The following is a 115,343-nucleotide window of genomic DNA, read 5'->3' as shown; positions in this document are numbered from 1 at the left end:
ATTCTCTTTATTTTAACAATTATTAACTCCTATATTTCGTCCAGAATCACGAATCCCATCAAGGAACTGGAGAAATCCGTGGGAATTCTGGAGGAGGGAAATTTGGAGACGCCGGTCTATATCGGCGGTTCGTATGAGATTCAGCATCTGGGAACCTCCATCAATAACATGGCCAGACAGATCCGGGTGCTGATGAACGATATTGTGACAGAGCATGAGGCCAAGAGAAAGCAGGAATTTGATACGCTGCAGTCTCAGATCAACCCGCATTTTCTCTATAACACCCTGGATATCATCGTCTGGATGATTGAAAATGAGCAGAAGGCGGAGGCAGTCAAGGTAGTGACGGCGCTTGCGCGGTTCTTCCGTATCAGCCTGAGCAAGGGCAAGAGCATCATCACCGTGCATGACGAGCTGGAGCACGTGCGCAACTATCTGATGATTCAGCACATGCGTTTTAAGAACAAATTTTCCTACTACATCGACGCCGCGGACGACTGCCTGGAGCTGGCCAGTTTAAAGCTGATGCTCCAGCCGCTGGTGGAGAACGCGATCTACCACGGGATGGAGTTCATGGACGGCGACGGCGAGATCACGCTCAAGGTGTGGAAGGAAGGGGAGGACTTATACTTCACGGTCCGCGACAACGGGCTGGGCATGACCCGGGAACAGGTGGAAAGCCTGTTTTCCGACTCGATTTTAGTGACCTCCAAAAAGGGCTCCGGAATCGGTGTAAAGAATGTGAATGAGCGGATCAAGCTCTATTTTGGCGAGGAGTACGGGCTTAGGATCGATTCAGAACCGGACGAGGGGACGGAGATTACCATCCACCTTCCTGCCGTTCCCTACAGCCGGATTCTGGCGGAGGGCGGAGAAAGATGAAGATGACAAGGCGGGAAAAGATGATATGGAGTCTGCTTGCGGGAGTTTTAGTCCTCCTGTTTCTGCTGTCCTCCACGGATTTGATTATCAAAGAAAAGAAGACAGAGATTTATCCGATTTCCATCGTGATCGGAGATACCACGGATGATTACTACACAAATTTCCGCAAGGGCGTGGATAAGGCTGCGGATGAGTACAACGTGGATGTCAACTTCATCACCCTGTACGAAAAGGGAGATGTCACTGAGCAGATGGATCTGTTAAAGCGCGAGATTGACGACGGGGCGAAGGCAGTGGTGCTGGTCCCCTTAAAGCAGCAGGAGTGCAGTGCGATGCTGGATGGGATGGTCCTTGGCAGCCCGCTGATCGTCATGGGAACCATCTTCCCGGGCGACTGGGCCATGAGCGGAATCTCACAGGACTACCAGGAGACAGGGAAGATGCTGGGGGAAGCCATAGCAAGGGAAAATATCCCTGACAAGCCGGTTCTCGTATTCTCCGAGGGGCTGGAGTACGGGTATAACAAAGAAGTGTACAGCAGTCTTCTGGCAGCGCTCTCCCAGGCGGGCTTCCATGTGCAGCTCTACGAAAAGTACAGAGGCGGCGCTTCCGGCACCAGCGCGGCGGAATGTGAGGATGACTTCCGCCGGACGATTGAAGAAACTGCGGTTTTCAGCAGCGGAGAGGAGATTCTAGTTGCCCTGGATGTGCAGAGCCTGGATCAGGTGGCGGACGTTATCGCGGGAAGCCCGGTTTATGGAAAAGACACTCCGAACCTCTACGGCTTCGGCAGCACGACGAAGATATTAAACCAGATGGACCGCGGCGTGATAAAGGGCCTTGTGACGACAAACCAGTTCGATGCCGGATACTTAAGCATTGTAAAGGCAGTGGAGGCCATCGAAAAGCGCGGCGACCGGGATCAGATCGTGCTGGAATCGTATTACATCGAAAAAGATGATTTGAAAGAGACGCGTTTCGAGAAGATTCTTTATCCAATCGAGTAAGAAACAGAGGAGGGCCAATGAAAAAGAAATATTCATTAATTGCAGTACTGCTCATAGCTGTTATTCTTGTGTTCGGCTGTCTGTTTTTCCAGAACCGGAGCCATGAGGAGAAGGAGGAGAAAAAGACGCTGCGGGTCGGGGTGACTCTGTACCGGGGAGACGATTCCTTTATCAATAATCTCTGCGGAAAGATGGAGGAGAAGGCGAAAGCCTATGAGAAGGAGACTGGCGTCAAAGTGATTCTCGACGTTGTGGATGGAAAGGGGAATCAGAACACGCAGAACAGCCAGGTGGACCGGTTTATTTCCCTGGGTGTGGACGTGATCTGTGTCAATATGGTCGACCGGTCCGCAGCCTCCTATATCATCAGCAGGGCGATGGAGGGTGATATTCCCGTGATATTCTTCAACAGGGAGCCGGTGGAAGAGGATATGAACCGATGGGAAAAGCTTTACTATGTGGGGGAAAGCGCTAAGGAATCCGCGGTCCTGCAGGGGAACATCCTGGTAGACGCTTACAAGAAGGATCCCGCTTCCCTGGATTTAAACGGCGACGGCAAGGTAAGCTATGTGCTCCTTGAGGGCGAGACGAGCCATCAGGATTCCCTGATCAGGACGGAATGGTCGATTCAGACCTTAAAAGACGGAGGCGTACCTCTGGAAAAGATCACCGGAGGCATTGGAAACTGGGAGAAGAGCCAGGGCTCTGCGTGGATGGAGAAATGGCTCGATGAGTATCCGGATGAAATCGAACTCGTGATCAGCAACAATGACGATATGGCGCTGGGCGCGGCTGACGCGCTGGAGCGGAAGAAAATCACAAGGCCCATCAAGATCGTGGGAATCGATGGAACGCCCCAGGGAATCGAGGGGCTGAACTCCGGCAAGCTCTTTGGAACCGTGCAGTGCGACAGCGATGAGTATGCTAATGCGGTGTTCCAGATCGCCGCTGCGGCTGGACTTGGACAGAATGTACAGGAAATCGTGAGTTTGGAAGGGGGAAAATACTATAATTGCAGGCAGACTGCACTAACAGTCGATAAAAACTGAAAAGTCTTGTGCATGTTGCGATTCAAACCATGGAAAAACAGGTGAAAAACAGAATATCTAAGAAATTTTATATAAAAACGAAAAAAATCATATGGAAATATGCCTAAAATAAAGATATAATATGGGTGTCGATGAGGAAAAATGACGAATCGGCAAATACTATACTATATCTAGGGAGGATTTATCATGAGATTACTCAAAAAAGTAGTAGCAGTAGGTATGGCGTCCACTATGGTATTTTCCATGGCAGGATGTGGCTCCAAGACAGCAGAAACACCAACCACAGCAGCTCCGGCAGAGACGACAACCGCAGCAGCAGGAGAGACCACAGCAGCTCCGGCAGAGACAAAAGCCGCAGATGCAAAAGTGGAGAACAAGGATAAGCCCTTAGTATGGTTTAACCGTCAGCCATCCAGCAGTGCCACAGGCCAGCTTGATATGACGGCGCTGAATTACAATGCGGATACATACTATGTAGGATTCGATGCCAATCAGGGTGCTGAGCTTCAGGGTACCATGGTGAAAGAGTACATCGAAAAGAATATTGACACCATCGATCGCAACGGTGACGGAGTCATCGGCTATGTTCTGGCTATCGGCGATATCGGACATAACGATTCCATCGCCCGTACAAGAGGCGTTCGTAAGGCTCTTGGAACAGCAGTAGAAAAAGACGGCAACATCAACAGCGATCCGATCGGAACGAACACAGACGGCTCCTCCACCATCGTACAGGATGGTAAGATTGAAGTGAACGGAAAAGAATACGTAGTTCGTGAGCTTGCTTCTCAGGAAATGAAGAACTCCGCTGGTGCTACATGGGATGCAGCGACAGCAGGTAACGGAATTGGAACATGGTCTTCCTCTTTCGGCGATCAGATCGATATCGTTGCTTCCAACAACGACGGTATGGGTATGTCCATGTTTAATGCATGGTCCAAAGACAACAAAGTTCCTACATTTGGATACGATGCAAACAGTGATGCAGTTGCAGCGATCGCAGAAGGCTACGGCGGAACGATCAGCCAGCATGCAGATGTTCAGGCATATTTAACACTTCGTGTTCTTCGTAACGCTCTCGACGGCGTTGATATCGACACCGGTATCGGCACAGCTGACGACGCAGGAAACGTTCTGAGCAGCGACGTATATGTATACAAAGCAGATGAGCGTTCTTACTACGCGCTGAACGTTGCAGTTACAGCTGACAATTATAAGGATTTCATGGATTCCACAATGGTTTATGCACCTGTGGCAAACCAGCTTGACGCAGCTGCACATCCGGAAAAGAAGGTATGGCTGAATATCTACAATTCTGCTGATAACTTCCTGGGTTCCACCTATCAGCCACTTCTTCAGAAGTACGACAAGCTGCTTAACTTAAAGGTTGAGTACATCGGCGGCGATGGCCAGACAGAGTCCAATATCACAAACCGTCTTGGAAATCCGAGCCAGTACGATGCATTTGCAATCAACATGGTTAAGACAGATAACGCAGCTTCTTACACATCTTTACTTGATCAGTAAGATTCACTAATATTAAAGATGGGCAGGCTATCAGGGAGAAGAAATTCTCCCTGATAACCTCTTTTAATAATCAGGCGTTTTTATAAGCAGAGGAGTAAAAACAATGGCAGATAAGAAAGATGATATCGTCTTATCAATACGCGGTATGAGCAAGTCCTTTGGCCGAAACAGGGTTCTGGACCATATCAATCTGGATGTGAAGCGCGGAACCGTTATGGGGCTTATGGGTGAGAACGGCGCCGGTAAGTCCACCATGATGAAGTGCCTGTTCGGTACCTACCAGAAGGACGAGGGAAATATCTTCCTGAAAGGAAAGGAAGTAAGCTTTTCCGGACCGAAGGATGCCCTTGAAAACGGAATTGCAATGGTTCACCAGGAACTGAATCAGTGTCTGGAAAGAAATGTTATTGACAATCTGTTCCTCGGTCGTTATCCGGTCAATTCCATGGGGATTGTTGATGAAGGCAGAATGAAAAAGGAAGCTTCCGAGCTTTTCAGAAAGCTGGGCATGACCGTTGACCTTACTCAGCCCATGCGGAACATGTCTGTATCACAGAGGCAGATGTGTGAGATTGCCAAGGCAATCTCCTATAATTCTCAGGTAATTGTTCTCGATGAGCCTACTTCCTCCTTAACGGTACAGGAAGTGGATAAGCTTTTCGAGATGATGAGAATGTTAAAAGAGCAGGGAATTGCCCTGATCTACATCTCTCATAAGATGGATGAGATTTTTGAAATTTGTGATGAGATATCAGTGCTTCGTGACGGCAACCTGGTTATGACAAAGAGTACCAGGGATGCGAACATGAATGAGCTGATCGCGGCCATGGTAGGCCGTTCACTTGACAACCGGTTCCCGCCGGTTGACAATACCCCCAAGGACGTGATTTTGTCCATCCAGCATTTATCTACGAAGTTTGAACCCCATTTGCAGGATGTTTCCTTCGATGTAAGAGAAGGGGAGATCTTCGGGCTGTATGGTCTGGTGGGCGCTGGACGTACGGAGCTTCTGGAAACAATCTTTGGTGTCCGTACCAGAGCGGCCGGGCGTGTGTATTTTAACAAACGCCTTATGAATTTCGGAAGTGCGAAGGAAGCCATGGAGCATGGATTTGCCATGATCACCGAGGAACGGAAGGCCAATGGGCTTTTCCTGAAGGGCGATCTTACGTTTAACACCACTATTGCAAACCTGGAGCAGTATAAAACCGGGATCGCGCTCTCTGATGTTAAGATGGTAAAGGCGACTTCGAAAGAAATTAAAATTATGCATACCAAGTGTATGGGGCCGGATGATATGATATCGAGCCTTTCCGGCGGTAACCAGCAGAAGGTTATTTTTGGAAAATGGCTGGAACGCGAGCCTCAGGTTTTCATGATGGATGAACCTACAAGAGGTATCGATGTCGGCGCGAAATACGAAATATATGAGTTGATCATCAATATGGCGAAGCAGGGAAAGACGATCATCGTTGTATCCTCTGAGATGCCGGAGATTCTGGGAATTACGAACCGTATTGGTGTTATGTCCAATGGACGGCTGTCTGGAATTGTGAATACAAAAGAAACAAACCAGGAAGAGCTTTTAAGACTCAGTGCAAAATACCTATAATGGGGGAGATTGATGGATATGGCGAATGGAAATGGTAAGACTCTTACAGCTGAACAGGAACTTAAGCTGCGCCAGCCAATTGAGGATTATGTTGGTAATATACAGAGTAAGATCGACAGCCTCAGAGCGGACGGCACAAACAGAGCAGTCGCTCTTCAGAATTCGATTGACGCAATAAAGAGAGACCGCAGCATCACGAAGGGTGAAAAAGAATCCAGGATTACAGCGTATAAGGCTGAGCTGGATAAAGCAAAAGCAGTTGAAGCAAAAAATAAAGATGAGATTTCAAAATTAATTTCCGACGCAACAGCGTATCTGAAGGCACACTTTGATAAGGATTATTATCAGCCGCTGAAGGAGAGCTGTGAGCAGGAAAAGGTGCTCGCAAAAGAAAAGTACAACAAAAAGATTGCGGAGCTGGAGAAAGAACACCAGAGCACCATGTCAAAGCTTTCTGACCATCAGGAAGTGAAGGATGAAAAGTATGTTCATAAGAACCGGATGTTTGATGCGAAAATGGATTTGGAAAAGGAACTTCAGCAGATCAAGGACAGAAGACACGCGGCGTTTGTCTGGCAGTATCATCTGATCGACTTACTGCGCATATCCAAATTCACCTTCACGGAGTCCAGGGCCCAGAAATGGGAGAACTATAAATATACGTTCAACCGCAGGGAATTTTTACTGCAGAATGGTTTGTATATCGCGATTATCCTGATTTTTATCGGGCTTTGTATCGCCACGCCGATCATAAAGGGCGTGCCCCTGCTTACCTATAATAATATTTTAAATATTCTTCAGCAGGCTTCCCCGCGTATGTTCCTTGCACTCGGTGTAGCGGGACTCATTCTCCTTACCGGTACGGACCTTTCCATTGGCCGTATGGTTGGTATGGGTATGACGACTGCAACCATCATTATGCACCAGGGTATTAATACGGGTATGGTTTTCGGCCATGTATTTGATTTTACGGGCCTTCCTATCGGTGTAAGAGTTGTTTTCGCTCTGTTTATGTGTATCGTTCTGTGTACATGTTTTACCGCAATCGGAGGCTTCTTTACAGCCAGATTCAAGATGCATCCTTTTATTTCAACCATGGCAAACATGCTGGTAATCTTCGGCCTCGTTACGTATGCGACAAAAGGTGTATCCTTCGGTGCAATTGAACCGTCGATTCCGAAGATGATCATCCCGAGACTGAATGGCTTCCCGACTATCATCCTTTGGGCGGTAGCAGCCATTGCAATCGTATGGTTTATCTGGAACAAGACAACATTCGGCAAGAATTTATACGCAGTCGGCGGAAATCCGGAGGCAGCGGCTGTTTCAGGTATTTCCGTATTCTGGGTAACTATGGGCGCATTTATCCTGGCTGGTATTCTTTACGGCTTTGGCGCATGGCTGGAATGTGCAAGAATGGTAGGCTCCGGTTCCGCGGCTTATGGCCAGGGCTGGGAGATGGACGCGATCGCGGCCTGTGTAGTGGGCGGCGTATCCTTTACCGGTGGTATCGGTAAAATTTCAGGCGTAGTAGTCGGCGTACTTATTTTCACCGTACTGATCTACTCCCTTACAATCCTCGGTATCGACACAAACCTTCAGTTTGTATTTGAAGGTATCATCATTATCACGGCAGTAACACTTGACTGTCTGAAATACGTTCAGAAGAAATAAAACAATAATTCACCCAACAGCATGAAAGAATTTGCTTATACGCCAGCGCATCGCAAATTCTTTCATGCCTTTTTTATTTCAAAGGAAAGATGGCCGCTGAAGCGACCGCGCTCCGGCGCGGGAGTCCGGCAAGCCGGACTCTTTCTTGTAAGGGGAAGAATACAATTTCTCCCCAAAGTATTATCCCCAGGCTCAAAGCAGTTCCATATCTGCCAGCCCCGACAACCGGCTGTTCTGAAACTCCCCGGAGTACGTCACATCCCTTCCAAACCATTCCGGAGGAACAAATGCGTTCGCCTCCTCCTCCGTCTCAAACTCCACTTCCGCCAGCATAAGCCCCTCAAACTTCCCTTCAAACACATCGAATTCGATAGTCAAATGTGACCCCTCGACAGGAATCAAGTACCTTTTCTTCGTAAGAATATTCCCATCCGCCTTCCCGATCAAATGCTCATAAGCCTCCTTTGTAAGAGGCAGATTATACTCCTCCCTGGCCAGCTTCCCTCTTGACTTATACGTAAGATAATACGTATCATCCTCCCGTCTCACCCGCACCACCGGCTCTGTACACAGGTAACCCTGCTCAATCGCATGATAAGGATACTCTTTATATCCGGGCAGTGGATAATTTATAAAAAATTTACGTTCTATTTCCATCGATTTCCCTCCATTAACAATCCGTGTAACCATTGCAAAAATAGTATACCATATACTATAAAGAAAATGTAGTCAAGCCTTTTATTTATTATTTAATGTTATTTTAATATTGGGTTTCCCAGCACAGCCAGTACACAGCCCCAGGGTTTGCGGTTGGGGTGAGGGGGACGGGGGAGAACCTGCGACAGTTTCCTTTTCCGAGGCTCGCAGGAACTTAAGCCGAGGAAACAAGAAGCTGTCGCAGGTTCTCCCCCGTCCCCCTCACCCCAACCGCAAACCCTGGGGCGTACCCCCCCAATAATTGTTTCTTCCCAACTCAAGCTGAAACAGTAGATAAAATATCCTAAAAGTGGTAATATAAAATCTACAGACAAAAAACAGGAGAATACATCATGAAAAAGAGAGAAAACCGTATTTTTCCCATCTGTCTGCTGCTGGCTCTGGCGGTCTGCTTTCTGGCGGCGTGTTCGTCCGGAAAAGGCGGGACGCGGGAATCGCCGGGGGCGTCAGAAAGTACGTCCAAAAGTACGTCAGAAAGTGCCAATGGCAGTTGGAAGGGTGCGGATGACAGCGGTGAAAGTGCGGAAGCAGCGGAGAAGAAGCTGCGGATCGGCGTTGCCATCTACCGGTACGACGATAATTTTATGAAGCTGTACCGGGAGGAACTGAGGCAGTATCTGGAGGAAGCGTATAACGCGGAGGTTGTGGTGCGGAACGCCAGGGGAGAGCAGGAGGAACAGATCTCCCAGGTGAATGAGTTTATCGAGGCCGGATACGACGGGATTATTGTGAATCTGGTGGACACGGACCGGGCGGGCGTGATTGCAGATTCCTGCCATGAGGCTGGGATTCCCCTTGTATTTATCAACCGGGAGCCGAAGGCGGACGAGCAGGCCAGATGGAAGGCGGAGAAGATGGCGGTTTCCTGCATTGGAACGGATTCGAAGCAGGCCGGAACCTATCAGGGCGGTATCATACTGGAGACGGAAAAACGCGGAGATTTTAACGGAGATGGCGTCGTGTCCTACGTAATGATTATGGGAGAAAAGGACAATGAGGACAGCAATTACCGCACCGAGTATTCCATAAAGGCGCTGGAGGACGGCGGCATGAAGACGGAAAAGCTGTTTTCGGGCCATGCTGACTGGAAGAAGGAGGAGGGCCGGAAGCTGGCGGAGAAGGCGCTTGCGCTTTATGGCAGGCGGATCGAGGTCATTTTCTGCAACAATGACGCTATGGCCAATGGCGCGTGGGAAGCCATCGACGCGGCGGGCCGGAAAACCGGAAAGGATATCTACTTAGTAGGCGTGGATGCCCTGGAGGAGACGGTTCAGTACATTAAAGAAGGCAAAGTGACGGGAACCGTGCTGAACGATCACACGGGACAGTCCCATACGGCCGCGGACATACTGATGAAGATGATTCACGGTGACGAGGCAGAAACAAGGTATCTGGTGGATTATGTGAAGATTTCTACCATCAGTACCCTGCAAAAATAAACAGACAGAGAGGATTATGATCATGGGAAAAGTATATGCATTTGTAGCAAACGGATCAGAAGAGGTGGAACTGCTGGCAGTCGTGGATGTTCTGCTCAGAGGCGGACAGGATGTGAAGCTGGTTTCCATTACAGGAAGTAAAGCTGTGGTAAGCGCGCATCAGATAAAGCTGCAGGCGGATCTTGAATTTTCCGAGGCAGATTTTTCTGACGCGGATGTTCTGTTTTTACCGGGCGGTATGCCGGGAACGAGGAATCTGGCGGCTCATGAGGGCTTGTGCGGGGAGCTGTTAAAGGCGGATAAGGCTGGAAAGAGACTGGCTGCCATCTGTGCCGGACCCAGTGTCTTCGGCGGACTGGGGATCCTGGAAGGGAGAAAGGCGACGTGTTATCCGGGCTTTGAAGGCGAACTGAAGGGCGCGGAATATACGAGACAGGGCGTAGTGACGGATGGCAATGTGACAACCGCACGGGGCCTTGGCTATGCGCTGGATCTGGGAATTGAACTGCTGGCTTTATTGACGGACAGGGAACATGCGGGTCAGATCAAAGATTCGATCCAGTATGACCAGATTCCAATGTAAGGATAAGGATGTGATGGGGATGAAGATGAAAAAAAGATGGGTACTGCCGGTTCTGGCTGCGGGGATTTTGGCCGCCGGCTTAGCGGGATGTGAAAAGAAGGATCCTTACGGCCTCTCGGCTAAGGATCCGGTGACGATTACCATATGGCACTACTATAACGGCGTCCAGAAGGAAGGCTTCGATCAGCTGGTTCAGACATTTAACGAATCGGAGGGCCGGGAAAAGGGCATAATCGTGGAAGCCTACAGCAAGGGCAGTATCGACGATTTAAGTCAGGCCGTGACGGACAGCATAGATAAGAAGATCGGCTCGGATCCGGTTCCGGATGTCTTCGCGGCTTATGCCGATAAGGTTTATGAGATCGACCAAAGGGGCATGGCGGTTGATCTAAGCAAGTATCTGACCGCCGATGAGATCGGGGAGTATGTGGATGCCTACATAGAAGAAGGCCGGTTTGACGGAAGCGAAGGAATCAAGGTGTTCCCGGTGGCGAAGTCAACGGAAGTATTTGCGATCAACAAGACGGACTGGGATAAGTTTGCCGAGGCAACCGGTGAGACGGACGCGGCGTTCTCTTCCTGGGAGGGGATCACGCGTGTGGCGGAGAAATATTACAAGTGGACCGACAGCCTGACGGAAACGCCGGATGACGGAAAGGCATTTTTCGGAAGAGACGCATTTGCCAACTATATCATCGTCGGAAGCCTGCAGCTTGGACATGAGATTTTCCGCGTGGAAGATGGACACGTGATCATGGATTTTGACAGGACCGCCATGAAGCGGCTCTGGGATAACTATTATATTCCGTATGTCAACGGCTATTTCGGCGCATTCGGAAAGTTCAGAAGCGACGATGTGAAGACGGGACAGCTGGCGGCCTTCGTGGGCTCAACCAGCGGATTCGCCTATTTCCCAACCAGCGTGACGCTGGAAGATGGAACCAGCTATCCCATCGAGAGCAAGGTCTATCCGCTTCCCAACTTCTCCGGGACGGAGCCGTGTGCCGTCCAGCAGGGGGCAGGCATGATGATCTTAAAGTCTGAAGAGAAGAGAGAGTATGCGGCGTCCATCTTTTTGAAGTGGTTTACGGGTGTTGACAATAATATCAGATTTTCCGTCTCCTCCGGCTATCTGCCGGTTAAGAAGGAAGCGGGAGTGAAGGAACGGCTGGAGACCGTGCTGGCGGAGAATGGAGAGGAAGACGCGGCGGGTGAGAATCTACTGATCGGCCTGGAGACTGCCAACAAGTATCAGCTGTATACGACGAAGCCCTTTGAGGGCGGAGATCAGGCGCGCGCCATTTTAAACGCCACCATGGCGGATAAGGCCAGAGAAGACAGAGAGACCGTGCTGTCCCTCATGGCGCAGGGAATGTCCAGGGAAGAAGCGGTAGAGCAGTTTACGGAAGAATCTAACTTTGACCAGTGGTATGAGGATACAAAAGAACAACTGGAGACAATCATCGGAGAGTAGTTATGAAAAAAGGCAGGAATGAATCCATCAGAACCCATCTGCTCTGGCCGTTATTGGTGCTGCTGATTATACAGGCACTGATTATGGCCGGAATGGTTCTGTTCGGCGGTGTTTCTAAAAAACTGAAGAATAATGAAATCCATATTTTGAGTGAGAATACGGATAACACCAGGCTCTATCTGGAGAAGGAGACGATCCACCAGTGGATCAATGTCGTCAATGACTCCGGATCCATGGCGTCTGAGATTCAGTCGGTTTTAGACGAACAGCATAAAGATGCGTCCTGTATTTCAAACGATTATGATTTAAACCGGGAGATTGCCGACGGGATTATGAACAGAGCCGTCGATCTCATGCGCCGCAGCTACGGGACGGGAATATTCGTCGTGCTGGATGGCCCGGCGGCGCAGAACAGTGCGGAAAATACGAAGGCCGGGTTTTACATACGCGATTCTAATCCCGGCAGGAGCTATAATCAGGATAATTCGTCCCTGCTTCTGGAGCGGGGGCTTCCTTCCCTTGCCAATAAATACGGGATTCCCCTGGATTCCTTCTGGGACCTGGGCTTTGATATGACGGCCGATGACGGCAGTACCGATTTCTATAAAAAACCGTTTTATTCCTCCGTGGAGAATCAGGCCGGGGCAGAGGACCGGTTGAATTTTGCCTATTTAAGCAAGCCGTTCCGCCTGAGTCCGAAAGACATTCCTGTCATCACGTATTCCGCTCCCATCATTCTGGAGGACGGAAGCGTCGTGGGCGTGTTCGGACTGGAGATGGGAATCGGAAGGATCGAACAGGTGCTCAGCTCCGACAGGACGGAGAGCAGCTTCGAGGTCTGCTACGCCCTGGGAGTCCGACAGTCGGGAGAGAATACCATCACTCCCGTAGCATCGTCAGGCTATCTTTATAATCAGTATTTCAAGGGAGACGAGTACCTGGAATACACGGATAACGAGGAGGAAGGTATCGGTGAGCTGCATTCCTCCGACCGGGCCGGGTGGTATGCCAGCGTAAAGCAGCTGGATGTGTATAACTATAATACGCCGTTTGAACAGGAGGAATGGGTCCTGGTCGGGATGGCCAGGAAGAACGACCTGCTGTCCTTTTATAATTCCATTCGAAGCATGCTGCTGAGCTCCATTTTGATTCCGATTATTTTAAGCGTATTCGGCGTCTTCATCATTGGCAAGATCGTGACAGACCCGATTCGCGGCCTGGTCAATGAGGTGCGTAAACGGTCTGGAGAACACGGCCTTACGCTGACACGGGTTCACATCGGGGAGATTGATGAACTGACAGAGACCATCGAACAGCTGAGTGCGGATGTGGAGCGGTCAGCATCGAAGATATCCAGCATTTTAGAGCACGCCAACGTGCTGATTGGCGTGTTTGAGTATGAAGAAAACAATGAAAGCGTATTCTGCAGCCGTTCTATTTTTGAGATGATGGGTTGGGAAGAGCCGGGGGAACCGTACTGCTATATGGGCAGCGAGGAGTTTCGGCAGCGGATGGAGGCCGGTATCAGGAATACAAAGAGAGACGGCGAAAATTACCTTTTTCATGTGGAGGCGCGCCCGACGGCAGATGAAGCAGAGAGGAGCGCGTCTGACCGGGCAAATGCGGCCGGTAAGGGGCGCTGGGTCCGTCTCATCCTGGAGACACAGGAGGCGGGAACGGTCCTCGGCGTGCTTTCAGATGTGACGGGCGACGTGGAGGAGAAGGCGAAGCTGGAGCGGGAGAGAAATTACGACCTGCTCACCAACCTTTATAACAGAAGGGCATTCCGGGAACAGCTGGTGGTGGCCATGGCGGATGGAACCATTCAGACCGCGGCTGTGGCCATGTGGGATCTCGATAATTTAAAGTATATCAACGATACGTACGGCCATGATGAGGGCGACCGCTATATCGTTCTGTTTGCCAACTGCTTAAAGCGGCTGGAAGAGGAAGGCGCCATTGTATCGCGCTATTCCGGCGATGAATTTGTCACGCTGATTTACGGGGGTGGAAAAGAGGAGATCAGGCGGAGAGTCCAGTCCTTCATGCAGTTTTTGCAGTCTACCAGCCTGGAGATGAAGGGTGGGTATCAGATTCCTGTCCGCGTTTCCGGAGGCATGGCGTGGTATCCGGATGATGCCGTGGATTTTGATACACTGTTAAATTACGCTGATTTTGCCATGTACATGGTTAAGCACAGCGTGAAAGGCATTATCATGGAATTCGATTCCAACGATTATTCCAACAATTCCTATATGCTGGCCGGGCGGGAAGAATTAAACCGGATGCTGGAGACGCGGGAAGTGGATTTTGCATTCCAGCCAATCACGAGGCGGGACGGAAGCGTCTTTGGCTATGAGCTGCTGATGCGGCCCAATTTTACGAATTTAAAGGGAATCAAAGAGGTGCTGAATCTGGCACGGGCTCAGGCGAAGCTTACACAGATGGAGACGCTGACCTGGTATGCCGGTCTGAAGGCTGTGGAAAAACAGGATCAGGCGGGCGCTCTGGGACAGACGGAACGGCTTTTCATCAACTCCATTGCCAGCGCCTGTATGTCGAAGGAGGAGGAAGCCGATCTCTGGAACCGGTACAGCCGCTATCTGTCCCGTGTCGTGACGGAGCTTACGGAAGGGGAACCCGTGAATCAGGAGTATATGAGCCGTAAAATTGCGGTGACTAAAAAGTGGAACGGTCTTATCGCTATTGACGATTTCGGAGCTGGCTACAACAGTGAAACCGTGCTTCTCGACATGGCGCCTGATATCATCAAGGTGGATATGAGTCTCGTGCAGCGTATCCATGAAGATCCCAACCGTCAGCTGATTCTGAATAATATCCTGGACTTTGCGGGGCAGAACCATATCACGGTTCTGGCAGAGGGAGTGGAGACGAAGGAAGAACTGGAATTTCTGATTCAATGCGGCGTCGAGCTGTTCTAGGGATACTATATCGGACGGCCTCAGTTGGAAATCCGTCCAATCGATCCGTACATTGTCAGGAAAATGCAGGATTTTGCCCAAAAATCGGACTTTTCACAGAAATAGTACTGGAATTTACCGAATGAGTATGCTATAATGCTAAATTGAAGTGTAACGCCCTGTCGGTATGGCGGTTCACATATATATTCAAGGAGGAACCCATAGAATGAGTTTACAAGTAGAGAAATTAGAAAAGAACATGGCAAAATTAACCGTAGAGGTACCAGCTGAACAGTTTGAAAAAGCGCTCACCACGGCTTTTAATAAGAATAAGAGCAGATTCAACATACCTGGCTTCAGAAAAGGAAAAGCTCCTCAGGCCATGGTAGAGAAGATGTACGGCGTAGAGGTATTATATGAGGATGCCATCAACGAAGCACTCGACGCAACATACGGCGATGCCGTAACAGAGAGTGAACTGGACGTTGTATCCAGACCTGAAATCGACGTTGTACAGGTTGAAAAAGGGAAAGAATTAATCTATACAGCTACCGTAGCTGTTAAGCCGGAAGTGACTCTCGGCGAGTACAAAGGAATCGAAGTAGAGAAAGCATCCGCTGAAGTGAGCGACGAGGACATCGAAGCAGAGCTTAAGAAGGTTCAGGAGCAGAACTCCAGACTAATCACCGTAGAGGACAGAGCAGTAGAAGACGGAGACCAGACGGTTGTTGATTTCGAAGGATTTGTAGACGGGACTCCGTTTGAAGGAGGAAAGGGCGAGGGTTATCCTTTAACTATTGGTTCCCATTCCTTCATCGATACATTCGAAGAGCAGTTAATCGGTAAGAACATCGGCGAAGAGTGCGAAGTAAACGTAACTTTCCCGGAGGAATACCATGCAAAGGAACTTGCCGGTAAGCCAGCAGTATTCAAGGTAACCGTTAAGGAGATCAAAAGAAAAGAGCTTCCGGAGTTAAACGATGAGTTTGCCGGAGAAGTTTCCGAGTTCGAGACTCTCGAAGAGTACAAGAACGATGTAAAGGCCAAGCTTTCCTTAACAAAGCAGAAAGAAGCCGCTACAGAGAATGAGAATCATGTTGTTGACAAGGTGGTGGAGAATGCCACAATGGACATTCCTGAGCCGATGATCGACAGCCAGGTAAACAACATGGTCAACGATTATGCAAGAAGAATGCAGAGCCAGGGCCTTTCCCTTGAGCAGTACATGCAGTTCACAGGCATGACGATCGATACATTAAAAGAGCAGATGAAGCCGCAGGCTGTCAAGAGAATTCAGACAAGACTCGTATTAGAGGCGATAGTAAAAGCTGAAAACATCACGGTTTCCGATGAAGCTGTTGAGAAAGAGATCGCAGATATGGCTGAATCCTACAAGATGGAAGTTGCCCAGATCAAGGAATACATGGGAGAGAACGGCGTCGAGCAGATGAAGGAAGACTTAGCAGTTCAGGAAGCAGTTGATTTCCTGGTTGCTGAGGCAAAGTTAGTTTAAATACGTTCTGAAGACCGGGGAGATTCCTGATTATGTTTGGAATCTGCTCGGCTTTCGTAATATAAGGACAGGAGGAAACAAGATGAGTTTAGTACCTTATGTCATTGAATCGACGAGTAAGGGCGAGCGTTCTTACGATATTTATTCAAGACTCTTAAAAGAAAGAATTATTTTCCTGGGTGAAGAAGTGACAGACGTGTCCGCGAGCATTGTTGTAGCCCAGCTTCTGTTTCTGGAGGCGGAAGATCCTAACAAGGACATCAACCTCTACATCAACAGCCCGGGTGGCTCTGTAACCGCGGGTATGGCGATCTATGATACGATGAACTATATCAAGTGTGACGTTTCCACCGTATGTATGGGCATGGCGGCCAGCATGGGCGCATTTTTACTGTCCGGCGGTGCAAAGGGAAAGAGATTCGCTCTTCCAAACGCGGAGGTCATGATTCATCAGCCTTCCGGCGGCGCACAGGGACAGGCGACCGAGATCCGGATTGTTGCTGAAAACATTTTAAAGATCAAGAAGCGTTTGAATGAGATTCTGGCTGCAAACACAGGCCAGCCGTATGAAGTGATCGAACGCGATACAGAGCGCGATAACTACATGAACGCCGAAGAAGCAAAGGCTTACGGTCTGATTGATGAAATTATCTACAGCCACGAGCATTAAGTTAGTGATTAATTGAGAAAGAATGAGGTGTGTATATGCCGGTCAGAACAGACGACAAAATCCGATGCTCTTTTTGCGGGAAAACGCAGGACCAGGTAAAGAAGCTGATTGCCGGTTCCAATAATGTCTATATCTGTGACGAGTGTATTGATCTCTGCGCGGAGATATTAGAAGAAGAGTTCGACAGTCATGAAGAAGAAGGACCTGATTTCAGCGACATCAACTTAATGAAGCCGAAGGAGATCAAGTCATTTCTGGATGACTACGTCATCGGACAGGATGGCGCCAAAAAGGTGTTGTCCGTAGCGGTCTATAATCACTATAAGAGAATCACATCCAGACGAAACATGGATGTGGATGTACAGAAGAGTAATATCCTGATGCTGGGACCGACCGGTTCCGGTAAGACGTATCTGGCACAGACGCTCGCAAAGGTGCTCAACGTGCCGTTTGCCATCGCGGACGCCACAGCGCTTACCGAGGCGGGATACGTGGGCGAGGATGTGGAGAACATTCTGCTCAAGCTGATTCAGTCCGCAGATTACGATATCAGCAGGGCTGAGTACGGCATTATCTATATCGATGAGATTGACAAGATCACGAAAAAATCCGAAAACGTGTCCATCACGAGAGATGTATCCGGTGAAGGGGTGCAGCAGGCACTCTTAAAGATTCTGGAGGGAACGGTCGCCAGCGTGCCGCCTCAGGGTGGAAGAAAGCATCCTCATCAGGAGCTTCTTCAGATCGATACCACCAACATTCTGTTCATCTGCGGCGGTGCCTTCGATGGGCTCGAGAAGATCATCGAGAGCCGTTTAAGCGCGGGCTCCATCGGTTTCAACGCCGAGATCGTGGATAAGAACAGAACCGATATTGACGACCTGTTGAAGAAAGTACTTCCGCAGGATCTCGTAAAATTTGGTCTGATTCCGGAATTTATCGGCCGTGTGCCGGTTACCGTGTCATTAGAGCTTCTCGACAAGGCAGCGCTGGTAAAGATTCTGACAGAACCGAGAAATGCCCTGATCAAGCAGTATCAGAAGCTGTTTGAGCTGGACGATGTAAAACTGGAGCTGACCGAGGAAGCAGTCGAAAGGATTGCGGAGCTGGCAGTGGAGAGAAAGACGGGAGCCAGAGGCCTGCGTTCCATTATGGAAAGCGTTATGATGGATATCATGTATGAGATTCCATCCGACAGCAACATCGGTATCTGTACGATCACCAAGGCTGTTGTGAATAAAGAGGGAGAACCGGAGATCATCTACAGAGATACGACGGTGCCCAGAAAATCCCTGGCCCAGAAACTGAGAAAAGATAAGACAGGCGAGATTGCATAGGATCCAGAGAAAGTTCGGAAAGGTGTTACAGCAGGAAGAACTGCTGCAGCACCTTTCCTTATTTACGCCGGGAGGCACTAGTACAGCGTTGCATAAGTTCCGGTGAATGCTGTACTAGATGGATCCATCTGTCCTGTCGGGATGCAAAGGAGAGAAATATGGAAGATAAGACAATAACGATGCCGGTCATTGCTTTGCGTGGCATGACTGTCCTTCCTAAAATGATGATACATTTCGATATCAGCCGCAGCAAGTCCATCGCGGCTGTGGAGAAGGCGATGATCGGAGACCAGAGAGTCTGCCTCGTCACTCAGAAGAACAGCGAGGAGGCCGATCCGGGAGTCGACGAGCTTCACCAGGTGGGCTGTGTGGCACTGATCAAGCAGCTGGTGAAGATTCCGAATAATGTGGTTCGCGTCATGGTCGAGGGCCAGGAGCGTGTGGAGCTTCTGGGACTGGACAGCGAGGAACCCATGCTTGTCGGTGAGATCGGAACCTTAACAGAGTCGGAGGATTCCCTGGACTACGTCACGAGACAGGCTATGGTGCGTATTCTGAAAGAAAAGCTGGAGGAATACGGCAAGGAGAATCCCCGGATGCTGAAGGAGGTCTTCCCGAACCTGATGATGGTTACGGACTTAGGCGAGCTTTTGGATCAGATTGCGATCCAGCTTCCATGGGACTACAAGAACCGCCAGAAGGTTCTGGAGTGTGTACTGCTGGAAGAGCGTTATGAGACCGTCATGAGAAACCTTCTGACCGAGATCGAGATTACCCGTGTAAAACGGGAGATTCAGGGACGTGTCAAGGAGAATGTGGATAAGAATCAGAAGGACTATATCCTGCGGGAGCAGCTGAAGGTGATCCGTGAGGAGCTGGGCGAGGACAACCCGCTGTCCGATGCCGACGAGTATGAGAAGCAGCTTAAGGCTTTAAAGGCGGACAAGGAGACGAAGGACAAGATTCACAGAGAGATCGAACGGTTCAAGGCTATGCCGGGCGGAAGCCAGGAGGCCAACGTACTCCGCATGTATCTGGAGACAGTGCTGGACCTTCCGTGGAAAAAGGTGTCGAAGGACAATAACAACATATCGCATGCCGAGGCGATTTTAAACGCGGATCATTATGGGCTGGAAAAGGTAAAGGAGAGAATCCTGGAATACCTGGCCGTCCGTGTTCTGACGAAGAAAGGAACGAGCCCGATTATCTGCCTTGTGGGACCTCCGGGAACCGGTAAGACGTCCATCGCGCGCTCCGTGGCCAGGGCGCTGAACAAGCAGTACGTCCGCATCAGCCTTGGCGGAATCCACGACGAGGCTGAGGTCCGTGGCCACAGAAAGACATACGTCGGCGCCATGCCGGGCCGTATCGTGGAAGCCATGCGGCAGGCCGGAGTCAGCAATCCGCTGATGCTTCTGGATGAGATCGACAAGGTGAGCAGCGACTATAAGGGAGATACTTCCTCTGCGCTGCTGGAGGTGCTGGACAGCGAACAGAATGTAAAGTTCCGTGACCACTATGTGGAACTCCCCATCGATTTGTCCAATGTGCTTTTTATCGCCACGGCGAATACGACGCAGACCATACCGGGACCGCTGCTCGACCGTATGGAAGTGATTGAAGTAAACAGCTATACAGAGAATGAAAAGTTCCATATTGCGAAAAACTATCTGGTAAGAAAGCAGCTGGAGCGGAACGGTCTGACGGAAGAACAGGTTTCCATTACCGATAAGGCTCTTGAGAAGATTATCCATAATTATACAAGGGAAGCCGGAGTGAGAAATTTGGAGCGCCGGATCGGGGATATCTGCCGGAAGGCCGCCAGAGAGTTCCTGGAAGATAAGAAGAAGGCCATCGGGATTACGGAAAATGGGCTGGAAAAGTATCTGGGCAAGGAGAAAATCACCTTCGAGGATGTCAATGAGGAAGATCAGGTGGGAATCGTCAGAGGACTGGCATGGACCAGCGTAGGCGGAGACACTCTGCAGATCGAGGTCAACGTCATGCCCGGAAAGGGAACGATGCAGATGACAGGCCAGATGGGCGATGTGATGAAGGAATCGGCCCAGACGGCATTAAGCTATATCCGTTCCATCTGCCCGGAGTACGGCGTGGCGGACGATTACTTTGAAAAACACGATATCCACCTCCATATTCCGGAGGGAGCAGTTCCGAAGGATGGTCCGTCGGCAGGCATTACCATGGCGACCGCCATGCTGTCGGCTGTCACGGGAAGAAAGGTGGATGCGAAGCTGGCCATGACGGGAGAGATCACACTGCGCGGAAGGGCGCTTCCGATCGGCGGCTTAAAGGAGAAGATCCTGGCTGCCAGGATGGCACATATGAAGAGAGTTCTCGTGCCGGATAAGAACAGGCCCGACATTGCGGAGCTGTCGAAGGAGATCACGAAGGGGCTGACCATCATTTTTGTGAAGGATATGGCAGACGTGCTGAAGGAAGCCCTTGTAAGCGAATAGAAAGGAAGCCATATGATAATCAAAACAGTAGAACTGGAGACCGTGTGCGGAATTACCAGTAAGCTGCCGGACAATACGAAGCCGGAGTTTGCATTTGCAGGGAAGTCCAATGTGGGGAAGTCGTCGCTGATTAACGCGCTGATGAACCGCAAGGCGTACGCGCGCACGTCCTCCCAGCCGGGCAAGACCCAGACCATTAATTTCTACAATATCAACGATGCCCTTTATTACGTGGATTTACCGGGCTACGGCTACGCAAAGGTAGCTCAGGAAGTAAAGGCCAAGTGGGGGAAGATGATTGAAAACTATCTCCACCAGTCTCCCATGCTGAAGCGTGTGTTCCTGCTCATCGACATCCGCCATGATCCATCCGTCAACGACAAGACCATGTACGACTGGATCGTGTACAACGGATATCAGCCGGTTATCATTGCGACGAAGCTGGACAAGATCAACCGGAGCCAGGTGCAGAAGCATATGAAGATGGTTCGTCAGGGACTGGGAATCGGTCAGGATGTGACGGTTATCCCATTTTCCGCTGAAACGAAACAGGGAAGAGACGAAATATGGGCTCTGATCGAGGAAATGATGGGAGAGTCTTGACAAGGAGACAAAATCTTTTTATAATAAACCTATTTATGAGATAGTGCAGAGGAGAAAAAGTTATGAAAAAGACAGGAAAGAGTTTGGCAGCAGCCTGCCTTGCGGTGGTTTTAGCCGTATCGGCGCTGACTGCGTGTGGGAACAAGAATGCGGCAGAGAGTACACCGGCCGCCGGAGCAGAGGCGAATGAAGGCGGAGAGAAGGTATTGAAGGTTGCGATGGAGTGCAGCTACGCACCGTATAACTGGACCCAGCCTACGGATGCCAACGGCGCTGTCGCGATTTCAGGAGGTTCTGATTTTGCGTACGGCTATGACGTTATGATGGCGAAAAAGATCGCTGATACACTGGGTCTTAAGTTGGAGATCGTTAAGCTGGACTGGGATTCCCTTGTACCGGCTGTACAGTCGGGAAAGGTTGACTGTGTCATTGCGGGACAGTCCATCACCGCTGAGCGCCTTCAGTCTGTAGATTTTACGGAGCCGTATTACTATGCGACGATCGTAACTCTGGTAAAGACAGGCGGAAAGTATGAGAACGCGGCCAGCGTTGCAGACCTTGCAGGAGCCACAGCTACCTCTCAGTTGAACACAATCTGGTACGACAACTGCCTGCCGCAGATCCCGGATGGCAACATTCAGCCGGCACAGGAGTCTGCACCGGCCATGCTGGTAGCTTTAAACTCCGGCAGATGTGATCTGGTTGTGACAGACAAGCCTACCGGACAGGCTGCACTCATTGCGTATCCGGATTTCAAGCTGCTTGATTTCACGGGCAAGGACGGCGAGTTCCAGGTATCGGATGAAGATATCAACATCGGTATTTCTTTAAAGAAGGGGAATACAGAGTTAAAGGACGCCATCAACAGTGTATTGGCTACGATGACAAAAGATGATTATAATAAGATGATGGAAGAGGCGATTTCCGTTCAGCCATTATCAGAATAATCTTACATTACAGAAATCGGCAGGGCATGCAGGCACGGGACAGGGCAGTTTCATTCCGTGCCGCTTGTTCTGTTTCAATTAAATTGGAGGTAATCTTATGTCGCTGCCGTCAGATTTTTTTGGAAGGATTGTATTTATCCTGCAGAAATACGGAGTATCATTTTTAAACGGCGCCGGAAAGACTATGGCGATCGCCCTTGTCGGTACACTGATCGGCTGTATCATCGGATTTGCGGTCGGAATCGTCCAGACAATACCGGTGGATAAGAAGGATAATCCTGTTAAAAGGGGAGTTCTGGGACTTATCAAGCTGATCTTAAATATCTACGTGGAAGTATTCCGCGGAACGCCCATGATGGTTCAGGCCATGTTTATTTACTATGGATCTTCTGTTCTGTTTGGTTTTAACATGTCCCAGACGTTTGCCGCTTACTTTATTATATCCATTAATACGGGTGCTTACATGGCGGAGACGGTACGCGGCGGCATCCTTTCCATCGATCCGGGACAGACAGAGGGCGCGAAAGCCATCGGTATGAATCATATCCAGACTATGGTCAATGTTATCATGCCTCAGGCGCTGCGCAACATCATGCCTCAGATCGGCAATAACTTAATTATTAACATAAAGGATTCTTCCGTTCTTTCCGTGATCGGCGTCGTAGAGCTGTTCTATGCAACGAAGGGCGTGGCCGGCGCTTACTATACGTATTTTGAGGCATTTACCATTACGATGGTGATTTACTTTATCCTTACCTTCACCTGCTCCAGAATTCTGCGTCACTGGGAGAAGAAGATGGACGGTCCGGACAGCTACGATCTAGCTACCACGGATACGCTTGCCTACACCAGCGGCCTGGTGAAATTCCCAGATCCAAACGAGAAGGAGGATAAGTAATTATGGCAGGAAATACAGTACTGGAAATCCATCATTTAAGCAAGACGTTCGGAACGAACGTGGTTCTCCGGGATATCGATTTCTCCGTGGCTGAGGGCGATGTGACGTGTATCATAGGCGCCTCCGGTTCCGGTAAATCCACACTGCTGCGCTGTGTCAACCTTCTGGAGACACCGACTACGGGAGAGATCCTGTATCACGATAAGGACATTACGGACAGAAAGATGAACGCCGCCTCCTACCGTACGCGCGTAGGTATGGTGTTCCAGAACTTCAACCTCTTTAATAACATGACAGTGCTTGACAACTGTATGGTCGGCCAGATCAAGGTTTTAAAGAAGGACAAGGAAGAAGCAAAGCGTAAGGCCATGCTTTATCTGGAGAAGGTAGGAATGGCTCCCTATATCAACGCAAAGCCGAGGCAGCTGTCCGGCGGCCAGAAGCAGCGTGTGGCAATCGCCAGGGCACTCGCCATGGAACCGGAGATTCTGTTGTTCGACGAGCCGACGTCCGCTCTGGACCCGCAGATGGTGGGCGAGGTGCTTGCCGTCATGAGGACGCTTGCAAAAGAGGGATTGACCATGATTATCGTCACCCACGAGATGGCGTTCGCCCGCGACGTTGCGAACCACGTTGTGTATATGGCGGGCGGGGTGATCGAGGAAGAGGGCGCTCCGGCGGATATCTTCGGAAACCCGCAGAAGAACTCGACCAGGGAGTTTTTGAACCGGTTTATGCAGGGGTAGGCGGAGGAAATAACGGATAGTCGAAACGGCATAAAAGTTCATATGGAAGGTTTGTGTTGGAAGCCCTGCAAAGTCTGGTGATTTTGCGGGGCTTCCAACTTAGGCAGAGCAGCTTCGTGTTTCAAAACAAATTGCCGCATTTATTTGAAATGAGAAAATCACTAATTGTACCAATACCTTTGATGATTTTTTCATCTGATAAATGGGAATATCCCAACATAATTTCATCGTCATGTTCTGTGTTTTTTTCCAGATAATAATTAGAAGGTCGATAGATTCTAACTCCTTTTTCCAGCAGTGCTTTATCGATTTCCTCTGTAAACAGTAAATCGTGAAATTTTACAACTAGGTGTAACCCTGTTGCGTGCCCCAAAATAGCAAACTGGCCCGGAAAATGACAAGACAACTCGTTGAGTAGAAGCTTTCTCCTTCTGCCATAGAGCTTTTTCATTTTCCAAATATGTTTTTCAAAATATCCCTCCTGTATGAATTGGGCTAATGTATATTGCCCTAAAACATCCGTATGAACATCCGAATACATTTTCAGTTTCTTACATGGTAAAAGCAATTTATCCGGCAAAATCATAAATCCCAGCCGAAGTGCGGGAGCGAGTATTTTACTGAACGAACCAAGATAAATAACACGCTGCGGGTTCAATTCATATAAAGAACTGATAGGAGGGCCTTCATATCTAAATTCGCCGTCATAGTCGTCCTCTACTATATAGCAGTTATTTTGTTCCGCAAAACGAATAAGTTCTAAACGCCTTCTGATAGGTAAAACGCCTCCCATTGGATATTGATGTGAAGGCGTTGTATAAACAAATGAGACATTTTTCTTATCACGCATAAAATCAATGCAAATCCCATTATCATCAACGGGAACACCTTCAATCATACATCCGGTAGAGGTTATTACCTTCCTTAAGCCAGAATGTGTTGGTTCCTCGATTAAAACAATGTTATCTTTGGCTTTCAAGATATGAGAAATCAGCGACAAGCCTTGTGTTGCTCCGGAAGTAATAACAATCTGACGGGGAGTACAGGACAACCCTCTTGTTCGATATAAATATTTCGCAATTGCTTCCTGTAATTCCTGTACGCCAAAGGTCTTGCAATAGCCGAAAGATGATGGCTCAATTCTATTGCACACTTCACGGTAGATATTTCCCCAAAGTTTATGCGGAAAATACTCTAAAGCTGGTAATCCGGTGCGAAAGTCAATGATGTCTGCGGGGCGTTGCATTTTATTCTGTTTCGCCGTAGTGCTGTTATTAACAGACGGAATCAAATCAAGGGCGTGCAGTTCGTCTGCGACCACTGTGCCTGATCCCTTTATTGTTTTTAGATACCCTTCAGCAGCTAGCTGACTATACGTTTCAATAATTGTGTTTCTGGAAACAGCAAGTTCTGATGATAATTTACGAGTTGATGGAAGTTTATATCCAGAAGGTAACATACCGTTCAATATTTTTTGGCGGATTTGTGTATAAATTTGCCGCTCTAATGTAAGTTGACTGTCACGATTTATTTCTATCCACATAGTAATCCTTTCTTTTAAAAGTGGTTCTATAAAAATAACTATATAGTGGAACTTTAAAACCCACTTTTAAATTGATACAATTGTAGCATAAATCAAGAGGACAAGAAAGGATGAAGTAAAATGATTAAAAAATACGCATCAGTAAAAAGTGTTTTTCCAAAGTTTCAATTTAGAGCTATGGTCGTGAAGGATATGGGGATTTCTATCGAACGCCTTGCCAGGAACAAACTGATTTAAAATTAAAATAAAACAATAGAAGAATGACTGTCCAAAATATGAACGGACATCTATTAGAACTGTTGGCAGGAGATAAAATGAATACATATACTTTTATAATTACATCATTGATTATTATTTTGATTCCTGGTACGGGTGTTATCTATACTATAACTGTTGGCTTGACCGAGGGAAAAGAAAAAAGCATTTTTGCGGCCTTGGGCTGTATGATTGGGATTCTTCCGCATTTATGTATCAGTATTGCATTATCCTCATTACTGATGCAAATAAACGATACAGTGTTTGATATTATTAAATATGTAGGAGCTGTATATTTGATATTTTTGGGATTGGGTATGATATGTTCAAAAAATAATATTCAATTTTCAGAAATGCAGACAATGCACTATATACCTGTAATTATTAGTCGAGGAGTACTTATCAATCTATTAAATCCAAAATTGACACTATTCTTTTTTGCGTTTCTACCACAGTATGTCGCTTCTGACAGTAAACATTATATGATAACAAGTGCTTTGCTTGGAGCGCTGTTTATGGTACTGACGTTGGCTGTATTTATTGGGTATGGTTTTATGGGAAGTATTGCAAAAGTGTGGATGAATCAATCGCCAAAACGAGTGGCAATATTGCAAAAATGTGTTGGTCTTATTTTCATAACTTTTGCTGTACAATTGGTTTTAGGCTGAAAGACAGAGTAAAAGATACAGCCGAAAGAACCTTAATTTTAGTGAAGAATGATGATCCGAAAATGGTATAAGGAGCATGTGGATATTTACAATCCCCAATGCTCCTTATACCATTTTTGCATGACTCTATTCAGATACAGTGACAGATTCCGTTACCACAGGAACCGGCGTTATAATTTCTTTTTCTACCGGCGTCATAACTGCCGGAACCGGAACGGCTGGTTTTAACGGCTCCGGTTCCGGAGACGTCTGTTCCTGTGTCTGCTCCTGCTTCTGGCTCTTAGAGACCTGCACGTTCTCCGCGTTCTCCGTGCCCTTCGCATCTCTGGGCTTTTTGGAAAAGATATCTCTGACCTTGATGCGCACAAAGGTTTTGATAACCTTCACCGAAAGCAGGATGATAAAGACGGGAAGGACAATGGTCAGCAGTAGCTTTGCCTTCAAAAGAAATTTCTTCCGTTTCAGCTTTTTCACTTCTGCCTGATACTCATCTCTGATTTCCTGAATCAATGATTTCTGTTTTTTGATCTGCATGGGAATTCCCCCTTTATAATTGCCTTTTTAGTCGCTCATGAGAGCCTTCATGGCAAATGCGTAGATTTCCTGGCTTTTGGCCTTCCAGTGGTCACACATGATTTCCGCCTGGTCCTTATCGGGGACGGCGAGCTCCAAATCGATCAGACAGCTCTTACCCTCACGCACCTCACAGTGAACGATGAAATCCTGATTGGTGGATTTGTAGAAATCCGCGGTCACGCCCACCTCGTTGCGGAGGCGGAACTTGTTCTCTTTCAAATATTCATCGATGTCTTCAATGATGGCAGAGGATATCTTGTTGCCGAAGAACGAAAGGGTTTCTTCTCCCTCCCGCGTGATCTCATAGCGGCTGCTGTTGTGGTTGGTCTCCACATGGAGGAGTTTGGCCTCCAGAAGTTCGTTTAATGCCTGATTCAGCGTGAAATACGTGGTGTATTCATGCTCCAGGAAAAAATTTGACAGCTGCGCACTGGTAAGGGGAAAATTGACCTGCTTCAGCATATACAAAATCATTAATTTATAAAGCGTCATGGGTTCTGACAACATAGGACACCCTCCATAGATTGATTCTTACTTTTGTATATGATCTTTCACTGCACGGCTGACCACATCGGCCACACGGGGATCAAATGCCTCCGGCAGAATATGGTTTTCATCCAGTATGGATTCATCCACCAGCCCTGCGATCGCGGTGGCGGCAGCCAGCTTCATCTCTTCAGTGATCGCAGTGGCGCGTCCCTCTAAAGCACCCTTAAAGATGCCCGGGAATACAACTACATTATTGATCTGATTGGGGAAATCAGACCTGCCGGTGCCGATAATTTTTGCTCCGGCCTCTTTTGCAACGTCAGGCATAATCTCAGGAACCGGGTTTGCCATGGCGAACAGTATCGCATCCCTGTTCATGGACGCGGCCATCTCTTTTGTGACAATTCCCGGTGCGGATACGCCGACAAAGATATCGGCGCCCTTCATGGCGTCGGCCAGACTGCCGTCTGCGCCTTCTAAGTTGGTCACTTCCACCATCTTTTCCTGCATCCAGTTTAAGCCGTCCATACCCTTCTTTAAGATTCCGGCGCGGTCACACATGGTGATGTGCAAAAATCCGTAGGTTAAGAGAAGCTTCGTGATGGCGATTCCGGCGGAACCGGCACCGTTTACGACGACCCGGCAGTCTTCCTTCTTCCTGCCGGTCACCTTTAATGCGTTGATGATTCCCGCCAGAACGACGATGGCGGTTCCGTGCTGGTCATCGTGGAAGACGGGGATGGGGAGAAGCTCTTTTAAGCGTTCCTCAATCTCAAAACATCTGGGCGCGGAAATGTCCTCTAAATTGATTCCTCCGAAAGCAGGAGCAATGTTGACAACGGTCTTTATGATCTCTTCCGTATCCTGGGTATCCAGGCAGATTGGAAATGCGTTGACGCCGCCGAATTCCTTGAAGAGCACGGCCTTTCCTTCCATAACGGGCATGGCGGCCAGAGGTCCGATATTGCCGAGGCCAAGAACCGCGCTGCCGTCGGAAACAACCGCGATCGTGTTGGATTTGATTGTATATTTATAAGCGGTTTCCGGTTCGGCAGCGATGACCTTACACGGCTCCGCAACGCCGGGAGTATAGGCGAGGGCCAAATCTTCCCTGCTTTTTACTTCTGCTTTGGAAATAGTTTCCAGCTTGCCGTTCCATTTTTCATGCAATAATAAAGCTTTTTCATTCGTTGTCATGATTCTTGTCCTTCTTCTATCAGTTTTTATTTTATCATACCAATTTTAGGGTTTTAAATCAATAGAAAATATGTTAGAATATAGTAATTAAACTGAAAGACAACAGCTGTCAGGATGAAGAACATAAGATACAGGTGGTACTATGAGAGAACGAATCAACAGGCTGGCTAAAGGCATCATCGATTCGGAGGTTCCTGTGATCAAGGTCACTCCGAAAGAAACCCACGACGTGGTGCGTTCCGGCGGGGCCACGAGGCGGGAACTTGTCGTTACCAGTGAGAATAATCTGCATATAAAAGGACTTGCATATTCTTCCAATTTCCGCGTGAGGCTTCTTAATGGGGCGTTTGGCGGCACCTATAACCATCTGGTCTATGAGGTGAATACCGGTTTTCTGGAAGACGGAGATATGATTAAGGGCGCTTTCTATCTGGTTACCAATGGCGGAGAAAGAGAAGTCCCTTATTCTTTTCGTGTGGAACTGAGTACGTCAGGGAAAGCATTGAGCGATTTAAAGACGGCGGAGGATTTCGCCGGAACAGCGAAGAACGACTATGAGACTGCGCTTCGCTTATTTGAATATAGAGATTTTTTCGAGGCCCCTTTCATGAAGGGTTTGCATGTGAGGGCCCTTTACGGTGGTTTAAAAGGAAGACCGGACAGGAAGAAGGAGCTGGAGGAATTCCTGACTGGACTCGGTGTCAAGGAGCCGGTAAAGCTGACTGCGGACGAGAGTGAGCGGCGGTTTCATCAACTGGACGGAGTGATCCAGGAATGTATTACGATAACCAGAAGCGGTTGGGGCTACGTAAGCCTTGAGGTTACGGCCGACTGTGATTTTATAGAGATTCCGGTGAGAAACATCGGAGACCAGGATTTTACCGACGACACCTGCGAGATCGTCTACCGCATCCATCCGAGGCGCATGCATCAGGGCCTGAACCAGGGACGCATTATCATTACCGGAATCGAAGAGCGCTTCGTCGTTCCGGTGACCGCGATGGTGAACCCGGGAGGCGGTATTTCCGCGGAGGACGCCTATACGAAGGAAGCGGTGGCGACGTATCTGCACCTGCGCTTACAGAAAGAGGCAGGTAATGGGGACTTTCCTCACAATACGCCGAACGCAGGTGAGGGGGACTTTCCTCATAATCAGATGCTGCGGGCGCTGGATGAGATCGAGGAGATGAAGGGGCAGCAGGAGGCGATTAAGCTTTTAAGGGCCGAGATATACCTTTCAGACGACAGGACGAGCCAGGCGGCGCTGCTGCTGGATGAATGCCGGGAGAAGATCCTGGCGGAGCGGCAGGAGAAGCTGGAGCTTTACTGCTACTATCAGTATCTGAGGCTGATACTGCAGCCGGATGAATACCAGAAGGAATCGCTGGTTCGTCTGCTGAGAAAATATCTGGAGGAAAATCCGGGCCTTCATAATCTGTTTCTGATCCTTTTAAGACTGGACCGCCGGCTTAATGAGAATCCGGGCGGAGCCATATCCATGATGAGGCGCCAGTTTGAAGCGGGCATGAGAAGCCCGTTTCTCTATCTGCATGCCTGCAGGCTGCTTTCCGAAGAACCGGATCTGATCCGGAGTATCGGCCCGTTTGAGCTGCAGGTCCTGTCCTTCGGCGCCAGATACGGCGCCGCGGGAGAGAAATTTGCGCTGGCTGCGGCGAGGCTTACGCTGACGTCCAGGCATTTTAACCGCCTTCACTACAGAGCGCTGGGACGCCTGTATGAGAAGTATCCCGGAAAGGAAATACTGGAAGCGGTCTGTTCCATACTGATCCGGGGAGAGAGCAGGAGTGCGGAGGCATTTAAGTGGTATGAGAAGGGGATCAAAGAAGGAATCAGCCTGACACGGCTTTACGAGTATTATCTGTACGCGCTTCCAAAGGATTACTGCTACCTGCTTCCCAAGGAAGTGCTCCTCTATTTTTCCTACGGCGGTAGCGAGCTGGACCGCCACAGCAGGGCGCTGCTCTATAAAAATGTGCTGGTTTACTTAAAGGAATCCGATCCGCTGTATGAGGTGTACGAGCGAGATATCGAAAAATTCGCCACAGAACAGCTGTTCGAATCAAGGATCGGAAGTAATCTGGCGGTTATTTACGAACACATGATTTACAAGGATGTCATTGACCTTCCTATGGCTAAGGTACTGCCCTCTATTCTGCGTTCTTATCGCGTGGAGTGCAGGAACCTTAAGATGAAGTATGTAATTGTCTGCTACGAGGAGCTGCTGGAGGAGGACGCATTTCTTCTGGATGACGGCGTAGCATACGTGCCGCTGTTTTCCGAGCACAGCATTCTGTTGTTTCAGGATGCCTTTGGAAACCGTTACAGTACGGTTCCTTATGAGAAGACGCCGGTGATGGATAAGCCGGAGTTAGAGGCGCGCTGCTTTGAACTGTATCCCGATCATCCGATGCTCAGACTCCGGGCCTGCGACGAGATCTTAAAGAGGGGCATTGCAGATGAGAAGGAGGCGGGGATGCTGGAGGATGCCATGGAGGATGGACGGCTCCAGCCGCTGTATCAGAGACTCCTGCTATCCAGAATTATAGAGTATTACCAGAATATGCCGGGCATTCCATCGAACGTGAAAGAGGGAGACTCTCCTCTTCATCCGGTGAGTGAAGACAGCACAGAGGGAGGCGCTTATCTGGTGCGCCTCGACAAGCGTCTGCTTACGAAGGAAGAACGCCTGGGAATCTGTGAGACCTTAATCAACCGCAATTATGTCGAGGAAGCCTTCGATATGATACGGGAATTCGGCTGCGAGGAGATTCAGAGCAAGCGGCTTTTAAAGCTGTGTACCAAGATGATTCTTCAGAATCTTTTTGATGAAGATCCGCTGCTTCTCCACCTGTCGTACCGCGTATTTCTGGAAGGCATGAGTGACAGCGTTATCCTGGATTACCTCTGCGAGCACTACAACGGTCTGACGAATCAGATGTACCGCATACTTCTGCAGGGCATTTCCGAGCATGTGGAGACGTATGATCTTGAGGAGCGTCTGGTGGCACAGATGATGTTTTCCGGATGCACGGAAACCATAGACCGGGTATTCAGCCTCTATATGAACAAAAAGAAGACGAGTGACAACATCGTCCGGGCATATTTTACAATTAAGAGTTCGGAGTATTTCCTTGATGACAAGACTCCGGATGACAAGGTTTTCGCCTATCTGGAAGGCGCGGTCAACGGCTCTGCAGACAAAGACAGGATACCGACGATCTATCTGCTGGCTCTGACCAAATACTATTCCGAGCTTTCCTCGCTGGAAGAGGAACAGAAGGAGCTGTTAAAGAGCACGACAGCGGTTCTCCTGGAGGCGGGACTGGTATTCCCGTATTTCAAGAAACTGGCGAAATACGTTCCCATGCCGGAGGATATCATGGACAAGGCCATGATCCAGTATCATTCAGACAGGAACGCGCGGATCGATTTTGAGGTCCGGATTCTGCCGGATGAGGAGGAATACCACTGTGAGGATATTGGAAGGACGTACCAGGGGATTTTCGTAAAGAAGAAGGTCCTTTTTGAAGGGGAAATCATGGAGTACCGGATCAGTGAACTGGAAGACGGCAAGTGGGTGCTGAAAAAAGAAGGAAGCGTCAGCTGTGACGCTGCATCGGCGGCCGGTGATTCGGAAAGCAGATTTGCCTGTTTAAATGAAATGAGCCTGTGTCTGAGTTTAAAGGACGAAGAAGGGCTCAAAAAACGGATGCGGGAGTATTTAACAAAGAATGCTGCCGCGGAAGAATTATTTCCACTGATGTAGATAAGGGGATTGTCGATGGACGGATTGATAATTGGACTTGATTTATGTGATGCCTATACCAGGCTGTGCTGTCATGAACGTGAAAAGACGTGGTGCCTGCCGACGGTTATCTGCCGGAAGAAGGATGATGACGAGTGGTATGTGGGGGAAGAAGCTTACGCATACACCCTGGTGGGGGAAGGCATTATCGTAGACAAGCTTATAAAGATGGTCATGAAGGACGGTACCGCCACGCTGGGAGGCGTGAAATACGAGGGCACCACCCTGCTTAAGATCTATCTAAAGAAAATACTGGCGCTGGCCAAGGAGGAATTTTTCTCTGATGAGGTAAAGGAGCTGGTGATCACACTGGAAAAGGTGGAGGTCAAGCTGATGGACGCGCTGATGTACTGTGCGGATTACTTAGAGATCCCCAGGGACCGGGTGCACATCATCAGCCATACGGAAGGCTTTGTCTACTACGTTCTGAGCCAGAAGAAGGAAGTATGGAACAATCAGGTAGCGGTCTTCGATTTATCAGAGGATTCGCTCCATTACCACGAATTAAAGGTTCAGCGCGGGATGAAGCAGATGACTGTGGTGGCCGAGGATGAGGCGCTGGAGGAGAGCTTTAATCTCGATATTTTGAATACCCCTTCCGGCGGAAAGCTGGCGGATAAGATACTCAGTTCCTGCGCGGAGCGGCTGCTTTCCAAGAAGCTGTTTTCTTCTATTTTCCTGACAGGAAAAGGCTTTGAGCGGCAGGACTGGGCGGGAGATTTCATGAAGCTTCTCTGTTCCAGGCGAAAGGTCTACATGGACCAGGAGCTGTTTGCCAGGGGCGCCGCTTTTAAGGGCATGGATTACCTCCATGAAAAGACGTCTTACCCCTTTATCTGTGTCTGCGAGGGGCGGCTTCATTCGACGATTTCGATGAAGGTGCTTCACAAGAACCGTGAGAGCCAGCTGATCGTGGCGGCTGCCGGTGACAACTGGTATGAGTCGAGAAGCAGTGTGGATTTGATCGTGGATAACCAGGACTACGTAGAGTTTTTAGTAACCCCCATGGATCCGAAGCAGAAAAAGCTGGTAAAGATTCCGCTGGAGGGATTCCCGAAACGGCCGGAGAGAACGACGCGTGTGGGGATCAGCGTGGGATTTTTAGATGAGAAGACGATGGCGGTGGTGCTTAAGGACAAGGGCTTCGGAGAACTGTTCCCGGCCTCAGATGCCGTAGTCAGACAAGAGGTCATGATATGAGCCTGATACTATGCCGGCAGGAGCCGGTAAAACATCCTTTTTATTTCGAGGGCCTGGGAGTCCACCTTTACTCCTCCCAGGAGCTTTGCTATGTGATCTACCATAATCCGCTCCTGGTACTGGATGATTTCGTGGATGACCATCTGATCGAATTCATCCGCGGCGAGCTGGAGATGGGCTTTATGGCGGCCAAGCTGGAAAAATGGCAGCAGAGCGGAGAAGACACCGATGAGCTCCTGTTTTTAATCCTGACGGAATGTGACTACTACAACGCAGCCGAGATCAAACATTTCCGTCAAAAGATCGAAAACTACAGAAAAATGCCCCCGCCCGAATTCGCCAAAGCCAAAGCCGACTACCTTTTCACGAGAAAGCAGTACGGCAAAGCCGTAGCAGAATACGAAGGAATCTTAGAGATGCCAAAGGAGTCTTCAACAGACGACGCCTTTTTTGCGAAGATATACAACAATCTGGGAGCTTCTTATGCGCGTTTATTTTCCATGGAGAAGGCCTATCGGGCGTATCAGAAGTCGTTTGATTTAGCAAAGAGTGGAGACGTATTAAAGCGAATCTATTATTTATCCAAATGGAATCCCAATCTGGTATTAAAAGACAGATACCGCACATTGATTACGGAAGATGTAAAAGCGGTATGGGATGAAGATATGAAGAAGGCAGAAGAGGCCGCGCAGAAGGTGGAAAGTTTAGAAAAATTAGACGAACTATTTTTAAAAGATCCGATTAAAAGAATGAAAGGTGCTTCCGAACTGGTTAAAGAGTGGAAGGGGGAGTACCGAAACATGATATAAGCACTGAGCAGTGCGAAAAAAGACATAGGCAAATATACGTTGTGCTAGCACAAAAGTAAATTTGCCTATGTCTTTTTTCATAGGGCGAACGCCCGTCAGCGAGATGAAGCGAAGCGGAATCGAGCGGCACTGCGGTCCAGCGGGCAGCACCATCAATTTTATATAAACAGGGCAGTTCTCCCTTGACATCTTCTCTGCCATCAACTATTATATAGATAATCGATATATAGATAACCTATATAACAACTCAAAAAAGAAAGTGAGGTACTCCCATGCCCATCGACAAAAGCCTGATCTCAGGCAGTACCACCATGCTTCTTCTAAAACTTCTAACAGAAAAAGACATGTACGGATACGAGATGATAGAAAATCTGCGGAAGAAATCCAACGATGTATTCGAACTGAAGGCGGGAACCCTTTATCCCCTCCTGCATTCCCTGGAACAGAAGGGATATTTGACCTCCTATGAAGAGGACGCTTCCGGCAAGATACGCAAGTATTACAGTATTACCGGCGAGGGAAAGCGTTACCTGAAAGGGAAGGAAGAGGAGTGGAAGCAATATGCCGGAGCGGTATCCGGAGTACTGGCAGGAGGTGTCGTCTATGGAACTGTCTGAATATCTCGATACCGTATCGGAGCAGATCCGCTGTAAAAAGGCCAGGACTATGGTCAGGGCGGAACTGGAAAACCATGTGCAGGAACAGTCTGATGCCTATGAGGCTGATGGCATGACGCCTTCTGAGGCGAAGAGAGAGGCGGTCCGCCAGATGGGAGATCCCATAGGGACGGGAACTGCTCTGAACCGGATTCACCGGCCGCATCTGGAGTGGAAATTCCTCATTCTGGTGCTTCTGTTAAGCGCGTTAGGCCTCGCGCTTCAGTATATGACATGCTATACCGGACTGTTCGGCGGCATTTCCGGCGATCTTGCAGACTATTTCTGGAAACGCCAGTGCTTTTTTACCGTCACGGGACTCGGCGTTCTCGCCGCAGTTTATATCGTCGATTACACAATACTCGGCCGGTATCCCCTCCTTCTGTGGTTTGGTTACTTCATCGTCATAATCATCATCGCAAATACACACGTCGTAATCATGGGAAAAGTGAGAATCTATAATTATCTGACGCTGTTCCTGCCTCTCTACGCGGGAGTGCTTTATAGATTCCGGACAAAGGGATACGGAGCGGTAGCCGTCTGTTATCTCTTAAGCTTCATGCCATTTTTCATGGGACTGAAGACGATAATGGTACATGGGAGTCTGGAGCTCGCCGGCGGCTGTTTCCTGCTTCTGCTTATTGCCGTATGGAAAGGATTCTTCCATGTCAAAAAGGCCCGGACCATAGCAGCTCTTATTGCCGTACCTGTGCTCACCCTCCTCCTTCTTTACTGGAAGGGAACGGACCTGGGAGTACTGCATACGTACCAGATGATCAGGCTTCAGTCCATTTTTGGCCCGGATATGCTTTATTACAACTCCAATGGAGGGATTATTCCCTATCTTCAGGAGTCCGTCTCCAGTTTTCAAATGTTTGGCTCATCGGCAGCGCCTATGCCGAAGGCTATGAAGTTTTTAAACTGCGACTACGTTGTTTTCTTTGTTTTTGCCAAATACGGTATTGCGGCCGGAACTGCCATGCTGTGCATACTTGCCGCTACAGTGGTGAAAGCATTTTCCATATCGTGGAGACAGAAGAACCGCCTTGGATTTCTCATCGGAACGGCGTGCTCCGTGGTTCTGACAATTCAGATGATTGTCTATGTGGCGGCCAACTTCGGCGTACCGCTGGTAGAGCCCATGACGATTCCGTTTCTGTCATACGGAGGGCAGAGTACCCTGGTGAATTACATATTGCTTGGACTGATTCTCAGCGTCTACAGAAACAAGGATATTGTTTCCGAAAGACATGGAACCCGGGGGAAATGGAAAATACGGCTGGAACGGCTGGAATCGTAAGTGGAAAAAAGTGACATGTTATGATACACTAAGGCGTATAAAACCTGAACGGCGATACAGAAAACGAAACGTTCAGACAGGAGGACGCTATGGGTGATAATATATGGCAGAACGTATTTCAGGAGATATTTAAAAAGAACTTGGAGCTTATGAAACAGGAACCGGAAGCCGCGGGGCTCAATGCTTTGTTTGACCGCGCGGGAGCGTATGAACAACTGACGATCGGAGAGGTGCGGCTAAAGACCGGCAGGATCGAGATTGGAGATCCGCTCTGCTACATAAATACGAAATATTCCTGTACGCTGGAGGAGACGTTGGAGCCGGGGAGCTATCCGGTATCGCTGTCAGTGATCGATCATCCGGTCTTTGGATTCCGTTTCCTGGCGGCGAAACTGGACGTGAACGGAAAGACGCCGGTCCGCTATGAACTGGCCATGCCTCAGGGCTATACGATTGAAGATAAAGATAAACCGGGAGTATTTGCCATGTTCGGTGTGGATACGGGGCTGGCCTGTATCTGTGACAGGGCTGTGTCTGTCGTTTATGATGATTTTATAAAAGAGTGGCGCGGGGAGAATACGGACAAAAATCTCTATGACGACTGCTTTGCGGAGGCCATGAAGGCTTATGCCGAACAGTATCCCCGATATCAGAGGGAGGACGGCGATTATATGGACTGGTGTCCGCCGGGAAGCGATGAAAACCTGATTCTCTTTACCAGTGGTTTCGGTGACGGTGCGTACAGCGGTTACTGGGGGTTTGATGAAAATGGGGACAAGGCGTGTCTTGTGATCCGTTTTATCGATCCGGAGGCCTACGACGTTCCCATGCCGGAGCTTCCGCGGCGTAAGAAGTTCTTCAAGAAGGCGGAAGAGATAAAGCCGCTGCTGGAGAGCGGCCAGTTTGGAATCGCCACCGATAAGATTATGGTGGAAGGCTCCAAAGTGGGCTATATGGTGCGTAATGAGCCGCAGGAGGAACACCCGGAGGACAGCGGATGGATCTTCTATGAGGGATCGGAAGATCGGGAATACTGTGAGGACAGCGGGCATTTCGGACTCTATGATCTGAATACGGTGGCAAACTATGATCCCGATATTATTCCGCTGCTTGACGCCCCCGCGGGCATGGCATTTTTCCGCGGTGACGATGGGGAATTCTATGTGGATGCCGGTGTGAACGGAGGGAATTGAGAATAGAGAAATGACCAGAACTTTTCGGCACATGACTCACAGGGGTTGACAAATGCTGAAAAAACCTCTATGATATCACCATAAAGAAAAAAGGTAATGAAGAAGAGGAGTACGTTCATAACCCTGACAGAGAAAACCATTCACCGGCTGAAAGATGGTTAAGGAAGTGTGTGCGGAAGGTAGCTTTGGAACCGGAGTGCTGAAATACAGTGGTGTTCAGTAGGCGCTCACGCGTGGTTTGCGTTAAAGACCGTGAGAGCTGTGGCGCAGACTGCCGCAGGAAAAAAGGTGGTACCGCGGATTGTTCGCCCTTTGCATGGAATACATGCAGAGGGCTTTTTTTATTTCACAGCAAAGTTCGTTCTATGAATAAAAAACCTCCGGGAGTGCTGTTCCTCCTAATCAGCGTGTTTTACAGCTCCAGGCTGGCAAAAAGGAACTATAGAGTCTATGAACTGAGCCATACCGGAATGGGAAAGACCATATTGTTTTATCCGGACAGAATTGAGTGTGCAAATGACGGTGAAGCGGCGAAAACATATTATTACAGCCAGATTTCCAGGGTGAAAGAGTCTAGCGGCCTGTCAAAAAGGAGATTTCGAAGCGTTTCAAAGCTTTATGAAACAGGGCAGACAGCCTTAGAAAAATAAAAAAGAAAACAGATAAGGAGAATACCATGAAAGAACTAGAAAAAAATTATAATCCTGCCGAAATTGAGGGCAAGATATACCAGAAATGGCTGGACAGGAAGTATTTCCACGCAGAGCCCAATCCGGATAAGAAACCATTTACCATTGTGATGCCTCCGCCTAATATCACCGGCCAGCTTCATATGGGCCACGCGCTGGACAACACCATGCAGGACATTTTAATCCGCTACAAACGGATGCAGGGATACGAGGCGCTCTGGCAGCCGGGTACGGATCACGCGGCGATCGCCACAGAGGTCAAGGTTATTGAGAGTTTAAAGAAGCAGGGCATCGATAAGGAGGACCTGGGCCGTGACGGATTCCTGGAGAAATGCTGGGACTGGAGGAAGGAATACGGCGGACGCATTATCAACCAGCTTCATAAGATGGGCTCCTCCGCAGACTGGGACAGAGAACGTTTTACCATGGACGAGGGCTGTTCGGAAGCGGTGCAGGAAGTATTTATCCGTCTGTATGAGAAAGGCTATATTTACAAGGGATCCAGAATCATCAACTGGTGCCCGGTATGCCAGACCTCCATATCGGACGCAGAGGTGGAGCATGTGGATCAGGACGGATTTTTCTGGCATATCAATTATCCGGTAGCGGGAGAGGAAGGTTCCTTTGTGGAGATTGCAACCACGAGACCGGAGACGCTTCTCGGTGATACGGCTGTGGCGGTTAATCCGGAGGATGAGCGCTACACCAATCTCGTTGGAAAGATGCTTAAGCTGCCTCTCACGGGACGCACCATCCCGGTGATTGCCGACTCCTACGTAGACAAGGAATTCGGTACCGGATGTGTAAAGATTACACCGGCCCATGACCCTAACGACTTCGAGGTGGGCAAACGCCACAACCTTCCGGAGCTTACGATAATGAACGACGACGCGACCATCAGTCTGCCTGGCAGCAAGTACGATGGGATGGAGCGCTACGAGGCCAGAAAAGCCATCGTAGAGGATTTGAAGGAACTGGGCCTTCTCGTAAAGGTGGTTCCCCATACCCACGCCGTAGGTACTCACGACCGCTGTAAGACCACGGTAGAGCCGATGGTGAAGCAGCAGTGGTTTGTACGCATGGAAGAGATGGCAAAGCCGGCGATCGAGGCGTTGAAGAACGGAAAACTGAAATTTGTGCCGGAGCGTTTCGATAAGACGTATCTGCACTGGCTGGAGAGCATCCGCGACTGGTGTATTTCCAGACAGCTGTGGTGGGGCCACAGGATTCCGGCCTATTACTGCGACGAATGCGGAGAGATTGTTGTAAGCAAGGAAAGACCGGAGAAGTGCCCGAAATGCGGATGTACTCACCTTACTCAGGATGAAGACACGCTCGACACCTGGTTTTCTTCTGCTCTGTGGCCGTTCTCTACACTCGGATGGCCGAACGAGACAGAGGATCTAAAGTATTTCTATCCGACAGACGTGCTGGTGACAGGATACGATATTATTTTCTTCTGGGTGATCCGTATGGTGTTCTCAGGGCTGGAACAGACCGGAGAACTGCCGTTCCACACCGTGCTGATCCATGGACTGATCAGAGATTCTGAGGGCCGCAAGATGAGCAAGTCCTTAGGCAACGGCATCGATCCGCTGGAAGTCATCGACAAGTACGGCGCGGACGCCCTGCGTATGACACTCATTACCGGCAATGCCCCTGGAAACGATATGCGTTTCTACTGGGAGAGAGTGGAAGCCAGCCGCAACTTCGCCAACAAGGTATGGAACGCTTCCCGCTTCATAATGATGAATATCGAGAAGGCGCCTGACAGCCAGGCGGAGCTGTCTGATCTGACCATGGCGGATAAATGGATTCTTTCCAAGGCCAACACCCTGGCCCGCGAGGTGACAGACAATTTAGACAAGTATGAACTGGGAATCGCCCTCCAGAAGGTTTACGATTTTATCTGGGAGGAATTCTGCGACTGGTATATCGAGATGGTAAAGCCGAGACTCTGGAACGAAGAGGATACTACAAAGGCAGCGGCCATCTGGACCTTAAAGACCGTGCTGATTAATTCCCTGAAGCTGCTTCATCCATATATGCCGTTCCTCACCGAGGAAATCTTCTGCAATCTTCAGGACGAGGAAGAAGAGGAGACTCCCCCTCAGTGCCCTTCGGCTGAATGTTCCATCATGGTATCCGCATGGCCGGAATATAAGGAGGAATGGAACTTTGCCGAGGAAGAGCATGCGGTAGAGACCATCAAGGAAGCGGTAAGAGCTATCCGGAATGTCCGGACTTCCATGAACGTTCCGCCGAGCAAGAAGGCAAAGGTATACGTTGTATCAGAGAACAGCGAAATCCTGGATATCTTCGAGCACAGCCGTGTGTTCTTTGCCATGCTGGGCTATGCCAGCGAAATCGTGCTAAAGAAGGATAAGGAAGGAATCGGCGAAGACGCCGTGTCCGCTGTGATCCATCAGGCAGTCATCTATATGCCGTTTGCCGAGCTGGTAGATATCGAGAAGGAAAAAGAACGGTTAAAGAAGGAAGAGGAGCGGTTGTCCAGGGAGCTGTCCCGCGTAAAGGGAATGCTGAGCAACGAGAAATTCGTAAGTAAGGCGCCGGCAGCCAAACTGGAGGAAGAAAAGGCGAAACTGGAAAAATATACACAGATGATGGATCAGGTGAAGGAGCGTATCGCTCAGTTAGGCGAATAGGAGCGCGCAGCCTGTCCTGTTTATCAATCTTTATAAGAAAAGAGTCGAACCCGGCGGAAAAAATCTGCCTGGTTCGACTCTTTTTTTCGTGGGCCCTCCGGGCAGAAGGCGCACTCCGCGCTAAGGAAGTATGGAAAGCTGCAAAGCTTTGTGATTGGTGCGTGAAACGCATGGACGGGGGTGGTGCAAACAGATGTTTGACCATAAGATGTCGAATTATGATGAAAATACCGGGAAAAAGGCGATGAAAAACAGGAATCAGGGCCGCCGTTTTGACAAAATCTGAAGGTCTCTCTGACTATAATGTTCATACAGGGCAGGAGGTGAGAAAACTTTTAGTGACGGTTGACTTATACATAGATGTGTTTTTTGTCATAAACATGATCCTGGATTATCTTGTGCTTTCCATAACCGGAAAGGTGATGAGATACCGGGCGGGCAGATACAGAATCGTGCTGGGCGCTGCTTTGGGAGCTGCCTGGGCCGTCCTGTGCGCGGCATTTCCGTCCATTCCCCCCGCGGTCTCTTTTTTTATGACCTACGCCGTGGTCAGCTGCCTGATGGTGGTGACGGCGTTCGGCGTCAGAAAGAAGCGGGAGATTGGCAAGGCGGTAGCCTGCCTCTATCTGGTGACCGTCATGATGGCCGGAGCCATGCAGGCTCTCTACCAGCATACGATGGCCGGTTATTATATAGAACAGATCCTTCGCGGAAATAACCGGGCGGCCATGCCGTTTTACCGGCTGCTGCTGCTGGCTGCCGGCGCTTACTTCGGTGTGAGGTGTATCCTGGGCTTCGTTCTGGAGGCCAGAAAGAGCCGGAACCATTTCTACGAGGTAACGATGCATTACAGAGGGCGGAAGAAGACGGTGACAGCGCTTCTCGATACCGGTAACCGGCTGTATGAGCCAGTGACGCACCGGCCAGTTCATGTAGTGACCTACGAGGCGCTTAAGGAGCTGTGCGAGAGCGTGTCCTCTGTCATATACATTCCGTTTGGGAGTGTGGGAAAGAAGGAAGGCGTGATGCCCGGGATTTTCCTGGATGAAATGGAAATACGCCAGGGCAGTGACGTGAAAATTATAGAAAAGCCTCTGGTGGCTGTCTGCCGCCGTCCCCTGTCTGTGGATGGGGAATACCAGATGCTTCTGCATGAAGATTAGTTTCAGATGAAAAGGAGAGATTACCGATATGATATTAAAAGTTTCCGTACCAAACCGTTTCCAGTTTAAAGCCGTACCCACGTTTAAGACGCTGATGATGCCGAAGCAGGGAGAGATTCATTACATTGGCGGCGCCGATATTCTTCCGGCTCCACTGGACAATGAGTCCGAGGCGAGAGTGATTGCCATGCTGGGAGGCGAAGATGACCAGAGCGCAAAGTCGGAGCTGATCGAGCATAATCTCCGCCTTGTCGTCTACATAGCCAAGAAATTTGATAATACCAGTGTCGGCGTAGAGGACTTAATTTCCATCGGAACCATTGGCCTGATCAAGGCGATCAACACATTTAACCCTGAGAAGAACATCAAACTGGCCACCTACGCGTCACGCTGTATTGAGAACGAGATTCTCATGTATCTGCGGCGCAACAATAAGACGAAGATGGAGGTCTCCATTGATGAGCCGTTAAATGTAGACTGGGATGGAAATGAACTTTTGCTGTCCGATATTCTGGGAACGGACGAGGACGTGATCTACAAGGATTTGGAGACAGAAGTGGAACGCAATCTCTTAAATTCCGCCATCAGCCGGCTGAGCCCAAGGGAGAGAAAGATCGTGGAGCTACGCTTTGGCCTGTCCGACGAGGAGGGGGAGGAAATGACCCAGAAAGAGGTGGCCGATTTGCTTGGAATCTCCCAGTCCTATATTTCCCGTCTGGAAAAGAAGATTATGAAGAGGCTGAAAAAAGAAATTGTACGTTTTGAGTAGCGGAAGGAATTAATATTTATCCGTTTTTTCTTTAAAAATGATTTGATCTATAGTATAATAATAAAATGTGGCACGTCGGAAAGGTATCAGGCTTTCCGGGTGCCATTTTTTACTTTATTTGAATAAATAAGATTATTTTTTCGCAACTTTTTTAAAACAGGAAACGTCTAACAGACAGAAGAGGAGAGAGGAGGAAGAATATTTGAAGAAGAATTTGGAAGCTGAAGCTGAGAAAATACTCCTGACCAATTATGAAAAGTATTATCGTCTCGCCTACAGCTATGTGAATAACGAACAGGATGCGCTGGACATTGTCCAGGAAAGTGCTTATAAGGTGATGAAAGATATTAATAAGGTGCGGGAGCCGGATTATTTATCCACCTGGATCTACCGCGTGGTGATGAACACGGCCGTCGATTTTCTGAGGAAGAGACAGAAGGAGAGCATCGGTCTGGAGGGGGTGGAGATCCCCCACGAGGATGTCTATCATGAGGATGATCCGATGGAGCTTCTCAAGTCACTGGAGGAAAAAGACCGTACCATCGTGGTATTAAAGGTTATAGAGGAACTGAAGCTGGAAGAGATCGCTGTGGCACTGGATTTGAATGTCAACACGGTAAAAGCAAGATTGTACCGGGCACTGAAAAAACTCAGAATCGAACTGAAGTCGGAAATGTCATAGAAAGGGGACACATTATGGAAAACGACAGCAGAAACAATTTGGAGAAGTTAAAAGAAGAATATCATAACATTCCGGTGCCGGCCTCGGCCAGGGAAAACATGATGGCAGGAATTGAAAAGGCAAAAAAAGAAAAGAGGATGAGAATCGTGATACAGTTTACAAAGAAGACAGGATTAACAGCGGCGGCCGCGCTGCTCGCCATCACCGTGATGGCAAACGTAAGCCCTACGACCGCAAATGCCATGGAAAATATTCCGGTGCTCGGAACCATTGCCAAGGTGGTAACCTTCCGTACTTTTGAAGATACAAAAGATAATTATGAGGCGAAGATCGATATTCCCCAGGTATCCATCGGAGATCAGGCGAACACAGAGGTCAACAAGTCCATCGAGGAGTATGCGAACCAGCTGATCGCCGAATACGAGAAGGAAGTGACAGAGGACGTTGCCGGTGAGGGCCATTACTCTGTAACCTCCAGCTATCAGGTGGTGACAGACAATGATAAATATCTGTCTCTGCGCATCAACACAACCGTGATTATGGCCAGCGGGGCAGACTATGTGAAGATCTTCACAATAGACAAGGCAACAGGCCAGGTAGTAACCCTGAAGGACTTATTTCGGGATAAAGCGGATTATATTCAGGCTCTCAGCGATAATATAAAAGAGCAGATGAGGGCTCAGATGGCGGCGGACGACTCCAAGATGTATTTCTTTGAATCCGGCGAGGAGGCTGCAGAGGACTTCAATCAGATTACAGGTGACGAGAGCTTCTATTTCAACGGGAACGGAGAGCTGGTGCTTGTATTTGACGAATATACCGTGGCCCCGGGATATATGGGAGTCGTGGAATTTACGATCCCGAAATCGGTAACGGGGGATATTGGCTGATTGGGGTAATTTGGAATAAAGAGTCCGGCTGTCCGGATTCTCCTATGAAATAAAAGCAGCAGGCGTTTGGACGAATGTGTCCGGATGCCTGCTGCTGTTTTTTGTTGCGTCCTGTCTCATACAATGATATAATTTTTCGACCCCACTCTTTCAATAAAAAATCTACAGGAGATGAAACTTTTCACATCCTGTGTTTGTCAATAAAGTAGACGGGAACAAAAACAGCATGCCTGTGAAAGGAGACAGAAAACAAAATATGAAACAGGATCATTATGACATTATGGTAAATTATATCATTGCAAATCAAAAGAAGTTTTACAGGCTGGCCTATACCTATGTGAGAAACGAGAACGACGCGCTGGATATCGTTCAGAATGCCATATGCAGCGCGCTGGAGCATTATGAATCGATACGGGAGATCTCGTATATTAAAACCTGGTTTTACAGAGTGCTGGTTCATGAGAGTCTGAACTATGTAAAAAAGAAGAACCGGGAAATCGTGAGTGATGAACCGCTGGGCGGGGAGGCCGCCTATGTGGAGCCGGGCTACGGGGAGACGGAGGGGTTTTTTGAAGAGCTGGACCGTCTTCCGGCCGATACCCAGAATGTGATCAGACTGAGATTTTATGAGGAAATGTCTCTGCAGGAAATTGCTGCGGTTATGGAACTGAGTGTAAACACTGTAAAATCGAAATTGTACAGAGGGCTTAAATCATTAAAGGAGGAGCTGGTGATATGAGCAGATTAAAGGACAGCAAGAACGTATACGACAACATTCCCATCCCGGACCGGTTGGAGGAGACTGTGGCCTCAGCCATTGAGCAGGCCGCCGCGCGGCGAAAAGAAGAAAATGGCGTACCGGACCAGCCGGCAATGGATCGCCGGGACAGGAAAAAATGGAGAAGGCGGGGCAGAGTGATCTCTGGCTGTGGTCTGGCTGCTGCTGCCGCACTGACGGTAGTGGTCGCTGTCGGGGTTAATACCAGCCCGACATTTGCCGAAGAAATACGGGGGATTCCGGTGATTGGAGCTATCGTAAGGCTGTTTACCGCAGAATCGTGGCAGTCCGACACGGATGATGCCGGAATTTCGGTGGAGGTCCCCGGAATTGAGATGATTCGCGGCGAGACGAAAAATCTGGCGGAAGAGATCAACGAGGAAATCAAGGCGAAGTGTGACGCCTACGCGGCAGCGGCCGTAGAACGGGCAAAGGAGTACAAAAAGGCATTCCTGGATACGGGCGGAACGGAAGCGGAGTGGAAAGAGCATGATATCCAGATTCGCGTATGGTATGAACTGAAAAGCCAGAACGATTCCCATCTCTCCTTTACGGTCAGCGGATCCGAAAGCTGGGTCTCTGCCTACAGTGAGACGTATTACTACAATATCGACCTGACAACTGGAAGGTATTTAAGTCTGGAGGATCTTTTAGGACCGGATTACATGGAAAAGGCAAATGAGAGCATACGCGCCCAGATCAAAGCGCGGGAAGCGGACTCTGAAGTAAAATTCTTTACAAAGGCTGAAGGCGGCTTTGAAACCGTGACGGCAGATATCCCGTTCTATATCAATGAGAAGGGCAATCCAGTCGTAGTATTTGAAAAGTATGAGATTGCGCCCGGGGCATTGGGACGCCCGGAGTTTGAGATCAAAAGGCAGACGGAGGAGAAAGCACCAATGGAGGAGAAAGCGTCAGCGAAGACCGCGGCAAAGGAGCGTATGACGGAAGAACAGGCGGAGTCCGGCGGCCTGGATAATTTCTCCGTGGATCAGAGCGAGGCGGAGGCCTTTGCCGGCAGAATTCAGAAGGCTGTCGCAGAACAGGATCTGGAGGCGCTGGCTGACTGTATCTCCTTCCCTACCTATATAGGTTTTCGGGATGAAGGCGTCGTGGTCAGTACGAGAGAAGAATTTCTCGCTTTCGGAAAAGAGAAGATATTTACGGCTGATCTTATTTCCTCCATAAAAAATACGGATATTACAGCGCTGGAGGCGAGCATGGCAGGGTTTCATATGCAGGAGCAGTCGGAGGAGAGGAAACCAGGCATCACATTTGGTATCGTGAATGGAAAATTGGCTGTCAATGGAATTAATTACTGATCTGTAAAGGGGGAAAGGCAGCCTCTCTGAAAAGGATAGTATACAGCCTCCCCGAAGATGCGCTTGACATGAGAGGTCTATCGTGATAGACTTAATGCAAAGGACTATTACGATAGACCAGAACCATGCGGCAATGATGGATTGAAGGGAGGCATTTACATGGAAGAAAAGAAGGAGATTCGTGAAAAGAATCAGATAGAAGAAAAGAATCAAATAGAAGAAAAGAAACTGTATGAGAGCGAATACCGTTTCATGAACCTGATCTGGGACAATGAGCCGGTGAATTCCACGGAGCTTGTGAGAATCTGCGGAAAAGAACTGGGCTGGAAGAAGTCCACCTGCTATACAGTTTTAAAAAAACTGGCAGGAAGGGGCTTTGTGAAGAATGAACAGGCCATCGTGAGCTCGCTGATTCCCAGGGAAGAGGTTTTAAAGTACGAGAGTGAGACGGTAGTGGACAGAAACTTTGACGGTTCTCTGCCCGCCTTTGTGACTGCTTTTCTGAAGGACAGAAAGCTGACAGCGAAGGAAGCGGAGGAAATCAGACAGATGATAGAAATGGCGGTGAAGTAATGGATGTGGATCAGATGATGATCACTCTTTTGAACATGAGCATTACCGCAGGCTTTGCCGCCCTTTTGGTGATGGCGCTGCGCCTGCTGTATAAGAGGCTTCCCAAGCGGTTTTCCTGTGTGTTGTGGTTGGTGGTGATCTTTCGCTTTTTATGCCCGTTTTCCCTCCAGTCGGCTTACAGCCTGCTGCCATTTTATTCGAATCCCCTGGAGGATCGGATCATCTATGAAAACACGCCCTCCATTGATTCGGGGGTCTTCTTTATAGACCGTCCCGTGAACCAGGTTCTGGAGCAGACCATGACCGTGACCAATCCCTATATGTCAGTCAATCCCATACAGATCCTGCTGTTTGTGATGCTGGTAGTCTGGGAGGCGGGAATGCTGGTCTTCTTCCTCTTCCATTTTGCCGGGTATATCCGTTTGAAATGGAGGCTTGGAACGGCAGTGAAGATCCAGGAGCCCGATCCGGACCATGAAGATGAAAAAGGCCGGAGACCGGAACACGGGATTTATGAATCCGACCGGATTCCCGGCGCCTTTGTCATGGGAATATTCCGCCCGGTAATCTACCTTCCTTCAAACTTAACGGAGATGGAACGGGAGTGTGTCTTGAGGCATGAACGGATCCATATCCGGCGTCGTGACTATCTCGTTAAGCTTCTGGGGCTTCTGATGGTTATCGTGCACTGGTTTAACCCCATCGCCCATATAGCTTTCCGTCTGCTCTGCAAGGACATGGAGATGTCCTGTGACGAGGCGGTGGTGAGCGAGCTGGGAGAGGGCGGAAAGAGGCAGTACTCGCTGGCACTCCTGTCTGCTGCGGAGAAAGGCAGCGGAGCGCGCCTGCCCCTGGCCTTTGGAGAGAGCCATACGAAATCGAGAATAAAGAATGTTTTAAACTATAAGAAAGCGGGCTTCCGGATCACGCTCTGCGCCGTGATCGTAACGGCAGCGGCCGTGCTGTGTCTCATGACCGTCAGGGAAAAACCCGTGGATCCGGAGGCGGTTTCCATCATTGGAGGCGGAGACGGCCCTACCAGCATTTTCATTGCAGGTAAGGATGACGGCGAGACGCCGGCCATGCCTGTGGAAATGCCGGATACCTCCTGGCTCTCCGGGCAGGTATTGGAAAAGGGGCTTGAAAGTACCATTACCATAGATTACGCCTCAAAGGATCAGATCATTTTTCATGGAAGCTGCGGCCTGTTCAGTTTTCAGCTTGAAGACGGAAAGTGGGTGCCGAACTTAATCATTGGGCCGGATGATACGGGAACCATCGACTTGGAGGCGATAACCAGCGCGCTTGATGCGGTGAAAAAGGAACCGGAATCGGAAGACAGCGTTCACAGAGAAGATTCTTTTGTCGGTAAGAATCCGGCAGCCGGAAGTTCTTTTGTCGATTACGATGTGGAAAAGCTTGCCGACGGAAGCATCGCCGTACTTGGTGGTATGGGGACTTCATCGAGCAACGGAGGATTGACGGGAAAGCTGGTGGATGTATTTTACGGTTGGTACCATCCGGACGATATGGTAATGCATCAGGTATACTTATTCGCCGGAGACGGTACAATGGTGGAAAATAACAGCGGAGAGATCGAAGAGCGGCGGTATTTGTTTACGACCGACGGTGCTGATTATTTCCTCAGAACTCCGCAGACAGCTCTTGAATTTGAACTGCAGGATGGAAAAGAGCCGGAAAGCCTTCATTTTCCATATGACCGGCTGGAGCTGGTGAGAAATGAAGGGGGATATGTCCAGGTTCTGGATCCCATGGTGATCATGGGACAGCCGGAAAGCCAGAAGATGGTTCTGGCGGAAGGAAGGATATACTATTACGGTGCGGCGAAGGCGGATATACTGAGCTTTAAATCTCATTCCCTGATCGGAATCCGCACGGATGGCAGCGACCGCCGGGTAGCCGGGATTGACTACTCGGTTTGCAGGGGTCTGTCCTACGACAACGGCTATCTCTATTATGAAGGCTGGAAAAATGCCATGGAGTTCCCGCGCCCGATTTACCGCATGAAGCCTGATTTCAGTGAGATAACAAAGCTGGGAGATTTTAACGGAAACCTGATATCCGTGGTGGATGGAACCTTCTATCTGTTAAGCGCGGAGAAACCAGCCATCGTACTGACGCGGGAAGGCCGCTTTGATGAGGTTATGTATTACGATAAGTGCGGATACGACGCGAAGAACTATGAGTGCGTGGCGGCGTCCGCGGATGACGGGAAGCTTGCGATGAAGTTCGTGAATCTGTCGGAGAACCGGGAGTATGTGAATTATGAGATTCCGCTGGCGGCGGGGGATTTGTGGAAGAAGGTAAATAAAAAGTGATTACCGGTGTGTTGGGTATACTTGTGTGTTGGGTATAATTCATTACAGTAATAGAAAAAGATGCAGTTGCCAGGTAAATGTAATGATATTTATAATTGAGCAATCGTGTTTAAAATGTATATAGTGTGTTTTTTCGAAGGCAGGATCATAAATACTGATCCTGTCTTCACTTTTTATCTTAATAATTTGAGATGAATAAGACTATAAAATAGTAGTCAATACATGACGGAAAAATATGTGATAAATATAGAATGTACTGGAATAATAGAATGGTATTGACAATGTGATATCAAAGAGTCATAATTAAATGACTGAGCATATATAGTCGTTTGCACTCCGCAACACAAGTGAAAATTAGAGGCAATCCAATTATATTTGGCATTTTTAATAGTTGAGTCCGATGATTATTTCATTTTTATCCGATACATCTAACTAATACGTTTACAAATACGAAAAGAGAGGTACTTTATGAAATTACTGAAAAAAATAATTGCAATGATAACTGGAGTCAGCCTATTAGCCGTAACTATGAATTTTCCGGTTTTTGCTCAGGGAAACACAACTTCTGCGCAAAGTGATTTCGAATCCCTGCTTAACGAGTATCATATCACGGTGCGAGGAGCGAGTGCCGAGATAAGTGCGAAAGAACTTAAGGGAATAATGAAAACAGGGAGTCCTTCCGCGCGTATACAAGAAATTAATATGAATACAGATGCGCCAGTAAGATTATCTGCAAAAGAGTTACTGGAACTGCAGTATTATAATACAGAAGGCGAAATGAGAGAGAGTTTTCTTTCAGAAGCACGCAATTCCGTAATTGATGTAGAACTGGTACGGGGAAAGACAACTTGGGGAATTGGAAGTTCTTTCACTCCGTATGAAAATCCTGATGCGGCTGCGCCGAGAAAAACAACAAATATTTCATCTAAAAAGACGGGAAACCTAAAATATATAAAAACACAGGATCTTGTTGGGGAATGCAAGATCCTGTGTTTTTATATATAGAGCAAAAGTTAGAAGTAATCAATGTGGACAAACTTCATGTGTTTCAGTATCAATTAATGATCCCAGTATTATCTTGCCACACTTGGAACAGCGCTGGGCGTCATAATATTTGGTGATACAGCCGCCATTGCTTTTCTTTGAGTGTTTGGATATCGTTCCTTCAACATAATCATGATTGCAGGCAGCATACTCGGAACGGTCGGAAGTATCAATTTTATATATGTTTCCGTCAGTATCGGTGAACTGGTAATCATAAAAAATGGGACTGGAACTATTTGTGAGCTTAAAATCTCCACTTTGAAAAACGATAGTGTCAGAGGAACGAATGTTTAATAGAGGATTATTCGAACTATTGCAAACCATATCCAGTTCCGTTGGGGATTGGTAAGCAAAAGCAGTAAAACTGCTGCACAAAACCATACAGGAAGCTAGTAATACAGATAATCTTTTTCCGTGTTTCTTTTGTTTATCAGGAATCATAATTAAATCCATCCTTTCTTTGAGACCGTTGGACGAGTTACTGAATGAAGATGCATAGGTGGTTCGATACTGCACGTCATTAGCTGCCATATCTATGATTAGCGAGGCATAATTTTTTCGATCCTTTTGATTCATTCCTAGTGTGACTATTTCATCACAGGAGGCCTCGACCGTTTTATTTAATTGAAGTTCAAGAAGATAGACCAACGGGTTAAACCAGTAGATGCAAGTGACAAGATGTCGTAGAAATAAAAATAATGTATCACAACGACGGATGTGAGTCAGCTCGTGTTTTAAAATAAGTCTTTGCTTTTCAGATGACAGGTTAGCAGGCAACACGATAAGAGGTGAAAGTATCCCCGCTGTAAATGGGCTTATACAATTTGATTGATATAGGCGGACTTTTCTTTTGATTCTCACAGTTTGACGATAATGATCGACATAATCTATAATATCTAGATCAGTGATTTCCGTCATAGACAACTGAATCAGTTTTTTAAATCGAAAATATTTTAACTGTTGCCAGACAAATGCGGCAATGGCCATGACAATCCAAATAAGCACAATCGTGAGATTTATCTGATAAGCAGAGTTTGTATAGGTACTGTGAGGAGTGGATACCATAATTGGAATATTTCCGGCAAGTTTAAAATCGGTCTGAGTTGGTGCTTGATGCAGAATCAGTTTTAGAAATCCTAACGGAGTCAGAAAAAAGAATAGCACGAGCTTCAATATGATATATTTCCAGCGATTGCTCAAACTATTTTTAAAAATTCTGACAGCAATTAAGTATAATAAAAATAAAATACTTCCGGTGAAGCACATTGTAAAAATAATATTCAATGTATTGTGTCCCTCCTTAAAAATTATAATTGATCCAGATATTCCTTTAATTCTTTAATATCTTCGGATTTTAAAGAGTGACTATCGGATAAGGCCGCTACAAATTTTTTTAAAGATCCACCGTAAAGAGCGTTAAGAACTTCAGAAGCCTTTTGTGCTTCATATTCTTCTTTCGTATACGCATAAATATATTTTCGCCCGTTTTTTACTACGAGACCTTTTTCAATCAGCCGGGTTAAATAAGTATTCACCGTCTGACGTTTCCATTCTTTGCCTAAGTGCTCAAAATATTCAATTTTCTTAAACTATCCTCAAAAAGTATTGATTTTACGGCACATTTAAGGATTTAAAACTTCTAAAATACTACTAATTTACTACCACGGATAGAGCTTTGATATATGAGATTATCCTAGATATGCCGACTTATGACAAAAGCACATCAGTATTGAAACAACAAAAATTGAATATTTCATAGACTATGGAACGCCTAAAATGACGTTCCTTTTCTATTTCCAGCCGTTCATTATGGACGGCTATTTTATTACCCAAAATGAAAGGAGCATTAGATTTATGAAAAAGATATTGAAACGATTGTGTACGGGCGTACTTGCCCTAGCGACTGTCGTTACCACCTTACCGAGTACACCCGTTCATGCGGAAAGTAAGCAATACTGGACGCAATCCAACGAGCGTGTCGGTATCGTTGAAAAAGTTATGAATGACGGTTCGATTGGTTCTACCTTTAACGAGGGGCATTTGACCGTTGAGGGCGAGGACGCTTACTGTATCGACATTAACACAGACTTCAAAAATGGTTATAAGACCAGAGCTGACGCAAGCTCACGCATGACTGCCGACCAGATAAGCGACGTTGCCTTATCCATTGAATATGTAAAACAGTACACAGACAGCCACAGTGGAATAAGCAACAATCACGCCTACCTTTTAAGACAGCTTGTAGTCTGGCAGAGATTGAGCGTACATCTTGGCTGGCAATGTGATAACGTGCGAGCTTCTTATGATGAAATCCCAAAGGCAACGCAAGACGAAGTATTCGCAGGGGCGAAAGCCTTTGTCAAAGAGAATAAAGACCGTTATGAATGTGGCGGTTATATCTACTCTGGCGAGGGGCAGGAACTAGGACAGTTCTGGGCGAACTTAAATGTCGGAAATGCCACATTGAAGAAATCTTCCAGTAATGCCAGCATTACAGAGAACAACACCAACTATTCAATCGCTGGTGCAACTTACGGTGTCTTTTCTGATAAAGACTGTAACGAACAGCTTGCCACCCTTACGACTGATAGTAACGGCAATACAGAGATTGTAGAGGTTAAAGCAGGAACAGTCTATATCAAGGAGTTATCCGCTCCGAAAGGCTATAAGGTTGATGATACTGTCTATTCCTTAAAGGTAGAAGTCGGAAAAACAGCGACCTTGAATGTATCAGATACACCGAAAGTAACAGACACTTTGATTGAGCTTTTCAAAATCGACATGGAAACACAGAAAGACAACCCACAAGGAAACGCTTCTCTAGCAGGTGCGGAGTTTACATGGAAATATTATGACGGTTATTACAACAAGAACAATCTTCCAGAAAAAGCTACTCGTACATGGACGACAAAGACAATCGCTGAAAAGAACAGCGACGGTACAATCCATTATGTTACAAAATTAGCAGACGCATACAAAGTATCTGGCGACAGTTTCTATATGCAGGACGGTAAAGCGGTTCTTCCATTAGGAACACTAACCGTTGAAGAAACAAAAGCTCCAAACGGCTACTTGCTGGACGGTGCATATATGCAGGCTGGCGACAAGTCCGAACAGATTAAGGGCTTGTATGTAACACAGATTACAGAGGACGGCAACCTTGCCGTATTGACGGGAAGTAACCAGTTTTATGTATCAGATAAAGTCATTCGTGGCGGTGTGAAAATCCAAAAACGAGATTTAGAAACGGGCGATACAAAGCCACAAGGAAGTGCGACCTTGAAAGATACTGCCTTTGACATTATTTCCTTAAATGATAATGCGGTATTGGTTGAGGGCAAGCTATACAAGAAAAATGAAGTGGTAAAAACAATCCATACGGATATTGAGGGTATCGCTTCTACTTCTGCCGACCTTTTACCTTATGGAAACTTCCGTATTGTTGAGAGTGAAGCTCCAGACGGTTACTTGACAGACGGTGCAAAAGCGATTGATTTTGCAATCACAGAAAACGGAAAAATTGTGGACTTAACCGACAAAGCACACTCAATCTACAATCAAGTGAAACGTGGCGATATTGAGGGCGTAAAGATTGGTGCAGGCACACACAAGCGTCTTGCTGATGTTCCTTTTAGGATCACAAGCAAGACAACAGGCGAAAGTCATGTTGTGGTAACTGATAAGAACGGGCAGTTTTCTACTTCTGCTGACTGGGCTAGTCATAAACACAATACCAACGCAGGAAAGACCAGTGAGGACGGTGTGTGGTTTGGAACTTCTGAACCAGACGACAGCAAGGGGGCATTGCCTTACGATACTTACATCATTGAAGAATTAAAATGTGAAAGCAACAAAGGCTTTGAGTTTATCCCACCCTTTGAAATCGTAGTATCAAGAAACAATCTTGTCATTGATTTAGGTACATTGACTGATGAATACGAAAAAGAAATCTCAATCCATACCACAGCGACCAGCAAGGACGGCGAAAAAACTATCCTTGCAGGAAAAGAAATCACGATTATTGATACCGTGAAGCTGGACGGCTTGAAAAAAGGCACAAAGTATCAGTTGAAAGGCTGGCAAATGCTGAAAGAAGAAAACGCCGAACTTCTTATCAATGGAAAACGTGTAGAAAATGACTATACCTTTGTCGCTGATGATGAAGCTATGAACGTGGAAATTACTTATACATTCAATGCGTCCGAGCTTGGCGGTAAAAATCTGGTAACATTCGAGGAATTATACGATTTGAGCAATCCAGATGAACCCGTAAAAGTTGCAGAACACAAGGACATTGACGACAACGGGCAGACTGTTTTTATTACAGAACGTATCATCAAGATACATACGACTGCTACGGATAAAGACGGCAACAAAGAGATTGAAGCAGGAAAAGACGTTACAATCGTTGATACGGTTACTTTAGAGGGCTTGGAAATCGGCACAAAATATCAGTTGAAAGGCTGGCAGATGTTGAAAGAAGAAAATGCCGAACTTCTTATCAATGGAAAACGTGTAGAGAATGACTATTCCTTTATCGCTGATAAAGAAAGCATGAAAGTAGAGATTGCCTTTACGTTTGACGCTTCTTCTCTTGGGGGTAAACAGCTTGTAACCTTTGAAGAATTGTATGATTTAAGCAATCCAGATGAACCGAAAAAGGTTACGGAACATAAAGACATTGAGGACGACGGACAGACGGTTACTATCAAAGAAGTACCAGAAACACCCGAAGAACCGAAAGAACCAGAGAAGCCAGAAACACCACAGACACCCGATACACCAAAGAAAACAGACAGTCCCAAAACGGGCGACAGTACCAATCTTTACGGACTGCTTGCACTTCTTCTGACTTCTGGTGCTGGACTAGCTGGAACATATCTTTACAAACGCCGTAAAGTGAAAAAATCATAAGGCGGTAACAGTATGATGATGAAAGAAAAATCACGTTCTCCGCCGAAACTGTCAAACGGCAGACTTCCTCTTATTCTGGCTTGTCTGCTACTTACCTGCAAGAACACGGATAGTCAAGGGTGCGTAAGCATTTATTTTACCCTTTACTATCTGTGGGATTGCTGGTACTTCCTTAACCGCCAGAATAAGAAATCACAATCAATTTATCAAAAATAGAAAGAAACGAGGTAAAACACTATGGAAATGAAATATGTCGTGCCAGATATGGCACAGTCTTTTGGAACTCTTGAATTTGCAGGCGAAAGCGAGCCTATCTTTGAAAGGGATAAAAATAATCGTAGGGTCTTAGCCAGACGAAGCTATAACCTTTATTCTGACGTACAGAAAGGCGAAAATGTTGTTGTGGAAATTCCCGTGCAGGCTGGCGAAAAGCATTTCAAGTATGAACAGAAAGTAAAACTTGTCAATCCGAAGTTATACGGCAGAGGTTACGCAATCGGGGATATGGGACATACCGATTATGTGTTGCTTGCTGATGATATTGTAACAGTTGAAGAAAAGTAAAGGAGTGAAAACATTATGAGATTATCAAACGGTTTTGTCATTGACAAAGAAAAAACATTTGGAGAATTAAAATTTACAGCGGTGCGTGATGTGTTCTTGCAGAATGAGGACGGGACACCGAGTACCCAGCTAAAAAAACGTATCTATGATTTGAAGTGTAGTCTGCATGGTGGAATTATCCCCGTATCTGTACCGCCAGAAGTACCGTTAAGAGAATTTCCCTACAATGCAGTTGTGGAGCTTGTCAATCCCGTAGCCGATACCGTATCACGAAAGACCTATACGGGTGCAGAGGTGGACTGGTACGTAAAGGCAGAGGATATTGTATTGAAGAACAAAAATAATCAGAACGCAGGCAATCCACAGAACCATATACCGCAGGGACAGCCAAAAAAATAAACGGATAAGGAGTGCTTATGAACCTACTGAACTATAAGGGAAAGCGTATCAGAGCCAGCGACAAAGGCTTAGTATATCGTTTCTGTGCTGGTACGCTTTTGTTTCTGTTCATAGCGGTATTACTACTCTTGAACATGGGACAGCTCATGCGTACCGATTGGGAACATTTCAGTCTATTAGACAACGGTTTGACGCTTTCCCCTTACAACTTCATAACCATACTGATAGCGACTGGTGTTTGTGCATTGGTCGCTTTTCTGTATTACCACTTCTGCTATGACAGTTTCAAAAAGCTCATGCACCGTCAAAAGCTGGCACGAATGGTATTAGAAAATAAGTGGTATGAAGCTGATACCGTACAAAATGACGGTTTTTTCACTGACCTGCAAAGCAGATCCAGAGAAAAAATCGTCTGGTTTCCAAAGATTTATTATCAAATGGAAAAGGGACTGCTCCATATCCGCTGTGAAATCACGTTAGGAAAATACCAAGACCAGCTTTTACGGTTAGAGGACAAATTGGAAAGTGGCTTGTATTGTGAGCTGACCGACAAGACCTTACATGACGGATATATTGAATATACTCTGCTTTATGACATGATAGCGAACCGCATTACCATTGATGAAGTACGGGCAGAAAACGGCTGTCTTAGACTGATGAAAAATCTCGTTTGGGAATATGACGCACTCCCTCACGCCTTGATTGCTGGTGGTACGGGTGGCGGTAAAACTTATTTCCTGCTGACGCTCATTGAAGCCCTACTTCGTACCGACGCTATTCTTTACGTTTTAGACCCGAAGAACGCTGACCTTGCGGACTTGGGAACGGTCATGGAAAATGTGTATCACACCAAAGAAGAAATGATAGATTGCGTCAATTCCTTTTATGAGGGCATGGTACAGCGAAGTGAGGAAATGAAGCAACACCCAAACTATAAGACGGGCGAAAACTACGCCTATCTTGGTTTACCACCCTGCTTTTTAATCTTTGACGAATATGTGGCGTTCTTTGAAATGTTGGGGGTAAAGGAAAGCACGAGCTTACTTAGCCAGCTAAAGAAAATCGTCATGCTGGGACGGCAGGCAGGATATTTCCTTATCGTTGCTTGTCAAAGACCAGACGCAAAGTATTTCTCGGACGGTATCAGAGATAACTTCAATTTCCGTGTGGGATTGGGGCGTATCAGCGAATTAGGCTACGGTATGCTGTTTGGTTCAGATGTGAAAAAGCAGTTTTTCCAGAAGCGTATCAAAGGGCGTGGCTATTGTGATGTGGGAACGAGCGTCATCAGTGAGTTTTATACGCCTTTAGTCCCGAAAGGACACGATTTTTTGCAGACCATAGGTTCTCTTTCACAAGCAAGGCAGGACGGGACGGCGACGTGCGAAGCGAAAGGCGACGGCACGGACTAGCCGTTGCTGGTGTGGCGTAAGCCACGCCAGCAGGTAAAACCCCTCGGTATCTAACAGAGGGGTACGTTTGCAAATAGACAATAGACAAAAAACATAGGAAACATAAGGCTTCTGGCATGGTTTCCTATCAAAAATCAGTTGTGAAGTCGTCCTAAAAAACTTCACATTTTACAGATTGGGGGTATGGTTCTGAATGAAGAACAAGGGTTAAAAGAATTACGGGACAAACGGATTGCTTACAGTATTTCACAAGGCAAGCTGGCAGTAGCTTCTGGCATTACAAGGGAATATCTCAACAAGATAGAAAGCGGAAAAATGAAACCGTCAAAGGAACTTCTTAATACTCTGCATAAGGAACTGGCAAGGTTCAATCCAGAAGCACCGCTTACCATGCTGTTTGATTATGTGAAAATTCGTTTTCCTACGCTGGATATTCAGCACATCATCAAAGATATATTAAAACTGAATATCAATTATATGCTCCATGAAGATTACGGACATTACAGCTATACGGAGCATTATTCTTTAGGGGACATCTTTATCTATACATCGGCTGACGAAGAAAAAGGTGTCCTTTTAGAGTTAAAGGGGCGTGGTTGCAGGCAGTTTGAAAGTTACCTGCTGGCACAACAGAGAAGCTGGTATGACTTCCTCATGGACGCACTCGTAGACGGTGGCGTGATGAAGCGTATCGACCTCGCTGTCAACGACCATACGGGCATTTTGGATATTCCAGAGCTTGCGGAAAAATGCAGAAAACGGGAATATATCGGAAAGTCCAGAAGCTACAAATATTACCAGTCGGGCGAGCTTATCAAGCACAGAGAGGACGAAAAAGAATATATGGGACACACCCTTTATCTTGGTTCGCTGAAATCTGATGTGTATTTCTGTATCTATGAAAAGGACTATGAGCAGTACGTCAAGTTAGGGACACCGCTTGATGAAGCGGACATTATCAACCGTTTTGAAATACGGCTTCGCAATGAACGTGCTTATTATGCGGTACGGGATTTGCTGACCTATTATGACGCTGAACAGACCGCCTTTTCTATCATCAATCAGTATGTGCGGTTTGTTGATGAAGAACCAGACAAGCGGAAAAACGACTGGAAACTCAATGACCGCTGGGCGTGGTTTATCGGGGATAATCGGCAAAGTCTGAAACTGACGACAAAGCCAGAACCTTATACCTTAGACCGTACATTGCGTTGGGTGCAACGACAGGTAGCCCCGACCTTGAAAATGCTGAAAAAGATTGATAAGGGAAACGGTACAGACTACATGGAAATGATTGAACAGCAGGCGAAGCTGACAGAAAAGCATGAAATGATAATCAAACAGCAGACGACCCCTGCAAAAGATTTAGTGGAAAGTTAGGAGTGATGAAAAATGTGGGAATTGGGAAAAGACTTACTGCTGGTATCACTTGGAATGGGTATCGGCGTAGTCTTGATGTGTATTATAAGCGTCGGCAAAGAAGCTGACAGACATATGGAAGAAATCAAAGAAAACAAAGAAAGTGAGGACAATTAAATGAATTTCGGGCAAAATTTGTATCAATGGTTTTTAAGCAATGCACAGTCATTAGTGTTAATGGCAATCGTGGTAATCGGTATCTATTTAGGGTTCAAGCGTGAGTTTTCAAAACTTATCGGCTTCTTGGTAGTTGCCCTTGTTGCCGTCGGATTGGTGTTCAATGCTGGTGGTGTGAAAGATGTGTTGCTGGAACTGTTCAATAAGATTATCGGTGCATAAAACATTGTAAGAGGCGGTTTTTCTTTCGGGATTGACCGCTTTTTTCTTACCTAACAATCAGATTGGAGTGATGAAATGAACGATATTTTTAAGGATATGCAGGCAAAAATCGGCTGTGAATATATTTCTGATTTGCCCTCTTACAAACGTCAAGTGTGGCATGAAATGAAACGGTTGAACCTTGCCAGATATAGCAAAAAGCAACTGGAAGATTTCTCAAAGTATGTGTTTGGTACGTCTTATCAAACGCTTTTAAATGTGATGAAACAACAGAAAGGACGTGAGGAACAATGCAGGAAACAAGGGTGCTGGTGGAAACGAAGCGAAAGACTGACAGCGAAGTAACAGCCTACTGGTTTGATTTACCGATTGATATTGCCGAGTTTGAAGAAAAGCTGGGTATCGGTGCAGAAAGTCAAGATTACCGCATTATCGAAAAGGTACTGCCCTACGCTGATGAAGTCCATGAACATACAAGCGTCTATCAGCTCAACGAATTAGATTATATGTATCGCCAGCTTTCAAGCGATATGCAGGAAGAATATACAGCACTTCTTACCGTGTTTGAGAACTTAGAAGCACTTTATATTTGCAGGAACGTTATTACCGTTTATCACGACTGTAAAAGCATGATTGATGTTGCAAGGCAAAAGCTGATGAACGACCCGACATTCAAACATTTATCCGAGGATTGTCAAGAATACTACTTCGATTTTGAAGCCTACGCTTCTCATTTGCTGGAAAATAGACGCTATCTTGTAACGGAACACAGTGTCTTTGAACTGCCACAGTAGGAAAAGAGGTGGTGCTTATGATTGATGATATGGCAGTTTATATCGCTAACCTTGGCAAATACAACGAGGGCTGTTTAGTAGGTGCTTGGTTCACGTTCCCCATTGACGAGGAAGATGTAAAAGAAAAAATCGGTTTGAATGAACAATACGAGGAATACGCAGTCCATGATACCGAAAACTTCCCTATCGACATAGGGGAATATGTTTCGATTGAGGAACTCAATGAAATGTATGAAATGATAGAGGAACTTCCCGACTATATCGTGGATTGTCTGGACGAATTTATCAGCCACTATGGGACGCTGGAAGAAGTTATGGAACATAAGGACGATATTTATTTTTATCCAGACTGTGATACCATGACGGACGTTGCCTATTACTACATAGACGAGTTGCAGGCGTTGGGCGATATTCCAACCAGCTTGCAGAACTACATTGACTATGAAGCCTTTGGGCGAGATTTGGATATAGGCGGTTGCTTCATTGAAACAAGCTACGGTATGTGCGAGATACCATATTAAAGCTGGAAGATCAGCAACAAGCATTGTTGCTACTGACAGCGATTTTATTTAGGGACAGTCTGAAAACGGCTGTCCTTTTCACTCATTTAGAACTTACGAAAGGAGCTGAAAGAACTTGAAAAAGATTAAAAGCTACACGGGTATCTGGAACGTGGAAAAAGTCTTGTATGCAATCAATGACTTTAACTTGCCCTTTCCCGTTACCTTTACACAGATTACATGGTTTGTGATTACAGAGTTTCTCATCATTCTGTTTGGGGACTTACCGCCACTTTCCATGATTGAGGGGGCATTTTTAAAATACTTCGGTATTCCCGTTTTCCTCACTTGGTTTATGAGCCAGAAAACCTTTGACGGCAAGAAGCCGTACAGTTTTCTAAAATCACAGATAACCTATGCGTTGCGTCCCAAAATCACTTATGCAGGAAAAGCCGTAAAACTGGATAAGCAGATACTACATGAAAATATTACGGCAGTTAGGAGTGTGAACTATGTTCCCGATGAAATATATCGACAATAACCTTGTCTGGAACAAGGACAATGAGGTGTTCGCTTATTATGAGCTGATACCCTACAACTATTCTTTTCTATCCGCAGAAGAAAAGTTTATCGTGCATGACAGCTTTCGCCAGCTTATCGCACAGTCCCGTGAGGGTAAAATCCATGCGTTGCAGATTGCCACAGAAAGCTCCATACGCAGTATGCAGGAACAATCCAAACGATTAGTAACGGGGAAACTTCGTGAAGTGGCATTAGAAAAAATAGACGAACAGACCGAAGCGTTGGTATCTATGATTGGGGACAATCAAGTGGACTACCGCTTTTTTTTTGGCTTTAAGCTCATGGTTACGGAAGAACAGCTCAATCTGAAGAACCTCAAAAAATCGGCGTGGCTGACCTTTAAAGAATTTCTCCATGAAGTCAATCACACGCTGATGAATGACTTTGTTTCCATGCCGAATGATGAAATCAACCGTTACATGAAAATGGAAAAGCTGTTAGAAAACAAAATATCAAGGCGTTTTAAGGTGCGACGCTTGGAAATAAACGACTTCGGGTATCTCATAGAACATCTTTACGGCAGGGACGGTGTCGCCTATGAAGATTATGAGTATCAGCTACCAAAGAAGAAATTTAAGAGAGAAACGCAGATAAAATACTACGACCTTATCCGTCCGACAAGATGTGTGATTGAAGAAAACCAGCGGTATTTACGATTGGAACATGAGGACAAGGAAAGCTATGTGTCCTATTTTACCGTCAATGCGATTGTAGGCGAGCTTGATTTTCCGTCCAGTGAAATCTTCTATTTCCAGCAACAGCAATTTACCTTTCCCGTTGATACGTCCATGAATGTAGAAATCGTGGAGAACCGAAAGGCATTAACGACCGTCCGCAACAAGAAAAAAGAACTGAAAGATTTGGATAATCATGCCTATCAAGCAGGAAGTGAAACAAGCTCAAATGTGGTAGACGCTTTAGACAGCGTGGACGAGCTGGAAACGGACTTAGACCAGACAAAAGAAAGTATGTATAAGCTGTCCTATGTGATACGGGTATCTGCTGACAGTCTGGACGAGTTGAAACGCCGTTGTGATGAAGTCAAGGACTTCTACGACGACCTCAATGTGAAGCTGGTGCGTCCTGCTGGGGATATGTTAGGGCTACACTCTGAATTTTTACCAGCCAGCAAGCGATATATCAATGACTATGTGCAGTATGTCAAAAGTGATTTTTTAGCTGGGCTTGGCTTTGGAGCGACACAGCAGTTAGGCGAAACGTCGGGTATCTATATTGGATATTCCGTTGATACGGGAAGAAATGTGTACTTACAGCCCTCTCTTGCCAGTCAAGGAATTAAAGGTACTGTTACCAATGCGTTAGCGTCTGCCTTTGTCGGTTCGCTTGGCGGTGGGAAGTCGTTTTGCAACAATCTTCTGGTGTATTATTCGGTTCTCTTTGGGGGACAAGCGGTTATCTTAGACCCTAAAAGTGAGCGTGGCAACTGGAAAGGAACACTCACAGAGATTGCACATGAAATCAATATCGTAAACCTTACCAGCGACAAGGACAATGCAGGACTTCTTGACCCGTTCGTGATTATGAAGAATGTGAAAGACGCTGAAAGTCTGGCAATCGACATTTTAACATTCCTTACGGGTATTTCCTCTAGGGACGGCGAAAAGTTCCCCGTACTTCGTAAGGCGGTTCGTGCCGTTACCCAAAGCGAAAAAAGAGGATTATTACACGTCATTGAAGAATTGAGAAAGGAAGATACCGCTATCTCACGCAACATTGCCGACCATATCGACAGCTTTACGGACTACGACTTTGCACATCTTCTGTTTTCAGACGGTACGGTAGAAAATGCTATCAGTCTGGATAATCAATTAAACATCATTCAAGTAGCCGACCTTGTACTGCCAGATAAGGACACCACCTTTGAGGAATACACGACCATTGAATTGTTATCGGTGTCTATGCTGATTGTCATTAGTACCTTTGCATTAGACTTTATCCATAGCGACCGTTCTATCTTTAAAATCGTAGACCTTGACGAAGCATGGGCGTTCTTAAATGTGGCACAAGGCGAAACGCTATCAAACAAGCTGGTTCGTGCTGGACGTGCTATGCAGGCAGGCGTTTATTTCGTTACACAATCCTCTGGCGACGTGTCAAAAGAAAGTCTGAAAAACAATATCGGCTTAAAGTTTGCTTTCCGTTCTACTGACATTAACGAGATAAAACAGACCTTAGAATTTTTCGGTATCGACAAGGACGACGAGAACAACCAGAAACGCTTGCGTGATTTGGAGAACGGACAATGTTTATTGCAGGACTTATACGGGCGTGTCGGCGTGGTGCAGATACACCCAGTCTTTGAAGAATTGTTACACGCCTTTGACACCAGACCACCAGTGAAAAGAAATGAGGTGGAGTGATGAAAGAAAGGATAAAAGGTGCGTTCACAAGAAAAAAGGTATTCCATGCGTTAAAAATCACTCTCTTTGTCATTGGTGTTACGCTGATATTTCTCTCTATGCTTGGGACAGTGGCTCATGCGACGGGGCTTGTGGACGATACCATAAACGCAGAAAATCTTTATTCCAAATATCCCCTTTCCAATTACCAGCTTGATTTTTATGTGGATAATAGCTGGTCGTGGCTACCGTGGAACTGGCTGGACGGTATCGGAAAATCGGTGCAGTACGGGCTTTACTGTATTACTAATTTTGTCTGGACTATCAGTTTATATTTAAGCAATGCAACGGGTTATGTGGTGCAGGAAGCCTACAAGCTGGATTTTATCAATGATATGGCAGACAGTATCGGAAAAAGCATACAGACCTTAGCAGGCGTTACCGAGAACGGCTTTTCCTCTACGGGATTTTATGTGGGATTTCTACTGCTGATTATCTTGGTGGTGGGAATGTATGTTGCCTATACGGGACTAATCAAACGGGAAACCAGCAAGGCATTACACGCCGTTATCAACTTCGTTGTGGTGTTCATTCTGTCCGCTTCATTTATTGCCTACGCTCCCGACTACATTAAAAAAGTCAATGACTTTTCATCAGACATCAGCACCGCTTCGCTGGACTTGGGAACAAAAATCATGCTCCCTAATTCTGACAGTGAGGGCAAAGACAGCGTGGACTTAATACGGGACAGCTTGTTTTCCATTCAAGTACAACAGCCGTGGCTACTCTTGCAGTTTGGAAATTCCAATATGGAAGAAATCGGGGCAGAACGTGTCGAAGCTCTGGTATCGGCAAGTCCAGAGGACGAGGACGGCGAAACAAGAGAGGAAGTCGTGAAAACAGAAATCGAGGATAACGACAACAACAATCTGACGATACCGCAGGTCATTAACCGCTTGGGTATGGTGTTCTTCCTGCTGTTCTTCAATCTTGGTATCACGATATTTGTATTCTTGCTTACGGGCATGATGATATTTAGCCAGATACTTTTTATTATTTTCGCTATGTTCCTGCCTATCAGCTTTTTACTCTCCATGATACCGAGCTATGAAAGCATGGCAAAGCAAGCAATCGTAAGGGTATTTAATACCATAATGACACGGGCAGGAATTACCCTCATTGTAACGGTGGCGTTCAGCATTTCCAGTATGTTTTACAACATTTCCACAGACTATCCGTTCTTTATGATAGCGTTCTTGCAGATAGTATGTTTTGCAGGTATCTATATGAAGCTGGGCGATTTAATGAGTATGTTCAGCTTAAATGCTGGCGACAGTCAAAGCATGGGACGCAGGATATTCCGCAGACCGTATCTGTTTATGCGACATAGGGCTAGGCATATGGAACACCGTATCGCAAGGGCGGTCAGTGCTGGCGGTATTACGGGCGGTGTGGCTGGTGCGGTAGCTGGAAGTGCCGTTGCTGGCAAGCGGACGGAAAGAAAAAATACGGCTTCTAAAGAAAATCGGGGCAATACCACTTCCAGCATGGGACAGCGTGCAGGCTCAAAAGTCGGTGCTGTCTTAGATACAAAAAATAAAGTCAAAGACAAGGCAAACGCCGTCAAAGAGAATATCAAGGATATGCCGACACAGACCGCTTATGCCGTGCATACCGCAAAGGAAAAGGCAAAGTCCAGCGTATCTGATTTCAAGCGTGGCATCGTGCAGGAACAGAAAGAACGACAATCGGGACGTTTAGAAAAACAGCAACAGCATAGACAGAATATCGCTGACAAGCGAATGGAACTTCAAAAGGCACAAGAAGCAAGGCAGGAAAGAACGCATACGGACGGATCTGCGACAAAAGGAGCTACCCGTCCACATGAACGACCAGCCACAACCGCAAAGCCGAGCGTTGAAAAAATGCAGGAAGTCAAACGCCCTGCCACAGCGACCACCGCAAAAACAAGTGAGCCAGTCAAGACAAATGCTGTGAAAGAACGTCCGCTATCTTCGGGTGGCTCTGACGGGAAAACTCCACAGACAAACCATAAAAATGTAGAAAAGACCGTATCGCAGGAAACACGCCAGAATTACACCAAAGACCGCAGGACAAAGGTTCAACAGACGCAGACTATGAAGCAATCAGAAGTAAATACCAAGAAGAACCGTAAGACCGTATTACAGAAAGGACGAAAGAAAAAATGAGATTGAAACATATCGCCATTATTGGCAGTCTGTTTCCTATCCTCATTTCCATTGTATTGTTTTTCGGGGTGCTGATTAGTGCAGAGGACGACGACGGGGGCGGTAACTATTCTTCTTCCTTTGGTGGTATGAACCTATCCGCAGAAGTGTTGAAACATCAGCCTATGGTAGAAAAGTATGCCAAAGAATACGGCATTTCAGAGTATGTCAATGTCCTGCTGGCTATCATTCAAGTAGAAAGTGGCGGTACGGCAGAAGATGTTATGCAGAGTTCGGAAAGTTTGGGACTACCGCCCAATTCCTTAGATACGGAAAGCTCAATCAAGCAGGGGTGTAAATATTTTGCGTCCCTGCTTTCTTCCTGCAAAAGTCAAGGTATCGACGATTTGAATGTAGCGATACAATCCTATAACTATGGCGGTGGCTATGTGGGATATGTGGCAGGAAAAGGCAAGAAGCATACATACACCCTTGCAGAAAATTTTGCAAAAGAAAAATCGGGTGGAAAGAAAGTAACCTACACCAATCCGATAGCCGTTGCGAAGAACGGGGGCTGGCGGTACAGCTATGGCAATCAATTTTACGTTGAATTAGTCAATCAGTATTTGACTGTTCCGCAGGTGTCGGGCGAGCTGGCACAAAAGGTTATGAATGAAGCCTTAAAATATCAAGGGTGGAAATATCAGTACGGCGGTAGCAATCCTAACACGTCCTTTGACTGTTCGGGACTGACGCAATGGTGCTTTGGGAAAGCTGGTATCTCTTTACCGAGAACGGCACAAATGCAGTATGACGCAACCCAGCATATCCCCTTATCGCAGGCAAAGGCTGGCGACTTGGTATTTTTCCATTCCACCTATGACGCTGGAAGTTATGTAACCCACGTCGGTATTGTCATTTCTCCGACACAGATGTACCATGCAGGCGACCCGATAGGTTATGCAGACCTAACTAATAGTTACTGGCAACAGCACTTAATCGGTGCAGGACGAGTAAAACAATAGAAAGTGAGGATTTCATCATGTTTAGAAAGAATAAGAAACAGACAGAGAATGTCAAAGAACCCAAAGAAAAAAAGGTGCGTACTTTCAAGGTAGGCACACATAAAAAATCCGTGATTGCATTGTGGGCGGTGCTTATTGCAAGTGTGAGCTTTGGCGTATATAAGAACTTTACCGCTATTGATATGCACACGGTACACGAAACAGAAACAATCCAGTTACGACTAAATGATACCAGCGGTATTGAAAATTTCGTCAAGAACTTTGCGAAGTCCTATTATACATGGAACAACAGCAAAGAAGCGATTGAAGCAAGGACGCAGGCAATCAGCGGTTATCTGACAAAGGAATTGCAGGACTTGAATGTAGATACCATTCGGACGGATATACCGACCAGCTCCACGGTAACAGAGGTACTTGTATGGAGCATTGAACAGTCTGGCACGGACACTTTTTCTGCTACCTACGAAGTAGATCAGCAGATAAAAGAGGGAGAACAGACAACGAGTGTCAAGGCAACCTATACCGTGAAAGTCCATGTGGACGCTGACGGGAATATGGTAATCGTTCAGAACCCTACCCTTGCTCCAGCAATCGAAAAATCGGACTATGAACCAAAGACACCAGAAGCCGACAACAGCGTAGACGCTGACACAATCAATGACGCTACGGCATTTCTGGAAACATTCTTTAAGCTGTATCCGACCTCAACAGAAAAGGAACTTGCCTACTATGTATCGGGAAATGCCCTTGAACCTATCGGCAGGGACTACCTTTATTCTGAATTGGTAAATCCTATCTTTACAAAAGATGGGGACAATGTGAAAGTCAAAGTTTCCGTAAAATTCCTTGATAATCAGACAAAGGCAACACAGATTTCACAGTATGAGCTGACGCTACATAAGGACGGGAATTGGAAAATCATTTAATCTATTGACATACATGCACCTTGCATGATAATATATACATGTAAGGTGCATGTATAAGGGGGTGGAAAATTGCCACGAAATAAATATCCAGAGGAAACTGTGCAAAAAATATTAGACGCTTCTTTAAAACTTTTTTTAGAAAAAGGGTATGAAGAAACAACAGTATTAGATATTATAAGTGAAATGGGTGGATTGACAAGAGGAGCTTTCTATCATCACTTTAAATCAAAAGAAGAAGTTTTTGACGCTTTATGTGAAAAACTGTTTTATGAAACTAATCCTTTCAAGAAAGCAAAAAATCATAAAGAATTGAATGGCTTAGAAAAACTAAAATTTGTCTTAAAAACCTCATTTGATGAAACAGAACATCATCAACTAAGTATAGCGTCCATGCAACTCATGGGAAGTCCTGCTTTTTTAAAAAAATTGATTGAAAGCAATCAAGAGTTAGCTCCTATGTATCAAGAATTGATAGAAGAAGGAATACAGGACGGCTCTATACATACAGAACATTCAAAATTATTAGCGGAGCTATTTGTTCTTTTAACTAACTTTTGGTCAATACCTACTATATATCCAATGACATCAGAGGAAATGTGGGAAAAGTTTTTAATGATTAAGGAGATTACCGACAAGTTAGGGCTTCCAATAATTGATGATGAAATTGTTGAATTATGCAAGGAAAATTCATAAAGAAAATAAGATTGTCGTAAGGCAATTTTATTTTCAGATATATACATACATGTAACATGTATAATTTGTATTAAGGAGAAAGATTATGAAATTCTATATTAAACAGAATAAGATTTTATTTTTATTAACCATTTTAACAAGTGTAATTGCTTCTTTAGGGTATGTGTTTATGGCTGTCCTCTTGCAACGATTATTAGATATAGTTGTAGAAAAAAATATGCAACAATTTATGAGAATGATTTTATTTTCGATTGTTTATTTTGTACTGCTGGGGATTTTTCTCTATCTTCAATCTTTGCTTAACAAAAAAGTTATATGTAGAATTATGCGTCAAGTTCGTTCTGATGTATTTCGTGGAACAGTCAATTATAGTATAGAAGAATTTGAGAAAAGAAATACTGCTGATTATATATCAATTATTACAAATGATGTGAAAATGATAGAGGATAATTTTTTACTTCCCTTTTTTGAAATAGTACAATATACAGTTATATTTATTTCCTCTTTCGTGTTAATGATTTACTTTGATATTATCGTGACTATATGCGTTATAATAGCGATTGCTATAATGTTTCTCGTTCCTAGCTTGTTGGGGCAGAAACTGGAAAAAAGGCAAAATATTTTTTCTTCAAAATTAGCCGACTTCACAAGTAGTTTAAAAGACATTTTATCTGGATTTGAAATTATTAAGTCATATTCTATGAAACGATATGTAGTCCAGCGATTTGACAAAGAAAATAGCGAAACTATCCATTCTAAATATGATGTAGATAAATTACTTGCATTAAATGAAGGATTATCTTCTTTTCTTGCTCTTATGGTTCAGATAGTTGTTCTGTTTTTATCAGCGTATTTCATTATTACAGAACGTATAACAATAGGTACATTATTGGGAATGGTGCAAGTAAGCAGTAATTTAGCCAACCCACTTATTATGATATTTACTAACGTTCCTAAAATAAAAAGCATACAACCTATTATTGAAAAGTTACATAGTATTTCTGAACAAGCCTCTAAGAATTTACATAAGGAACATAGAGCTTCATTTAATCGTTATATTCTTGCTGAAAACTTATCTTTTTCCTATGATATGCAAACACAAGTGTTAAATGAAGTGGACTGTATTATTGAAAAAGGGAAAAAATACGCTGTTGTAGGAAAAAGCGGTTGTGGAAAAAGCACTTTTATAAAGTTGCTAACAGGTTATTATTCTGATTATAAAGGGAAAATCGTATATGATGATAGAGAATTAGATTTATTAGAAAAAGAAGATGTGGTACAGCTATCTTCTATCATTCATCAAAATATTTATCTGTTTGACGAAACCATACTAGACAATATCTGTTTACATGAAGATTATCCAAAAGAAATTGTTGATAAAGTTATAAAGGAAAGTGGTTTAGATGAATTTATAGCTGAACTTCCAGAGGGGATATTCTATCGAGTTGGAGAAAATGGCTCTAATTTGTCTGGTGGACAAAAACAGAGGATTGCGGTTGCACGAGCTTTGATTAGAAACAAACCTATTTTGATATTAGATGAGGGTACGTCTGCTATTGATATGCAAACAGCCTATGATATTGAAAGCAGGTTACTTAAAATAAACGATTTAACACTTATAACAATTACTCATAATTTGGAAGAAAAATTGTTGAAAAAGTATGATGAAATTATTTATATGGATAATGGAAACATTAAGGAACAAGGGCATTTTCAAGAGCTTGTTAATGCATCATCTTGTTTTTCGGAATATGTACATTTAAAGGAGTAAATGTTTATGATTGATTTGAAAAAACACGATATAAAAAAAGCCTTGAAAGTTGGTGCAAAGGCAAGCGGTGTCCCTGTGGAAACTATACGGGAAGAAATACAGGCTACCATTGATGAAGCTATGAACAGTACCGACCCAGAGGTGCAGGCAAATTTCAAAAAGTATTTTGGAAATAAACGCCCTACACCAGAAGAATATATTTACAAGATTACGAAAAAGACAAAGGTTTAATCTAATATTGTTTGCTCCCTGCGGAGCAGATCAGCAAACAAATGCTAAAGAAATACTGCTTAAAAGAAAAATGGGAAAACAAGAAGCTGATTACTTCTTGCTTTCCCTGCTATTCAAGATACCGTCAATCGTACCTTGAATGATTTTTAATTCGTTATCACTCAATAAGTCAAGTGATGTTTCTATCTGACGGCGAGCTGTACTTTTCTCAACTTTCTCTGGTGGATAGAAATATTCATCAACCGATATATTGAACATGGTAACTAAATCATGGAATAATTGAAAACTTGGGTGTGAACCGATATTTTCAATATCTGCGATATGGCGTTCTCCATAGAATACCTTATCGCCTAAATCATTACGGGATAGCCCTGCTTTTTCACGGGCTTCTCTGATTGCCAGTCCTAACGGTCTGAAATCAAAGGTTTGTGTTTCTTTATTTTTTCTCATTTTAAACCACCTAGCATGAGTTTAAACTTCATGCCATGTATTTAGAATGTGTTAAAAGTGCATATAGTATGCAGTAATAATTCAAAAGATATTATCGTGTGCGGTAAATAAAAAAAACCGTTCTTGGATAATATGCTTTTGCACGTCTTAAAAACGATTACGGGACGGTTTTGGATATAACCAAAGCTGTCCTTTTCTTTTGGTATAGCTCTGGTTTGAGGGGGCTATGCCATGATTACATATAGAAGAACGCTACGTCGTTCTCAACTGGATAATTATTTCTGTCTAGTGCTTCAATCATCATACCCATTACATGAGTTAAAAATTCATATAGATAGCATTTATATAACAGCCTGTTTGTGTAGTTACATTCAAATGGGCTGTTTTTATTTTATAGAAATAATTTTTTGAAAATCTTGGTAGTTTGACACCTCTTTGGGAAGTTAGGGTGCGGAAAGGGGGAAATGAACAGAAGTTCATTTCAATCCAGCACGGAAAGGAGGTGAGCAAATGAAAACATCTTCTTTCAAACAAGCCATTGAAGCACAGTTTGATTGTCTTTCAAAAAAGGTTATCAAACGAGCTGTCAAAAAAGGCTATCGTGATATGAAGCGACGTGAAAAACGAGAATGTCCATTTTCTGATATTCCAGATTATGAGCAGGAACGCTTTGGAACATTTGATAAATACGAAAGTGATTACACCGTATTTAATATTTTAGGCATTGAAGTATGGGTTGAGGACGACCAGTTAAGCGAAGCTCTTAAAACATTGACAGAAAAGAAACGTAACATTATTTTGTTGTCCTACTTTATGGATATGTCCGATAGTGAAATCAGCGAATTTATCAAAATCCCACGTTCTAACGTCCAATATCATAGAACAAAAACACTTGAAACAATGAAAAAAATCATGGAGGAACGTAAATGAAGAAACATGAGCATTTGCCTTTTGAGGTAATCTTATCAGCCACAGAGGGCGAACCAGAAGCGGTTGAAACCGTTTTGAAGTTTTATGACGGTTACATTTCCAAATTATGCTTGCGTAAATTGTATGACGAATACGGTAATGTTTGCATGGTTGTGGACGCTGATTTAAAAAACAGAGTTCAGACAGCATTACTTGATATGCTGATGAATTTTGAAATTGTAGTGATGTAATACATATAAGTGAAGTTTGGTACTTCCCCCTTTCCTGCCACTTCACTTGTCATTCTATTAAAATCAATTTGACTAGAATTGATTTTGATAGGCTGAATAGCCGATAGTTCTTTGAAAACTGAATAAAGCAGACAGATACGTTTGTGAGGTAGCAAGCCACGGGAACTGTACGCCACGACCTTTCCAAAAGAAAGCGAGCGACCCACGCAGTGATCCGAGAGCGACCGTTGGAAAAGTCGCTTTGCCACGACCTACCCTCACAGAATAATGATACTTCCGCATGGTGCGGTTCTGACCACAAGAATGGGAATAGTTGAAATACTAATGGAGCTTTCCAAAGCCGTCTGCCTGCTTGTAAAAAATGACACACAGTAAAGGGGGTATGGTTATATGATAAACAATACTGATGTGCCTATCTGGGAAAAGTATTCGCTTACCTTAGAAGAAGCGTCTAAATACTTCCGCATTGGCGAGAAGAAGTTGCGTAGATTGGTAGAGGAAAATCCCGACGCTGACTGGTTTGTAATGAATGGAAACCGTATTCAGATTAAGCGTAAACCCTTTGAGAAATTCTTTGATACGCTAAATGTTATATAGTGAAAAAGGGCTTCGTATGTGGTATAATTATAATATCTCATATCGAAGCTCTTTCCGTTCTGAAAGGAGCAAAACGAGATGTCAGAAAAAAGACGGGACAGCAAAAATCGTATATTAAGAACGGGTGAGAGCCAGAGAAAAGACGGGAGATACGCATACAAATATATAGACGCATTTGGAAAACCGCAATTTGTGTATGCTTGGAAACTTGTGCCTACGGACAGAACGCCAGCAGGAAAACGTGAGGATATTTCCTTACGGGAAAAGGAGCAGGAAATACGTCAAGACCTTAACGACGGTATCAATACCGCTGGAAAGAAAATGACGGTGTATGAACTTTTTCAGAAGTATCTGAAACAACAGAGAAATACAAGAGCCAGTACACAGAATACCTATCACTATTTGTTGGAGTTCTTGAAAAAAGATAAGTTTGGAGCTAGGAGCATTGACGGTATTAAGATTTCAGATGTTAAGGCGTGGCTACTTGAATTGAGGGATAACGGGTTAGCATACGGAACGGTTCTCTTTTATAAAAGAGCATTGAAGCCAGCATTTAAAATGGCATTGCATGACGATTGTATCAGAAAGAACCCATTTGATTTTAGCTTAAGTAGTGTGATGAAGAACGACACACAAGCACGACAAGCATTGACGAAAGAGCAGGAAGAAAAACTACTTTCTTTTATGCGAAGTGATGTTTGTTACCGAAAGCATTATGATGAAGTTATCATTTTGTTGCGGACTGGACTTCGTATTTCTGAATTTTGCGGACTGACTGTAAAGGACTTGGATTTTACAAACCGAGTAATCAATATCGACCACCAACTTATCAAGCTGTCTAAAACGGGATATGTGGTACAACCGCCAAAATCAGAAAATGGTATCAGACAGATACCAATGAGTGACGAAGTGTATCAAGCCTTTCAAAACATACTGAAACACCGCAGGAAACCGAAGAACCTTGTGATTGACGGATATAGTGATTTCTTATTCATCAACCGCAATGGCAATCCACAGGTGGCAGTAAATTATGAAACTGTATTCCGAAAACTTGTAGACAAGTACAACAGCAAGTATGAAGAACCGTTACCGAAGATTACACCTCATGTCATGCGTCATACATTCTGCACAAGGTTAGCCAACGCAGGAATGAACCCAAAAGCACTGCAATATGTCATGGGACATTCCAATATCACAATTACATTGAACCTCTACACTCACGCTTCACTTGAAACTGTAAAATCAGAATTACAGCGATTTGTAGCTTAGTAGTAAAAGGCTGGATTACTACCAATTTACTACTTTTGAAAGCAGAATGAAGCGGAAATATGCGGAGTTAAGTATGGTATCTACCTATTGAAAAGTGAAAAAAAGTCCGTAAATACGGGATATTCCAGCATTTGCGGACTTATGGATAGATAAAGAAAAAAGATTTAGATAAATATATAATTAATTCATTGATAGTTATCCAGTGTTTACTTTCCCATAAGACGTTCATAATGGCCTGCTCAGCAGGTGTAATATCTTGCTTCATTCAACTCACTCCCAATGGTATGATATATACGACTAATGTTATTAGTCGTATATATCATACCATTTACACAAGTTTTTGTCAATAAAAGAGCTGAATTGAGCTGAAAATTATAATATAACAGCATCCGATGGCAATTTTGAAAAAATGATCAGCATCTTAGATATGACTACGCATAGTAGTCTAATTAAAATGCGTTTTAAAAGCTAACGGCTGGCAACCTTTGAAGAAAAAATATTTCTATAGAATAAATAAAAGTAGGAAGGAAATTCAAAATTATTGAATTTCCTTCCTATTTATAAGCTCATAACGGAAATGCAGTTCGATGCTTCTATCTGATTACGTATTTCTCTCTATTTTTACGAAAGGTATCCCTTCATGCTTTTGAGTGCGTTTTTTTCCAGACGGCTGACCTGGGCCTGGCTGATGTGAATCTCCTCGGCTACCTCAGTCTGGGTCTTTCCCTCGAAGAAGCGCATGTCGATAATGTGGCGTTCCCGTTCGGGAAGGCGTTTCATGGCTTCATTTAAGGAGATGTCCTCCACCCAGTTTTCCTCCAGATTCTTTTTGTCACTGATCTGGTCCATGACGAAGAGTGGATCGCCGCCGTCGGAATATACAGGCTCGTACAGGCTGACAGGGCTCTGAATGGCATCCAGAGCATAGGTGATGTCCTCCTTGCTGACGCCGATTTCATTGGCGATTTCCATGATGGTAGGCTCTTTTAAGTTTTTCTTCATGAGATTTTCTTTTGCATAGATGGCTTTATAGGCGGTGTCGCGTAAGGAACGGCTGACACGGATCGAATTGTTATCCCGAAGATAGCGGCGTACCTCGCCCAGTATCATGGGAACGGCATACGTTGAAAAGCGTACGTTCTGTGTAATGTCAAAATTGTCAATGGCTTTGATCAGGCCGATGCAGCCAATCTGGAACAAGTCGTCCACATTTTCGTTACTGCCTGAAAAACGCTGTATGACGCTGAGAACCAGTCTTAAGTTACCCTTAATATATTCCTCTCTGGCTTCCATATCGCCATCCAGGATCCTCTTAAATAAGGCTTCTTTTTCTTCGTTGTTTAAAAGGGGCAGCTTTGAAGTGTTAACGCCGCAGATCTCTACTTTGTATACAGGCATGTCTTTCCCTCCGCATCATTCTTTTTAGTCATAAAGGAATGATGTACTTATTCGGAGGCTTTTATACGATGCCAGATTTAAATTTTATTTCCATTTTCTGGCGGCGGTCCGCAAAGTGCCTGTTTATCACATTGGCTCATACATCAGGTGCGCAGATGAGCCAGTGAATGTTTGCGGTCCGCCGCGTGAGCTGCGGATTTTATTTGTTTTTTTCGTAAAGAATGAGGAGACCTTTTAATAAAAGCGCCTCATCGTAATTGATTTTATGACGGCAGAGCGGGAGGACGGAAGGGGCCAGACCGCCCGTGGCTACGAGGCTTGCGGCCTGTCCAAGCTCTTCTTCCATGCGGTCGATGATGCCGTCAATCATGGCGGCATTGCCATAGAGAATACCGTTTTTCATGCAGTCGATGGTGTTCTTGCCGATGACCCGGGTCGGTCTGTTTAAACCGATGTAGGGAAGCTGGGCCGCGCGGCTGCTCAAAGAATCCAGAGAAACCCGGAGCCCCGGGAAAATGATGCCGCCTGTATAGTTGCCCGCCCTGTCAATGACGGACATGGTGGTGGCGGTTCCCATGTCGATGATAATAATGGGAGACGGGTAATCCTTAAGCGCGGCCACGGCATCAACAATTAAGTCACTCCCCACGGTCTTCGGATTATCCATGATGATATTAAGTCCCGTTTTCATGCCGGAGCCAACCAGCATGGGCGTCTTTCCGGTGATTTTCTTAACTGCAGAGAGCACCACGTCCGTCAGCGGCGGAACGACGGAAGAGACCACGGCCCCTTCAATCGAGGAAAGCGGCAGGTTATGGATTGCCATAATGTCTTTGATATTAACTGCGTATTCCAGGTCTGTCTTCCCCAGGTTCGTGGTGACACGCTCCACAAACCAGGTGCGGCTGTCATCAATACCGCCGATTACAATATTGCTGTTTCCCATGTCAATTGCTAAAATCATAAAGGGAACTCCTTTCCAAAATTTAGAGGTTATGGTATACTATGAGCACTTAGTGAGGTTTTTCACGAACTTAGTGCGAGTCATACCTGAGTACTTAATGAGGTCTTTCACGAATTTAGTACGAATGGTATACTATGAGCACTTAGTGAGGTTTTTCACGAACTTAGTGAGGTTTTTCACGAGTTTACCACATTTTAGGCAAAATAACAATGTAAGCAGAAATAAAAAGAAGCGAGGCAGGAGACGTTTATGCTGAAAGGAAAACATGTTGTTCTGGGAATTACGGGAAGTATCGCGGCATACAAGACGGCCGGACTGGCCAGCATGCTGGTGAAAAAGGGCTGCCATGTCCATGTACTGATGACAGAGAATGCGACTAATTTTATCAATCCGATCACGTTTGAGACACTGACAGGAAATAAATGCCTTGTAGATACCTTTGACCGGAATTTTGAATTCAGCGTGGAGCATGTGGCGCTCGCCAAGCAGGCGGACGTGGTGATGATTGCCCCGGCTTCCGCCAACGTGGTCGCAAAGCTGGCTCACGGGCTGGCCGATGATATGCTGACGACGACCGTGCTGGCCTGCCGCTGCAAGAAGATCATTGCACCGGCCATGAACACGAATATGTATGAAAACCCGATTGTTCAGGATAATATAAAGATTTGTGAAAAGTATGGGATGGAAGTCATAAAACCGTCGGTGGGCTACTTGGCCTGCGGTGATACGGGAGCGGGAAAGATGCCGGAGCCGGCCGAGCTGTTCGACTACATTGAACAGGAGATCGGGGCGCAGAAGGATTTGAAGGGAAAGAAGATTCTCGTCACAGCGGGTCCTACGAGAGAGGCGATAGATCCGGTCCGTTATATCACCAACCATTCTACCGGCAAGATGGGCTATGCCGTCGCTAAGGCCGCGGCTCTGCGAGGGGCTGATGTGACGCTGGTGACCGGAAAGACAGGCACGCCCAAACCGCGTTTCGTAAAGCTGATCGAGATCCAAAGTGCCGCAGACATGTTCGAGGCGGTGACGGCAGCGGCGGCGGAACAGGATATTATCATTAAGGCGGCGGCCGTGGCGGATTACCGGCCTAAATCAGTGGGCACGGAAAAGACGAAGAAGACGGACGGAGATATGGCGATCGAGCTGGAGCGGACCGATGACATTTTAAAATGGCTGGGCGCGCACCGGAGGGAAGGCCAGTTTCTCTGCGGATTTTCCATGGAAACCCAGAACATGCTGGAGAATTCCAGGGTGAAGCTGGATAAAAAGAATATTGACATGATTGTGGCAAATAATCTGAAGGTGGAAGGCGCCGGCTTCGGCACCGATACGAACGTCGTGACCATCATCACGAGAGAGCGGAACTTGGAGCTGGAAAAGATGACGAAGGAAGAGGTCGCCGACCGGCTGCTGGATGAGATACTTGCCGTATCAGCAGATAAATAAAATGGAATGATAAAGGGGAAAAATCATCATGAATACAGAGAAAAAAGAAATTATAGTTCCGGGGCAGCTGACAGGACCGGCGCTGCTCACCGGATATCTGATAAAAGAAGTGAGTGTGGCGCCGGAGAGAAAGCGGCCGGCTGTGATCGTCTGTGCCGGAGGCGGATACTGGCAGAGATCGGATCGGGAGAGTGAGCCCCTGGCGCTTCAGTTTATGGCCATGGGATGCCATGCCTTTATTCTCGACTACAGCGTTGCCCCGAACCATTTCCCAGCCTCTGTGAGAGAGCTTGGGGAAGCGGTCGCCTATGTCAGGGAACACGCGGCAGAGTGGAAGGTCGATCCGGCAAAGATCATCGTGTGCGGTTCTTCCGCTGCGGGCCATCTGGCCTGCAGTCTTGGCGTATTCTGGGACAATGAGCTGGTATATGATGCGATCGGCAGAACACCCGCACAGATTCGTCCGGATGGTCTGATCCTGTGTTATCCGGTCATTACAGGCGGCGAGTACGCGCACGTGAATTCCTTTAAGCGTCTGCTTGGGGACGATGTGACCCAGGAACAGAGAGACGCGGTTTCCCTGGAGAATTTTGTGACGGAACAGACGCCGAGGGCATTTATCTGGCACACGTATACGGACGAAAACGTTCCGGTGGAAAACAGCCTGCTTCTGGCAGCCGCCATGAAACGGAAGAATGTCAACTTCGAACTTCATATCTATCCCACCGGCGGCCACGGACTTTCTCTGGCCGACGAGGAGACAGCCGGGAACGGCTTCCAGGTGGTGGAACAGTGCCAGAGCTGGATTCCTCTCGTGAAAATGTGGCTGAAGCATTTCGAAGCGTCCTGTTAAAGAGGAATGTCCGCTTCACCACATGAATCTTGACTTTGTAATGGAATAATAATACAATAAAAAAGATTGACACGTAAAATTGGAGGAAACATTTTGTCGAATATAACTGAAGAAATAAAGAAGAGAAGAACCTTTGCCATCATTTCCCACCCCGATGCCGGTAAGACGACATTGACGGAAAAGTTTCTGCTTTACGGAGGCGCCATTAATCTGGCGGGCTCCGTTAAGGGAAGAAAGGCGGCAAAGCATGCGGTCTCAGACTGGATGGAGATCGAGAAGGAGAGAGGTATTTCCGTTACCTCCTCGGTAATGCAGTTTAATTACGACGGATACTGCATTAATATCCTGGATACCCCGGGGCATCAGGATTTCTCGGAGGACACATACCGGACCCTTATGGCGGCGGATTCCGCGGTCATGGTCATAGACGGTTCCAAGGGTGTTGAGGCGCAGACGATCAAGCTGTTCAAGGTCTGTGTCATGCGACACATCCCCATATTTACCTTTATCAACAAGATGGACCGGGAAGCCAGGGATCCGTTTGAACTGATGGACGAGATCGAGACGGTGCTTGGAATCCGTACCTGTCCGGTCAACTGGCCGATCGGCTGCGGCCATGAGTTTAAGGGTGTCTACGACAGAAACAAGAAGACGATCACCACCTTCCAGGCCGCTATGGGCGGACAGAAGACGGTTGATGCCACCGAGGTACTTTTAGGCGATCCCCAGGTGGACTGGCTGATCGGCGAGGATTACCACCACCAGCTGATGGAGGACATCGAACTGCTGGATGGAGCCAGCGACGAACTGGATATGGATCGTGTCGGGAAAGGGAACTTGTCACCGGTATTTTTCGGATCGGCGCTGACGAATTTCGGCGTGGAGACATTTTTACAGCATTTCCTTCAGATGACGACAACGCCGCTGCCGAGACTGGCGGATAAGGGTGTGATCGATCCGTTTGAAGAGAAATTTTCGGCCTTTGTGTTTAAGATTCAGGCGAATATGAATAAGGCCCACCGCGACAGAATCGCATTTATGCGAATTGTATCCGGAAAGTTTGAGGCCGGCATGGAGGTAAACCACGTGCAGGGCGGCAGGAAACTCCGGCTGTCCCAACCGCAGCAGATGATGGCTCAGGACAGAAAAATCGTGGAGGAAGCGTACGCGGGCGATATTATCGGCGTTTTTGATCCGGGGATTTTCTCCATCGGAGACACGCTGTGCCTGTCCAATGAGAAGTTTGAATACGAGGGAATCCCCACGTTTGCGCCGGAGCATTTTGCCAGAGTGCGCCAGATGGACACCATGAAGCGGAAGCAGTTTATAAAGGGCGTGAACCAGATCGCCCAGGAAGGCGCCATCCAGATTTTCCAGGAGTTCAATACGGGCATGGAGGAGATCATCGTCGGAGTAGTCGGCGAACTGCAGTTCGAGGTTCTCACCTACCGCCTGGAAAATGAGTACAACGTGGAAGTCAAGCTGGAGAAGCTCCCGTATGAATACATCCGCTGGGTAGAGAATAAGGATGAGATTGATGTGGCGAAGATTCAGGGAACCTCCGACATGAAGCGCATCAAGGATTTGAAGGATAATCCGCTTCTGCTGTTTGTCAACAGCTGGAGCGTGGGCATGGTTCTGGACCGCAATCCGGGCCTGAAGCTCAGTGAGTTCGGTAAAAATTAAAGGTAAATCAATAAGGAGGCAGCAGATATGAGTAAGATTGATGTAGTCAGGGCAGCGATGGTAGAAGCCATGAAGGCGAAAGACAAGCAGAGGAAAGATGCATTATCCATGCTTCTTTCTGCACTGAAGAATTTCGAAATCGATAAAAAGGATCACGAGCCGATTACCGAGGACGAGGCGAATACGGTTGTGAAGAAAGAGATCAAGCAGTCCCAGGAGACCTTTGATACAGCGCCTGCGGACCGGGATGACATCCGCGAGGAGGCGGCTTACCGCCTGTCAGTTTATAAGGAATTTGCGCCCGAGGATATGAGCGAGGAGCAGATCCGTGAGGTAGTGACAGCCGTATTGGCTGAGTTGGGGATCGAAAAGCCGGCGCCGTCAGACAAGGGAAAGATTATGAAAGTCCTGATGCCGAAGGTAAAAGGCAAGGCGGACGGCAAGGCTGTTAATGAGATTCTGGCTTCCATGATGAAATAACACGCGGCTTTACCGCCGCAGGAAAGGATAAGACATGTACAGAAAAGAGATTGAAGAGTTTATCGAGGCACACAGACAGGAGATGCTTGATGACATCTGTACTCTGTGCCGCATTAACAGTGAGAAAATGCCGTATAAAGAAGGCATGCCATACGGTCAGGGAGCATTTACCGCACTGGCTGAGGCACTTTCCATGGCTGAGGCCTATGGTTTCTCCATCACCAATTACGATAATTACGTGGGAACCGCAGACCTGAATGATAAAGAACGCCAGCTGGATATTCTGGCCCATCTTGATGTCGTTCCGGCAGGAGAAGGCTGGAAGGAAACAGAACCATTTGAGCCGGTGGTTAAGGGCGATAAGCTCTTTGGACGCGGTACCGCAGATGACAAGGGACCGGCAGTCGCAGCGCTCTACGCCATGAGAGCCGTGAAAGAGCTGGGAGTTCCTCTTAAGAAGAATGCACGCCTGATTCTGGGAACCGACGAGGAGTGCGGAAGCTCTGACATTGCGCATTACTATGCGATTGAAAAAGAGGCTCCGATGACATTTTCACCGGACGGCTCCTACCCGGTGGTCAACACGGAAAAAGGCTCATTAAACGGTCACTTCACCGCTTCCTTCGCTCCGTCTGAGGCACTGCCGAAGCTGGTTTCCGTGGAAGCCGGCTTAAAGGTCAATGTAGTGCCGGGAAAAGCCCGCGCTGTGGTTCAGGGAATCGATGTGGAGGTAATGGAGAAGGCCGCTGAGGCAGTGACCGGAGAAACCGGTATCCGTTTTGAATTCGAAGTGGAGGAAGATTTTGCGACGATCACAGCCATCGGTGAAGGCGCTCATGCGTCCAAACCGGAAGAGGGCAACAACGCGCTGACAGGTCTTCTTGTCCTGATTCAGAGACTGCCGTTTGCGGCCTGCGAGCAGATCAGTACCACTCACCGCCTTCTGGAACTGATTCCTCACGGCGACACCTCCGGTAAGGCTCTGGGAATCGCCATGAGCGATGAGATCTCAGGAGATTTAACGCTGGCATTCAGCCTGCTCACCATCTCTGACAGCGAGCTGGATGGTACCTTCGACAGCCGATGCCCGATCTGCGCCACAAAAGAGAATGTACTGGATGTAGCAAAGGCAAAGATGGCGGAAAAAGGATTTACCCTTCTGAATGACTCCATGAGGCCGCCTCATCACGTGGATGGAGATTCCGAATTCATCAGCACGCTTCTTCGCACCTACGAGGAGTACACAGGCCGTAAGGGAGAGTGTATCGCCATCGGAGGCGGTACCTACGTTCACGAGCTGAAGAACGGAGTCGCTTTTGGCGCCGCCATGCCGGAGACGGATAACCGCATGCACGGAGCCGATGAGTTCGCAGTCATCGAGGAACTGATCGTAAGTGCAAAGATGTTTGCACAGGTAATTATCGATCTCTGTTCCTAAAATCTGTCTGTCAGACGAATTAACACTTGACAAATGGTATGATGTAGCGTAAAATACGCCTCATAAGTTAAAATCCTAGTCGAACTATAGGAATAGGCGAAGGGAGAAACCGCTATGAACCAGTTTAAAGCCATGCAGATGAATATGTACATGATGAACGGCATGATGATGTGCCGTATGTCAATGTGCGTAAAAAATCGAAAATGATATTCATTTGTATGGATTGTGATTGAAGTTTATGGCAAACAGGGAGATTGAATCTTGAATCGCTGTGGTCGCAAGTCTGTGCAGGGCTTGCGGCCTTTTTGGGTAATAGGGAAGTTGCTCATTTATCGGGTATGCGCACTCCGCGCTGAGGAAGCCTGGCCGCTGAAGCGACCGTGCTTCGGCGTGCGGGCCGGCCTGCCGGATTCGGGCATACCCGTTAAACAGTATGGAAAAGAAAGGAAACGAAAGACATGCAGTCATCAGAACCAATTATTCAGCTGGTGGGGCTGGGCAAGGAGTTTAGGACGTCGGGCGGCCCGATCAAGGCGCTGGACGACATCAACCTGACGATCTGCCAGGGAGAAGTTTTTGGAATTATCGGTCTTTCCGGTGCGGGAAAGAGTACGCTGGTACGATGCATCAATTATCTGGAGGTACCGACTTCCGGAGAGGTCCTGTTTGAGAACAGGAGCCTGGCGTCCATGTCCAGACGGGATCAGAGAAAGGCGAGACAGTCCATGGGCATGATCTTCCAGCAGTTTAACCTGCTGGCACAGAGAAATGTCATTCAGAATGTCTGCTTCCCGCTGGAGATCGCAGGCGCACCGAAGAAAGAAGCGAGAGAGCGGGCCATGGAGCTGTTAGGGCTTGTAGGGCTTGCGGACCGCAAGGACGCGTACCCGTCTCAGCTTTCGGGGGGACAGAAGCAGAGGGTGGCGATCGCCAGGGCACTGGCCACCAATCCGAAGATCCTCTTATGTGATGAGGCCACCAGCGCGCTGGACCCCAACACCACGAAGTCGATCCTGGCCCTGTTAAAAGAGATCAACAAAACCATGGGCGTTACGGTAGTCGTGATCACCCATGAGATGACCGTCATCGAAGCGATCTGCGACCGCGTGGCCATCATTGACCAGAGCCACATCGCAGAAGTGGGAAGCGTATCGGAGATATTCTCCGAGCCGAAGTCGAAGATCGGGCGGCAGCTGATCTTAGGAGACGCGGCCGAGCAGGCGGCGAGATTTGGAAAGTCCAGACGGGTGAGAATCTCCTTCGACGGACGTTCCTCCTTCGAACCGGTGTTATCCAATATGATCCTGGCCTGCAAGGTGCCGGTGAATATTATCCACGCGGAGACGCGCGACATAAACGGAACGGCCATGGGACAGATGGTGATCCAGCTTCCCGAGGATGAGGTCGATGCTAACCGGGTGGCCAATTACTTAAAAACAGCCAAAGTACCATTTGAGGAGGTGACGGATTATGACATTTGATGCTGCTACATTCGATATGTTAAAAACAGGAATATGGGAGACACTGTTCATGACATTCACATCTTCCTTCTTTGCCTATTTAATCGGGATTCCGCTGGGAATTATCCTGATTGTGACGGATAAGGACGGAATCCGGCCGGTTCCATGGCTTCAGAAGATTCTCGGCCTGGCCATCAACCTGCTTCGTTCGGTGCCGTTTATCATCCTTCTGATCATGGTGATTCCGCTTACGAAAAAGATCGTCGGAACGACGCTGGGCGCCAAGGCGGTGATCCCGCCGCTGGTAATCGCGGCCGCGCCCTATGTGGCGAGAGTCGTGGAGTCGTCCTTCAAGGAAGTGGATGCGGGAGTTATCGAGGCAGCCAAGTCCATGGGGGCTTCCACCATGCAGATTGTATGGAAGGTGCTCCTTCCGGAAGCGAAGCCTTCCCTGCTTGTGGGAGCCGCGCTGTCGGTGACCACCATCCTGTCCTATTCGGCCATGTCCGGCTTTGTCGGCGGCGGCGGTCTGGGCGATATTGCCATCAAATACGGCTATTACCGCTATCAGACAGAGATGATGTTCGTAACCGTGGCGATTCTTGTTATCATCGTCCAGATCATACAGGAGGCAGGCATGAAGCTGTCCCGCGTCAGCGATAAGCGAATCCGCTAGATCATAGATCATAAAGAAGTAATGGCCGTAAGGCGTTACCATAAAAACGGTCACTCGCACGCTTTGCGCACGAGTCACCGTAGCAATCAAGAGGCGCAGGAAACTGCACAACAAAAAGGAGGAAACAATTATGAAAAAATCACTTTACGTACTGGCTGCCGCGCTGCTTGCAGCGGGAGCACTGACCGCCTGCGGCGGAAACAGCAAGGAGACGAATGCCGAGACGACAACAGCGGCTGTTACAGAGTCCAAGGAGACCGAAAGCGCTGCACCGGCCGATGAGACAACGGCAGCAGCCGGAGAATTAAAGAAGCTGGTGGTGGGAGCTTCCCCGGCACCTCACGCAGAGATATTAAAGGCAGCCAAGGACATTTTAAAGGAAAAGGGTTACGATCTGGTAATCAAGGAGTACACCGATTACGTACAGCCGAATCTGGCGCTGGAATCCGGTGATCTGGATGCCAACTACTTCCAGCACTTCCCATACTTAGAGCAGTTCAATCAGGAAAACGGCACGGATCTCGTATCCGCAGGTGCAATCCACTACGAACCGTTCGGAATCTATGCAGGAAAGACCGCTTCCCTGGCAGATTTAGCGGACGGAGCGCAGGTAGCGGTACCGAACGACGTATCCAACGAAGCGAGAGCGCTTCTCCTCCTGTCTGACAACGGCCTGATCGAGTTAAAGGAAGGCGTTGGTCTGGAAGCAACAAAGAATGACATTGTAAAGAATGACAAGAACTTAAAGATCATGGAAATCGAGGCCGCACAGCTTCCGCGCTCCCTGGGTGATGTGGACATCGCCGTTATCAACGGCAACTACGCCATCGAGGCAGGCTTAAAGGTGACGGATGCTCTGGTTACCGAGGATTCCCAGTCGATCGCAGCCACCACATACGGCAACATCGTAGCGGTTCGCGCAGGCGAGGAGAAATCCGACGCGACTCTGGCTTTGATTGATGCGCTGACAAGCGATACCGTAAAGAAGTATATTGAAGACACGTATCAGGGTGCAGTAGTTCCGTTATTCTAAGATATGTAAATGGGAACAGTACCGCCGGATTATTGGCGGGCTGTTCTTTTTTTTGCAAAATGCGGCGGAGCAGGGGTCTGGTGGGCGGCAATCTTTGCTCAGACGTCATTGAAAATCCATATTCTCTGTGGTAAAGTATAACCATATTAAAATAGAAGAGTATGCAGCCCTGCACGGCTGCCGGAGAACCATATGAGGGGATGGAACGAGATACGAAGCCGGATCAGTGACAGCATCCGGGAGATGAAGCATGCGGCGCCGAAAGGTTCCGGAAGAAGACTCAGCTATATGAAGCGTTATTTCCTGAAGATGCTTCTGCTGATCATCATACTGGTGGGCGTTCTGGTGTTTATGATGACCAGGTTTTCCAAGAGCGTGGTGGGGGATGAGATCATCAGTCTGCACCGTTCGATCTTAAACCAGACGATCCGGCAGCCGGCCGAGACCATCCGGAGTCTTAAGGAAAGTCTGGAAAAGATTACGGAAAACACCCGCGTGATCGACTGGATCGTAGGCGGTGAGGGGGACACGGAAGAGATCGACGCGTATATCCGCGATGAGATTTACGGGAATTATAAGAAAGGCAATAAGTTCCGGATCTATATTTACGATCTGGATGAGCTGCGTTATGCCAGTGACTCTCCGGAGCTGCCGGAGGAGGAGGCCAGGGAGGCGCTTAAGCAGGCGGCGCTTCTGGAGCAGAAAAATCCGAAGGACAATCGATATCTGGGCGGGCCGCTGCAGAGTGGGCAGGAGCAGGGGCTTTACCGCCACAGTTTTTACCTGACCCAGCCAATTAAGGACCTGTTAAGCGGCAGTGTACGCGGTTATGCCCTGATGCAGTTCAGCGAGGTGGTTCTGTACGATTCCTATTCGGACATGATTGAAAAAGACAGGGATTACTGCATTGTGGACGCGGAAGGCATCGTGCTGTCCGGCAAGAATAAGAACCATATCGGGCTGCCCTACCAGAAAAATGATATCGTCATCCAGAACCGGGAGGCTCTTGGCTCCGGTTATGGGATATCGAAGGCATTTCCGGATAATGTCTATTTCTATGAGAATATCTCAGGAACGGAATGGTTCCTGCTGGAGAATGCGGATATCCACCATCTCTTTGCGCCGATCGACAGGATGACGTTCTTCTCCTTTCTGCTGCTGGCAGTGTTCGCCGTCTGTTTTCTGCCGGTGACAGCCGTCTCCCTCCGGGTGATATTAAAGCCGATCGACGCCATAAAGAATAAGATGGACATGGTGGCCCGCGGAGAACTTCAGGCCAGGATCGAGGAGGCGGAAAAGGGAAAAGGAGAGCTTTCCGAGATCGCTGATTCCTTCAATTACATGGTCGGGAAGCTGGAGAGCCAGGTCGATGAGATCGGCGTGATGGAGCGGAAAAAACATCTGCTGCAGCTGGACTTTTTACAGACGCAGATCAACCCGCATTTTATCTACAATACGCTCAGCTCTATTCGGTTTTATGTGGAGATGGGAAAAAATGAGGCCGCCGAGAAGATGCTGATTGATTTTTCCAAAATACTGAGAAAGACGCTCTCCAGTTCCGAGAAAATGATTAGCCTGAGAGAGGAGCGGGAGACTCTCCTCTATTATATTGACCTCCAGAAGGCAAGATACCGGGACCGTTTCGAGGTGGAGTTTGACATGCCGGAAAATACGATTTCCTGTATTGTCCCGGATTTTATACTGCAGCCCATTGTGGAAAATGCAATCTTTTACAGTCTTCAGAAGAAGCAGGTCTGCCATATCGTAATCAGGAGCTATCTCGATGCTGACGTACATCTGACAGAAAGCAATTTTCAAACATGCCCCAGGACGCTCTGTATCAGTGTAAAGGACGACGGAATCGGCATGGATGAGGATAAATTAAGCACTGTCCTGGATAAGGGCATGAATATGAACAAGGTTGGCCTGCGCAATGTGAACGAGAGATTAAAGCTGAATTTCGGCGAAGAATACGGGATCCGGATCTTAAGCGAGGAAGGTGTGGGAACCGAGGTGATCTTAAGCATGCCGGTAAATATGAGAGGAAAGAATTTAGATGAAAATACTGATAGCGGACGATGAAACACCCATCAGAGAATGGATACAATTCAGCATTGAACGCGGCAATCATCCGGATTTTGAGATAGTGGGAGTGGCGGAAAACGGAAACGATGCCCTGGAACTGGCGCTGGAACACCATGTGGATACAGTGATCACCGATATCAAAATGCCGGGGATGGATGGCCTGATGCTGATGAAGAAGCTTCTGGAAAAGATGCCGTACGTCTCGTTTATCATTCTTACAAACTATGCGGAATTTTCTTATGCCAGGGAGGCCATTACCTATGGAGCCAAGAAGTATTTTTTAAAGTCAGAGCTTCGCGGACAGGACATTCTGGAAGCGCTCTTAGAGATCGAGAGCGAGCGGGCGGCCCTTCTGGAAGCGAAGGAGGAGGACTGCTACTCAAACGGCTATCTCGATATCTTCACCTGCTGTCACCGCCTGGACGACGATGCCTTTATCCGGTCGTTCTGGCAGAAACACCATTTTATGGAGGAGCTGGACTTCGCCGTCGTGGCGTTGAGAAGCCGGAGCAGTGAAGGACAGAAGGAGAAGCTGGACGGGTTTATCAGGGATCAGAAACTTCATATTCTGCGGCCGGTGCTGAGAAATGAGAGTATTTACCTGATCCTGCAGGCGGAAAGCGGGGAACTGTTAAAGGAAGCCGTTCAGGCCTTTGTGAGCTACTGGAATGAACGGGAGCCTGGGATCATTGTCTCCAGCCGGAGCCTGCACGGAATCGACCGGGTGATGGAAGGAATCGAAGAGGCGGAGAGGATGCTGCAGTACGATTTCTTCTATAAAAAGGGATTCTTTCCGGCGAAAATAGCGGAAAACGGCGAGCGGCTGGAACGGAATACAATTAAAAAGGAATGCCGGAAGCTCTTAAACCGCGTCATGCACGAGGACAGGGATACGCTGAATCAAAATATAGACCAGTGGTTTTCCTTTTTCGATCATGTTCCGTGCCAGGACGTGGGCTGGGCCAAGGAGGCCTGTATGAGTTTCGTTATGGGGCTGGAGGAGATTTTCCTGGAATACTGTAAAAACAGCCAGGAGGAGCCGGAGATCGACAGAGGATGGACCCTCGATAAATGCCGGGAATTCTGCACTTATATCATAGGGGAGCTTTACTCTGATAACTATTTAAACTATTCCCAGAGTGTCAGGGAGGCGATACAGTACATCCACGACAACTACGGGAACCAGGATCTCTCCTTAAAGGAGGTGGCCCAGGCGGTCTACCGGTCGCCGGAATATTTAAGCCGCCGGTTTAAATCGGAGACGGGAAAGAATTTCTCCGTTTATCTGATGCTTTACCGGCTGAATCAGGCGAAGGAGCTGCTGCTCTGCACGGATATGCGGATTTATGAGGTTGCGTACGCGGTGGGATATGCCGCGCCGAGCTATTTTTCAAAGGTGTATCACGACTATATGGGAGTGACGCCGGAAATGACGAGATGTCAACAAAGTGACAGAAAGTCAGAATAGTGATAGATAAAAAAGCTGTGGACTGAAAAGAAGTTAAAATACTTCATGACAAAGTACACAGCTTTTATTTATGTTTTAAATGGAAATTAGTACAATATATACATGAAATACAGATGAAAATCTTGAAAAAAGAAGGAGAAGAGCAATGAAAAAGAGGATCGCAGCAGCAGCTATGGCAGTGATAATGGCGGTATCCATGACAGGATGCGCCGGAAAGACGGCAGACACGAAGGGGAGCCCGGAGGCCGCCGGAGCACAGGGAGGCACGGAAGCAGCCGGGACACAGGCTGGCACCGGTAAGGAGACTGCAAAAATCGGCGTGATCTTCGGTACCGGAGGACTTGGCGATAAGAACTTCAATGACATGGCATATGCCGGAATCATGAAGGCGCAGGAGGACTTAGGGATCGAGTTTGACTATGTGGAGCCCAATGCCATCAGTGATTTCGTTCCTCTGGGAAGGCAGTTCTCAGAGACGGAAGAATACGATCTGCTGATTGCTGTCGGTTCCGACCAGCAGGAGGCGGTAAAAGAGATCGCGGAAGAGTTCCCGGATCAGAGGATCGCACTGGTCGATGGAACGGAAGAGATCACCGGTGTGAGCACGCTTCAGACAGAGTGGTGTGAGCAGACCTTCCTTGCTGGCGTTATCGCGGGACTGGGGACGAAGAGCAGTATGGACAAGGCGAATGCAGATAACGTCATTGGAGTCATCATCGGTGCGGACCAGCCTAATTTAAGAGAGGGCATCGTTGGGTTCACAGCGGGAGCAAAGTATGTGAATCCGGATGTGGAAGTGCTGGAAGGCGTTGTAGGAGCGTTTAACGATCCTGGAAAAGGCAAAGAGATCGGTCTTTCCATGTATAACAAGGGTGCTGACTTTATCCAGTGTATCGCCGGAGCATCCGGTCTGGGCGTGTTTGGCGCTGCAAAGGAAGCGGGACGCTACGCATTCGGCGTCGGATCGAATCAGAATGCGGAGGACCCGGATTATATCGTGGCCTCTTCGGTCAGAAGCGTGGAAAACATGGTCTATAATGAAGTGAAAAAGGTGATCGACGGAACCTGGGAGCCGGGCCTCCATATGAGCGGCATCAGGGAGGGCGTCGTAGGCTGTGATACGGAAGGCTCCAATGTAGCCATTCCCGAGGAGATTCAGACGGCACTGAAGGATATCAGGGAAAAAATGGTGGCTGGAGAGCTGGTGCCATGTAAGACGGCAGATGAGCTTAACGCCTGGGTGGCTGAAAACCAGTATACGAAGTAGTCGGAAACGATTGGAGGAGACGGCTGATGGTTGTAGTTGAAATGAAAAATATTACGAAACAGTATCCTCTGGTTTTAGCGCTCGATCATGTGGATTTTTCCCTGAAAAAGGGAGAAATCCTCTCTCTTCTCGGAGAGAACGGGGCCGGTGACCGTGTTATAATAAGACCAAGTTAGCAAGGAACCCAATGAAATCAAGGGTTTGCGGCTACTTTGGTCTTAATTTATTATACCACAATCGAACTGCTTTTTCATTAAAAATCCAGTGTCGTTTTCCAAAGAGTGGGATATTTTAAGGCTAGGGGTCGCAACCGGGTGGTTTGGGACCTGCTTATACTTAGTCCTATTCCAAATATCCTTTTCTTTTGCTTCGTCCGAAGTAAAAACTCTCTTTCGGGAGAACAGCGCTGTTAAAAATAAATGAATATAGAGGACTAAGTGAAGCAACTTTGTTAGCTGACCTTAGTCCTCTTATGCATTTTAGGAGGAAAAGGGTATGCAGATACTATTTATTGTGATTATTTTTTTGATAGTGTTGCCAATGGTCGTAAGTATTTCGTTGGCTGTGACAGCAAAGAAATCAGACGAAAGATTACGCACCATCTGTACTTCTCTTGAAAAGAAGGGCAGGTGAGCGTGATGCGAGAGTATACGACAGGAAATCGAATCGTAGATGCAAGTGCCGAAATCAGTATTACCGGCAACATTACACCACAAGCATGGTATAAGACGATTGTTAAAGAGACGGGAAAACCGCATTTGGCTGCAATCGTTATATTATCAGATATTGTCTATTGGTATCGTCCTACTGAATTGAGGGACGAAAGCACTGGACAGATCATTGCAATTCGTAAAAAATTTAAAGCTGATTTACTCCAGAGAAGTTATCAACAGATTGCGGAACAGTTTGGATTGAGTAAAAAAGAAGCTACTAATGCAATCATCTTTTTGGAGAAATTAGGCGTAATAAAAAGAGTATTCAGGACAATAAACTTGAATGGACTTGTTGTAAATAATGTACTGTATATTGAGTTGATTGTTGAGAAATTGAAAGAATTAACGTATCCGCACTGTTATGATGCCCCTATCCCTTCTATGGGAGACAGGGGGGAAGACATTGTAGAGGAAATCGTTGAAGGACAGTGCTTTACTGTGAATAATAGTGAGATGGCAGTCATTGGTGAGGGAGCTGTCTCCCCAAAAAGAGAGAGGGTATCACCCAAAAAAGAGATACCTGCCACGCCGCAAAATAGCAGGTGCCACTTTTCAGAAGGTACAGCACTATCTGGTAACAGGCAGACAAATACAGATATTAACACAGATATTTCAACGACAGATTATACCAATCCAGTCCAGTCCTATCAAAAAACGTTACAGGCATTTAGAGAAAAGATTGGATACGATGCGTTATGTATTGATCGTCCCTTTGATATTGATCGTCTGGATGAAATTGTGGGAATTGCAGTTGACGTACTGACTTCAACGAAGGATACGATTCGTATTAACCAGGAAGAAAAACCAACAGCCATTGTTAAATCGGTGTTTTGGAAATTAGATATGTTTAGAATACAGTTTATTTTAAATAACCTGTCAGAGACGAAAACAAAAATCAGGAATATGCGTGCAGTGTTGCTAACCGCCTTATATAATGCGACATTCACATTAAGTAATTCCGTTATGAATCAAGTGGTGATGAATGGTGACATCTCCCCTCAATATGCATGAGCAAAGGGGGTGATGAGCAGTTACTAGGGTTAGACAATTACGCATAGAGAAGAATTTGACACAGTGGGAATTGGCGGACAAGCTGGATATCAGTCTCCGCACATATCAGAGAATTGAATACGGGCAACAAAAGCCGTCCTACAAAGTCATTTTAGTCTTGCAAAAGATATTTAACGAGAATATTGAATCTATCCTGCAGGAATTATAACTGCCAAATAAGAAGTGGAGGAAAATATGTTTGATATTAACAAGCTGGAGGTAATGGACATAGTATTTGCCGATGAAGCACATGAGCGTTTCTTTTATGAAAAGGTGCGGGAACTTCCAAATTCACGCAGGGACAGTGAAGAAATTGCTATGATATATACTCTTGGTATCTGTGACAAGACAAGGGCAGCTTTTTCAAATATTGTGGATCAAAGAACTTTTCAGGTGAATCCGTTGGTTTTATTCGCTGGGTGGCAGACATCTGCTTCTGTGAAGGTAACACGGCTGGCGATTAACCTCTATACTGGATTTTCGCAGGAAGTAAAACGGGACGATTCAATAGAAGGATATCATATAGGGGAAGACAGTTCAGATTATGCTGTTGAAGAAATCTTTGATTGCCCATATGCAAAATATTTTCTGGAAGCCGTTAAACTGCGTTATGACATATAGAGGAGGTAGAAACGATGAAAATGTATAAGATTGACCAAATCATGGAGTTATTACAGTTAGGAAAAGAATCAGAAGATTGCTATGTGGGTTTTGAGAATAATGACAAGGGAAATCTTGTTATTATATTAAAGCAACATGAACCAGATTGGGAAGATGATGAGGGTTTCGGAGAAGCGGTTGAAGAAGTCGAACTTTTGGAACATTCTGGAGAATATTAAACATAAGGAGGAGACAGTCATTATGGATAGAGAAATACTTGGAATCGACCATGGTAACAGACAGATGAAAACGGCGAATACCGCATTTTTGTCTACAGTAACACAGAATAAGGTGAAGCCCAGTAATCTAAATCAGATTTTGGAGTTTAAAGGTAAGTATTACTCAATCGGTGGCAGTAGGGAAGATGTGGATACAAAAGTTGATAAAACAGTGGACGATGATTACTACATTCTCACATTGGCATCACTTGCCGCTGAATTGAAAGCCAGAGGAAAGAATCAGGCGGCGGTCAGGCTGGCTACAGGATTACCACCGAGGTGGTATGAATCGCAAATGAAAGCATTCAGGAAATACTTGGGCAGGGAAAGGGAGTTATCTTTTCGTTATCAGGGAGAAGGGTTCAATGTCTTTCTGGAAGGCGTGAGCGTATATATGCAGGGGTTTGCAGCAATCACAGATATATTGGCAGAGACACAGGGAAAATCCTGCCTTCTGGTAGATATAGGAGGAGGAACCGTTGATGGAGTTCCAATAGAAAATATGCGACCCAGTGGAGCACAGCCTATTATAGATAATAATGGTACAATAAAGTGTATATCCAATGTAAATGAGGCATTAATGGCTGAGTTTGGGGAAAAAGCCAAACCATATATCATTGAAACGATAATGCGGACAGGTACATATGCGGGTGACGAAGCCTATCTTCGTGTAATCCGAAAGGCATTGAACCAATATACGGAATACATCTATAGCTTGATAAAAAAGCACGGATACAATCTGCATTTGGAAAAAATAATCTTTATGGGTGGAGGAGCCGCAATCATGCAGAATTTTGGTGATAACGAGGGTAAGGACGTAATCTGTATTCCGGATATACATGCAAATGCAAGAGGATATGAAGAAACTTTAAAGAGCATATGGAAGGCCAGGCAGAATATGGCCGGTTAAGGAGGCCATAAATGGACGATAAATATGTTACAACGCTTCGGCTTTATAAAAATAACCCGGTACATTTCCAGGCACTTACCTGTCTGGAAGAGTACAACCGGGAGCTGTTTACTTCTCAAAATGACTATATTGCCGAGGCGGTAATCTATTATTCAGAGTATCTGAAGCAGAAGGCTGAATATGAGAAATTGGAAAGTATCCTCTCAAACATAAGAGAGCAAGAGGAATACTTCCGTGAACTGACAAAACGTGCATTGGAAGACGTACTGAGATCAGTGCAGACGACTACTATTCCTGCAGTTACTGGAAGTGACACGAAAGCAAAAGAGGAACAGGAACCCCAAAGTGAGAGTGAACGATCAGCGGAGACGGCGAACCAGGCGACAGAAAAGGATTTTAATCTGCTTAATTTCTATAGTTCATTCACTGGATTTGAAGACGAAGGAGAAGATTGAATATGACCATATTATGTGCTATGATAAAATTTATAGGAAAATTATTACTTGGAATTGCGTATGCAATATTAAAAGTTGTATCATTTAGTGTCAAAGTGATAGGCTGTATGTTTTTATTTGTATTTCATATTTTCATGCTTTTAGTAGACATGGGAACCCCTTCCTAATAAGTCAAGGAGAGTACAATTATGGCTATTTGTAAAATTTGTGGCGGAGAAATGCTGGAACATGTGGGTTGTAAAATAGGGATATGCAATTGTAATGGAAAGAGTTACCCGCGTATCATTTTTGGTGCAGAGAAAAGGTTTGAGGATGTATTTGGCGAAGATGATATCTGCCCAGATTGTTTTGCGCCATTTGGGAGTTTTCACCATTTGGGCTGTGATATAGAGGAATGTCCGGTATGTGGAGAAGCAATTTATGGTGATTGCGAATGCCAGTTGATTCTTCCCGATTTAGCGGATATGGAAGAAATGTTAAAGTAATAGTGAATAATGAGTATCACTGTGGTAGGCTGATTCGTCAGCCTGCTTTTTTTTGCGCTTTTCTTGGTACTTATAATGAAAAATAAATGAAGCGGGGTAGTGTAAAGAACATGTCTGGATGCTTTACCAGGAGATTGTAGGGCGGTACTACACTCCGCAATAAAGGGAACCATTTCCAAAGATTAATAAGTTGACCAACCAATTGAAAAGAAGAGGAGGAATAGGAAGCGAATATAAGAGTTTTTACAAAAAAGTAAGAGGTAACGAAGGAGACAAATGCAAATACAGTGTACGACTGGATACGTATGGATGTGGCTGTCAGCACGATTGTGATTATTGTTATGCACGGTCACTTCTGTCTTTTCGTGGATTTTGGAACCCATCAGCGCCGAGCATCGCAGATATTGATAAGATTAAGAGGAAGATTCGGAAGATACCTCCGGGAACCATCCTGCGCATGGGTGGAATGACAGACTGCTTTCAGCCTTTTGAAGCGGAACATCATGTGACTTATGAGACAATCTGTGAAATGAACCGGTGTGGTGTTGGATATCTGATTGTAACAAAATCCCATTTGATCGCACAGCCCGAATATCTGGAAATTTTGGACAAGGATCTGGCCCATATACAAATCACGGTCACGACTTTAGATGATAACAAGGCTTTGACCTATGAAAAAGCAAGTATCCCATCAAAAAGAGTAGAGGCAATAAAAAAATTGCAATCTGCGGGATATGATGTGTCAATCCGGTTAAGCCCCTTGATTGAGGATTTCATGGACTTTGACAGCCTAAATTCATTAGGGATCAATCGCTGTGTTGTGGAATTTTTGCGTGTCAATAGCTGGATCAAGAGCTGGCTGCACGATGTTGATTTCAGTGGGTACAGGTTAAAACAAGGAGGATACTGCCACTTACCACTGGAAAAAAAGATGGAAATCATCAAGAAGATCAGGATACCGGAGATAACAGTTTGCGAAGATGTAACAGAACATTATGAGTATTGGAGAGATAACTTCAATCCAAATAAGGATGATTGCTGTAATCTGCGATTACATAACGGATGATGAAATAAAGAAGTGGAAATGAAAGTTCCTTTAAATATATGCTGACAGGCAGGAAGGGCGTGAAGATGAACCGGATTCGTGACGAACCTAAATCGTAAGGGAAATGACTTGAGTGGGTTACTGAACTTTAGCAGAAAAGGGGAAACCGTTGGATAAAAAAAGTTTTGAGTATGGTGGATATCATTTTTATCCATTAAGGACATTTGAGGATAAAGATGGCGATTTTATGGAACGCGCATGCAAACTGCGGGATGACCGGGAACTAGGGATGACATCCACTGATGAACCATGGAGAAAATATGCATATGATTATGAAGCTTTTTATAAAGCTGCCGGCGGCAAGAAATATGATATTTTTCTATGTGAAGAAAACCGCAGGCAGTACGTACCGTGCGGTCATGGCTTGCAGGAATTTGTTAATGCCCCGATCAAGAGTAAAAATAACAGGGCAGTCCGCTGAGAGTATGATGGCGCGGGTATTAAGAAAAACACATGGAATGGGCTGATCTTCAGTCCGTTTTTATTTTTGAAAATCAATTAAATTAGAAAACCAGTAGGAGGTATGTAAATGAAAACAAAGATGAGAAACTATCTGATCGCTAAGGTAATGAAGGTAAAAGCGGCTATTAACAACAATAAGGCGGAGGGGTTCGTTGATACGGCCATCAAAATTTTAATGGCTGTTGTGATTGGAGCGCTGCTTCTGGCAGGGCTGTATGCACTGTTTGGTGATACAGTGCTGCCAACATTAACACGGCGTATTACTGAAATGTTTAACTATGCTGGATAGAAAGGCAGTTCAAACAATTGTATTTTTGCTGTTGCTTTTGCTGGCATCTGTCACGGACTTAAAGAAGAGAATCGTGCCGGATCTGTTATGTATGCTAATTGCATTAACCGCCGCTATTTCTTTTCGTCCAGAACAGTTATGGGGGATTTTCAGCGCACTCCCATTTCTTCTTGCAGCAGTTTTTTGCGGAGGAATGGGGGGCGGTGATATCAAACTGATGGCAGCCGCAGGACTTGTCCTGGGACTTCCAGCAGGGATTTTTGCAACTATTTTGGGATTATTACTGGTACTTGCTTATTCTGTGTTTTTGAAAATATGTAAGAAAACCCAGGTTATCGCAGTGCCGTTAGTACCCTTTTTATCGGCTGGGTGTGCAGCGGGGTATTTGATTGGATAGGAGGATGGAATGAAAAGAAAAGCATTTTATTGTATTTGTGTAGCGGCTCCAATTACCTTTGTGGGTGCTGTCCTGGCATTTTACAGATGCCGGAGGAAAAAGAGATACTTAGTGAGGTAATCACGGCGGCAGGTATTCCCTGCCGCATTTAAAACGATAATTTTGATTTGATTGAAAGGAATGGATAATAAGTATGAAAATATTAAAAAGCCGTACCGTGCTTGGAGTAATATGCATTGTGGTATCACTGCTCATTTGCTTCGGAGTTACCCCTTTATTTAATAAAGAGGTCAGTAAAAAGGTAGAAATCGTGCGGGTGGTAAAGGATATAAAAATCGGGGATAAAATCACTGGCGATATGGTCAGGACTGTTGAGGTGGGAAGTTTAAATCTGCCGTCTGAAGTCATGAAAAATAAAGAAAATGTCATTGGGAAATATGCATCTGCAGATATGGCTCCAGGCGATTATATCATTAATAGCAAGGTCGCAGACGAACCGGCTGCGGAGAATGCCTACTTATATAATTTATCAGGAGAGAAACAGGCAATATCCGTGTCGGTCAAATCTTTTGCAACGGGGTTATCCGGAAAACTCAAATCTGGTGATATTGTATCTGTGATTGCACCGGACTACCAGAAGCAAGGCGAAACAGTGATTCCTCCCGAACTCAAATATGTCGAAGTTATTGCTGTAACTGCAGGCAGTGGCTACGATGCCAATACAGGAGAAGAAGACCCGGAGGAAAAGGAACTGCCCAGTACGGTGACACTCTTGGCAACACCGGAACAGAGCAGGATACTCGCCATGATGGAGAAGGACGGGAACCTGCACATATCTCTTGTATACAGGGGAACAAAAGAAAATGCAGCAAAGTTTATTACAGAGCAGGAACATGCTTTGCAGGAACTTTACCCGCCGGAAACGGAGGCGGCGGAAGCGGAAACTGGACAGCCCGAGGAACAGATAGAAGGGAGTGCAGAATAAATGCTGAACTTTAAAATCAAAAAGCGCGCAAATCAGCCTGAGAGCGAGGAAGTGCATGAGGTGGGAAAACATCAGGCCCAGATACTGGCTGTCTGGGGTAGCCCTGGATGCGGAAAGACTACGGTTTCTGTGAAGATTGCAAAACACTTAGCGGAAAAGAAGAAAAATGTAATTCTTGTGCTGTCCGATATGACTTTACCCATGATGCCTTGTATCTGTCCAATGGACGAGTTAGAAAACATATGGTCCCTTGGCAATGTACTGGCAGCGCCACATGTTACAAAAGGGCTTATAGAAGAAAACTGTATTGTCCACAAAAAAATAAAGTATCTGGCAATGCTTGGCATGTTAAGAGGGGAAAATGAATACAGCTATGCCCCCTATGAAGCGGAACAGGCTTTGGAATTTCTTACAGGGCTGCGGGAATTGTCCTCATACATTATTATTGACTGTAGCAGTTATATATCTAACGATATTTTATCGGCAGTTTCTCTAATGGAAGCAGATGCTGTTCTGCAGATAGTAAATTGCGACCTTAAATCTATCAGTTACCTGGCAAGTCAGTTACCGTTACTTCAGGAACCAAAATGGAGAATAGAGAGGCATTTAAAAACGATCAACAACATAAAGGGGCAGGAAGCCATTAACCATATGGAACAGGTGCTTGGAAAAGTAAGTTTTCAGATTCCGTCTGCATCCGAAGTTACGGAACAGGGGATGGCTGGGAATTTGTTGATTGGTCTGGAGGGGAAAAAAAGCCGTGGTTTTAAAAATGAAATAGATAAGATTGTTAAGGAGGTATATGGATGTTAGGGGAAAGAAAGACGCGAGGAGTATTTAATGAGGGAAAAAATTCAGAGTGGGGTTCGCGGATGCAGGAACTTATGCCAACACAGGCAGCCCCAGTGGAGCCGGTTGCAAGAGAGCCGGTAGAAGTGGTGAGTAAGAGTGCAGATGACCTCTTTTTTGCAGCCGTGGAGGGGAAAGATTTTGCAACGGTGCTACAGGAGGTACAGGAACACATTGCCAGCCGTTACAGCTCCCTTTTGACTGATGGAAATAATGATGATGTAAAAAGGCAGATGAAGCGTTACATTACTAAATATGTTCAGGAAAACCGGGTTGCAGTTCAGGGAATGTCAAATCAGGAACTTGTTGACAACCTATACACGGAAATGGCGGAGTTTTCTTTTCTAACAAAGTACATTTTTGGAGAGGGAGTGGAAGAAATAGACATTAATAGCTGGAAGGATATTGAGATCCAGTACAGCGGTGGTGGGACTGAAAAGTTGGAAGAACATTTTGACAGCCCTTCTCATGCTATTAATGTGATCCGCAGGATGCTCCATGTTTCAGGAACTATCCTTGATGATGCAAGTCCTGTGGTGACTGGAACACTGGCTAAAAATATCCGTATAGCGGTGTTAAAAACTCCAGTTGTAGATGAAGAGGTAGGTCTTGCCGCTTCAATCCGAATCGTAAATCCCCAGAGTATGAAAAAGGAGGATTTTATTTCTGGTGGAACTGCCACGGGAGAGATGTTAGACTTTTTGAGTGAATGTATTCGGTATGGAATTTCGGTGTGTGTTGCAGGTGCTACAAGTTCCGGAAAAACAACGGTGGCCGGCTGGTTGCTTACTACAATCCCTGACCGGAAAAGAATTTTTACTATTGAAAATGGTAGCCGTGAACTTGATCTAATAAGGGAGGAAAGTGGAAAAGTGTTAAATTCCGTTGTCCACACTCTTACAAGAGACAGTGAGAATGACCGGCAGCGAATTGACCAGATTGCCCTTTTGGATATTGCGCTTCGATTTAATCCTGATATTCTGGTGGTCGGAGAAATGAGAGGGGCGGAAGCAAACGCCGCCCAGGAAGCTGCAAGAACTGGTGTGGCGGTGGTTACAACCATCCATTCCAATTCGTGTGAGGCTACATACCGCCGTATGGTGTCCTTGTGTAAGCGTGCCGTGGATATGTCGGACGAGACATTGATGGGATATGTGACCGAAGCATACCCTATCATAGTCTTTTGTAAGCAGTTGGAAAACCGGCAGAGGGTAATCATGGAGATTATGGAATGCGAGATAAAGCCTGACGGTACACGGAGATATCGTCCACTGTATCAGTACGAGATCATGGAGAACCAGTTGGAAGGAGATTATTTTGTGGTTAATGGGAAACACAGGGTAATGAATTCCATTTCGGATGGGCTTTATAAGCGTTTGCTGGAGAATGGGATGCCAATGGAGACACTTAACCGGTTCCGTTCAAAGGGAGAGGGAGGAGAGGAATCTTGACAAGTATACAGCTTCTTGCATGCCTTGGTATGATAGTGGGTGGATTTCTTCTTTTGGGGATTCGACCAATAGAATTTACAGATGGACTGTTCGGCTTTCTGGCAAAAGAACCTGAGAATATTCGGAATGAAATCCATACAGTAACAAAAAGGAAAAAAGCAAGATTTCTGAAAAAGGCAATCATTGAGGCACAGCAGGTACTTAAAATGACGGGTAGGGAAAAGCAATTTTCGGTTATTTGTGCTGCCGCCCTGGTGTTGTTTGCTGTGGGGGCCTCGGTTGCCATCATGATTGGAAATTTTTTTCTGGCTCCGGTGATGGCTGTTGGATTTATGTTCTTCCCTTTTTGGTATGTAATTCTGTCAGCCAGTAATTACAAAAAAAATGTAGCCGCAGAGCTGGAGACAGCATTAAGCGTTATTACGACGGGCTATCTGCGGACGGAGGACATTCTAACTGCGATAGAGGAAAATATTCAGTATTTGAATCCGCCAGTCCAGAGGGTATTCCAGGATTTTATTGTGCGGATCAACTTAGTAAATCCGGATGTTCATGAAGCACTAAAGGAGTTGAGGGAGAAAATTGATAATGATGTATTCCGCGAATGGTGCGATGCCCTGTGTGATTGTCAGTATGATCGGAGTTTGAAGACAACATTGACACCAATCGTAACAAAATTAAGCGATATCCGTATCGTCAATGCTGAACTGGAATATTTGATTGTGGAGCCGAGGAAAGAATTTATCACGATGGCAATCTTTGTGATTGGTAATATCCCGCTGCTTTATTTTCTCAACAAGAGCTGGTATGACACTTTGATGCACACACCAATGGGACAGGTGATACTTGCCATTACTGCGGCAATCATCTTTGTCTCTACTGCGGTCGTTGTCAGGCTGACAAAACCGATAGAATACAGGAGGTAGGGAGATGTCAGTGTTATTACTGTTATTATTTGGAGGATTTCTCTTTCTGGGAATGTTCTTCCTGGCAGCGGATTTGTTAAAAATGCCATATATGAAGACAGAAAAGGCATTACTGGACAGGGGAAGAAATAGTAAAAAAGGGTCGGCGGCGTTAGATACGTTTTTACTGCAAGGAGCCATGAGATTGTCTCATGTAATCCGAATGGACGAATATCGGAAAAGCCGAATGAAAAATGTGCTGAAAGCAACAGGGATTAATATGACACCGGAAGTATATCAGGCGTATGCACTTACAAAAGCTGGTTTACTGATGGCTGGCATTATTCCGTGTTTGTTTCTTTTTCCGCTCCTAACACCTGTTATTGTGTTTCTTGCTGTCATGGTTTACTTTAAGGAAATTCAGCGCGCAGACGAGATGTTAAAGACGAAAAGAAAGTCAATTGAAGACGAACTGCCACGTTTTGTTGCTAATCTTGAACAGGAGCTGCAGAATAACCGTGATGTGCTTTCAATGGTAGAGAATTTTAGAAAAAATGCCGGTGCGGAATTTGGGGAGGAGCTAGGTGTACTTGTGGCAGACATGAGATCCTCCAGTTATGAGGCGGCACTTACTCGATTTGAAGCACGGTTAAACTCTCCAATGTTGTCTGATGTTGTCAGAGGACTGATTGGGGTTTTGCGTGGAGATAACAGCGTGGTATATTTCCAGATGCTTGCTCATGATTTTAAACAGCTTGAATTACAGAAATTAAAAAGTGAGGCCCAGAAAATACCGCCTAAAATCAGGGTTTTTTCGTTTCTCATGCTTATGTGCTTCTTATTGACTTACCTTGCGATTATCGTGTTTGAAATCATTAAGTCATTAGGAGGTATGTTCTAGCTCCAAATGAAAGGAGGTCAAGGAACTTGAAAAAAATATTAAAAACTAATCGTGGAGAGGGATATATAGACATATGCGTACTGGTATTGTGTGCCATGCTGGTGATTGCATTGGCGGTCAGCGTATTTCCGGTTTTTTTGGCTAAGAATCAGTTAGATACATTTGCTGTGGAATTGTGCCGTGAGGCTGAAATGAGTGGCAGAGTCGGAACTGAGACCACTAGGCGGGAACAGGTATTACGAGAAAGGACCGGACTAAATCCTAAAGTTGAGTGGTCAAAAAAGGGTAATATCCAACTAAATCAGGAGATTACTGTAAAATTGACGTTGCAGCGGGACCTTGGGTTATTTGGGAATTTTGGTTCCTTTCCAATTACCTTAAGGGCTAGTGCTACAGGAAAGAGTGAGGTATATCATAAATGAAGCGCCTGATTTGCTGTTTAAAAGATAGGCGTGGTTCCTCTTTCCCATTTGTGATTGCGGTTACATTGGTATTGATGTTAATAATGTGCGGATTTTTGGAGTTTTATCGGCTAAAGATCATAGCCAATGGCGTAAGGGACGCGGCACAGGAGGCTATCATGATAACTGTAAATGATAATTATGCAAACGTTTATCACGGTGTCAGGGAAGGATACAGTGGAGGATATCAGCCCAATAATGGAGGTTTTAAGTATAGTGTAGATAAAGGAAATGTGCTGTCAAAAATGGATAAAATCCTTGGAACAAAAGTTGAATCCGGGCGGCATGTAAAATATACAGGTGGGGTTCTGGAATATAGCATATCGGATTTAAGTGTTACTGCACGTAATGCGCCGCTTGCACCTGGAACACCGGAAAATGAACAGAGATTTGAAATTGATGCAATCGTAACATTAAAAGTACCGGTCCAGTTTGCGGGAAAACGTCTACCTGAAATGAAAATCAGGCTAAAAGTGCAGGCTGGATATATAGAAGTGTTTTAGAATTCAATAGACAGAATTGGAAAAATGTAGTATGTTTGATGCGACAGAATGTGAACCAGGAAGGAGAACTATATGAATGATAAAGTGAAAAAAGGTATGATTATTGCGGGTTGCGTGGTGTGTTGTGTTATTCTTGCAGTGATGATTGCAAGTAATTTCAGAAAGCCAGCAAAAACAAAGGATAAATTAGCAGAGAGCCAGTCTACAGAAATAGAAGTGAAACCGGAAATCAAAAAGTCCGAATTAGACAAGAAGTCAAAAGAGACTGAAAGTAAAGAAGAGGAATCGAAGAAAGAACCGGAGACTACGGAGGAGCAGAAAGAATCAGAGGAGGAAAAAGAGGGAAATAAGGACAACGGGCAGCCTGTACAGAATATTCAGCCCAGAGTGACTAAACCGGAAGAACCAGATCCAGAAGTATTAAAAAATCCTAATCAGAAACCAGATGGGGAGAGCGTGCAGGGCACGCCGGTTCCGGAAAACCATGATGAAGTAAAACAGCCGGAGACAGACACGGTTCCTGGAGCCGCACCAGAAGGTGAGTCACAGGAAGGAAAAATATATGCCCCAGGCTTTGGATGGATTGATGACATTGGGGAAGGGGAAGGCATTGAAGACAGTAACATTTATGAAAACGGTAATAAAATTGGGATAATGGATTAATTATCAATAGGTTGGTTAAATAGATGCATGACAGAAAGGCTATGAATTGTAGCGCCCTCCTGCTAAGCATAGAGAGAAATCAAAGATATAAATTTTATCGTTCGGCACAGCTATTTATGGCTGTGCTTTTTCATTGGAAAGGAGAACATTTGGGAATTTGAAAAGCAGAATAAGTTGGCTGACAAGGATTGTACTGTTCAGCCTGTGTTTTTTGATCATGTCGGTTCCAGCGTATGCGGCAGGGGAAGGTAATGTGGACGGCGGAGGCGGCAGCATGGGACAAGGTTCTTCGCAAAATTTTTGGTCCCCAGGTGATGAAGGGGTACGTGTATCGGTGATAAGTACAAGTGACCATAAAGTAGTAGGCACGCCTATTGACCTTACCAATAAAAGCCCATCTGATATTAGGCTTCATTTTGGAAAGGTGAGCAAGATGTCTTATACATCAGGTCATGGAATTGGTATATCCGGTTCAAGATACCAGTACATAAGACCAGCACAGAGACTTCCTATAATTATAAGTTCACAAAGTCTGGGACCATCAAGTATTGCGGAAATAAAGCGGTACTTTACGGACGAGCAGACGATACGTGGGATAGCAGGTTATATGGGAATAGATTTTGATATACTTATCAGCGGCGAGTACAGAATTATGATAGAGCCGATTGCGTATGTGACATTGCAGGGAGTAAGAGTTGCTATGACAGCAACGGAAGCGGCTTTATATGATGAGGTTGCAGGCGGGGTGGTATATTCCTGGTTACGTTCAGTTACCTTTCAAAATCTGCCCCTTGCAATGTTTCTCGAAAAATCTGATTTAGGATATCCTGCGTGGAACGGTCCAACTACCGGATTGCGTTCACATCAGGAAATCAAAACTTCGTTGGGACTTGGAATCATACGTTTTAATGGGGAGTTGCCAGAACCATCACCGGAGGTTACGACTTTTGATTATGAATACCGCACTAACACGGAGGTTATCACCAGTATCCGCGTGAGTGGCGGTCAAAGTGATCCGGACCATAAGGTATCTGTGACATTTAAAATACAAGGGAGAAATTATAAGGTGGACAGCGTATATTATCCCGAGGGAGGAAGTCAGCTTGCCTGGGTTCGGTGGACAACACCATCTACAGAGCAGACTATGGAAATTCCAGTAACAGTAAGAGGTGGTGGCCGTACAGACAAAGGGACTATACGGGTTAAGATAGTAAACCTGGACAAGAATCCACCGCCGAATCCAGTTGCAGATGACCGTAATGACAGTTATGCGAGGCCGGCAGTTCCATCAAAGAGTCAGCAAACGTCCGCTGATTGGAGTATTTGGCGACCATACTGGTATTCTTACTGGGTATGGCATAGTGGTGACGATGATGATGATGGATACTGGTGTGATCATGGCTGGTGGAAGTTCAATATTGATAGATATCATGCAAGTTTGAACGCAACAATGCGCGTCCAGCCAGATGATAAATCCCCTACGGCCCATGGCAAAACATTAAAAAGCGGATACGGATTTAACGAATATGTGAACAGTTCTGTGAGCACGAATCAGTCCAGTGCCGTGACTGGAGCCCAAAATGCCGTGACGTATTTTCCGGAGTTTCAATACAAGAAATACTGGCGTTTATTGGAGCGGATGTCGGGTGGGTATCATTCCGAATTTGAGTTCAAAAAAAATCAATACAGTACATTTAAGCGGAGGACACATTTCACTCCGATATGGATGCCAGATGGCAAATATACACCCTATACATGGTTAATAGATGCCTGGACACCAGCAGGAATGTTATCACTAAACCTGACCGATAATCTGACAATCAGCGGTAATTTGTGGACGGACTGGCATATCGCACCACAGAGACTAGATTAAAAAATAAAGTAAAAATAAATAAACAGTTACCAAAGAGGGAGACGCAGAGATCTTCCTCTTTTTGTTATTAGGAAGGAATGAAGTGGCATGTACGATAAAAACAAAACTTTGGATACCCTGAAAAATGAAATCTTCTTGTCAAAAGACAACCTGTATCTAGCGGAGGAAGCGTTAAATTCTGATCAGATACCCTATGAAACGGTAAAGAAGATTATGGAGGTTGGAGGATATAGAAATAAAATAAATGCTTTGCGCAAAGCGTATTTGATGGGTGTAAATTTTGACAACCTTATCGGTCTTGTACATGATTCAGACGGCCCGGAGGAAATCAGGTCAATAGCTGGGGCACTGGAACGGAAACTGGAAATCCAGAAAATTCAGATTGTGGCAGATGGAAAACACGATTACAGACAAATGGATTTAGTGTTTTATGGGTTTTATACTGGCAGAAGCATACAGGAAATGGAACTGGCAACAGATAACCGGTTTGATGAAGAGCAGATTGAAGAAATCCTGTCGGGTTTTCGCTATGGGCTTGCCTATGAACAGGTGGCATTTTATGCGAAAGAAGAATTTGATTGTTACCAGATGCGGACCATAAAAAGGGCGTTTCTGTACGATAATCTGACAGTGGAGGAGGCGGCAATATTTGCTTTACCCAGTAATAACACAAAGAAAATGCGCCAGGAGATTAGAAAGATAGTAGCACAGCGCGGTAAAACAAAGAAATCCAATCTGTAATCGTGAGAAAGGATAAACACATGGAGAAAGAAGCAATGGAAGATATCCTGCGATTGGCAGAGGATGTAAGCAGCCTTGTGATGGACCTTGGACCATTTGGGCTTACGGACGAAGATGAAGTAAAAAAAACACCGCAGGACCGGATACATGAGACATATCAATGGCTGTCCGAACCAAAGGGCTGTAAAGAAGCGTCCGAGTATTTTAAGGAATTGCTTGCAATACTGGATAAGACGGACGCAGAGTATCAAAGAATCGCTGATATATGTGAAAGAATCCATAAGGTCCAGGAAATAAAGCCATGGAAAGAAAAAGTAACTGTTAGAAACAGTCCCAGCTGTCGCAGATGACCAGGGCCTGGATATGTCCATAATATAGGACAGATTAAGGAAACAGAATCCCTTCAAGTAGAGAGGTTTCATAGATTCCTCTGGTAAAAATCTAAATAGAAATGCAAAAAGGAGGGATAAGAAGTTGTGGCCACGTAAAACGATAGTCTCTTCGACGCTTATTGGATTTAGAGACGAAGAGCATTGAACGGATTAAATTAGCAAGTGAAATGTCAAAGAGGTACTATGATGCCCCCATAATCTGTACTTACAGTGGGGGCAAGGATTCTGACGTACTTCTGGATTTGTTTATCCGGTCAGGAGTTGAATTTGAGGCCCACAATTCTCATACAACAGTCGATGCTCCCGATACGGTGTACTATATCAGGGAGAAATTTCGAGGTTTAAAAGAAAAGGGAATCCCATGTATTATCCATATGCCGCCACTGAGCATGTGGCAGTTGATTGTCAAAAAGAAGATGCCGCCCACCAGGATGCAGCGTTACTGTTGTGAAATCCTAAAAGAGAACACAACACCGGACAGACTGGTATCAACAGGTGTGCGCTGGGACGAAAGCACCAAACGGTCCAAAAGGGGACAGTTAGAAGCGGCTGCCCCAAAAGTCGAGAATAGGATTACTCTGATGAACGACAACGATGATAAGCGGCTGGTTATTGAGCGGTGTGCAATCCGTGGCAGGGTAGTGTCCAACCCAATCATTGACTGGACACATAAAGACATCTGGGATTATATCCGTTCCAACCATATGCCTTATAATCCGCTTTATGATATGGGTTATAAAAGAGTTGGCTGTGTAGGGTGCCCGATGGCTGGAAAAAACCGCTACAAAGAGTTTGCTGACTTCCCAAAGTATAAGGCAGCTTATATCCGGGCGTTTGATAAAATGTTAGTGGCAATCCATGCGGCGGGGAAACCTACTAAGTGGAAGAACGGAGAGGACGTGTTCCGGTGGTGGATGGAGGATAAAAATGTAGAGGGACAGTTGTGCCTCGCGGATTTTATGGACATGGGACCAGACTAAAACAATAAATCAACAACAGGAGGTTTACGTTCCAACCGGAACTAATTTATATAAAAAAGTGAATGAAAGCAGTACCGATTGAGTTAAAGGCGGCAAATGAATATGTCGCGCAGAATCATAGGCATCATAGCCCTGTATACCGGGACAAATTCCGTGTCGCATGTACTGAGCATGGCAGAATATGTGGCGTGATACAGTGCGGCAGGCCAGTATCCAGGCATTTAGACGATGGAAAAACGCTGGAAGTAACGCGTTGCTGCACAGACGGTACAGCCAATGCCTGTAGCTTCCTATACGGGCGGGTAGCCCGGATTGCAAAAGAGATGGGATATGAGCGGATTATCACTTATATCCTTATCTCTGAATCCGGTGCTTCCTTAAAAGCGGCAGGGTGGGAATGTGAGAAAGAGATTGCAGGGGGCGGCTCCTGGGATACACCTGCCAGGCGCAGACATACAACAGCACCGCAATGTAAAAAGCAAAGATGGATGAAAAATTTGTGTAAAGAAGGTGATGAGAGTCGAGAATCGGAATTATAGATGCTGATTTATTGGATAAGAACAGGCACCGCATGCCGAATCTGGCATGCATGAAGATCAGCGGATTCCATAAGCAGATGGGGGATCAGATACATTTGCTGACGGAGTATTCAGGCTTCAATGAGTTTGATAAGGTATATCTGTCAAAGGTCTTTACGGCTACGAGGTATCCGCCGGAAGTCTTAAAGATGGAGAATGTAGAATATGGAGGTACTGGGTTTTATTTAGACCAGGCTCCCGAGCTGCCCTACGAAATAGAGCATGCCATGCCGGATTACAGTCTGTATGCGGATTGGCTTAAAGGTAAGGGAGAAGAAGGAAAAAAGAGTAAGAAGTATAAGTATTATCGGGATTATTCTATTGGGTTTTTAACAAGGGGCTGCTTTAGGCAATGCCCTTTTTGTGTGAACAAAAATAAAACGGTATCCGTTCCTGCAAGCCCAGTGTACGAATTTTACAATCCACAGAAAAAGAAGATCTGTCTGCTGGATGATAATTTTCTGGCATGTGGGGAGTGGAGTGCATTATTGGGACAACTACGGGAAACCGGCCGTCCGGTCCAGTTCCGGCAAGGACTGGATATCAGGCTGATTACCAGGCAAAAATCCAGGGAACTGGCATCTTGTAGATTGGATGGCGACTTATTATTTGCCTTTGACAATATCAAGGATAAAGAAACAGTCATAGAAAAGATGAAGATCATAAACCCAATATTCCAGGAATCAAAAAGGATCAAGTTCTATGTATTAACTGGGTTTGATGCAGATGGAAGATATGACTGGACTTTCTGGAAACAGGATATCTTACAGGCATTTGAGCGTATCCGGATTCTAATGGGGGTGCGTGCGTATCCATATATCATGCGGTATGAGAAATATCAGGAATCACCTTACCGGGGAATGTATGTAAACCTGTCCAGGTGGTGTAACCAGCCCCAGATGTATAAGCAGATGAGCTTCCGTGAATTTTGCCACTTGTCAAAAGAAGGGAGCGCCTGCAGAACGTATCTGGAGGAGTATGAAAGAGACTTTCCGGAAATCAGCAGTTATTTTGACATGAAATTTTAAACTCTGATTCAGGAGGTGGTGCTATGAAGTTTACAGATGAAGAATTAGAGATAGCCAGAAGCGTGGACCTGGTGTCTATTGCTGAAAGGCAGGGCTTCACGGTGAAGCGGGTAGGCAGTTACTATACATTGAAAGAACATGATTCTATAAGGATTAAAAATCGTAGGAGCTGGCTGCGTTTTTCCGTACCCGAGGGCCAGGACGGTCACAACGGGGATAACATTGAGTTTCTGAGACAATTTTGCTATATGGATTTTCGTGAGGCGGTTATCTATTTGTTGAACGAGGCCGGTTATCGGTATGAGGATAAATCATTTAAAGATGATACAAGCAGGAAAAACCACGAGAGAAGAAAGGAAGAGCAAAATAAAGAACAAGAAGGGAAAGGGGAGTTTGTGCTTCCCGAACCAAACGACAATTATCGGAGGTTATATGCCTATCTGTTAAAAACGCGCTGCCTGAGCAAAGAAGTAGTTGACTGGTTCGTTAAAAAAAAGCTGATTTATGAAACACGCAGATATCATAACGTGGTTTTTATTGGCAGGGATTCCTTTGGTACAGCACGGTTTGCCAGTATGAGGGGAACGGTGGATAATTATGGAAACCCGTTTAAAGGGGACGTGGAGAACAACGATAAAACCTATGGTTTCAATGTAAGAAACAAGAAAAATAAAGAAGTCAAGGTATTTGAGGCAGCCATTGACCTGATGTCTTATATGGATTATAAGCGTGATGGGCAGTCAAACAAGTTGGCATTAGGGTCAACCTGGGACGGGGCATTGGACCGGTTCCTGCTAGAAAATCCACAGATTAAACGAATAAGCCTGTATCTTGATAATGATAAGGCAGGCCGGAAAGCAGCGGCACTTATACGCAAGAAATATATAGAGATGGGATATCACGTTAAAGTCCGGTTCCCGCCATATGGGAAAGATTGGAATGAATTTCTTGTTGCAGAAAGAAAAAAGGCAGTGATTCAATATTTGAACAGGAATAGCAATCTGGACCGGAAACAGGCAATCGGATAATTTCATAAAAGCAAGGAGATAGTATGGATTATTTTAATTTCAAAGAAGAGTTTCTCTATCAGTTCATTGACCTGATGGAGAAAAGCAAAACGTTAGGAGCGTTGAACTTGGTTATGGAAGGACTACCAGGTGAATCAATCACAATGACTTTCAAGGATAGGTACTGCCCTATGGTCAGCATAGAGGAACTGTTTTTGAGAAGCCAGTATGAAATGCTGCCAGTCAGGATATTGGCTTCGGAGACACTGCAGGAATTTCAGACGGCGGAAACCGGAGGTATCCGATTGAAGATGGATACGGTCAAGAATCCATTGTTTGTAGAGTTCCATGCAGTGAATGCAAACAAATACCAGATGAGGCTGGAAGAATTGGAGCTGCCGTATACCAGACTGGGAGATATGTGTATCTTTTATCGGTTCCGTGTGAAAGAGGAAAGTGAAAAACTTGTATACACCATGCCCGTAGATGAAGAGGACTTACAGCGGTGGGGAATGCATGTAGATCAACTGCATGCGTGCGTGTCAGACAATGCTTTCTCCCAGTATAGTGTGCAGATTGAACCGGTTGCAGCCGTTATACGGGAAGGCTTGGAGGCAGGCTTTACGCTTGGGAGAGGAAAGATTACAAATGAACGCGCAAGTGCCTGGCGGCTGACAGGTCCGGGAGGCGCGGCAGGCATGCTTTATAGGAATATTCTGGATGAATTTGCAGAAATGGTCAACACGGATCTGTACCTGCTTCCAGTAACAGCAGAGGAAACCGCTATATATGCCGCCGACCAGTATACACCTGCTGACCTTCAGATGCGTCTCGAAAGAAAAAAATCCTTAAAGGGATTTGTAAGCCATCCGTTGTCAGAGTCGGTTTTGTATTATAGTCTCAAGAGTAAAACCCTGACGGTGCACCAGTCTTCATTGGTGAAAAAAACCCTGGTCTAAGAGTCGGTACGGGAGTCTACAGATGCAGGAAATGGTAAATAGACGAAGAGGAGAACCAAAATGCGCGAATATGATGAAAACCATGCATATGAGGAAGTCCGGGAGGATTTCATTAAAGAATATAAGGCACAGCTAGAACGCAGAGGAAATGGGGAGAAGTTGGAAATAGTGGCGGAAGGTACTCCTTTTGAATCCTTTACATACAAAGGGAATGGACCTTTATTATGTACCAGTATCTCTATGGAACTGGTGTACAGAAATTGCTATATTTTTGCCATTCGAGAGATTGATGAGGCCGTATCTACTATCTTGGAGATTCAGGATGAGGCAGAATGGATATCCCCGGAGCGGCTGGAACAACTGGAACATGTAATAGTGTTTCCGGTAAATCTATCACATTGCAGGGATAAGCTGGAAGAAAATGATATTGCATATTTTCCCTTCGAAGATATGGCGATCACTTATCAATTCTGCATTGAGGACAATGAGAGGTCGTATCGCAGGGATGTTACAAGGGAATGGCTGAATAGGCAGGGGATAAATGCAAAGGAACTCTTTGAAAAAGTAAGGTATAAAGACCTGGAGCAAATTTGGGGCGAAATTAAAACCATAGAGCAGGTGGGAAAAAAATCAGAGGATTCACAGCAGGCTGCTTTGTATGGCGTCAATGGCTTTGGTGCTGCCCTTTATCCAAAAGTGATGGAGCAGGTAGTAAAAAAAATGGGCAGTGAAGTGCTGATTGTACCTGAAGAAACCTATACGGCTTATATTCAGACACCGGATATTATGAGTGCTGCAAAACTGCAAGAAGAATTACAGGAGGACAATCGTGTGAAACTGGTGACTGGCGATAGGCACCTTGTACTTTCTGGGAAGATATTTAAGTACGATACCGGCAGGAAAAACCTGGTCCCGGCAATGGAACATACCATTGAAAAGCATAGAGTGAAATGAAAACCGCTTTAATCGGGAGAAGCGCAGACGGCCAGAAGGGAAGGAGATAGATGTATTATTATAGTGAGAACGAAGCATATGACGAATTACGAGAGGATTTTATTGATGAATTTCAAGACCAGCTACAAGAAAGAGACAGAGGGGAGGAACTGAAGCTGATAGCTGAAGGCACGCCATTTGAAGCCATTATGCTGAAAGGTGGAGGGGAGTTAGTTTGCCCCAGTATTCCGATGGAATTGGTGTATCTTAACTGCTATGTTGCTGAGAACAACGAGTTAGACGAGGCGGTCACGCAGATTCTGGGTATATTTGATGGGGATGAGTGGATACCGCGCGAACAATTTGAGCAGATAGAGCATGTACTTATATATCCTATGAATTTGGCAGAATATGAGGATAAACTGGTGGAGGGAAACATTGCATATATGCCATATCAGGATATGGCGGTCACTTTCCAATTCTGTATTGAAAGAGGGGAGAGATCGTACTGCGGAGATGTTACAAAAGAGCATTTGGAAAAATGGGGAATCGGTGTGGAGGAACTTTTTGAGAAAGTCAGATACAAGGATGCAAATGAAATAGGAGTGGGTATCGTAAATATGTACGATTCACTTACAAACAGATATGAAAATGATAAAACAATCCTTTTTAGGCCGGCGGATGGTGTGCCATTGGAACTGAAGCAAGTCTACAATGTCTATGGTGTGAATGGCTTTGGTGCAATCTTCTATCCGAAAGTTATGGAACTGGTGTATGATAAATTAGGGGACGAGATGCTGATTGTTCCCAATGATGCCTTTGGTGCTTATGTCCATGCGCAAAGTGTTGGGAATCTGTCAGACTTATATGAGAGCCTGACCAGTGAGAATATAATGAAAGAAGAAACAGGGGAAATACGCCATAAACTATCTGAGCGGGTTTTTAAATACGATCTGGAAAGCAGAAACCTGATTCATGCAGTTCCTCCGAAAATTGAGAAACAAAAATTGAGATAGGTAGGTGGGTTAGTGGATTGATGAACTTAATAAACTATGACCAATTTAAGGTTGCTTATCTACAAAAAATAGCAGAACTTTTAGACCAGCATGGTTATTCCATCAGACCGGTCGTGATAGGGGAAGGGTTATCGCTGGAAAAGGCAACCCTGGATTTAGGCGATAAAATCTGTCATTGCATAGACCTTCAGGAAATTTATTCGGATTATTGCAAAAATGCTAGACCAATGTTTTCTATTGTGAAGGATACATTGGATTGTTTCCGGGAGTTTGGTACAGTACAAAGAGAACAGGTGGAATGCATAGAAAGTGTTTTAGCCTGTGTAACAAACTTTGAGAAAAGCAAAGAAATCCTGCGGGGTAAGGGTATACCATATTTGGCAGTAGGTGACATGGCAGTATATTTCAGGTTTGATTATGAGCTGCCTTTCGGCGGTACAATGGAAAGTATTGTAACAAAAGACCATCTCCTAAAATGGAAGTTTTCAGCCGAAGAATTATTCAATATTGTTAGGCAATGCGAGGCACAGAAAATCGGTGCCTGTGCTTATGACTGGGTGGAAAGCCTTCAACCATATGATTTTGGCCATATACCTGTGATTGCAAGAGCAGAAGATATCTACAATGCGCCATATGAGCTGTATGGATTGAACGGTGCCGGGGCGATACTTTACCCCGAAGTGCTGCGTCAATTTGAAGAGGCTTTTCATGAGCGGGTCATAATCGTACCGTATTCAGAACGAAAAGCGGCCATATTACCGGAAAGCCGTATACAGGATATGTGGGTACAAAGAAAAATCCGGGAGTATACGGAGGATACGGACGCGCGGTTATTTTTGTCCAGGCAGGTTTATTCGTATACAGAGGGGAAGTTTTACAGGCTCAAGGGTGGTATAGAACAATTACAGGCTGTCATTGATCAGAAATTGGAGACAACTATGAATCATGAGAAAACACTGGTCGGTAAAAAGCAAAGCAGATAAAATCTCAAGGAGGACAGACAAAGATGGAATATGAAGAATTCATCCAGTTTTTTACCCATGAAGTCAACTATAATTTAAAAATGCTGGGTGTTCCATGGCGGGCTAAGTATGAGAACACAGGCGGCAGAGAAGAAGTTTTGGTGGTAATCCATGGTGGAGGGCATGATTTTCCTCCGATTAAAGTTCACGATTATTACCAGGAGTTTTTGCAGGGGATGCCCTGGGGAGTCGCTGCACGGAAAGCAACACAGGATTTCTTTGATGATGAGAGCACAAAATGTGCACTGATGGATATGGGGCTTTTTCATGCAGATATGGTAATTCCCACTTTTATGAACACAGAGGAAAATGAGGAACTATTGAAAACCGTTCCATATTCAAGGTTTGAAGATTTAGCAGTTATACTTCAAATTGCATATCAGTCCCTGGGCGGTATCAATCTCAACCTTGTGGTAACAGACGATATCTTACAGGGATGGGGGCTGAGGTATGATGAACTTTATCAAATGGCCCTGGATAATCCGAGGAATGTTGAGTCTGTACAGATGATAGAGTTGCACAAGATGATAGATATTATATCACCCGATGAAACAGTAGAGGATTTACCTCCCTTCTATGTGGTAACGAATACTGGTCAACATTTAGGCGCTGCAGGTATTCTTTACAAAACCAGAATGTATGAACTTGCAGAAACTATGGGGGATGATATCTTATTGGTTCCTATGAGCGTTGACCATTTTTTGGCAATGCCGCTTTTAGACCAAAAGGGCATAGATTATATATCTAATGCACTACACAGTAGTAAAGAGGTAATCACTGGAAGTATAAAGCCCCTGT

Annotated in this window: 111 protein-coding genes and 1 other annotated feature (2 of these 112 only partly in view); of the genes, 101 read left to right on the top strand and 10 right to left on the bottom strand. The window is 45.9% G+C overall.

The window, feature by feature from the left end:
- From M1L66_RS20140 to M1L66_RS20115, 6 genes are all read left to right on the top strand, one after another.
- Positions 1–882, top strand: partial view of a sensor histidine kinase gene (locus M1L66_RS20140; RefSeq protein WP_187019197.1) — the 3' portion only. Its footprint begins 912 nt before the window's first position; 882 of the gene's 1,794 nt are visible here — the last part of the coding sequence; the start codon falls outside the window, past its left edge; the stop codon is at positions 880–882.
- Positions 879–1,889 carry a substrate-binding domain-containing protein gene (locus M1L66_RS20135; protein WP_434687805.1) on the top strand — a complete coding sequence of 337 codons (1,011 nt, stop codon included), beginning with the start codon at positions 879–881 and terminating at the stop codon, positions 1,887–1,889. Before M1L66_RS20140 ends, M1L66_RS20135 begins: the two co-directional genes overlap by 4 nt.
- A gap of 17 nt (positions 1,890–1,906) precedes the next feature.
- Positions 1,907–2,938: a galactose ABC transporter substrate-binding protein gene (locus tag M1L66_RS20130; protein WP_187019201.1), complete on the top strand. Its 1,032-nt coding sequence runs from the start codon at positions 1,907–1,909 to the stop codon at positions 2,936–2,938.
- A 219-nt stretch (positions 2,939–3,157) separates the two neighbouring features.
- A complete protein-coding gene (locus M1L66_RS20125; RefSeq protein WP_432764173.1) occupies positions 3,158–4,465 on the top strand; it encodes a substrate-binding domain-containing protein in 1,308 nt (435 codons plus the stop codon).
- Between the two features lie 103 nt (positions 4,466–4,568).
- Positions 4,569–6,077: a sugar ABC transporter ATP-binding protein gene (locus M1L66_RS20120; RefSeq protein ID WP_187019205.1), complete on the top strand. Its 1,509-nt coding sequence runs from the start codon at positions 4,569–4,571 to the stop codon at positions 6,075–6,077.
- An 18-nt stretch (positions 6,078–6,095) separates the two neighbouring features.
- On the top strand, positions 6,096–7,751 hold the full coding sequence (locus M1L66_RS20115; RefSeq protein ID WP_434687802.1) for an ABC transporter permease subunit: 1,656 nt from the start codon (positions 6,096–6,098) through the stop codon (positions 7,749–7,751).
- Between the two features lie 192 nt (positions 7,752–7,943).
- Here M1L66_RS20115 and M1L66_RS20110 read toward each other — a convergent pair whose 3' ends face one another.
- Positions 7,944–8,408 (bottom strand): CYTH domain-containing protein, encoded by a 465-nt coding sequence (locus M1L66_RS20110; RefSeq protein ID WP_434687800.1) that lies wholly within the window; start codon positions 8,406–8,408, stop codon positions 7,944–7,946.
- Between the two features lie 392 nt (positions 8,409–8,800).
- On the opposite strand from M1L66_RS20110, the gene M1L66_RS20105 reads away from it, so the two are divergent.
- From M1L66_RS20105 to M1L66_RS20050, 12 genes are all read left to right on the top strand, one after another.
- The gene (locus M1L66_RS20105; protein WP_434687798.1) at positions 8,801–9,907 is read left to right on the top strand and encodes a galactose ABC transporter substrate-binding protein; all 1,107 of its coding nucleotides are present in this window, start codon (positions 8,801–8,803) and stop codon (positions 9,905–9,907) included.
- A gap of 22 nt (positions 9,908–9,929) precedes the next feature.
- A complete protein-coding gene (locus tag M1L66_RS20100; protein ID WP_434687797.1) occupies positions 9,930–10,490 on the top strand; it encodes a DJ-1 family glyoxalase III in 561 nt (186 codons plus the stop codon).
- A gap of 19 nt (positions 10,491–10,509) precedes the next feature.
- Complete coding sequence (locus M1L66_RS20095; RefSeq protein ID WP_434687795.1) at positions 10,510–11,964, top strand: extracellular solute-binding protein; 1,455 nt, start codon at positions 10,510–10,512, stop codon at positions 11,962–11,964.
- A 2-nt stretch (positions 11,965–11,966) separates the two neighbouring features.
- Positions 11,967–14,906 (top strand): EAL domain-containing protein, encoded by a 2,940-nt coding sequence (locus M1L66_RS20090; protein ID WP_434687793.1) that lies wholly within the window; start codon positions 11,967–11,969, stop codon positions 14,904–14,906.
- A gap of 205 nt (positions 14,907–15,111) precedes the next feature.
- A complete protein-coding gene (tig, locus tag M1L66_RS20085; protein ID WP_434687791.1) occupies positions 15,112–16,398 on the top strand; it encodes a trigger factor in 1,287 nt (428 codons plus the stop codon).
- 82 nt (positions 16,399–16,480) lie between these two features.
- The gene (gene clpP, locus M1L66_RS20080) at positions 16,481–17,068 is read left to right on the top strand and encodes an ATP-dependent Clp endopeptidase proteolytic subunit ClpP (protein WP_002603539.1); all 588 of its coding nucleotides are present in this window, start codon (positions 16,481–16,483) and stop codon (positions 17,066–17,068) included.
- A gap of 35 nt (positions 17,069–17,103) precedes the next feature.
- Positions 17,104–18,405 (top strand): ATP-dependent Clp protease ATP-binding subunit ClpX, encoded by a 1,302-nt coding sequence (clpX, locus tag M1L66_RS20075; protein WP_002603540.1) that lies wholly within the window; start codon positions 17,104–17,106, stop codon positions 18,403–18,405.
- A gap of 158 nt (positions 18,406–18,563) precedes the next feature.
- Positions 18,564–20,882, top strand: a complete 2,319-nt coding sequence (gene lon / locus M1L66_RS20070; RefSeq protein WP_434687788.1) for an endopeptidase La — start codon at positions 18,564–18,566, stop codon at positions 20,880–20,882.
- A gap of 12 nt (positions 20,883–20,894) precedes the next feature.
- Positions 20,895–21,485, top strand: coding sequence for a ribosome biogenesis GTP-binding protein YihA/YsxC (gene yihA, locus M1L66_RS20065; protein WP_002603542.1), 591 nt, complete (start codon positions 20,895–20,897; stop codon positions 21,483–21,485).
- Between the two features lie 62 nt (positions 21,486–21,547).
- Positions 21,548–22,432: a transporter substrate-binding domain-containing protein gene (locus tag M1L66_RS20060; RefSeq protein WP_187019225.1), complete on the top strand. Its 885-nt coding sequence runs from the start codon at positions 21,548–21,550 to the stop codon at positions 22,430–22,432.
- A gap of 103 nt (positions 22,433–22,535) precedes the next feature.
- Positions 22,536–23,330, top strand: coding sequence for an amino acid ABC transporter permease (locus tag M1L66_RS20055; protein ID WP_187019628.1), 795 nt, complete (start codon positions 22,536–22,538; stop codon positions 23,328–23,330).
- 2 nt (positions 23,331–23,332) lie between these two features.
- On the top strand, positions 23,333–24,076 hold the full coding sequence (locus M1L66_RS20050; protein ID WP_434687785.1) for an amino acid ABC transporter ATP-binding protein: 744 nt from the start codon (positions 23,333–23,335) through the stop codon (positions 24,074–24,076).
- Between the two features lie 121 nt (positions 24,077–24,197).
- Here M1L66_RS20050 and M1L66_RS20045 read toward each other — a convergent pair whose 3' ends face one another.
- Positions 24,198–25,619, bottom strand: coding sequence for a PLP-dependent aminotransferase family protein (locus tag M1L66_RS20045; RefSeq protein ID WP_434687783.1), 1,422 nt, complete (start codon positions 25,617–25,619; stop codon positions 24,198–24,200).
- Between the two features lie 314 nt (positions 25,620–25,933).
- On the opposite strand from M1L66_RS20045, the gene M1L66_RS20040 reads away from it, so the two are divergent.
- Entirely contained in the window at positions 25,934–26,542 is a 609-nt protein-coding gene (locus M1L66_RS20040; RefSeq protein ID WP_434687781.1) for a LysE family translocator, read from the top strand.
- A gap of 126 nt (positions 26,543–26,668) precedes the next feature.
- On the opposite strand, the gene M1L66_RS20035 is transcribed toward M1L66_RS20040, so the two are convergent.
- Genes M1L66_RS20035 through M1L66_RS20025 form a run of 3 tightly spaced genes read right to left on the bottom strand, consistent with a single transcriptional unit; the run spans position 26,669 to position 28,804 of the window.
- Positions 26,669–27,076, bottom strand: coding sequence for a glycoside hydrolase family 23 (locus M1L66_RS20035; RefSeq protein WP_187019233.1), 408 nt, complete (start codon positions 27,074–27,076; stop codon positions 26,669–26,671).
- 27 nt (positions 27,077–27,103) lie between these two features.
- On the bottom strand, positions 27,104–27,625 hold the full coding sequence (locus M1L66_RS20030) for a DUF4364 family protein (RefSeq protein ID WP_002603550.1): 522 nt from the start codon (positions 27,623–27,625) through the stop codon (positions 27,104–27,106).
- A 24-nt stretch (positions 27,626–27,649) separates the two neighbouring features.
- Positions 27,650–28,804, bottom strand: a complete 1,155-nt coding sequence (locus tag M1L66_RS20025) for an NAD(P)-dependent malic enzyme (RefSeq protein WP_434687778.1) — start codon at positions 28,802–28,804, stop codon at positions 27,650–27,652.
- Between the two features lie 142 nt (positions 28,805–28,946).
- Between M1L66_RS20025 and M1L66_RS20020 the strand changes: the two genes are divergently transcribed.
- The 17 genes from M1L66_RS20020 (at position 28,947) to M1L66_RS19940 (ending at position 50,664) form a co-directional block, all read left to right on the top strand.
- The gene (locus M1L66_RS20020; RefSeq protein ID WP_434687776.1) at positions 28,947–32,591 is read left to right on the top strand and encodes a DUF5717 family protein; all 3,645 of its coding nucleotides are present in this window, start codon (positions 28,947–28,949) and stop codon (positions 32,589–32,591) included.
- A 15-nt stretch (positions 32,592–32,606) separates the two neighbouring features.
- Entirely contained in the window at positions 32,607–33,830 is a 1,224-nt protein-coding gene (locus M1L66_RS20015; RefSeq protein ID WP_320988511.1) for a DUF5716 family protein, read from the top strand.
- Positions 33,827–34,639, top strand: a complete 813-nt coding sequence (locus tag M1L66_RS20010; RefSeq protein ID WP_187019243.1) for a hypothetical protein — start codon at positions 33,827–33,829, stop codon at positions 34,637–34,639. The genes M1L66_RS20015 and M1L66_RS20010 overlap by 4 nt, the downstream gene beginning before the upstream one ends.
- 272 nt (positions 34,640–34,911) lie before the next feature.
- The gene (locus M1L66_RS20005; RefSeq protein ID WP_187019245.1) at positions 34,912–35,256 is read left to right on the top strand and encodes a PadR family transcriptional regulator; all 345 of its coding nucleotides are present in this window, start codon (positions 34,912–34,914) and stop codon (positions 35,254–35,256) included.
- Positions 35,243–36,595, top strand: a complete 1,353-nt coding sequence (locus tag M1L66_RS20000; protein ID WP_187019247.1) for a permease prefix domain 1-containing protein — start codon at positions 35,243–35,245, stop codon at positions 36,593–36,595. Before M1L66_RS20005 ends, M1L66_RS20000 begins: the two co-directional genes overlap by 14 nt.
- A gap of 89 nt (positions 36,596–36,684) precedes the next feature.
- On the top strand, positions 36,685–37,788 hold the full coding sequence (locus tag M1L66_RS19995; protein WP_187019249.1) for an immunity protein Imm33 domain-containing protein: 1,104 nt from the start codon (positions 36,685–36,687) through the stop codon (positions 37,786–37,788).
- An 87-nt stretch (positions 37,789–37,875) separates the two neighbouring features.
- Positions 37,876–38,104: a binding site (T-box leader), on the top strand.
- Between the two features lie 49 nt (positions 38,105–38,153).
- Entirely contained in the window at positions 38,154–38,438 is a 285-nt protein-coding gene (locus M1L66_RS19990; protein WP_187019251.1) for a hypothetical protein, read from the top strand.
- A 26-nt stretch (positions 38,439–38,464) separates the two neighbouring features.
- Positions 38,465–41,143 (top strand): valine--tRNA ligase, encoded by a 2,679-nt coding sequence (locus M1L66_RS19985; RefSeq protein WP_187019253.1) that lies wholly within the window; start codon positions 38,465–38,467, stop codon positions 41,141–41,143.
- 323 nt (positions 41,144–41,466) lie between these two features.
- Complete coding sequence (locus tag M1L66_RS19980; RefSeq protein WP_242840553.1) at positions 41,467–42,306, top strand: sigma-E processing peptidase SpoIIGA; 840 nt, start codon at positions 41,467–41,469, stop codon at positions 42,304–42,306.
- 28 nt (positions 42,307–42,334) lie between these two features.
- Positions 42,335–43,075 carry an RNA polymerase sporulation sigma factor SigE gene (sigE, locus tag M1L66_RS19975; protein WP_002603561.1) on the top strand — a complete coding sequence of 247 codons (741 nt, stop codon included), beginning with the start codon at positions 42,335–42,337 and terminating at the stop codon, positions 43,073–43,075.
- Positions 43,076–43,277: 202 nt separating this feature from the next.
- Positions 43,278–43,757, top strand: a complete 480-nt coding sequence (locus tag M1L66_RS19970) for an RNA polymerase sigma factor (RefSeq protein ID WP_187019255.1) — start codon at positions 43,278–43,280, stop codon at positions 43,755–43,757.
- 14 nt (positions 43,758–43,771) lie between these two features.
- Positions 43,772–44,647, top strand: a complete 876-nt coding sequence (locus M1L66_RS19965) for a DUF3298 and DUF4163 domain-containing protein (protein ID WP_187019258.1) — start codon at positions 43,772–43,774, stop codon at positions 44,645–44,647.
- A gap of 256 nt (positions 44,648–44,903) precedes the next feature.
- Positions 44,904–45,386, top strand: a complete 483-nt coding sequence (locus M1L66_RS19960) for an RNA polymerase sigma factor (protein WP_187019260.1) — start codon at positions 44,904–44,906, stop codon at positions 45,384–45,386.
- Positions 45,383–46,747, top strand: coding sequence for an RsiV family protein (locus tag M1L66_RS19955; protein ID WP_434687769.1), 1,365 nt, complete (start codon positions 45,383–45,385; stop codon positions 46,745–46,747). The genes M1L66_RS19960 and M1L66_RS19955 overlap by 4 nt, the downstream gene beginning before the upstream one ends.
- A 159-nt stretch (positions 46,748–46,906) precedes the next feature.
- Positions 46,907–47,320: a BlaI/MecI/CopY family transcriptional regulator gene (locus M1L66_RS19950; RefSeq protein ID WP_434687767.1), complete on the top strand. Its 414-nt coding sequence runs from the start codon at positions 46,907–46,909 to the stop codon at positions 47,318–47,320.
- Positions 47,320–49,659, top strand: coding sequence for a M56 family metallopeptidase (locus M1L66_RS19945; RefSeq protein ID WP_434687765.1), 2,340 nt, complete (start codon positions 47,320–47,322; stop codon positions 49,657–49,659). Before M1L66_RS19950 ends, M1L66_RS19945 begins: the two co-directional genes overlap by 1 nt.
- A 468-nt stretch (positions 49,660–50,127) precedes the next feature.
- Entirely contained in the window at positions 50,128–50,664 is a 537-nt protein-coding gene (locus M1L66_RS19940; RefSeq protein ID WP_434687763.1) for a hypothetical protein, read from the top strand.
- An 18-nt stretch (positions 50,665–50,682) separates the two neighbouring features.
- On the opposite strand, the gene M1L66_RS19935 is transcribed toward M1L66_RS19940, so the two are convergent.
- Together M1L66_RS19935 and M1L66_RS19930 are read right to left on the bottom strand one after the other, a co-directional pair.
- A complete protein-coding gene (locus M1L66_RS19935) occupies positions 50,683–51,987 on the bottom strand; it encodes a M56 family metallopeptidase (RefSeq protein WP_434687761.1) in 1,305 nt (434 codons plus the stop codon).
- A 23-nt stretch (positions 51,988–52,010) separates the two neighbouring features.
- Entirely contained in the window at positions 52,011–52,238 is a 228-nt protein-coding gene (locus M1L66_RS19930) for a BlaI/MecI/CopY family transcriptional regulator (protein ID WP_434687759.1), read from the bottom strand.
- Positions 52,239–52,557: 319 nt separating this feature from the next.
- Here M1L66_RS19930 and M1L66_RS19925 point away from each other — a divergent pair, with 319 nt between their 5' ends.
- The 18 genes from M1L66_RS19925 (at position 52,558) to M1L66_RS19840 (ending at position 70,821) form a co-directional block, all read left to right on the top strand.
- Positions 52,558–55,617: an SrtB-anchored collagen-binding adhesin gene (locus tag M1L66_RS19925; RefSeq protein WP_434687757.1), complete on the top strand. Its 3,060-nt coding sequence runs from the start codon at positions 52,558–52,560 to the stop codon at positions 55,615–55,617.
- Between the two features lie 237 nt (positions 55,618–55,854).
- Entirely contained in the window at positions 55,855–56,181 is a 327-nt protein-coding gene (locus M1L66_RS19920) for a YdcP family protein (RefSeq protein ID WP_118697195.1), read from the top strand.
- Between the two features lie 15 nt (positions 56,182–56,196).
- Complete coding sequence (locus tag M1L66_RS19915; protein ID WP_009588269.1) at positions 56,197–56,580, top strand: YdcP family protein; 384 nt, start codon at positions 56,197–56,199, stop codon at positions 56,578–56,580.
- Positions 56,581–56,597: 17 nt separating this feature from the next.
- Positions 56,598–57,992 (top strand): FtsK/SpoIIIE domain-containing protein, encoded by a 1,395-nt coding sequence (locus tag M1L66_RS19910; RefSeq protein ID WP_120475237.1) that lies wholly within the window; start codon positions 56,598–56,600, stop codon positions 57,990–57,992.
- A 183-nt stretch (positions 57,993–58,175) separates the two neighbouring features.
- A complete protein-coding gene (gene mobT / locus M1L66_RS19905; RefSeq protein WP_021399639.1) occupies positions 58,176–59,372 on the top strand; it encodes a MobT family relaxase in 1,197 nt (398 codons plus the stop codon).
- A 12-nt stretch (positions 59,373–59,384) separates the two neighbouring features.
- On the top strand, positions 59,385–59,528 hold the full coding sequence (locus M1L66_RS19900) for a DUF3789 domain-containing protein (protein ID WP_009588273.1): 144 nt from the start codon (positions 59,385–59,387) through the stop codon (positions 59,526–59,528).
- Entirely contained in the window at positions 59,529–59,750 is a 222-nt protein-coding gene (locus M1L66_RS19895; protein WP_002317729.1) for a hypothetical protein, read from the top strand. It abuts the gene before it with no gap.
- A gap of 75 nt (positions 59,751–59,825) precedes the next feature.
- Complete coding sequence (locus M1L66_RS19890; RefSeq protein WP_009588274.1) at positions 59,826–60,095, top strand: hypothetical protein; 270 nt, start codon at positions 59,826–59,828, stop codon at positions 60,093–60,095.
- Positions 60,041–60,544 (top strand): antirestriction protein ArdA, encoded by a 504-nt coding sequence (locus tag M1L66_RS19885; RefSeq protein WP_021399637.1) that lies wholly within the window; start codon positions 60,041–60,043, stop codon positions 60,542–60,544. The genes M1L66_RS19890 and M1L66_RS19885 overlap by 55 nt, the downstream gene beginning before the upstream one ends.
- Positions 60,545–60,561: 17 nt before the next feature.
- Positions 60,562–61,065 (top strand): antirestriction protein ArdA, encoded by a 504-nt coding sequence (locus M1L66_RS19880; protein WP_009588290.1) that lies wholly within the window; start codon positions 60,562–60,564, stop codon positions 61,063–61,065.
- 115 nt (positions 61,066–61,180) lie between these two features.
- A complete protein-coding gene (locus M1L66_RS19875) occupies positions 61,181–61,585 on the top strand; it encodes a conjugal transfer protein (protein ID WP_009588288.1) in 405 nt (134 codons plus the stop codon).
- Complete coding sequence (locus tag M1L66_RS19870; RefSeq protein WP_434687751.1) at positions 61,557–64,007, top strand: ATP-binding protein; 2,451 nt, start codon at positions 61,557–61,559, stop codon at positions 64,005–64,007. The genes M1L66_RS19875 and M1L66_RS19870 overlap by 29 nt, the downstream gene beginning before the upstream one ends.
- A complete protein-coding gene (locus M1L66_RS19865; protein WP_369923568.1) occupies positions 64,007–66,196 on the top strand; it encodes a CD3337/EF1877 family mobilome membrane protein in 2,190 nt (729 codons plus the stop codon). Before M1L66_RS19870 ends, M1L66_RS19865 begins: the two co-directional genes overlap by 1 nt.
- Positions 66,193–67,200, top strand: coding sequence for a lysozyme family protein (locus M1L66_RS19860; RefSeq protein ID WP_009588287.1), 1,008 nt, complete (start codon positions 66,193–66,195; stop codon positions 67,198–67,200). The genes M1L66_RS19865 and M1L66_RS19860 overlap by 4 nt, the downstream gene beginning before the upstream one ends.
- Before the next feature lie 17 nt (positions 67,201–67,217).
- Complete coding sequence (locus M1L66_RS19855) at positions 67,218–68,126, top strand: conjugal transfer protein (protein ID WP_009588286.1); 909 nt, start codon at positions 67,218–67,220, stop codon at positions 68,124–68,126.
- Positions 68,127–68,195: 69 nt separating this feature from the next.
- Positions 68,196–68,819, top strand: coding sequence for a TetR/AcrR family transcriptional regulator (locus tag M1L66_RS19850; protein ID WP_009588284.1), 624 nt, complete (start codon positions 68,196–68,198; stop codon positions 68,817–68,819).
- Between the two features lie 85 nt (positions 68,820–68,904).
- Positions 68,905–70,590, top strand: a complete 1,686-nt coding sequence (locus M1L66_RS19845; RefSeq protein ID WP_009588278.1) for an ABC transporter ATP-binding protein — start codon at positions 68,905–68,907, stop codon at positions 70,588–70,590.
- Positions 70,591–70,596: 6 nt separating this feature from the next.
- Positions 70,597–70,821, top strand: a complete 225-nt coding sequence (locus M1L66_RS19840; protein ID WP_009588263.1) for a hypothetical protein — start codon at positions 70,597–70,599, stop codon at positions 70,819–70,821.
- A gap of 90 nt (positions 70,822–70,911) precedes the next feature.
- On the opposite strand, the gene M1L66_RS19835 is transcribed toward M1L66_RS19840, so the two are convergent.
- On the bottom strand, positions 70,912–71,271 hold the full coding sequence (locus M1L66_RS19835; protein ID WP_009588264.1) for a helix-turn-helix transcriptional regulator: 360 nt from the start codon (positions 71,269–71,271) through the stop codon (positions 70,912–70,914).
- Positions 71,272–71,781: 510 nt separating this feature from the next.
- Between M1L66_RS19835 and M1L66_RS19830 the strand changes: the two genes are divergently transcribed.
- The 4 genes from M1L66_RS19830 to M1L66_RS19815 all read left to right on the top strand — a co-directional run bounded on the left by M1L66_RS19830 (position 71,782) and on the right by M1L66_RS19815 (position 74,297).
- Positions 71,782–72,201: an RNA polymerase sigma factor gene (locus M1L66_RS19830; protein WP_009588276.1), complete on the top strand. Its 420-nt coding sequence runs from the start codon at positions 71,782–71,784 to the stop codon at positions 72,199–72,201.
- On the top strand, positions 72,198–72,431 hold the full coding sequence (locus M1L66_RS19825; protein WP_009588285.1) for a helix-turn-helix domain-containing protein: 234 nt from the start codon (positions 72,198–72,200) through the stop codon (positions 72,429–72,431). The genes M1L66_RS19830 and M1L66_RS19825 overlap by 4 nt, the downstream gene beginning before the upstream one ends.
- A gap of 390 nt (positions 72,432–72,821) precedes the next feature.
- Positions 72,822–73,028 (top strand): excisionase, encoded by a 207-nt coding sequence (locus M1L66_RS19820; RefSeq protein ID WP_009588271.1) that lies wholly within the window; start codon positions 72,822–72,824, stop codon positions 73,026–73,028.
- Positions 73,029–73,106: 78 nt separating this feature from the next.
- Complete coding sequence (locus tag M1L66_RS19815) at positions 73,107–74,297, top strand: tyrosine-type recombinase/integrase (RefSeq protein WP_021399658.1); 1,191 nt, start codon at positions 73,107–73,109, stop codon at positions 74,295–74,297.
- 621 nt (positions 74,298–74,918) lie between these two features.
- Here M1L66_RS19815 and sigG read toward each other — a convergent pair.
- Complete coding sequence (sigG, locus tag M1L66_RS19810) at positions 74,919–75,695, bottom strand: RNA polymerase sporulation sigma factor SigG (RefSeq protein WP_002603571.1); 777 nt, start codon at positions 75,693–75,695, stop codon at positions 74,919–74,921.
- 199 nt (positions 75,696–75,894) lie between these two features.
- Complete coding sequence (locus M1L66_RS19805) at positions 75,895–76,659, bottom strand: type III pantothenate kinase (RefSeq protein ID WP_002603572.1); 765 nt, start codon at positions 76,657–76,659, stop codon at positions 75,895–75,897.
- 249 nt (positions 76,660–76,908) lie between these two features.
- On the opposite strand from M1L66_RS19805, the gene coaBC reads away from it, so the two are divergent.
- From coaBC to M1L66_RS19590, 43 genes are all read left to right on the top strand, one after another.
- Entirely contained in the window at positions 76,909–78,108 is a 1,200-nt protein-coding gene (gene coaBC, locus M1L66_RS19800) for a bifunctional phosphopantothenoylcysteine decarboxylase/phosphopantothenate--cysteine ligase CoaBC (RefSeq protein ID WP_187019275.1), read from the top strand.
- A gap of 28 nt (positions 78,109–78,136) precedes the next feature.
- Positions 78,137–78,961, top strand: a complete 825-nt coding sequence (locus M1L66_RS19795) for an alpha/beta hydrolase (protein ID WP_434687743.1) — start codon at positions 78,137–78,139, stop codon at positions 78,959–78,961.
- Between the two features lie 93 nt (positions 78,962–79,054).
- Positions 79,055–80,647, top strand: a complete 1,593-nt coding sequence (locus M1L66_RS19790; RefSeq protein WP_117630829.1) for a peptide chain release factor 3 — start codon at positions 79,055–79,057, stop codon at positions 80,645–80,647.
- A 27-nt stretch (positions 80,648–80,674) separates the two neighbouring features.
- Complete coding sequence (locus M1L66_RS19785; protein WP_187019280.1) at positions 80,675–81,127, top strand: GatB/YqeY domain-containing protein; 453 nt, start codon at positions 80,675–80,677, stop codon at positions 81,125–81,127.
- A 34-nt stretch (positions 81,128–81,161) separates the two neighbouring features.
- Complete coding sequence (locus M1L66_RS19780; protein WP_434687740.1) at positions 81,162–82,565, top strand: Sapep family Mn(2+)-dependent dipeptidase; 1,404 nt, start codon at positions 81,162–81,164, stop codon at positions 82,563–82,565.
- 458 nt (positions 82,566–83,023) lie between these two features.
- Positions 83,024–84,046 carry a methionine ABC transporter ATP-binding protein gene (locus M1L66_RS19775; RefSeq protein WP_002603579.1) on the top strand — a complete coding sequence of 341 codons (1,023 nt, stop codon included), beginning with the start codon at positions 83,024–83,026 and terminating at the stop codon, positions 84,044–84,046.
- Positions 84,036–84,701, top strand: a complete 666-nt coding sequence (locus M1L66_RS19770) for a methionine ABC transporter permease (RefSeq protein ID WP_002603580.1) — start codon at positions 84,036–84,038, stop codon at positions 84,699–84,701. The genes M1L66_RS19775 and M1L66_RS19770 overlap by 11 nt, the downstream gene beginning before the upstream one ends.
- Positions 84,702–84,831: 130 nt before the next feature.
- A complete protein-coding gene (locus tag M1L66_RS19765) occupies positions 84,832–85,734 on the top strand; it encodes a MetQ/NlpA family ABC transporter substrate-binding protein (RefSeq protein WP_434687737.1) in 903 nt (300 codons plus the stop codon).
- A 192-nt stretch (positions 85,735–85,926) separates the two neighbouring features.
- Positions 85,927–87,816, top strand: a complete 1,890-nt coding sequence (locus tag M1L66_RS19760; RefSeq protein WP_434687735.1) for a sensor histidine kinase — start codon at positions 85,927–85,929, stop codon at positions 87,814–87,816.
- Positions 87,791–89,287, top strand: a complete 1,497-nt coding sequence (locus M1L66_RS19755) for a response regulator transcription factor (RefSeq protein ID WP_434687733.1) — start codon at positions 87,791–87,793, stop codon at positions 89,285–89,287. Before M1L66_RS19760 ends, M1L66_RS19755 begins: the two co-directional genes overlap by 26 nt.
- A gap of 145 nt (positions 89,288–89,432) precedes the next feature.
- Entirely contained in the window at positions 89,433–90,554 is a 1,122-nt protein-coding gene (locus tag M1L66_RS19750; protein ID WP_117630825.1) for a BMP family lipoprotein, read from the top strand.
- A gap of 26 nt (positions 90,555–90,580) precedes the next feature.
- Positions 90,581–90,730 carry a galactose ABC transporter ATP-binding protein gene (locus M1L66_RS19745; RefSeq protein WP_412300086.1) on the top strand — a complete coding sequence of 50 codons (150 nt, stop codon included), beginning with the start codon at positions 90,581–90,583 and terminating at the stop codon, positions 90,728–90,730.
- Between the two features lie 462 nt (positions 90,731–91,192).
- A complete protein-coding gene (locus M1L66_RS19740; protein ID WP_006567846.1) occupies positions 91,193–92,278 on the top strand; it encodes a DUF6017 domain-containing protein in 1,086 nt (361 codons plus the stop codon).
- Between the two features lie 55 nt (positions 92,279–92,333).
- Positions 92,334–92,486 (top strand): helix-turn-helix transcriptional regulator, encoded by a 153-nt coding sequence (locus M1L66_RS19735; protein WP_006567845.1) that lies wholly within the window; start codon positions 92,334–92,336, stop codon positions 92,484–92,486.
- A 26-nt stretch (positions 92,487–92,512) separates the two neighbouring features.
- On the top strand, positions 92,513–92,938 hold the full coding sequence (locus M1L66_RS19730; RefSeq protein ID WP_180215615.1) for a DUF6075 family protein: 426 nt from the start codon (positions 92,513–92,515) through the stop codon (positions 92,936–92,938).
- A gap of 14 nt (positions 92,939–92,952) precedes the next feature.
- On the top strand, positions 92,953–93,156 hold the full coding sequence (locus M1L66_RS19725) for a hypothetical protein (RefSeq protein ID WP_006567843.1): 204 nt from the start codon (positions 92,953–92,955) through the stop codon (positions 93,154–93,156).
- A 22-nt stretch (positions 93,157–93,178) separates the two neighbouring features.
- Positions 93,179–94,105, top strand: coding sequence for a ParM/StbA family protein (locus tag M1L66_RS19720; protein WP_006567842.1), 927 nt, complete (start codon positions 93,179–93,181; stop codon positions 94,103–94,105).
- An 11-nt stretch (positions 94,106–94,116) separates the two neighbouring features.
- On the top strand, positions 94,117–94,560 hold the full coding sequence (locus M1L66_RS19715; RefSeq protein WP_006567841.1) for a hypothetical protein: 444 nt from the start codon (positions 94,117–94,119) through the stop codon (positions 94,558–94,560).
- 188 nt (positions 94,561–94,748) lie between these two features.
- A complete protein-coding gene (locus M1L66_RS19710; protein WP_006567839.1) occupies positions 94,749–95,045 on the top strand; it encodes a hypothetical protein in 297 nt (98 codons plus the stop codon).
- A 190-nt stretch (positions 95,046–95,235) separates the two neighbouring features.
- Positions 95,236–96,111, top strand: a complete 876-nt coding sequence (locus tag M1L66_RS19705) for an SPL family radical SAM protein (RefSeq protein ID WP_008724705.1) — start codon at positions 95,236–95,238, stop codon at positions 96,109–96,111.
- A gap of 148 nt (positions 96,112–96,259) precedes the next feature.
- Positions 96,260–96,571, top strand: a complete 312-nt coding sequence (locus M1L66_RS19700; protein ID WP_006567837.1) for a hypothetical protein — start codon at positions 96,260–96,262, stop codon at positions 96,569–96,571.
- 108 nt (positions 96,572–96,679) lie between these two features.
- Positions 96,680–96,901: a DUF6133 family protein gene (locus M1L66_RS19695; RefSeq protein ID WP_006567836.1), complete on the top strand. Its 222-nt coding sequence runs from the start codon at positions 96,680–96,682 to the stop codon at positions 96,899–96,901.
- Positions 96,891–97,298, top strand: coding sequence for a prepilin peptidase (locus M1L66_RS19690; RefSeq protein ID WP_006567835.1), 408 nt, complete (start codon positions 96,891–96,893; stop codon positions 97,296–97,298). Before M1L66_RS19695 ends, M1L66_RS19690 begins: the two co-directional genes overlap by 11 nt.
- A 193-nt stretch (positions 97,299–97,491) precedes the next feature.
- Positions 97,492–98,283: a Flp pilus assembly protein CpaB gene (gene cpaB, locus M1L66_RS19685; RefSeq protein WP_006567834.1), complete on the top strand. Its 792-nt coding sequence runs from the start codon at positions 97,492–97,494 to the stop codon at positions 98,281–98,283.
- On the top strand, positions 98,284–99,096 hold the full coding sequence (locus M1L66_RS19680) for an AAA family ATPase (protein WP_006567833.1): 813 nt from the start codon (positions 98,284–98,286) through the stop codon (positions 99,094–99,096).
- A 59-nt stretch (positions 99,097–99,155) separates the two neighbouring features.
- Entirely contained in the window at positions 99,156–100,583 is a 1,428-nt protein-coding gene (locus M1L66_RS19675; protein WP_432764437.1) for an ATPase, T2SS/T4P/T4SS family, read from the top strand.
- Positions 100,580–101,509 carry a type II secretion system F family protein gene (locus M1L66_RS19670; RefSeq protein ID WP_008724712.1) on the top strand — a complete coding sequence of 310 codons (930 nt, stop codon included), beginning with the start codon at positions 100,580–100,582 and terminating at the stop codon, positions 101,507–101,509. The genes M1L66_RS19675 and M1L66_RS19670 overlap by 4 nt, the downstream gene beginning before the upstream one ends.
- A 4-nt stretch (positions 101,510–101,513) precedes the next feature.
- Positions 101,514–102,389, top strand: a complete 876-nt coding sequence (locus M1L66_RS19665) for a hypothetical protein (protein WP_006567830.1) — start codon at positions 101,514–101,516, stop codon at positions 102,387–102,389.
- 26 nt (positions 102,390–102,415) lie between these two features.
- Positions 102,416–102,811 carry a DUF4320 family protein gene (locus tag M1L66_RS19660; protein WP_008724714.1) on the top strand — a complete coding sequence of 132 codons (396 nt, stop codon included), beginning with the start codon at positions 102,416–102,418 and terminating at the stop codon, positions 102,809–102,811.
- A 158-nt stretch (positions 102,812–102,969) separates the two neighbouring features.
- Positions 102,970–103,353, top strand: a complete 384-nt coding sequence (locus M1L66_RS19655) for a hypothetical protein (RefSeq protein WP_330367881.1) — start codon at positions 102,970–102,972, stop codon at positions 103,351–103,353.
- Positions 103,354–103,425: 72 nt separating this feature from the next.
- A complete protein-coding gene (locus M1L66_RS19650; protein WP_006567827.1) occupies positions 103,426–104,016 on the top strand; it encodes a DUF6550 family protein in 591 nt (196 codons plus the stop codon).
- A 217-nt stretch (positions 104,017–104,233) separates the two neighbouring features.
- Complete coding sequence (locus M1L66_RS19645) at positions 104,234–105,889, top strand: hypothetical protein (RefSeq protein ID WP_006567825.1); 1,656 nt, start codon at positions 104,234–104,236, stop codon at positions 105,887–105,889.
- Between the two features lie 87 nt (positions 105,890–105,976).
- Complete coding sequence (locus tag M1L66_RS19640) at positions 105,977–106,630, top strand: hypothetical protein (protein ID WP_006567824.1); 654 nt, start codon at positions 105,977–105,979, stop codon at positions 106,628–106,630.
- A gap of 20 nt (positions 106,631–106,650) precedes the next feature.
- Positions 106,651–106,980 (top strand): hypothetical protein, encoded by a 330-nt coding sequence (locus M1L66_RS19635; RefSeq protein WP_006567823.1) that lies wholly within the window; start codon positions 106,651–106,653, stop codon positions 106,978–106,980.
- Between the two features lie 161 nt (positions 106,981–107,141).
- Entirely contained in the window at positions 107,142–108,002 is an 861-nt protein-coding gene (locus tag M1L66_RS19630; RefSeq protein ID WP_006567822.1) for a phosphoadenosine phosphosulfate reductase family protein, read from the top strand.
- Between the two features lie 62 nt (positions 108,003–108,064).
- Positions 108,065–108,541 carry an XF1762 family protein gene (locus tag M1L66_RS19625; protein ID WP_006567821.1) on the top strand — a complete coding sequence of 159 codons (477 nt, stop codon included), beginning with the start codon at positions 108,065–108,067 and terminating at the stop codon, positions 108,539–108,541.
- A 32-nt stretch (positions 108,542–108,573) separates the two neighbouring features.
- The gene (locus tag M1L66_RS19620; RefSeq protein ID WP_006567820.1) at positions 108,574–109,608 is read left to right on the top strand and encodes a hypothetical protein; all 1,035 of its coding nucleotides are present in this window, start codon (positions 108,574–108,576) and stop codon (positions 109,606–109,608) included.
- Between the two features lie 23 nt (positions 109,609–109,631).
- Positions 109,632–110,636 (top strand): DUF3991 and toprim domain-containing protein, encoded by a 1,005-nt coding sequence (locus M1L66_RS19615; protein ID WP_006567819.1) that lies wholly within the window; start codon positions 109,632–109,634, stop codon positions 110,634–110,636.
- Positions 110,637–110,659: 23 nt separating this feature from the next.
- Positions 110,660–111,574, top strand: a complete 915-nt coding sequence (locus tag M1L66_RS19610; protein ID WP_006567818.1) for a DUF5688 family protein — start codon at positions 110,660–110,662, stop codon at positions 111,572–111,574.
- A gap of 60 nt (positions 111,575–111,634) precedes the next feature.
- Complete coding sequence (locus M1L66_RS19605) at positions 111,635–112,528, top strand: DUF5688 family protein (RefSeq protein ID WP_006567817.1); 894 nt, start codon at positions 111,635–111,637, stop codon at positions 112,526–112,528.
- Positions 112,529–112,578: 50 nt separating this feature from the next.
- The gene (locus tag M1L66_RS19600) at positions 112,579–113,523 is read left to right on the top strand and encodes a DUF5688 family protein (protein ID WP_006567816.1); all 945 of its coding nucleotides are present in this window, start codon (positions 112,579–112,581) and stop codon (positions 113,521–113,523) included.
- A gap of 20 nt (positions 113,524–113,543) precedes the next feature.
- Complete coding sequence (locus M1L66_RS19595; RefSeq protein WP_006567815.1) at positions 113,544–114,506, top strand: DUF5688 family protein; 963 nt, start codon at positions 113,544–113,546, stop codon at positions 114,504–114,506.
- Positions 114,507–114,529: 23 nt separating this feature from the next.
- Positions 114,530–115,343, top strand: partial view of a DUF5688 family protein gene (locus M1L66_RS19590; protein WP_006567814.1) — the 5' portion only. It continues 92 nt past the right edge of the window; only the first 814 of its 906 coding nucleotides appear in the window; the start codon lies at positions 114,530–114,532; its stop codon lies beyond the right edge, outside the window.

The sequence above is a fragment of the Hungatella sp. SB206 genome (assembly GCF_051132295.1).
In the GTDB taxonomy this organism is placed as follows: domain Bacteria; phylum Bacillota; class Clostridia; order Lachnospirales; family Lachnospiraceae; genus Hungatella; species Hungatella effluvii.
Note: the sequence above shows the minus strand (reverse complement) of the source record. Positions and strands in the feature narration are given on the sequence as shown.

Excerpts from the sequence above, each read along its gene's own strand:
- M1L66_RS19815 (WP_021399658.1), top strand. The coding sequence starts at position 73,107 with ATGTCAGAAAAAAGACGGGACAGCAAAAATCGTATATTAAGAACGGGT.
- M1L66_RS19745 (WP_412300086.1), top strand. The coding sequence starts at position 90,581 with ATGGTTGTAGTTGAAATGAAAAATATTACGAAACAGTATCCTCTGGTT.
- M1L66_RS20015 (WP_320988511.1), top strand. The coding sequence starts at position 32,607 with ATGGACGGATTGATAATTGGACTTGATTTATGTGATGCCTATACCAGG.
- M1L66_RS19645 (WP_006567825.1), top strand. The coding sequence starts at position 104,234 with ATGTCGGTTCCAGCGTATGCGGCAGGGGAAGGTAATGTGGACGGCGGA.
- M1L66_RS19880 (WP_009588290.1), top strand. The coding sequence starts at position 60,562 with ATGATTGATGATATGGCAGTTTATATCGCTAACCTTGGCAAATACAAC.
- M1L66_RS19655 (WP_330367881.1), top strand. The coding sequence starts at position 102,970 with ATGATAACTGTAAATGATAATTATGCAAACGTTTATCACGGTGTCAGG.
- M1L66_RS19825 (WP_009588285.1), top strand. The coding sequence starts at position 72,198 with ATGAAGAAACATGAGCATTTGCCTTTTGAGGTAATCTTATCAGCCACA.
- M1L66_RS19895 (WP_002317729.1), top strand. The coding sequence starts at position 59,529 with ATGAATTTCGGGCAAAATTTGTATCAATGGTTTTTAAGCAATGCACAG.
- M1L66_RS20105 (WP_434687798.1), top strand. The coding sequence starts at position 8,801 with ATGAAAAAGAGAGAAAACCGTATTTTTCCCATCTGTCTGCTGCTGGCT.
- M1L66_RS20035 (WP_187019233.1), bottom strand. The coding sequence starts at position 27,076 with ATGCAGATCAAAAAACAGAAATCATTGATTCAGGAAATCAGAGATGAG.
- sigE (WP_002603561.1), top strand. The coding sequence starts at position 42,335 with ATGATATTAAAAGTTTCCGTACCAAACCGTTTCCAGTTTAAAGCCGTA.
- M1L66_RS19890 (WP_009588274.1), top strand. The coding sequence starts at position 59,826 with ATGAACGATATTTTTAAGGATATGCAGGCAAAAATCGGCTGTGAATAT.
- M1L66_RS19775 (WP_002603579.1), top strand. The coding sequence starts at position 83,024 with ATGCAGTCATCAGAACCAATTATTCAGCTGGTGGGGCTGGGCAAGGAG.
- M1L66_RS19710 (WP_006567839.1), top strand. The coding sequence starts at position 94,749 with ATGGCTATTTGTAAAATTTGTGGCGGAGAAATGCTGGAACATGTGGGT.
- M1L66_RS19870 (WP_434687751.1), top strand. The coding sequence starts at position 61,557 with ATGTTCCCGATGAAATATATCGACAATAACCTTGTCTGGAACAAGGAC.
- M1L66_RS19945 (WP_434687765.1), top strand. The coding sequence starts at position 47,320 with ATGGATGTGGATCAGATGATGATCACTCTTTTGAACATGAGCATTACC.
- M1L66_RS19725 (WP_006567843.1), top strand. The coding sequence starts at position 92,953 with ATGAAAATGTATAAGATTGACCAAATCATGGAGTTATTACAGTTAGGA.
- M1L66_RS20030 (WP_002603550.1), bottom strand. The coding sequence starts at position 27,625 with ATGTTGTCAGAACCCATGACGCTTTATAAATTAATGATTTTGTATATG.
- M1L66_RS20090 (WP_434687793.1), top strand. The coding sequence starts at position 11,967 with ATGAAAAAAGGCAGGAATGAATCCATCAGAACCCATCTGCTCTGGCCG.
- M1L66_RS19960 (WP_187019260.1), top strand. The coding sequence starts at position 44,904 with ATGAAACAGGATCATTATGACATTATGGTAAATTATATCATTGCAAAT.
- coaBC (WP_187019275.1), top strand. The coding sequence starts at position 76,909 with ATGCTGAAAGGAAAACATGTTGTTCTGGGAATTACGGGAAGTATCGCG.
- M1L66_RS19820 (WP_009588271.1), top strand. The coding sequence starts at position 72,822 with ATGATAAACAATACTGATGTGCCTATCTGGGAAAAGTATTCGCTTACC.
- M1L66_RS19760 (WP_434687735.1), top strand. The coding sequence starts at position 85,927 with ATGAGGGGATGGAACGAGATACGAAGCCGGATCAGTGACAGCATCCGG.
- M1L66_RS19795 (WP_434687743.1), top strand. The coding sequence starts at position 78,137 with ATGAATACAGAGAAAAAAGAAATTATAGTTCCGGGGCAGCTGACAGGA.
- lon (WP_434687788.1), top strand. The coding sequence starts at position 18,564 with ATGGAAGATAAGACAATAACGATGCCGGTCATTGCTTTGCGTGGCATG.
- M1L66_RS19915 (WP_009588269.1), top strand. The coding sequence starts at position 56,197 with ATGAGATTATCAAACGGTTTTGTCATTGACAAAGAAAAAACATTTGGA.
- M1L66_RS20000 (WP_187019247.1), top strand. The coding sequence starts at position 35,243 with ATGGAACTGTCTGAATATCTCGATACCGTATCGGAGCAGATCCGCTGT.
- M1L66_RS19740 (WP_006567846.1), top strand. The coding sequence starts at position 91,193 with ATGCGAGAGTATACGACAGGAAATCGAATCGTAGATGCAAGTGCCGAA.
- M1L66_RS19885 (WP_021399637.1), top strand. The coding sequence starts at position 60,041 with ATGCAGGAAACAAGGGTGCTGGTGGAAACGAAGCGAAAGACTGACAGC.
- M1L66_RS19835 (WP_009588264.1), bottom strand. The coding sequence starts at position 71,271 with ATGAGAAAAAATAAAGAAACACAAACCTTTGATTTCAGACCGTTAGGA.
- M1L66_RS19680 (WP_006567833.1), top strand. The coding sequence starts at position 98,284 with ATGCTGAACTTTAAAATCAAAAAGCGCGCAAATCAGCCTGAGAGCGAG.
- M1L66_RS19995 (WP_187019249.1), top strand. The coding sequence starts at position 36,685 with ATGGGTGATAATATATGGCAGAACGTATTTCAGGAGATATTTAAAAAG.
- M1L66_RS19650 (WP_006567827.1), top strand. The coding sequence starts at position 103,426 with ATGAATGATAAAGTGAAAAAAGGTATGATTATTGCGGGTTGCGTGGTG.
- M1L66_RS19965 (WP_187019258.1), top strand. The coding sequence starts at position 43,772 with ATGGAAAACGACAGCAGAAACAATTTGGAGAAGTTAAAAGAAGAATAT.
- M1L66_RS19845 (WP_009588278.1), top strand. The coding sequence starts at position 68,905 with ATGAAATTCTATATTAAACAGAATAAGATTTTATTTTTATTAACCATT.
- M1L66_RS20050 (WP_434687785.1), top strand. The coding sequence starts at position 23,333 with ATGGCAGGAAATACAGTACTGGAAATCCATCATTTAAGCAAGACGTTC.
- M1L66_RS19605 (WP_006567817.1), top strand. The coding sequence starts at position 111,635 with ATGCGCGAATATGATGAAAACCATGCATATGAGGAAGTCCGGGAGGAT.
- M1L66_RS20020 (WP_434687776.1), top strand. The coding sequence starts at position 28,947 with ATGAGAGAACGAATCAACAGGCTGGCTAAAGGCATCATCGATTCGGAG.
- M1L66_RS19690 (WP_006567835.1), top strand. The coding sequence starts at position 96,891 with ATGCTGGATAGAAAGGCAGTTCAAACAATTGTATTTTTGCTGTTGCTT.
- M1L66_RS20110 (WP_434687800.1), bottom strand. The coding sequence starts at position 8,408 with ATGGAAATAGAACGTAAATTTTTTATAAATTATCCACTGCCCGGATAT.
- M1L66_RS19950 (WP_434687767.1), top strand. The coding sequence starts at position 46,907 with ATGGAAGAAAAGAAGGAGATTCGTGAAAAGAATCAGATAGAAGAAAAG.
- sigG (WP_002603571.1), bottom strand. The coding sequence starts at position 75,695 with ATGCCTGTATACAAAGTAGAGATCTGCGGCGTTAACACTTCAAAGCTG.
- M1L66_RS20120 (WP_187019205.1), top strand. The coding sequence starts at position 4,569 with ATGGCAGATAAGAAAGATGATATCGTCTTATCAATACGCGGTATGAGC.
- M1L66_RS19765 (WP_434687737.1), top strand. The coding sequence starts at position 84,832 with ATGAAAAAATCACTTTACGTACTGGCTGCCGCGCTGCTTGCAGCGGGA.
- M1L66_RS20060 (WP_187019225.1), top strand. The coding sequence starts at position 21,548 with ATGAAAAAGACAGGAAAGAGTTTGGCAGCAGCCTGCCTTGCGGTGGTT.
- M1L66_RS19900 (WP_009588273.1), top strand. The coding sequence starts at position 59,385 with ATGTGGGAATTGGGAAAAGACTTACTGCTGGTATCACTTGGAATGGGT.
- M1L66_RS19830 (WP_009588276.1), top strand. The coding sequence starts at position 71,782 with ATGAAAACATCTTCTTTCAAACAAGCCATTGAAGCACAGTTTGATTGT.
- M1L66_RS19640 (WP_006567824.1), top strand. The coding sequence starts at position 105,977 with ATGTACGATAAAAACAAAACTTTGGATACCCTGAAAAATGAAATCTTC.
- M1L66_RS19620 (WP_006567820.1), top strand. The coding sequence starts at position 108,574 with ATGCCGAATCTGGCATGCATGAAGATCAGCGGATTCCATAAGCAGATG.
- clpX (WP_002603540.1), top strand. The coding sequence starts at position 17,104 with ATGCCGGTCAGAACAGACGACAAAATCCGATGCTCTTTTTGCGGGAAA.
- M1L66_RS19860 (WP_009588287.1), top strand. The coding sequence starts at position 66,193 with ATGAGATTGAAACATATCGCCATTATTGGCAGTCTGTTTCCTATCCTC.
- M1L66_RS19805 (WP_002603572.1), bottom strand. The coding sequence starts at position 76,659 with ATGATTTTAGCAATTGACATGGGAAACAGCAATATTGTAATCGGCGGT.
- M1L66_RS20005 (WP_187019245.1), top strand. The coding sequence starts at position 34,912 with ATGCCCATCGACAAAAGCCTGATCTCAGGCAGTACCACCATGCTTCTT.
- M1L66_RS19755 (WP_434687733.1), top strand. The coding sequence starts at position 87,791 with ATGAAAATACTGATAGCGGACGATGAAACACCCATCAGAGAATGGATA.
- M1L66_RS19610 (WP_006567818.1), top strand. The coding sequence starts at position 110,660 with ATGGATTATTTTAATTTCAAAGAAGAGTTTCTCTATCAGTTCATTGAC.
- M1L66_RS19770 (WP_002603580.1), top strand. The coding sequence starts at position 84,036 with ATGACATTTGATGCTGCTACATTCGATATGTTAAAAACAGGAATATGG.
- M1L66_RS20100 (WP_434687797.1), top strand. The coding sequence starts at position 9,930 with ATGGGAAAAGTATATGCATTTGTAGCAAACGGATCAGAAGAGGTGGAA.
- M1L66_RS20040 (WP_434687781.1), top strand. The coding sequence starts at position 25,934 with ATGAATACATATACTTTTATAATTACATCATTGATTATTATTTTGATT.
- M1L66_RS20045 (WP_434687783.1), bottom strand. The coding sequence starts at position 25,619 with ATGTGGATAGAAATAAATCGTGACAGTCAACTTACATTAGAGCGGCAA.
- M1L66_RS20095 (WP_434687795.1), top strand. The coding sequence starts at position 10,510 with ATGAAGATGAAAAAAAGATGGGTACTGCCGGTTCTGGCTGCGGGGATT.
- M1L66_RS19615 (WP_006567819.1), top strand. The coding sequence starts at position 109,632 with ATGAAGTTTACAGATGAAGAATTAGAGATAGCCAGAAGCGTGGACCTG.
- M1L66_RS19955 (WP_434687769.1), top strand. The coding sequence starts at position 45,383 with ATGAGCAGATTAAAGGACAGCAAGAACGTATACGACAACATTCCCATC.
- M1L66_RS20125 (WP_432764173.1), top strand. The coding sequence starts at position 3,158 with ATGGCGTCCACTATGGTATTTTCCATGGCAGGATGTGGCTCCAAGACA.
- M1L66_RS20025 (WP_434687778.1), bottom strand. The coding sequence starts at position 28,804 with ATGACAACGAATGAAAAAGCTTTATTATTGCATGAAAAATGGAACGGC.
- M1L66_RS19940 (WP_434687763.1), top strand. The coding sequence starts at position 50,128 with ATGAAATTACTGAAAAAAATAATTGCAATGATAACTGGAGTCAGCCTA.
- M1L66_RS19715 (WP_006567841.1), top strand. The coding sequence starts at position 94,117 with ATGGACGATAAATATGTTACAACGCTTCGGCTTTATAAAAATAACCCG.
- M1L66_RS19600 (WP_006567816.1), top strand. The coding sequence starts at position 112,579 with ATGTATTATTATAGTGAGAACGAAGCATATGACGAATTACGAGAGGAT.
- M1L66_RS19625 (WP_006567821.1), top strand. The coding sequence starts at position 108,065 with ATGAAAGCAGTACCGATTGAGTTAAAGGCGGCAAATGAATATGTCGCG.
- M1L66_RS19865 (WP_369923568.1), top strand. The coding sequence starts at position 64,007 with ATGAAAGAAAGGATAAAAGGTGCGTTCACAAGAAAAAAGGTATTCCAT.
- M1L66_RS19675 (WP_432764437.1), top strand. The coding sequence starts at position 99,156 with ATGCAGGAACTTATGCCAACACAGGCAGCCCCAGTGGAGCCGGTTGCA.
- M1L66_RS19990 (WP_187019251.1), top strand. The coding sequence starts at position 38,154 with ATGAATAAAAAACCTCCGGGAGTGCTGTTCCTCCTAATCAGCGTGTTT.
- M1L66_RS19750 (WP_117630825.1), top strand. The coding sequence starts at position 89,433 with ATGAAAAAGAGGATCGCAGCAGCAGCTATGGCAGTGATAATGGCGGTA.
- M1L66_RS19855 (WP_009588286.1), top strand. The coding sequence starts at position 67,218 with ATGTTTAGAAAGAATAAGAAACAGACAGAGAATGTCAAAGAACCCAAA.
- M1L66_RS20010 (WP_187019243.1), top strand. The coding sequence starts at position 33,827 with ATGAGCCTGATACTATGCCGGCAGGAGCCGGTAAAACATCCTTTTTAT.
- M1L66_RS19840 (WP_009588263.1), top strand. The coding sequence starts at position 70,597 with ATGATTGATTTGAAAAAACACGATATAAAAAAAGCCTTGAAAGTTGGT.
- M1L66_RS19985 (WP_187019253.1), top strand. The coding sequence starts at position 38,465 with ATGAAAGAACTAGAAAAAAATTATAATCCTGCCGAAATTGAGGGCAAG.
- M1L66_RS19920 (WP_118697195.1), top strand. The coding sequence starts at position 55,855 with ATGGAAATGAAATATGTCGTGCCAGATATGGCACAGTCTTTTGGAACT.
- M1L66_RS19665 (WP_006567830.1), top strand. The coding sequence starts at position 101,514 with ATGTCAGTGTTATTACTGTTATTATTTGGAGGATTTCTCTTTCTGGGA.
- tig (WP_434687791.1), top strand. The coding sequence starts at position 15,112 with ATGAGTTTACAAGTAGAGAAATTAGAAAAGAACATGGCAAAATTAACC.
- M1L66_RS19730 (WP_180215615.1), top strand. The coding sequence starts at position 92,513 with ATGTTTGATATTAACAAGCTGGAGGTAATGGACATAGTATTTGCCGAT.
- M1L66_RS20135 (WP_434687805.1), top strand. The coding sequence starts at position 879 with ATGAAGATGACAAGGCGGGAAAAGATGATATGGAGTCTGCTTGCGGGA.
- mobT (WP_021399639.1), top strand. The coding sequence starts at position 58,176 with ATGGTTCTGAATGAAGAACAAGGGTTAAAAGAATTACGGGACAAACGG.
- M1L66_RS19785 (WP_187019280.1), top strand. The coding sequence starts at position 80,675 with ATGAGTAAGATTGATGTAGTCAGGGCAGCGATGGTAGAAGCCATGAAG.
- M1L66_RS19780 (WP_434687740.1), top strand. The coding sequence starts at position 81,162 with ATGTACAGAAAAGAGATTGAAGAGTTTATCGAGGCACACAGACAGGAG.
- M1L66_RS20130 (WP_187019201.1), top strand. The coding sequence starts at position 1,907 with ATGAAAAAGAAATATTCATTAATTGCAGTACTGCTCATAGCTGTTATT.
- M1L66_RS19595 (WP_006567815.1), top strand. The coding sequence starts at position 113,544 with ATGAACTTAATAAACTATGACCAATTTAAGGTTGCTTATCTACAAAAA.
- M1L66_RS19925 (WP_434687757.1), top strand. The coding sequence starts at position 52,558 with ATGAAAAAGATATTGAAACGATTGTGTACGGGCGTACTTGCCCTAGCG.
- M1L66_RS19720 (WP_006567842.1), top strand. The coding sequence starts at position 93,179 with ATGGATAGAGAAATACTTGGAATCGACCATGGTAACAGACAGATGAAA.
- M1L66_RS19910 (WP_120475237.1), top strand. The coding sequence starts at position 56,598 with ATGAACCTACTGAACTATAAGGGAAAGCGTATCAGAGCCAGCGACAAA.
- M1L66_RS19695 (WP_006567836.1), top strand. The coding sequence starts at position 96,680 with ATGAAAACAAAGATGAGAAACTATCTGATCGCTAAGGTAATGAAGGTA.
- M1L66_RS20115 (WP_434687802.1), top strand. The coding sequence starts at position 6,096 with ATGGCGAATGGAAATGGTAAGACTCTTACAGCTGAACAGGAACTTAAG.
- cpaB (WP_006567834.1), top strand. The coding sequence starts at position 97,492 with ATGAAAATATTAAAAAGCCGTACCGTGCTTGGAGTAATATGCATTGTG.
- M1L66_RS19635 (WP_006567823.1), top strand. The coding sequence starts at position 106,651 with ATGGAGAAAGAAGCAATGGAAGATATCCTGCGATTGGCAGAGGATGTA.
- yihA (WP_002603542.1), top strand. The coding sequence starts at position 20,895 with ATGATAATCAAAACAGTAGAACTGGAGACCGTGTGCGGAATTACCAGT.
- clpP (WP_002603539.1), top strand. The coding sequence starts at position 16,481 with ATGAGTTTAGTACCTTATGTCATTGAATCGACGAGTAAGGGCGAGCGT.